Annotated in this window: 117 protein-coding genes, 2 pseudogenes and 1 other annotated feature (2 of these 120 only partly in view); of the genes and pseudogenes, 20 read left to right on the forward strand and 99 right to left on the reverse strand. The window is 43.9% G+C overall.

The features are described from left to right. The 27 genes and pseudogenes from HMPREF9378_RS05720 to HMPREF9378_RS05595 form a co-directional block, all read right to left on the reverse strand. Window positions 1–89, reverse strand: partial view of a magnesium transporter CorA family protein gene (locus HMPREF9378_RS05720; protein ID WP_002911996.1) — the 5' portion only. The gene continues 820 nt to the left of window position 1, outside the view; 89 of the gene's 909 nt are visible here — the first part of the coding sequence; the start codon lies at window positions 87–89; the stop codon falls past the left edge of the window. 338 nt (window positions 90–427) lie between these two features. Beyond that, window positions 428–1972 (reverse strand): peptide chain release factor 3, encoded by a 1545-nt coding sequence (locus HMPREF9378_RS05715; protein WP_002913784.1) that lies wholly within the window; start codon window positions 1970–1972, stop codon window positions 428–430. 447 nt (window positions 1973–2419) lie between these two features. After that, window positions 2420–3106: a YwaF family protein gene (locus HMPREF9378_RS05710; RefSeq protein WP_002913786.1), complete on the reverse strand. Its 687-nt coding sequence runs from the start codon at window positions 3104–3106 to the stop codon at window positions 2420–2422. An 18-nt stretch (window positions 3107–3124) separates the two neighbouring features. Further along, entirely contained in the window at window positions 3125–3811 is a 687-nt protein-coding gene (locus tag HMPREF9378_RS05705) for a YwaF family protein (RefSeq protein WP_002913787.1), read from the reverse strand. Window positions 3812–3918: 107 nt separating this feature from the next. Then, on the reverse strand, window positions 3919–4530 hold the full coding sequence (locus HMPREF9378_RS05700; protein ID WP_002902622.1) for an NUDIX hydrolase N-terminal domain-containing protein: 612 nt from the start codon (window positions 4528–4530) through the stop codon (window positions 3919–3921). Next, window positions 4520–5890 (reverse strand): UDP-N-acetylmuramoyl-tripeptide--D-alanyl-D-alanine ligase, encoded by a 1371-nt coding sequence (locus HMPREF9378_RS05695; RefSeq protein ID WP_002913788.1) that lies wholly within the window; start codon window positions 5888–5890, stop codon window positions 4520–4522. The genes HMPREF9378_RS05700 and HMPREF9378_RS05695 overlap by 11 nt, the downstream gene beginning before the upstream one ends. A 75-nt stretch (window positions 5891–5965) precedes the next feature. Next, complete coding sequence (locus HMPREF9378_RS05690) at window positions 5966–7012, reverse strand: D-alanine--D-alanine ligase (RefSeq protein WP_032911186.1); 1047 nt, start codon at window positions 7010–7012, stop codon at window positions 5966–5968. Between the two features lie 219 nt (window positions 7013–7231). Continuing rightward, complete coding sequence (gene recR / locus HMPREF9378_RS05685) at window positions 7232–7828, reverse strand: recombination mediator RecR (RefSeq protein WP_002897999.1); 597 nt, start codon at window positions 7826–7828, stop codon at window positions 7232–7234. 103 nt (window positions 7829–7931) lie between these two features. Next, window positions 7932–9998 (reverse strand): penicillin-binding protein PBP2B, encoded by a 2067-nt coding sequence (pbp2b, locus tag HMPREF9378_RS05680; RefSeq protein WP_002913790.1) that lies wholly within the window; start codon window positions 9996–9998, stop codon window positions 7932–7934. Window positions 9999–10207: 209 nt separating this feature from the next. Continuing rightward, a complete protein-coding gene (locus tag HMPREF9378_RS05675; protein WP_002900876.1) occupies window positions 10208–10900 on the reverse strand; it encodes a phosphoglycerate mutase in 693 nt (230 codons plus the stop codon). A 149-nt stretch (window positions 10901–11049) separates the two neighbouring features. Further along, window positions 11050–11793, reverse strand: a complete 744-nt coding sequence (locus HMPREF9378_RS05670) for a hypothetical protein (RefSeq protein ID WP_002913791.1) — start codon at window positions 11791–11793, stop codon at window positions 11050–11052. A gap of 467 nt (window positions 11794–12260) precedes the next feature. Next, window positions 12261–12704, reverse strand: coding sequence for a Fur family transcriptional regulator (locus HMPREF9378_RS05665; protein ID WP_002896119.1), 444 nt, complete (start codon window positions 12702–12704; stop codon window positions 12261–12263). A gap of 223 nt (window positions 12705–12927) precedes the next feature. Further along, window positions 12928–16239 carry an LPXTG-anchored SHIRT domain periscope protein gene (locus HMPREF9378_RS05660; RefSeq protein WP_002902615.1) on the reverse strand — a complete coding sequence of 1104 codons (3312 nt, stop codon included), beginning with the start codon at window positions 16237–16239 and terminating at the stop codon, window positions 12928–12930. A gap of 332 nt (window positions 16240–16571) precedes the next feature. Then, window positions 16572–16847: an HU family DNA-binding protein gene (locus tag HMPREF9378_RS05655; protein WP_002896125.1), complete on the reverse strand. Its 276-nt coding sequence runs from the start codon at window positions 16845–16847 to the stop codon at window positions 16572–16574. A gap of 112 nt (window positions 16848–16959) precedes the next feature. Next, on the reverse strand, window positions 16960–17793 hold the full coding sequence (locus tag HMPREF9378_RS05650) for a DegV family protein (RefSeq protein WP_002913793.1): 834 nt from the start codon (window positions 17791–17793) through the stop codon (window positions 16960–16962). A gap of 281 nt (window positions 17794–18074) precedes the next feature. After that, window positions 18075–18803 carry a metallophosphoesterase gene (locus HMPREF9378_RS05645; RefSeq protein WP_002913794.1) on the reverse strand — a complete coding sequence of 243 codons (729 nt, stop codon included), beginning with the start codon at window positions 18801–18803 and terminating at the stop codon, window positions 18075–18077. Between the two features lie 51 nt (window positions 18804–18854). Further along, entirely contained in the window at window positions 18855–20513 is a 1659-nt protein-coding gene (recN, locus tag HMPREF9378_RS05640) for a DNA repair protein RecN (RefSeq protein WP_002913795.1), read from the reverse strand. 8 nt (window positions 20514–20521) lie between these two features. After that, window positions 20522–20953 carry an arginine repressor gene (locus tag HMPREF9378_RS05635; protein WP_002913796.1) on the reverse strand — a complete coding sequence of 144 codons (432 nt, stop codon included), beginning with the start codon at window positions 20951–20953 and terminating at the stop codon, window positions 20522–20524. After that, window positions 20946–21761, reverse strand: a complete 816-nt coding sequence (locus HMPREF9378_RS05630) for a TlyA family RNA methyltransferase (protein WP_002911978.1) — start codon at window positions 21759–21761, stop codon at window positions 20946–20948. The genes HMPREF9378_RS05635 and HMPREF9378_RS05630 overlap by 8 nt, the downstream gene beginning before the upstream one ends. After that, complete coding sequence (locus tag HMPREF9378_RS05625; RefSeq protein ID WP_002913797.1) at window positions 21754–22629, reverse strand: polyprenyl synthetase family protein; 876 nt, start codon at window positions 22627–22629, stop codon at window positions 21754–21756. Before HMPREF9378_RS05625 ends, HMPREF9378_RS05630 begins: the two co-directional genes overlap by 8 nt. Continuing rightward, window positions 22626–22838 (reverse strand): exodeoxyribonuclease VII small subunit, encoded by a 213-nt coding sequence (locus tag HMPREF9378_RS05620; protein ID WP_002896137.1) that lies wholly within the window; start codon window positions 22836–22838, stop codon window positions 22626–22628. Before HMPREF9378_RS05620 ends, HMPREF9378_RS05625 begins: the two co-directional genes overlap by 4 nt. Further along, window positions 22816–24156, reverse strand: coding sequence for an exodeoxyribonuclease VII large subunit (xseA, locus tag HMPREF9378_RS05615; RefSeq protein WP_002913799.1), 1341 nt, complete (start codon window positions 24154–24156; stop codon window positions 22816–22818). Before xseA ends, HMPREF9378_RS05620 begins: the two co-directional genes overlap by 23 nt. Beyond that, a pseudogene (locus HMPREF9378_RS11845) lies at window positions 24101–24336 on the reverse strand (initiator RepB protein). Before HMPREF9378_RS11845 ends, xseA begins: the two are co-directional and overlap by 56 nt. Continuing rightward, window positions 24312–25154, reverse strand: coding sequence for an NAD(P)H-hydrate dehydratase (locus HMPREF9378_RS05610; protein ID WP_002902606.1), 843 nt, complete (start codon window positions 25152–25154; stop codon window positions 24312–24314). The pseudogene HMPREF9378_RS11845 and the gene HMPREF9378_RS05610 overlap by 25 nt, the downstream one beginning before the upstream one ends. 107 nt (window positions 25155–25261) lie before the next feature. Then, entirely contained in the window at window positions 25262–26035 is a 774-nt protein-coding gene (locus HMPREF9378_RS05605) for an HAD hydrolase family protein (protein ID WP_002902604.1), read from the reverse strand. Next, window positions 26032–26886 carry a bifunctional methylenetetrahydrofolate dehydrogenase/methenyltetrahydrofolate cyclohydrolase gene (locus tag HMPREF9378_RS05600; protein ID WP_002902603.1) on the reverse strand — a complete coding sequence of 285 codons (855 nt, stop codon included), beginning with the start codon at window positions 26884–26886 and terminating at the stop codon, window positions 26032–26034. The genes HMPREF9378_RS05605 and HMPREF9378_RS05600 overlap by 4 nt, the downstream gene beginning before the upstream one ends. 189 nt (window positions 26887–27075) lie before the next feature. After that, a complete protein-coding gene (locus HMPREF9378_RS05595; RefSeq protein ID WP_002896146.1) occupies window positions 27076–27306 on the reverse strand; it encodes a DUF1797 family protein in 231 nt (76 codons plus the stop codon). Between the two features lie 249 nt (window positions 27307–27555). On the opposite strand from HMPREF9378_RS05595, the gene HMPREF9378_RS05590 reads away from it, so the two are divergent. Beyond that, entirely contained in the window at window positions 27556–29826 is a 2271-nt protein-coding gene (locus HMPREF9378_RS05590) for an ATP-dependent Clp protease ATP-binding subunit (protein ID WP_002902602.1), read from the forward strand. Between the two features lie 48 nt (window positions 29827–29874). Here HMPREF9378_RS05590 and HMPREF9378_RS05585 read toward each other — a convergent pair whose 3' ends face one another. Both HMPREF9378_RS05585 and HMPREF9378_RS05580 read right to left on the reverse strand, forming a co-directional pair. Then, window positions 29875–30489 (reverse strand): GyrI-like domain-containing protein, encoded by a 615-nt coding sequence (locus HMPREF9378_RS05585; RefSeq protein WP_002900899.1) that lies wholly within the window; start codon window positions 30487–30489, stop codon window positions 29875–29877. A gap of 59 nt (window positions 30490–30548) precedes the next feature. Then, window positions 30549–31448: a helix-turn-helix transcriptional regulator gene (locus HMPREF9378_RS05580; RefSeq protein WP_002900902.1), complete on the reverse strand. Its 900-nt coding sequence runs from the start codon at window positions 31446–31448 to the stop codon at window positions 30549–30551. A gap of 224 nt (window positions 31449–31672) precedes the next feature. Between HMPREF9378_RS05580 and HMPREF9378_RS05575 the strand changes: the two genes are divergently transcribed. Together HMPREF9378_RS05575 and HMPREF9378_RS05570 are read left to right on the forward strand one after the other, a co-directional pair. After that, window positions 31673–32122: an NUDIX hydrolase gene (locus HMPREF9378_RS05575; protein WP_002900905.1), complete on the forward strand. Its 450-nt coding sequence runs from the start codon at window positions 31673–31675 to the stop codon at window positions 32120–32122. A gap of 67 nt (window positions 32123–32189) precedes the next feature. Beyond that, window positions 32190–32492: a DUF1827 family protein gene (locus tag HMPREF9378_RS05570; protein WP_002898025.1), complete on the forward strand. Its 303-nt coding sequence runs from the start codon at window positions 32190–32192 to the stop codon at window positions 32490–32492. A 25-nt stretch (window positions 32493–32517) separates the two neighbouring features. On the opposite strand, the gene HMPREF9378_RS05565 is transcribed toward HMPREF9378_RS05570, so the two are convergent. Beyond that, window positions 32518–32952, reverse strand: a complete 435-nt coding sequence (locus HMPREF9378_RS05565) for a GNAT family N-acetyltransferase (protein WP_002902601.1) — start codon at window positions 32950–32952, stop codon at window positions 32518–32520. A 22-nt stretch (window positions 32953–32974) separates the two neighbouring features. Here HMPREF9378_RS05565 and HMPREF9378_RS05560 point away from each other — a divergent pair, with 22 nt between their 5' ends. Beyond that, window positions 32975–33430, forward strand: coding sequence for a MarR family winged helix-turn-helix transcriptional regulator (locus HMPREF9378_RS05560; protein WP_002900910.1), 456 nt, complete (start codon window positions 32975–32977; stop codon window positions 33428–33430). A 128-nt stretch (window positions 33431–33558) separates the two neighbouring features. Here the strand turns inward: HMPREF9378_RS05560 and ileS are convergent, their stop codons facing one another. From ileS to typA, 13 genes are all read right to left on the reverse strand, one after another. Continuing rightward, entirely contained in the window at window positions 33559–36351 is a 2793-nt protein-coding gene (gene ileS, locus HMPREF9378_RS05555) for an isoleucine--tRNA ligase (protein WP_002900912.1), read from the reverse strand. Window positions 36352–36634: 283 nt separating this feature from the next. After that, window positions 36635–37429, reverse strand: coding sequence for a DivIVA domain-containing protein (locus HMPREF9378_RS05550; protein ID WP_002898030.1), 795 nt, complete (start codon window positions 37427–37429; stop codon window positions 36635–36637). Window positions 37430–37438: 9 nt separating this feature from the next. Next, window positions 37439–38224 (reverse strand): YlmH family RNA-binding protein, encoded by a 786-nt coding sequence (locus tag HMPREF9378_RS05545; protein ID WP_002911964.1) that lies wholly within the window; start codon window positions 38222–38224, stop codon window positions 37439–37441. Next, complete coding sequence (locus tag HMPREF9378_RS05540; RefSeq protein WP_002896162.1) at window positions 38221–38496, reverse strand: YggT family protein; 276 nt, start codon at window positions 38494–38496, stop codon at window positions 38221–38223. The genes HMPREF9378_RS05545 and HMPREF9378_RS05540 overlap by 4 nt, the downstream gene beginning before the upstream one ends. Before the next feature lie 5 nt (window positions 38497–38501). Further along, entirely contained in the window at window positions 38502–39101 is a 600-nt protein-coding gene (locus HMPREF9378_RS05535) for a cell division protein SepF (protein ID WP_002900916.1), read from the reverse strand. 9 nt (window positions 39102–39110) lie between these two features. Next, window positions 39111–39782 carry a YggS family pyridoxal phosphate-dependent enzyme gene (locus HMPREF9378_RS05530; RefSeq protein WP_002900917.1) on the reverse strand — a complete coding sequence of 224 codons (672 nt, stop codon included), beginning with the start codon at window positions 39780–39782 and terminating at the stop codon, window positions 39111–39113. 8 nt (window positions 39783–39790) lie between these two features. Further along, complete coding sequence (ftsZ, locus tag HMPREF9378_RS05525) at window positions 39791–41068, reverse strand: cell division protein FtsZ (protein ID WP_002900919.1); 1278 nt, start codon at window positions 41066–41068, stop codon at window positions 39791–39793. 16 nt (window positions 41069–41084) lie between these two features. Continuing rightward, entirely contained in the window at window positions 41085–42443 is a 1359-nt protein-coding gene (gene ftsA, locus HMPREF9378_RS05520; protein WP_002900920.1) for a cell division protein FtsA, read from the reverse strand. Window positions 42444–42564: 121 nt separating this feature from the next. After that, a complete protein-coding gene (locus HMPREF9378_RS05515; RefSeq protein WP_002900922.1) occupies window positions 42565–43776 on the reverse strand; it encodes a cell division protein FtsQ/DivIB in 1212 nt (403 codons plus the stop codon). Next, window positions 43773–44843, reverse strand: coding sequence for a UDP-N-acetylglucosamine--N-acetylmuramyl-(pentapeptide) pyrophosphoryl-undecaprenol N-acetylglucosamine transferase (locus HMPREF9378_RS05510; RefSeq protein WP_002900924.1), 1071 nt, complete (start codon window positions 44841–44843; stop codon window positions 43773–43775). Before HMPREF9378_RS05510 ends, HMPREF9378_RS05515 begins: the two co-directional genes overlap by 4 nt. A gap of 1 nt (window position 44844) precedes the next feature. Beyond that, on the reverse strand, window positions 44845–46197 hold the full coding sequence (gene murD, locus HMPREF9378_RS05505) for a UDP-N-acetylmuramoyl-L-alanine--D-glutamate ligase (protein WP_032909506.1): 1353 nt from the start codon (window positions 46195–46197) through the stop codon (window positions 44845–44847). Between the two features lie 230 nt (window positions 46198–46427). Next, entirely contained in the window at window positions 46428–46697 is a 270-nt protein-coding gene (locus tag HMPREF9378_RS05500) for a DUF3165 family protein (RefSeq protein WP_002898040.1), read from the reverse strand. A 23-nt stretch (window positions 46698–46720) separates the two neighbouring features. After that, the gene (typA, locus tag HMPREF9378_RS05495; RefSeq protein ID WP_002932699.1) at window positions 46721–48568 is read right to left on the reverse strand and encodes a translational GTPase TypA; all 1848 of its coding nucleotides are present in this window, start codon (window positions 48566–48568) and stop codon (window positions 46721–46723) included. Between the two features lie 180 nt (window positions 48569–48748). Here typA and HMPREF9378_RS05490 point away from each other — a divergent pair, with 180 nt between their 5' ends. Next, entirely contained in the window at window positions 48749–49474 is a 726-nt protein-coding gene (locus HMPREF9378_RS05490; RefSeq protein ID WP_002900928.1) for a pseudouridine synthase, read from the forward strand. A gap of 32 nt (window positions 49475–49506) precedes the next feature. Here HMPREF9378_RS05490 and HMPREF9378_RS05485 read toward each other — a convergent pair whose 3' ends face one another. From HMPREF9378_RS05485 to HMPREF9378_RS05470, 4 genes are all read right to left on the reverse strand, one after another. After that, on the reverse strand, window positions 49507–49746 hold the full coding sequence (locus HMPREF9378_RS05485) for a DUF4190 domain-containing protein (RefSeq protein WP_002896181.1): 240 nt from the start codon (window positions 49744–49746) through the stop codon (window positions 49507–49509). Window positions 49747–49835: 89 nt separating this feature from the next. Continuing rightward, window positions 49836–50216, reverse strand: coding sequence for a rhodanese-like domain-containing protein (locus tag HMPREF9378_RS05480; RefSeq protein WP_002900929.1), 381 nt, complete (start codon window positions 50214–50216; stop codon window positions 49836–49838). 1 nt (window position 50217) lies between these two features. Then, window positions 50218–50436 carry a YqgQ family protein gene (locus tag HMPREF9378_RS05475; protein WP_002898045.1) on the reverse strand — a complete coding sequence of 73 codons (219 nt, stop codon included), beginning with the start codon at window positions 50434–50436 and terminating at the stop codon, window positions 50218–50220. 91 nt (window positions 50437–50527) lie between these two features. Continuing rightward, on the reverse strand, window positions 50528–51043 hold the full coding sequence (locus HMPREF9378_RS05470) for a Dps family protein (RefSeq protein ID WP_002900930.1): 516 nt from the start codon (window positions 51041–51043) through the stop codon (window positions 50528–50530). Between the two features lie 166 nt (window positions 51044–51209). Between HMPREF9378_RS05470 and HMPREF9378_RS05465 the strand changes: the two genes are divergently transcribed. Beyond that, entirely contained in the window at window positions 51210–51872 is a 663-nt protein-coding gene (locus tag HMPREF9378_RS05465) for a prepilin peptidase (protein WP_002900931.1), read from the forward strand. Here HMPREF9378_RS05465 and trpA read toward each other — a convergent pair. From trpA to HMPREF9378_RS05390, 15 genes are all read right to left on the reverse strand, one after another. Beyond that, the gene (gene trpA, locus HMPREF9378_RS05460) at window positions 51841–52620 is read right to left on the reverse strand and encodes a tryptophan synthase subunit alpha (protein WP_002900932.1); all 780 of its coding nucleotides are present in this window, start codon (window positions 52618–52620) and stop codon (window positions 51841–51843) included. The genes HMPREF9378_RS05465 and trpA overlap by 32 nt on opposite strands. Beyond that, window positions 52613–53836 carry a tryptophan synthase subunit beta gene (gene trpB, locus HMPREF9378_RS05455; protein ID WP_002900933.1) on the reverse strand — a complete coding sequence of 408 codons (1224 nt, stop codon included), beginning with the start codon at window positions 53834–53836 and terminating at the stop codon, window positions 52613–52615. Before trpB (HMPREF9378_RS05455) ends, trpA begins: the two co-directional genes overlap by 8 nt. Next, window positions 53826–54413 (reverse strand): phosphoribosylanthranilate isomerase, encoded by a 588-nt coding sequence (locus HMPREF9378_RS05450; RefSeq protein ID WP_002913809.1) that lies wholly within the window; start codon window positions 54411–54413, stop codon window positions 53826–53828. The genes trpB (HMPREF9378_RS05455) and HMPREF9378_RS05450 overlap by 11 nt, the downstream gene beginning before the upstream one ends. Beyond that, complete coding sequence (gene trpC / locus HMPREF9378_RS05445) at window positions 54400–55167, reverse strand: indole-3-glycerol phosphate synthase TrpC (protein ID WP_002913811.1); 768 nt, start codon at window positions 55165–55167, stop codon at window positions 54400–54402. The genes HMPREF9378_RS05450 and trpC overlap by 14 nt, the downstream gene beginning before the upstream one ends. Then, on the reverse strand, window positions 55164–56168 hold the full coding sequence (trpD, locus tag HMPREF9378_RS05440) for an anthranilate phosphoribosyltransferase (protein WP_002913813.1): 1005 nt from the start codon (window positions 56166–56168) through the stop codon (window positions 55164–55166). Before trpD ends, trpC begins: the two co-directional genes overlap by 4 nt. A 10-nt stretch (window positions 56169–56178) precedes the next feature. Next, complete coding sequence (locus HMPREF9378_RS05435) at window positions 56179–56742, reverse strand: aminodeoxychorismate/anthranilate synthase component II (protein ID WP_002913814.1); 564 nt, start codon at window positions 56740–56742, stop codon at window positions 56179–56181. Next, the gene (gene trpE / locus HMPREF9378_RS05430) at window positions 56739–58097 is read right to left on the reverse strand and encodes an anthranilate synthase component I (RefSeq protein WP_002913815.1); all 1359 of its coding nucleotides are present in this window, start codon (window positions 58095–58097) and stop codon (window positions 56739–56741) included. Before trpE ends, HMPREF9378_RS05435 begins: the two co-directional genes overlap by 4 nt. 404 nt (window positions 58098–58501) lie before the next feature. Next, on the reverse strand, window positions 58502–59683 hold the full coding sequence (gene trpB / locus HMPREF9378_RS05425; protein ID WP_002913816.1) for a tryptophan synthase subunit beta: 1182 nt from the start codon (window positions 59681–59683) through the stop codon (window positions 58502–58504). A gap of 62 nt (window positions 59684–59745) precedes the next feature. Then, window positions 59746–59975, reverse strand: a binding site (T-box leader). A gap of 75 nt (window positions 59976–60050) precedes the next feature. Next, window positions 60051–60590: a VanZ family protein gene (locus HMPREF9378_RS05420; RefSeq protein ID WP_002913817.1), complete on the reverse strand. Its 540-nt coding sequence runs from the start codon at window positions 60588–60590 to the stop codon at window positions 60051–60053. Next, entirely contained in the window at window positions 60577–61665 is a 1089-nt protein-coding gene (gene rlmN / locus HMPREF9378_RS05415; RefSeq protein ID WP_002898061.1) for a dual-specificity RNA methyltransferase RlmN, read from the reverse strand. Before rlmN ends, HMPREF9378_RS05420 begins: the two co-directional genes overlap by 14 nt. Then, the gene (locus tag HMPREF9378_RS05410) at window positions 61662–62243 is read right to left on the reverse strand and encodes a YutD family protein (RefSeq protein WP_002900949.1); all 582 of its coding nucleotides are present in this window, start codon (window positions 62241–62243) and stop codon (window positions 61662–61664) included. Before HMPREF9378_RS05410 ends, rlmN begins: the two co-directional genes overlap by 4 nt. A gap of 181 nt (window positions 62244–62424) precedes the next feature. Continuing rightward, window positions 62425–63468, reverse strand: a complete 1044-nt coding sequence (locus tag HMPREF9378_RS05405) for a SepM family pheromone-processing serine protease (protein WP_002900951.1) — start codon at window positions 63466–63468, stop codon at window positions 62425–62427. Next, on the reverse strand, window positions 63455–63949 hold the full coding sequence (gene coaD, locus HMPREF9378_RS05400; RefSeq protein WP_002900953.1) for a pantetheine-phosphate adenylyltransferase: 495 nt from the start codon (window positions 63947–63949) through the stop codon (window positions 63455–63457). The genes HMPREF9378_RS05405 and coaD overlap by 14 nt, the downstream gene beginning before the upstream one ends. Next, the gene (gene rsmD / locus HMPREF9378_RS05395) at window positions 63939–64487 is read right to left on the reverse strand and encodes a 16S rRNA (guanine(966)-N(2))-methyltransferase RsmD (protein ID WP_002900954.1); all 549 of its coding nucleotides are present in this window, start codon (window positions 64485–64487) and stop codon (window positions 63939–63941) included. Before rsmD ends, coaD begins: the two co-directional genes overlap by 11 nt. Before the next feature lie 69 nt (window positions 64488–64556). Further along, a complete protein-coding gene (locus tag HMPREF9378_RS05390) occupies window positions 64557–65045 on the reverse strand; it encodes a YcxB family protein (protein ID WP_002900955.1) in 489 nt (162 codons plus the stop codon). Between the two features lie 142 nt (window positions 65046–65187). On the opposite strand from HMPREF9378_RS05390, the gene HMPREF9378_RS05385 reads away from it, so the two are divergent. Genes HMPREF9378_RS05385 through HMPREF9378_RS05370 form a run of 4 tightly spaced genes read left to right on the forward strand, consistent with a single transcriptional unit; the run spans window position 65188 to window position 67927 of the window. After that, on the forward strand, window positions 65188–65865 hold the full coding sequence (locus tag HMPREF9378_RS05385; protein WP_002900956.1) for a helix-turn-helix domain-containing protein: 678 nt from the start codon (window positions 65188–65190) through the stop codon (window positions 65863–65865). Between the two features lie 4 nt (window positions 65866–65869). Next, complete coding sequence (locus HMPREF9378_RS05380; RefSeq protein WP_002900957.1) at window positions 65870–67285, forward strand: Y-family DNA polymerase; 1416 nt, start codon at window positions 65870–65872, stop codon at window positions 67283–67285. After that, window positions 67282–67656: a hypothetical protein gene (locus HMPREF9378_RS05375; RefSeq protein ID WP_002900958.1), complete on the forward strand. Its 375-nt coding sequence runs from the start codon at window positions 67282–67284 to the stop codon at window positions 67654–67656. The genes HMPREF9378_RS05380 and HMPREF9378_RS05375 overlap by 4 nt, the downstream gene beginning before the upstream one ends. Beyond that, window positions 67634–67927: a DUF5960 family protein gene (locus HMPREF9378_RS05370; protein WP_002900959.1), complete on the forward strand. Its 294-nt coding sequence runs from the start codon at window positions 67634–67636 to the stop codon at window positions 67925–67927. The genes HMPREF9378_RS05375 and HMPREF9378_RS05370 overlap by 23 nt, the downstream gene beginning before the upstream one ends. A gap of 305 nt (window positions 67928–68232) precedes the next feature. On the opposite strand, the gene HMPREF9378_RS05365 is transcribed toward HMPREF9378_RS05370, so the two are convergent. Further along, a complete protein-coding gene (locus tag HMPREF9378_RS05365) occupies window positions 68233–68763 on the reverse strand; it encodes a YceD family protein (protein WP_002911930.1) in 531 nt (176 codons plus the stop codon). A 98-nt stretch (window positions 68764–68861) separates the two neighbouring features. On the opposite strand from HMPREF9378_RS05365, the gene HMPREF9378_RS05360 reads away from it, so the two are divergent. Both HMPREF9378_RS05360 and HMPREF9378_RS05355 read left to right on the forward strand, forming a co-directional pair. Further along, window positions 68862–69695, forward strand: coding sequence for an Rgg/GadR/MutR family transcriptional regulator (locus HMPREF9378_RS05360; protein WP_002913818.1), 834 nt, complete (start codon window positions 68862–68864; stop codon window positions 69693–69695). Window positions 69696–70080: 385 nt separating this feature from the next. Beyond that, a complete protein-coding gene (locus HMPREF9378_RS05355) occupies window positions 70081–71322 on the forward strand; it encodes an MFS transporter (RefSeq protein WP_002913820.1) in 1242 nt (413 codons plus the stop codon). Between the two features lie 130 nt (window positions 71323–71452). Here the strand turns inward: HMPREF9378_RS05355 and HMPREF9378_RS05350 are convergent, their stop codons facing one another. The 5 genes from HMPREF9378_RS05350 to HMPREF9378_RS05330 form a co-directional block, all read right to left on the reverse strand. After that, entirely contained in the window at window positions 71453–76180 is a 4728-nt protein-coding gene (locus tag HMPREF9378_RS05350) for a glycoside hydrolase family 70 protein (RefSeq protein ID WP_002913821.1), read from the reverse strand. Window positions 76181–76249: 69 nt separating this feature from the next. Continuing rightward, the gene (locus HMPREF9378_RS05345) at window positions 76250–77131 is read right to left on the reverse strand and encodes a helix-turn-helix domain-containing protein (RefSeq protein ID WP_002913822.1); all 882 of its coding nucleotides are present in this window, start codon (window positions 77129–77131) and stop codon (window positions 76250–76252) included. A gap of 456 nt (window positions 77132–77587) precedes the next feature. Next, entirely contained in the window at window positions 77588–78967 is a 1380-nt protein-coding gene (locus HMPREF9378_RS05340; RefSeq protein ID WP_002900965.1) for an ABC transporter permease, read from the reverse strand. A gap of 76 nt (window positions 78968–79043) precedes the next feature. Then, window positions 79044–79940 carry a zinc metalloprotease HtpX gene (gene htpX, locus HMPREF9378_RS05335; RefSeq protein ID WP_032908888.1) on the reverse strand — a complete coding sequence of 299 codons (897 nt, stop codon included), beginning with the start codon at window positions 79938–79940 and terminating at the stop codon, window positions 79044–79046. 1 nt (window position 79941) lies between these two features. Further along, window positions 79942–80511 (reverse strand): LemA family protein, encoded by a 570-nt coding sequence (locus HMPREF9378_RS05330; protein ID WP_002900967.1) that lies wholly within the window; start codon window positions 80509–80511, stop codon window positions 79942–79944. A gap of 153 nt (window positions 80512–80664) precedes the next feature. On the opposite strand from HMPREF9378_RS05330, the gene HMPREF9378_RS05325 reads away from it, so the two are divergent. From HMPREF9378_RS05325 to rsmG, 5 genes are all read left to right on the forward strand, one after another. After that, the gene (locus tag HMPREF9378_RS05325) at window positions 80665–81282 is read left to right on the forward strand and encodes a TetR/AcrR family transcriptional regulator (protein ID WP_002900968.1); all 618 of its coding nucleotides are present in this window, start codon (window positions 80665–80667) and stop codon (window positions 81280–81282) included. Window positions 81283–81344: 62 nt separating this feature from the next. Then, on the forward strand, window positions 81345–82628 hold the full coding sequence (locus tag HMPREF9378_RS05320) for an MFS transporter (RefSeq protein WP_002900969.1): 1284 nt from the start codon (window positions 81345–81347) through the stop codon (window positions 82626–82628). Continuing rightward, window positions 82603–84939, forward strand: a complete 2337-nt coding sequence (locus tag HMPREF9378_RS05315) for an ABC transporter permease (RefSeq protein ID WP_002913823.1) — start codon at window positions 82603–82605, stop codon at window positions 84937–84939. Before HMPREF9378_RS05320 ends, HMPREF9378_RS05315 begins: the two co-directional genes overlap by 26 nt. Window positions 84940–84996: 57 nt before the next feature. Then, window positions 84997–85740, forward strand: coding sequence for an ABC transporter ATP-binding protein (locus tag HMPREF9378_RS05310; RefSeq protein WP_002900971.1), 744 nt, complete (start codon window positions 84997–84999; stop codon window positions 85738–85740). An 81-nt stretch (window positions 85741–85821) separates the two neighbouring features. Continuing rightward, window positions 85822–86535, forward strand: coding sequence for a 16S rRNA (guanine(527)-N(7))-methyltransferase RsmG (gene rsmG, locus HMPREF9378_RS05305; RefSeq protein WP_002900972.1), 714 nt, complete (start codon window positions 85822–85824; stop codon window positions 86533–86535). A 101-nt stretch (window positions 86536–86636) separates the two neighbouring features. Here the strand turns inward: rsmG and HMPREF9378_RS05300 are convergent, their stop codons facing one another. The 19 genes from HMPREF9378_RS05300 to HMPREF9378_RS05205 form a co-directional block, all read right to left on the reverse strand. Beyond that, window positions 86637–87626 carry a hypothetical protein gene (locus tag HMPREF9378_RS05300; protein WP_002900974.1) on the reverse strand — a complete coding sequence of 330 codons (990 nt, stop codon included), beginning with the start codon at window positions 87624–87626 and terminating at the stop codon, window positions 86637–86639. A gap of 106 nt (window positions 87627–87732) precedes the next feature. Beyond that, window positions 87733–88569: an energy-coupling factor transporter transmembrane component T family protein gene (locus tag HMPREF9378_RS05295; protein ID WP_002900975.1), complete on the reverse strand. Its 837-nt coding sequence runs from the start codon at window positions 88567–88569 to the stop codon at window positions 87733–87735. After that, window positions 88562–90247 carry an ABC transporter ATP-binding protein gene (locus HMPREF9378_RS05290; protein ID WP_002900977.1) on the reverse strand — a complete coding sequence of 562 codons (1686 nt, stop codon included), beginning with the start codon at window positions 90245–90247 and terminating at the stop codon, window positions 88562–88564. Before HMPREF9378_RS05290 ends, HMPREF9378_RS05295 begins: the two co-directional genes overlap by 8 nt. A gap of 9 nt (window positions 90248–90256) precedes the next feature. Continuing rightward, complete coding sequence (locus HMPREF9378_RS05285; RefSeq protein WP_002913825.1) at window positions 90257–91018, reverse strand: nucleoside phosphorylase; 762 nt, start codon at window positions 91016–91018, stop codon at window positions 90257–90259. 219 nt (window positions 91019–91237) lie between these two features. Then, the gene (locus tag HMPREF9378_RS05280) at window positions 91238–91498 is read right to left on the reverse strand and encodes a SemiSWEET family transporter (RefSeq protein WP_002898091.1); all 261 of its coding nucleotides are present in this window, start codon (window positions 91496–91498) and stop codon (window positions 91238–91240) included. Window positions 91499–91680: 182 nt separating this feature from the next. Further along, the gene (locus HMPREF9378_RS05275) at window positions 91681–92598 is read right to left on the reverse strand and encodes a DUF4299 family protein (protein WP_002902563.1); all 918 of its coding nucleotides are present in this window, start codon (window positions 92596–92598) and stop codon (window positions 91681–91683) included. 293 nt (window positions 92599–92891) lie between these two features. Beyond that, on the reverse strand, window positions 92892–93251 hold the full coding sequence (locus HMPREF9378_RS05265; protein ID WP_002902561.1) for a TfoX/Sxy family protein: 360 nt from the start codon (window positions 93249–93251) through the stop codon (window positions 92892–92894). 9 nt (window positions 93252–93260) lie between these two features. Then, complete coding sequence (locus HMPREF9378_RS05260) at window positions 93261–93674, reverse strand: VOC family protein (protein WP_002902560.1); 414 nt, start codon at window positions 93672–93674, stop codon at window positions 93261–93263. 56 nt (window positions 93675–93730) lie between these two features. Further along, complete coding sequence (locus HMPREF9378_RS05255; protein ID WP_002902559.1) at window positions 93731–94534, reverse strand: helix-turn-helix transcriptional regulator; 804 nt, start codon at window positions 94532–94534, stop codon at window positions 93731–93733. A 239-nt stretch (window positions 94535–94773) separates the two neighbouring features. Next, a complete protein-coding gene (gene trhO, locus HMPREF9378_RS05250; protein WP_002913828.1) occupies window positions 94774–95760 on the reverse strand; it encodes an oxygen-dependent tRNA uridine(34) hydroxylase TrhO in 987 nt (328 codons plus the stop codon). Between the two features lie 316 nt (window positions 95761–96076). Further along, complete coding sequence (locus HMPREF9378_RS05245; RefSeq protein WP_002913830.1) at window positions 96077–96619, reverse strand: ECF-type riboflavin transporter substrate-binding protein; 543 nt, start codon at window positions 96617–96619, stop codon at window positions 96077–96079. A gap of 11 nt (window positions 96620–96630) precedes the next feature. Further along, window positions 96631–97476 carry an SAM hydrolase/SAM-dependent halogenase family protein gene (locus HMPREF9378_RS05240; protein ID WP_002896272.1) on the reverse strand — a complete coding sequence of 282 codons (846 nt, stop codon included), beginning with the start codon at window positions 97474–97476 and terminating at the stop codon, window positions 96631–96633. A gap of 31 nt (window positions 97477–97507) precedes the next feature. Next, entirely contained in the window at window positions 97508–98101 is a 594-nt protein-coding gene (locus HMPREF9378_RS05235) for an MptD family putative ECF transporter S component (RefSeq protein WP_002913831.1), read from the reverse strand. A gap of 16 nt (window positions 98102–98117) precedes the next feature. Further along, the gene (locus tag HMPREF9378_RS05230; protein WP_002913832.1) at window positions 98118–99500 is read right to left on the reverse strand and encodes a M20/M25/M40 family metallo-hydrolase; all 1383 of its coding nucleotides are present in this window, start codon (window positions 99498–99500) and stop codon (window positions 98118–98120) included. A gap of 117 nt (window positions 99501–99617) precedes the next feature. Further along, the gene (locus tag HMPREF9378_RS05225) at window positions 99618–100445 is read right to left on the reverse strand and encodes an amino acid ABC transporter substrate-binding protein (RefSeq protein WP_032911200.1); all 828 of its coding nucleotides are present in this window, start codon (window positions 100443–100445) and stop codon (window positions 99618–99620) included. 127 nt (window positions 100446–100572) lie between these two features. Beyond that, window positions 100573–101706, reverse strand: coding sequence for a M20 peptidase aminoacylase family protein (locus HMPREF9378_RS05220; protein WP_002913835.1), 1134 nt, complete (start codon window positions 101704–101706; stop codon window positions 100573–100575). Between the two features lie 187 nt (window positions 101707–101893). Then, window positions 101894–103057 (reverse strand): DUF4352 domain-containing protein, encoded by a 1164-nt coding sequence (locus HMPREF9378_RS05215; protein WP_002901007.1) that lies wholly within the window; start codon window positions 103055–103057, stop codon window positions 101894–101896. A gap of 310 nt (window positions 103058–103367) precedes the next feature. Further along, a complete protein-coding gene (locus HMPREF9378_RS05210) occupies window positions 103368–104084 on the reverse strand; it encodes a YebC/PmpR family DNA-binding transcriptional regulator (RefSeq protein WP_002901009.1) in 717 nt (238 codons plus the stop codon). A 268-nt stretch (window positions 104085–104352) separates the two neighbouring features. After that, window positions 104353–104718, reverse strand: coding sequence for a hypothetical protein (locus HMPREF9378_RS05205; protein ID WP_002901011.1), 366 nt, complete (start codon window positions 104716–104718; stop codon window positions 104353–104355). Here HMPREF9378_RS05205 and HMPREF9378_RS11670 point away from each other — a divergent pair. Then, on the forward strand, window positions 104717–104869 hold the full coding sequence (locus tag HMPREF9378_RS11670; protein WP_002901012.1) for a hypothetical protein: 153 nt from the start codon (window positions 104717–104719) through the stop codon (window positions 104867–104869). The two genes, HMPREF9378_RS05205 and HMPREF9378_RS11670, sit on opposite strands and share 2 nt — an antisense overlap. Before the next feature lie 79 nt (window positions 104870–104948). Here HMPREF9378_RS11670 and HMPREF9378_RS05200 read toward each other — a convergent pair whose 3' ends face one another. The 11 genes from HMPREF9378_RS05200 to HMPREF9378_RS0110930 all read right to left on the reverse strand — a co-directional run bounded on the left by HMPREF9378_RS05200 (window position 104949) and on the right by HMPREF9378_RS0110930 (window position 112907). Further along, window positions 104949–105752, reverse strand: coding sequence for a DUF6612 family protein (locus HMPREF9378_RS05200; protein WP_002911901.1), 804 nt, complete (start codon window positions 105750–105752; stop codon window positions 104949–104951). Window positions 105753–105957: 205 nt separating this feature from the next. Next, window positions 105958–107052 carry a nucleotidyltransferase gene (locus HMPREF9378_RS05195; protein ID WP_002901016.1) on the reverse strand — a complete coding sequence of 365 codons (1095 nt, stop codon included), beginning with the start codon at window positions 107050–107052 and terminating at the stop codon, window positions 105958–105960. 1 nt (window position 107053) lies between these two features. Then, complete coding sequence (locus HMPREF9378_RS05190) at window positions 107054–107788, reverse strand: class I SAM-dependent DNA methyltransferase (protein WP_002901018.1); 735 nt, start codon at window positions 107786–107788, stop codon at window positions 107054–107056. Window positions 107789–107862: 74 nt separating this feature from the next. Beyond that, the gene (gene rsfS, locus HMPREF9378_RS05185; RefSeq protein WP_002901020.1) at window positions 107863–108228 is read right to left on the reverse strand and encodes a ribosome silencing factor; all 366 of its coding nucleotides are present in this window, start codon (window positions 108226–108228) and stop codon (window positions 107863–107865) included. A 9-nt stretch (window positions 108229–108237) separates the two neighbouring features. Continuing rightward, on the reverse strand, window positions 108238–108741 hold the full coding sequence (locus tag HMPREF9378_RS05180; protein ID WP_002901022.1) for a cysteine hydrolase family protein: 504 nt from the start codon (window positions 108739–108741) through the stop codon (window positions 108238–108240). After that, window positions 108738–109337, reverse strand: coding sequence for a bis(5'-nucleosyl)-tetraphosphatase (symmetrical) YqeK (yqeK, locus tag HMPREF9378_RS05175; protein ID WP_002911898.1), 600 nt, complete (start codon window positions 109335–109337; stop codon window positions 108738–108740). The genes HMPREF9378_RS05180 and yqeK overlap by 4 nt, the downstream gene beginning before the upstream one ends. Then, window positions 109334–109966 carry a nicotinate-nucleotide adenylyltransferase gene (locus HMPREF9378_RS05170; RefSeq protein WP_002901026.1) on the reverse strand — a complete coding sequence of 211 codons (633 nt, stop codon included), beginning with the start codon at window positions 109964–109966 and terminating at the stop codon, window positions 109334–109336. Before HMPREF9378_RS05170 ends, yqeK begins: the two co-directional genes overlap by 4 nt. Window positions 109967–109994: 28 nt before the next feature. Beyond that, entirely contained in the window at window positions 109995–110306 is a 312-nt protein-coding gene (gene yhbY, locus HMPREF9378_RS05165; RefSeq protein ID WP_002896287.1) for a ribosome assembly RNA-binding protein YhbY, read from the reverse strand. A 106-nt stretch (window positions 110307–110412) separates the two neighbouring features. Further along, entirely contained in the window at window positions 110413–111519 is a 1107-nt protein-coding gene (yqeH, locus tag HMPREF9378_RS05160; RefSeq protein ID WP_002901028.1) for a ribosome biogenesis GTPase YqeH, read from the reverse strand. Between the two features lie 2 nt (window positions 111520–111521). Continuing rightward, window positions 111522–112049: a YqeG family HAD IIIA-type phosphatase gene (locus tag HMPREF9378_RS05155; RefSeq protein ID WP_032908894.1), complete on the reverse strand. Its 528-nt coding sequence runs from the start codon at window positions 112047–112049 to the stop codon at window positions 111522–111524. Window positions 112050–112253: 204 nt separating this feature from the next. Continuing rightward, complete coding sequence (locus HMPREF9378_RS0110930; protein WP_002901032.1) at window positions 112254–112907, reverse strand: hypothetical protein; 654 nt, start codon at window positions 112905–112907, stop codon at window positions 112254–112256. Window positions 112908–113087: 180 nt separating this feature from the next. Here HMPREF9378_RS0110930 and HMPREF9378_RS05150 point away from each other — a divergent pair, with 180 nt between their 5' ends. Continuing rightward, the gene (locus HMPREF9378_RS05150) at window positions 113088–113714 is read left to right on the forward strand and encodes a TVP38/TMEM64 family protein (RefSeq protein WP_002901034.1); all 627 of its coding nucleotides are present in this window, start codon (window positions 113088–113090) and stop codon (window positions 113712–113714) included. 68 nt (window positions 113715–113782) lie between these two features. Next, window positions 113783–113887 (forward strand): annotated as a pseudogene (locus HMPREF9378_RS11775) (helix-turn-helix domain-containing protein); the annotation flags it as partial. Between the two features lie 104 nt (window positions 113888–113991). On the opposite strand, the gene HMPREF9378_RS05145 reads toward HMPREF9378_RS11775, so the two are convergent. Next, a protein-coding gene (locus HMPREF9378_RS05145; RefSeq protein ID WP_023915824.1) for a 2,3-butanediol dehydrogenase crosses the window boundary here: on the reverse strand, window positions 113992–114105 show its end. Its footprint extends 933 nt past the window's final position; the window shows 114 of its 1047 coding nt (coding positions 934–1047); the start codon falls outside the window, past its right edge; its stop codon occupies window positions 113992–113994.

Below are 114105 nucleotides of genomic sequence, written 5' to 3' on the forward strand. Positions count from 1 at the left end.
TCCTGATAAATCCGTGCGTTCTTTTTGAAACTATCTGAGTCAATGTTGATCCAGACAGACTGATCTTTTAGTTTTCTTTCCAGAAACATGGAGCTCCTTTCTACAATGTAGAATAATTCTCTAATAAACTAGCGCCCAACTTCATAAACTCTTCCTGCAAGCAAATATGCAATATCGAAGCACAAAACCAATCAAATCAACTGCCTCGCCTGACGAGATTAGTCAAGTGGCTAGCAAGGGGCCAAACTGAACTCGGCCTTAGTAACTTTAGTTTGTTATACAATCATAACAATCCCATTCACTTCGACACGGAGTTTGGCAAATCGATTTTATTTGCCAAACGCAGTTAGTAAGGTACTTAGCCATGGTCCCATAGGACATGACGTAGATTGCTTAGACTACTATGTAGCAAAGCAATCTTAGTACGTTACATCTTCTCTTCCAGTTTAACATCTGGATACTTGTCAGCGAACCAGCGCAAGGCAAAGTCGTTTTCAAAGAGGAAGACTGGCTGGTCAAAGCGGTCTTTGGCTAGAATGTTACGGCTAGAAGACATGCGCTCGTCCAAGTCATCTGGTGAAATCCAACGGACAGTCTTTTTACCCATAGGATTCATAACTACTTCAGCATTGTATTCATTTTCCATGCGGTGCTTGAAGACTTCAAACTGAAGCTGACCGACAGCGCCTAGCATGTACTCGCCCGTCTGGTAGTTGGTATAAAGCTGGATGGCTCCCTCTTGCACCAGCTGCTCAATCCCCTTATGGAAGGATTTTTGCTTCATGACATTCTTAGCCGAAACCTTCATAAAGATCTCTGGAGTAAAGGTTGGCAGAGGCTCAAATTCAAATTTATTTTTTCCAACGGTCAGGGTATCACCAACCTGATAAGTCCCTGTATCGTAAACCCCGATAATATCTCCAGCTACGGCATTGGTCACATTCTCCCGACTCTCAGCCATAAACTGGGTGACATTAGACAGTTTAGCAGACTTGCCAGTGCGAGGCAAATTGACACTCATACCGCGCTCGAACTCGCCAGAAACGATACGGACAAAGGCGATACGGTCGCGGTGGCGCGGATCCATATTGGCCTGAATTTTAAAAACAAAACCAGAAAAATCTGGACTAAGCGGCTCAACTACCTCGCCATCTGTCTTCTTGTGGCCATGCGGTTCCGGAGCAAACTTGAGGAAGGTTTCCAGGAAAGTCTGGACGCCAAAGTTGGTCAGGGCTGAGCCGAAGAAAACAGGTGTCAGCTTGCCAGCCAAAATTGCTTCTTCTGAGAATTCATTTCCAGCTTCGCTCAAGAGCTCAATATCTTCTTTGACCTGCTCATAAAAAGGATTGGAGGCAAACAGTTGGTCGCCTTCTGTCAGAGTCGCAAAGCGCTCCTCACCCTTATAAAGCTCCAGCCGCTCATTGTAGAGATCATAAAGGCCTTCAAAACTCTTCCCCATGCCAATTGGCCAATTCATCGGGTAGCTGGCAATACCCAAAATCTCTTCCAATTCTTCCAACAAGTCCAAGGGCTCGCGACCGTCACGATCCAGCTTGTTCATAAAGGTAAAGACTGGAATACCACGATGCTTAACAACCTCAAAGAGCTTCTTGGTCTGGGCCTCAATACCCTTAGCCGAGTCAATAACCATGACCGCAGCATCCACCGCCATCAAGGTCCGATAAGTATCTTCTGAGAAGTCCTCATGCCCCGGCGTATCCAGGATATTGACCCGCTTGCCATCGTAGTCAAACTGCATGACAGAGGAAGTCACTGAAATCCCCCGCTGTTTCTCGATATCCATCCAGTCAGACTTGGCAAAATTACCCGTCTTTTTCCCCTTGACTGTCCCAGCTTCACGAATCTCACCCCCGAAGTAGAGCAACTGCTCCGTGATGGTCGTTTTCCCCGCGTCCGGGTGGGAGATAATGGCAAAGGTCCGGCGTTTCTTAATTTCTTCTTGTAAAGTCATCTTCTTCTCTTTCTTTTATTTAGGATAATGGTGAATCTTAGTATTTTTTATTTTACATCGGAATAGTCTAATCCTTTCAACCTACCTATTATAGCGGATTTAGCGCTTTTTTTCAATTATCTAAAGAAGATAAAAATCGCTCTTTCGAGCGATTCTATTCTCCTAAGTCTAAGTCAATGAAATTTCCTTTAAAATCTTACAATGACACTGTTAAAGAGGAAAATTGTAAAGATGAAGATTAAACCCAGTAAATAGAGCAGGCGTTTTTCTGATTTCCAGCTCTTCCTTTTCTTCAGCTGTCACAGAAGCGTCTAGCTCGACCAGCTTAAAGAGTTGATAGACAAACAGTCCATTTGTTACTAGAAGCAAAGCAAGTCATGATAAAACTATCTAATTAAGAAAATTCCTGCGACATTAACTTGACAGGAGCTATAAATTTAAAGTGAATTAACTGTGGACCAGACTTAACTGCTTTTTCCACCGTATCTTAAACAATATATCAAAGAGAACCAGAGCCAGAGAAAGAATGACTGACACAAGAAGGTATTTTATCCATAAGGGAGCGTTAGGGATAAAAGGCGGACTTTTTAGCAGACCGTAATTACCTCCGGTCACTTGATTAACGCCGACTAGGAAAAGATTGAGTCCAAAGGTGTAGGCGACAATCATGTATTTCTTGAGCAGGGTCTTGTCGTAGTGATTCATCAGATAAATCAAGGAATTAACCAAGAGAGCATAGTGACCAATCAGGAAAGAGAAGCTGGTAATATGCGGGAAATCATAGGGGTCAAAGACTGGGTAGCCCAAGGCAAAGACCGCTCCGCTGGCTCCTAATAGAGCAAAATACTGCTTGCTGCGCCATTTATCTGGCAGAAAGACCACCGCAAACATAGCCAGACGGCAATGATAAAAGGGTAGACTATTGGTAAAGGGAATCCGAAAACCAAAATACCAGCTATAAAGCATCAGCAGTTGAGCAATCTGAATCCACTTAAAAGCCTTGACAAAACGCGGATTATCATGGTATTTGAGCGAGCTCCAAATAGACAGCAAAACCAGAGCAATCATCACAGCATACCATAAAATCGAGATAGGCGGTGCTACCGTTTTTGTCGTAGTTAAAAAATCTTTCATAAATCCTCCGTTAGATGATTAGGTTAGGGTGACTGTCTTGGTCTGCTCCACGCGCTTAAAAATTTCAGAAACCAAGCAGACTGCTGCACTTAAGACGATTGAGACAAGCAGATAATTGAGCAGGAGTCCGTGATTGCCAACAAGCGGCGGATCTGTGAGAAATCCATAAGAACCCTTTGTCAACATATTGATAACAAGCAAAAACGCATTCATCAGAAAGGTCGTCCACACCACTCGCTGCCAGCTCATAGAGAAAGTATGATAATATCTGAAAAGATAAATCAAACAATTTCCCAAGAGCGCTAGATGACCGATGATAAAGGACAAAATAGTGATATGGGGAAAAGGGTAAGGATCAAAAATCGGATAAATAAAGGCTACAATCGATCCAAAAGTCCCCAAAAGTGCAAAATAATATTTATACACTGAGCGATTAGGCAGAAACATCAAGGCAAACATGGCCATCCTGCAATGATAAAAAGGCAGACTTTCAGACAGTGGGGCAGCAGTCAGCATATACCAAGAGTAGAGGCCTATCAGCTGGCAAGCTTGCATCCCGACAAATAGCTGCTGGTAAGGCTTCCGATTGTAGTAGCGATAGGAAAGCCAGATAATCGCAAAGACCAGCCCCAAAAGAACAAAATACCAAAGTCCCAGTTGAGGCGGTTCGGTTTTATAGGTTGTAAACATATCTCTTATTCCCATCTCCTAGGTTTCCATTCTAATATAAGGTTTGAACAAGGTTGAGTTTGCCTGTTGTTGCAATAATTTCTAGCTTTTTCAGACAAAAAGCATTCCAGAAACTTACTTAACTAATCCAAATACTGTTCTCTATCTCCTTGATAAATCTCCCAAAGGATTTCCAACTGTTCTTTTGTCGTCCGCTTAGAAGATAATTCTGGTAAAGATTGGATATCAAAGAAAGCTAAGTCTTCTATTTCTGTATTAGGCTGAAAATCTCCATCCTCTATCTGACACTCAAAGACCAGTTTAGCATATTGCTTACTCTGAAATTGAAATTTATTAGTATCAAAAATTGCAAGCAGACGCGAAACTGAAACATTAAATCCCGTTTCTTCTTGGACTTCCTTGACGATATTTTCCTTAGGAGATAGTCCGACTTCACAAAAGCCGCCAGGTAAAGCCCAAGTTTTCTCATTTTTACCCTTGACTAAACAGACTTTTCCGTCTCGAACCAGTAAGGCGCGGACATCAATCAAGGGAGTGGCATAAAAATCCGTTGGGCGCAACAACTCTGCCAATTCTTTCCCATCCAAATCTGACCAATCAGCCAGGAGGTGTCCCAAAAGCTGACGGAGTTCTAAGTAACGCTCTCGATCAAATTCATCACGACTAAATGCCAATCCTGTCTCTGTAATAGAAAGGAGACGTTGAATGGTTTTTGCAGTTTCTTTAGTTTCCATCTTCCAAGTCCTCTACCAGCTTAGCCAGATTCATGGAATTGCTGCCTTTTAGAAGAATTTGGTCGGCAGGAGTCAGCTTCTCTCTGACAGCTTTGGTCAGCTGTTCAAACTGGTCTTTCTGGTCATTTTTGATAAAGTAATGGACCTTGCCTAGCGGGTAAATCTCCTTGGCATAGTCATAGAGAGCTTCCATGTCCTGTCCATAAAGGAAAAGGTCGGTCACAATTTCTGGATTGAGACTGGTAATCATCGAGCCATGCATGGACTTAGAGTCCGCTCCCAGCTCTTTCATATCCGCCAGCACTGCCAATTTTCGTCCGCCTGGATTGGCCGGAATGGTCGAGAAAGTCTCCAGAATCAAGCGCATGGCTGTTGGATTGGCATTGTAGACATCCGATAGGATATCTGCGCCATTACCAGCTTTCTTCCACTCTGTTCGATTGCGGGTCAGCTCCAGCTCAGAAAAGGCTTGAGCAATAGCCACCTCAGATACCCCCTCCTGCAGAGCTGCATAGGCTGCAATCATGGCGTTGGTTGCATTATACTTACCGGTCACAGGCAGGTCAATCCTCTGCTCTAAAAAGTTGCATTCAAAGCTCAAGCTGTTCTTGCGCTCTTCCAGACGCGTCAGGAAGATATCCGCATCAGGACCAAAGCGAACCAGTTTGCAGTCTGCTGGCAGAAATTCATTGACAATCTTATCCGCCGGAACAATCAAGAGACCATCTTTTCTCAAACCGTCCGCAATCTGCATCTTGCCTTGGGCAATTTCAGCTCGGCTGCCGAAAAATTCCAGATGGGCTTCTCCAACCAGAGTTACAATGCCTGTCTTAGGTTTGGCAAGTTCAGACAGGAGATGGATATCGCCCAAGTGGTCCTGCCCCATTTCTAAGACAAGTTTCTCTGTGTCCTCAGGCATGTGAAGAACCGTGTAAGGCAGACCGATTTCGTTATTGTAATTACCTTGTGTCTTATAGGTCTTGTAGCTGGTTGCTAGTAGCTGAGCCAGCATATCCTTAGTCGTCGTTTTACCGTTGGAGCCTGTCACCGCCAGCACATCCACCTGCATCTTTTCCAGATAATACTGGGCCAAGCGCTGAAAGGCCGTCAGGACATCATCGACCAAGATATAAGCCCCCTCTGCCACTGGATGCTCAGATAAGGTGGCAGCAGCACCCTGAGCAAAGGCTGTTGGGATAAAGTCATGGCCATCACGCGCTCCCTTAAGCGGCACAAAAAGGTCACCCGACTCAATCAAGCGGCTGTCAAACTCAGCATTTCTAAGCGCAACATTTTCAAACTGAGTCACATCATTTTTCGCAGACAGGACTTCTGCAATTTCATATAAATCTAATTTCATACTTCTTCCTCGTTTTTCGGTTTGCTCACAAAAAGAAAGGACCGAAAATTTTCAGCCCCTCTATTATATCATATTTTAGAGAAGATGCGCCTCTCTCTTAGCAAATGCCTCTTCAGCTAGGCCAACTAGTTTCTCAATCAAGTCAGGATAGGCCAGTCCCATATTTTCCCAGAGTAGTGGATACATGGACCACTGGGTAAAACCTGGCATGGTATTGAGCTCATTAAGGAAGACCTGACCATCTTCTGCATAGAAGAAATCACAACGGGACAGCCCCAGACCGCCCAGAGCTCGGAAAGCTGCCTCTGCATTTTGACGCATCAGACTCACCACTTCTTCTGGAATCTTGGCCGGAATATCCATGGTAATTTTATTATCAATGTATTTGGCTTCGTAGTCATAAAAAGCCACGTCCTTGACCACTTCTCCAGGTAGGGTACTCTTGACGTCAACATTGCCCAAAAGCCCAACCTCAATCTCGCGAGCCGTCACTCCTTGCTCAACCAGTACTCGGCTGTCGTATTTGAAAGCCAGGTCCAGAGAAGCACGCAGTTCTGCTTGGTTCTCCGATTTAGAAATGCCGACACTGGAGCCCATATTAGAAGGTTTGGTGAAGACTGGATAGGTCAATTTCTCCTCGATTTCTTGGATTTTTTGCTCTAGATCCTCGCCATCGACCAGCGCCACATAAGGCACTTGGGCTATTCCTGCTGATTCCAGCACTCGCTTGGTCGTGATTTTATCCATGGCTAAGCTAGAAGATAAAATATTACAGCCGACATAAGGCATTTTGAGCACTTCTAGGAAGCCTTGGATAGAGCCATCTTCGCCCATGGGACCATGCAGGACCGGAAAGACCACGACTCCTTTTTCGTAAATATCGCTGGGCTTAATCTTCCGAGACATGTCCACTGTGGCATTGGTCATCAGCTTCTCATCAGCCGCCGGCTTTGCTTCAAATTCCTGAGTTTGGATAAAATCTCCATCCTTGGTGATGAAGTAAGTCCTCACCGAGAATCTATCATAATTGACAGCCCGCATGACGCTCTCAGCTGATAAAACCGAAACTTCCCGCTCTGCACTGCGTCCGCCATACAATAAAATCAATCTTTGTTTTGCCATGATTTTTCCTATCATTTTCTAAAAATAGTACGATTTACAAAAGCTGCCAGTCCGAGAAGAATCAAGTTCAAAAGCTTGGTTTTGCATCTACCCTAGCTAGGTGATTCTTCTAAGCAGGAACTTCTGTATCAGTCCGTTTTAGTATATCACAATTCCCAGCATTTTTGAACAGAAAAAAGGACTCTTCCAACCAGCTAGAGCCAGAAAAATCCTTGATGTTTACAATTCCGTTCGATTTTCGATAGCGCGAATCAGCGTAACCTCGTCCGCATACTCAATGTCGGAACCAACCGCCAAACCACGCGCTAGTCGAGTCACCTTAATTCCAGCCGGTTTCAAGACCCGTGAGATATACATGGAAGTCGCTTCGCCATCCGCAGTCGCATTAGTCGCGACAATAACTTCTGTTACCTCGCTATCCATCAGACGAGTAATCAGACTCTTGAGATTGATGTCATCCGGTCCAACGCCATTCATAGGTGAAATCAAACCGTGCAGGACATGATAAAGTCCGTGGTATTCCTGTATATTTTCCATGGCTGATACATCTCGGCTGTCTTCAACGATCAAAATAGTTGATTGATCGCGCGACTGGTCTTGACAGATAGCACAAGGGTCTTCATCCGTCAGGTTGCCGCAGACAGAGCAGTAGCTCAGCTCACGCTTAGCAGCCAGCAGATTCTTGGCAAATTCATTGACATCGTCATCACTCATGCCAATGGTGTAAAAAGCCAGTCGAGTGGCTGTTTTGATGCCAATGCCGGGCAGCTTTGAAAAACTGTCAATCAGCTTGGCAATAGGGGTTGGGTAAAGCATAAAATCCTTTCTCTATTCTCAAAAAATCTCCTCAAACCAGATTGCTCTACTTGAGCACTGACTGCATTAGCTTTCTATGTTTGCTGATGATTTTCATTGAGCACTAATTCATAGGGTGTTGTTGGTTGTAAAGATTGATAATATCGCGAGTGATACTGTGGCTGACTGTAGAAGATAGGTCCGTATTGTGAGGGAACACCACTGCCACCGCAATCTGCGGCTTCTCACTTGGTGCATAGGACACGACATTGGTATTGATAGCTTCTTTCTTGCCCTTGTCCACGAAGGTCTCAGCCGTACCAGTCTTGGCACTGATTGGCACACTCTCTCCCTGAGAAATAGTCCGACCAGTTGTAAAGCCACTGCTGCCATGAACCACTTGATAGAAGCCTTGCTTGATAATGCTCATATCCTCGTCAGAGATATTAACCTGGTTCAGCTCCTTGGTGTCAATTTTCTGCACCAAATCACCGAGTCCTCCTTGGTCACTGTTGCCGTAAATGCCTTCAACGATATGCGGAGCTACACGCTTGCCGTTATTAGCTACTGTTGAAGCATACTGAGCCAGCTGAAGCGTTGTATAGTTGTCAAACTGGCCAAAAGAATTGGTCAGATAGTTAGCAAAGGTAAACTTGTCTGGAAGATAGCCTGTGGACTCATTTGGCAAATCAATCCCTGTCGAAGTGCCTAGACCATATTCTGCAAAAGTCGACCGTAGCTTTTTCATGGACGGATCTAGCTCATCAAAATCTAGCTTCATATCCGCTGAGTAAGGCGTTCCCATCATCTTCAGCGCCACCTGCACCATATAGGTATTAGAAGAGTATTCCAAGGCCTCTTGGGCTGTGATAGCACGTGAACCATACTGGGTAAACCAAGAAGTGATACTGTCCGTACCGCCAAAGCTAATCGGCTGGTCTGTCAGGACTTGGTTGCCGCTAATTGCATTATTCTCCCAGCCCGAGGTCAATGTTGCAGCTTTGACCACAGATCCCGGAACAAAGACATTGGTCATGGTTCCCAGAGCATCGACAGAGTTTTCTCCCGTTTCCAAATCATGCCGGATGCCTGCCATAGCCAAGACGGCGCCAGTATTTGGATCCATAGCTACAGCATAGACACCCTCAGAGTAAGTCGCATTGCCACTAGCCAACTCTGCATTAAAGGCATTTTTGAGAATGTCCTCCACTCCCTGCTGGAAGCTCAAGTCCACCGTCAGCTTGAGATTGTCTCCCTTGCTGCCGTCAGAGATATTTTCCACACTCTCCATATTACCATTTTTGTCCAGATGAATCTCCTTCTCAGCTCGCTTGCCCTGCAAGACTGACTCATACTGCTTTTCTAGATAGGAGGTCCCCACCCGGTCATTGAGGGAGTAGCCTTTTTTCAGGTAATCATCCACTTCTTCAGCCGGAAGTCCAGTCTTTTCCGTCGAGATATTACCCACGATGGAAGCCAGCGAGGTATCCAAGACCTTACGGTCCCAGCCCGTTGAGACACTGATACCTGGCAGCTCCTTACTGCTAGAAGCCAGTACAGCTACCTGCTCTGTTGTCAGCGGATCTGTCTGGATGGTCCCCGTCGCAAAGTTGGAAATTGCATTCATCTGACTAAAGAGAACGATGGCTTTCTTTTCCTCATCCGTATAGCCCAGCTGCTTAGGATCAATGCTCTCAGCTGCCGCCTTATAGATTTTGGACTCAGGCAGGCGGTTGCCATCTGTATCAAATTTCTTGTCCTTGGGCAGCTTTTCTACTACTTCCTGATAGACTGCGCTGTCCGCCAAATAATAATCCACCTCTTGGCGGTCTGTCACCTCTGTATCGCTGACACTGACATAGGTCAGGAGCTTTTGAGCTGTCGCTCGAATCTCACCAGCCGTCAGACGATTATCCCGTGTATAGGTCACCACCTGCTTGGTCGTATTTTCCACCAAGGGCTTGCCGGTAGCATCATAAATCTGCCCACGCACTGAGCTAGTGGTAATCTTGGTCTTGCTGGCCTTGGCCAACTTATCCGTATAAAAGTCCTGATTAACTACCTGCATATAGCCCAGACGAGCAATCAAGGCTAAGAACAAAAGCATCACAATTCCAAACAGCAGATAAAGCCTTCTGGTTATGGAATGACTGTCAAATTTTCTCTTCTTCCTTGCCATCTTCTCTCTCATTCTAGTAAAAGTTCTGACCTTTATTTTACCATAAATCCAGCTCGATGAATGTTTCAAAACTGATAGAAAATCTGAAAATGTGGACGAGTTAAGAGGAAATCCGCTAAACCTCGGAACAGAAAAGACTTGCTGACAAGACTTCCAGCAATCCTCGTCCTTCCTCTCTGGAAAAGCAAAGAACCTGAGAATAATCTCAGATTCCTTTAAGCTTATTTTCCAAGGTAGTATTCTTTTACTACATTCAATTTTTCGTCAAATTCGAATACCAATGGTGGGAAGTTTGGAATTTCCACATCCATGATTTCATCGTCAGACAGTTGTTTGATGTGCTTCACAAGGGCACGGATAGAGTTACCGTGTGCACCTACAAAGACATTTTTGCCATCTTTCAAAGCTGGAGCAATCTTGTCTTCCCAGAATGGAAGGGCACGCTCAAGTGTCACTTTCAAGTTTTCAGCATCTGGAATTACTGAGTCGTCAAGTGAAGCATAACGACGGTCAGTGTGTGCTGAGTGCTCATCATCGCGATCCATGTTTGGAGGCAATACATCGTATGAACGGCGCCAGATATGCACTTGCTCATCACCAAATTGCTCAGCTGCTTCTGCCTTATTTTTACCAGTCAGACCGCCATAGTGACGCTCGTTCAAACGCCATGATTTTTCAACTGGTACCCAAAGCTGATCAGACGCTTCCAAAGCAAGGTTAGTTGTCTTAATCGCACGCTTCAATACTGAAGTGTAAGCTTGGTCAAACTCGATACCAGCTTCTTTAATCAGTTTACCAGCGTCGATTGCTTGCTGTGTACCTTTTTCAGACAAGTCAACATCAGCCCAACCAGTGAAAAGGTTAGCTTTGTTCCATTCAGACTCACCGTGGCGAGCAAAAACTAATTTTACCATTAGATGGATTCTCCTTTTATTTTCCGAGGCAGTCCCCGTTTATCTATTCTATTTTACAAAATTTTCGCCTAAAAAGCTAGCCTATTTCGTCAAATCAGACGTTTTTCAACAAGAAAGCGCTTTTGTATTTCCGAGCAGAAACCTTTGCCCTAACACCCGCCAGACAGATAAACCTCGTTGGCTTCCTTAAGCCACCAAGTCCGCCGCCTGTCTATCAGTTGATGAATGGCCAACAAGCCTGCTACTATCCAGTTACAAAGCATATTGACAAAGACAAAGAGCTCTACTCCCTTAGTCTGCTGGGCGGGAGTTAGCTGAATTTGCTTGACAATCAACGATTCTCCTTCCATTTCGTAAAACTTAGGCATATAAGCACTTAATAAGATGATAACAAAGATAAAGAGAGTAAGCTGAACTGGCCAAGAATAAAGAATTTTATGAAAATGCTCAATCCTCAAAGAGAAGGTAAAAAATCGCTTAACACGCTCTCTTGCTACAAAAAGGATAAATAAGGGAATGTAGCCAAAAAGTGTCACACTAAATAAGGTGGGATTATGAGAACTAGAAGGAATAAATCTACTAAATCCATAGTCGCCTGTCCATAGAAACCAGCCACCTATAACCTGTGGCAACCAATAAGATAGAATGATAATGAGCAGTGTTGAAGTAATCCCAATTTTGACACTCCATACTCGCTGCATCTTCTCCCATATCAGGTGCAGACGTGCTTTATCCGCGCCTTTCTTAGGAAAATTCTCTTTTATGAGTCCACCGCAAGAGGGGCAAATGGGATAGCCAGCTTCCTCTTCAAAGAGAAGATGACGACATTCCAAAAGAGGCGATTCATCACTGTCTGACAACTCATCCAGCCATTTCTTTCTCCACCAGAACATAAGACCTCCTAAAAATCTAACCTACCCACAAAGTAATACTCCTTAAAGATTTCAATACTACAGACTTATGACAAATTTACCTATATTGTAAATCCTTCAGAACTCTTTGAATCTCTTTGTACAAGGCTTTATTCTGCTTTCATTATATCAAAAGAGAATTGGCCTGTAAAATAATAGCATAAGTATATAAGGGTTTGTACTTAAAATATCTGATCTTGCTAAGTGCTGTACTTGACTAGGTACCAACGTCTCTAAGCTCAGATGATATCCTGCGAACAAGCCTCGCTAAAACACATAGAAAAAGGCTAAGAGACATAAGTTCTAGCCTTACCTTTTATTAGGAATAGAATCTTAACGCAATAGCTGATTGCTCAAATTGCTGCTTTGAAGTTGCAGATTGAATTTGCAAAGCGAGTCACAACTTTGTCCGTCTTTAGGCTCCAAAAAGCTGCTAATCATCCTCGCAGTCACACCGCCTCTTGCTGACATTGGGGGCATAGGCCATAGACAGTCGTTTGGCTTTGGGTGATGTGGTAGCCAGTCTGCACTTCAGCCTCATGCTTCACATCTGGAAGTTCCAGCTCCATATCAGCGATACGGCCGCATTTTTCACAGATGACATTGAGATGCTGATGGCCCATAAAGTCAAAGTAGGTCGTCGTATCATTGCGAACCTTGAGCTCAGCGACAAAACCCTCATCAATCAGAACCTTGAGATTATTATAGACTGTTGCCAGACTCATATTAGGAAAATTCGGCTTCAAGTCCTGATATATCATTTCAGCGCTAGGATGGTCATGACTTTGGATAATATAGTCAATCACCGCCTTCCGCGTTTCTGTAATGCGCACGCCCTTAGCGCGCAAATGGCCAATTACTTGGTCAAAATCATGCTGATGTTCTTGTTTCATTATTTGCTCCGTTATAGCCTCTCATCTAAGTCATTACCATTATACCATGACTAGGCTTACTTGGCTATTAAGAATGATTGTAAATAAGACCTAAAATTTTTTAATTCTATCAGTGCCTTGATTTTCCTGCCAAAAATAAAAAGCCTGCTATTCCCAACAAAAGTTGAGATAACAGACTTTTCATATATTCTAGATTTTCAAAACTTTTTACTGAAGCTTAATCTTAGTCACGCTGACGTTTGGTCAAGCCAACTGCTCCTCCAAAAGTCAAGAATCCAAGAATCAGCATCCAGATAGATGTATCTTGGCCGGTCTTAGGCAGAATTCGTTTCTTGCCAATCTCTTTAACTTGAGCATCTACAAGCAAGCGGTTGGTTACATTCATGCCTTCAGCTTGATTGCTGTAGCCTTCCACTTCGTCCTCGCGGACACTATAGATGATTTCTTTTCCATCCTTGAAGCGTGGCAGATTTTCAAAGCTGTATTTCCAGCCCATCGCCTCATCAACAGTTACGCTGATGCCTGTATCCTGTCCATCTGCGAGTAAGTGAACAAGGACACTCTTTGGTCGGCGACCTGCAGCGTTATCATTGTCAATCCAGATCACACTGCCAGTAAGCGTAGTTGAGTCAGATGCGAAAGTCCAAGTACCGACAAAGTGAACATCTGCACCATTAATAGTTGCTTCGTTCTTGTCATATGACTGGAAGCTCCAGCTGCCATCGGCTGTCTTCACTTCCGTCTTGACTGGCTGTGTTGGAGTAGCTTTAGTACCATCTGACAAGTTTGCTTGGTCGCTTGGAAGTATATCTTTCACTGCTTGCGGCAATTCTTTACCTGCTGTTCCACTAACGAACTCGTGAGTAGCCTTATAAGTTGGCGCTGGAGTAAAGTCCCATGTTCCAACAAAGCGAGCGTCCGCTCCATTGATAGTCTCTTCTGCCTTATCGTAAGACTTAAAGGTCCATGTACCTTCGGTTGTTTTCACTTCTGTCTTTGATGGCTGGGTTGGAGTGGCCTTAGTGCCGTCTGCCAAATCAGATTTATCGCTTGGAAGCAAAGCTTTCACTTCTTGTGGCAATTCTTTACCTGCTGTACCGCTGACAAATTCATGTGTAGCCTTGTAGGTTGGTGCCGGACTAGGCTTCGCCACAAACGTCCAAGTTCCAACAAATTTAGCATCTGCACCATTAATAGTTGCTTCGTTCTTGTCATATGACTGGAAGCTCCAAGTGCCATCAGATGTTTCAACTTCTGTCTTGACTGGTTGTGTCGGAGTGGTCTTAGTGCCGTCGGCCAAATCAGATTTATCAGTTGGAAGCAAAGCTTTCACTGCTTGTGGTAAGTCTTTACCAGCTGTACCACTAACAAACTCGTGGGTAGCCTTATAGGTTGGCGCTGGAGTAAAGTCCCATATTCCAACAAAGTGTGCATCCGCTCCATTAATCGTCTCTTCTGCCTTGTCGTAAGACTTGAAGGTCCAAGTGCCATCAGCGGTCTTCACTTCCGTCTTGACTGGTTGTGTTGGAGTAGCCTTGGTGCCATCTGCCAAATCAGATTTATCGCTTGGAAGCAAATCTTTCACTGCTTGTGGCAATTCCTTACCTGCTGTACCACTGACGAACTCATGGGTCACCTTATAAGTTGGCGCTGGTGTAAAGTCCCATGTTCCAACAAAGTGTGCATCCGCTCCATTAATCGTCTCTTCTGCCTTGTCGTAAGACTTGAAGGTCCAAGTACCATCAGCGGTCTTCACTTCTGTCTTCATCGGCTGGGTTGGAGTGGCCTTAGTGCCATCTGCTAAATCAGGCTTGTCGGATGGAAGCAAGGATTTCACTTCTTGTGGCAATTCCTTACCTGCTGTACCGCTAACAAACTCATGCACAGCTTTATAAGTTAATGACGGAGTCGCTGTGAATTCCCATGTACCAACAAAGTGAGCATCCGCTCCATTAATCGTCTCTTCAGCCTTGTCGTAAGACTTAAAGGTCCATGTACCATCGGTTGTTTTCACTTCTGTCTTCACTGGTTGTGTTGGAGTGGCCTTAGTGCCATTCTCCAGATTCTTTTCTGTTTCTGGTGTTAGGTCTTTGATTTCCTGCGGGAGTTCCTTACCAGCAGCGCCACTGACAAATTCGTGTTTCTTTTCATAGAGCAAGTCGGTAGTAACTTGATTAGATGGTGCTGAAAGATTATCTACTTTTAAAATCACTGTATTTGTAATCGTTGCAGCACCCTTTTCTGCTACCTTTTGATTGGTTGCAGTCTTGTAGGTAATGACAATATCCTGAGAAGAATTTGCTTTAACATACTCCGGTGTCATCTTGACCATAACGGTCTGGCCTTTCTTTTCAATCGTGTAATCACGACCTTCCTGCAAGGCATTACCGCCAGCCTCAACCTTGAGCTCCTTGTAATCCAGACGCTCGTCAAAGGTTTCAGTCATCTCAATAGTAGTCGGGGTAGCCAAAATATCCTTACCAGGAACTGGAATCTTGAAGGTTCCCTTATAAGTCACCTCTTGACCTTCCTTAGCTGGAATCTTAACTGGATCCACTTCTAAGACTGGCTTGGGATCAACTTTTTCAATATAAAGACCAAAGACTGCCGAGCAAGCTTCTGTTGATAAATAACCGAAATTCAACGTGTTATCTGCAGAACGAACGGCCAAACCAGAGATGTTGTTTTCATTAGCAGCACCGCTAGTTGAAGTCGTTGCTTCCCAAATTGTCCGACCGCTCTGATCTGTTTGATTCAAAGCATTGGCATTGTTCATCAAGCGCTTATCAACAGCATTTTTATAATCATTAATATAGAAAGACTCTTTTAGACCAAACCCGTCAACTACATCAATGTCAGTCGGTTTCATAACCAACTTTAAATCTGTATCCGAACCATCCGCATAACGTAGCTCTGCTGTAACATCAGCCTCCACCCAGAAAGCCTTGTTCATAATGTTATTATGGGCAGCATCCACATATGGGATATTCCCAATCTCAAAAGCGCTTCTTTCCCACAACTCTGAGATAGAGAAAAATTCAACTGCATTTTTTTGAGCATCATTCATCTGAGCTTCTGCTGTAGATGAGTTCAGATAGTGGAGTGTTACCTTATTAAAAGTCAGATAGGCATCTACTTGTTTTCCATAAGCCGTTCCAACATTAGAGAACTTAAGAGAAAGCGGCTTATTAAAGACCTGATCTGCTTTTTGAGACTTGTCTACTTTGATGGTGAAATTTTCCATTTCTCCAGGATAAACTGCTCCCAGATACTCATAATTTGGATTAGTCAAATGAACTTGTTCAATCGCCTCTGACTTAGAAAGAACACTGACATTGTTAACATTCAAGTCAAACTTATGAATATTCAACTTGGACAAATCCGTTCCATCCTTCAGCTCCTCCAAGGCAGACAATGTCTGCATGGGGAGTAGAAAGATTGAAAAAAGCACGACAAACAATCCCATCAGCAGGCGAAATTTGCTGCCATAAGGATTAACAGGGCGCAGTGAGCCCTGAAGTGGTTTCCATTTCATTTCTTACCTCCTAAACTTTTTCAATGATCTCGCAATCATTACACAAAAAGAAATGCTCCCTTCATTTTATCATAAAGACCTATGATTTAAAAGTGCTTTTGCTAAAATTTTAAACTTTTTATTTTAAGTCTTTAAAAATGTTTGTCTCTTATCATTTTCTTTTGTTTAGAGACAAATTTCTTCACTTTACTGCAAAATAAAAACTCCAAGAAAGTTCATCAATCAACTTTCTCGAAGCACCTAAATCTTTTATTGAGCTCAAGAACTGAAAGCAAAAAGAAAAACCTGACATACTCGCCAGAGGCAAGTGTATCAGGCTTTATTAACCAAAATTATTTTACAGCGTCTTTAAGAGCTTTACCTGCTTTGAAAGCTGGTACTTTAGAAGCTGCGATTTTGATTTCTTTACCAGTTTGTGGGTTGCGACCTTTACGTGCTGCACGCTCACGAACTTCAAAGTTACCAAAACCGATAAGTTGAACTTTTTCACCTTTTGAAAGGTACTCAGTTACAGCTGCGAATACAGCGTCAACTGCTGCTGCTGAATCTTTTTTAGTCAATTCTGTAGCTTCTGCTACTTTTGCGATCAAATCTTGTTTGTTAGCCATTTAACAAATCCTCCAAATTTTTTCTGGGTTAATAACCCTAACAAATATTATCATATCTAAAAAAAGCATTCAGGTCAAGTACTAAACCGCTATTTTCTAAATTATTATGGTTTTATTCGTAACGAATCAGCACAGCCCAAGCATTTTCCCCAGTATGCGTCTGAATAATGGACCCTGTTTCCAGCACTGAAATAGGTTTCTTGACATACGGCTGTAAACTTTCCTTCATTTCTAGTGCCAATTCTGGACTGCCTGCATAGGAAATTCCAATCTCAGCCACTTGCTTGTTTTGCAGACTTGCTGTCAAATCATCCAGCCATTTCTTAAAGGTCTTAGCGCCCCTTCCCTTGACAATGGGCTCCAGCTGATGGTCCTTCATTTGCATGATGACACGAATATTGAGCAGGGAGCTAATCAGACCGGAAACTCGGCCAATACGGCCTCCTTTAACCAGATTTTCTAAGGTAGAGAGACCGATATAGAGCTCTGTCTTTTCCTTTACTTCCTCGATTTTGGCTAGAATCTCCTCTAGGCTAGCTCCTTCTTTGGCCAGTTTAGCTGCTTCGGTAACCTGGAACTTCATAGCCTGATCAGTAAAAGAGCTGTCAACAACCGTCACATCAGCATTAGCCAAAGTCGCTCCTTGACGGGCTGCTTCGACAGTCCCTGACAAGGCGTGAGACATGTGAATGGAGATAATCTGTGCTCCATCCTCTGCCAAGCGCTCAAAAACATCAGCAAAGACTCCGACAGGCGGCTGGCTGGTTTTAGGAAGATTGCGACTAGACTGCATAAGACGAAGGAACTCACCTTCCTCTAGGTCTGCATCCGAATAGACCACCCCGTCCACCATAACAGAGAGAGGCACAATTGTAATGTCTAATTCCTTAGCAACCTCCGGTTCAATGGTTACGGATGAGTCAGTTACGATTTTTATTTTTGTCATAGATTTCCTACTCTGTATCTAAAATTTAACTTGTTATTACACTACATTATACCAAATTTTTATGGTTTTGTGGGGGAATATTCGCTAAAATCACAGCTCAGGCTAAGCGTTTCCTAAATTTAATCTGCTTGTTTTAGTTTTTTAATCTTTTTGCGCTTCTTTAAAATTAGATGAAAAAGTGTTTACATGCTGCTTTTTGGGCTTTATGGGGGGAAATTTGGGAAAAAGCTGATTTTCAGAGAGAATCTCAGCAAAAAAAGATTGGATTTTCCCAATCTTTTTCAGTCTTCGGCTACCAAACCCTCATTTTTTATGGCATACCGCTCTATGATGCCATTATGACCGAAGAGAACTCCGTGGAGTACTCCGCCATAGACAGCTCCGCCATCCATGCCAATCTTGCCATCCTCAGTCATCCATAGCTGATCAGTTCCCGGTGCCTTATGCAAGAGGTAAAATGTTGGTGTATGTCCAAAGACAATCCTTTTGCCAGTCTGATTGCTGCCTTCGTGAAAAGGCGCGCGAATCCAAACTTTTTGATAATCACTGGTCTCTCGCCAGTCTTTCAGCTCCAAGTCTAGGCCAGCATGGACAAAAACGTACTGCTCTGTCTCCAATAGGAAAGGCATCTGACGAATAAAGTCGACTAAATCTGCTGCCGCCGTCTTGACACCTTCCGCGTCTGCTACTCCATCTACAGGAGCATTGAGAGGTCGACCTAAAAGCGAATTAATCGTCGTATCTCCGCCATTGCGTCGGTAGTGGTCATAAGACTTTTCAGGATTGTCCAGCCAGGTCAGAAACATATACTCATGATTGCCAGACAGACAGATAGCTCCTTTCTGATCTACTAAATTCTTGACCCGCTCCAAAACTGCTCGGCTGTCCTCACCTCGATCGATCAAGTCGCCTAGAAAGACTAGTTGACTACGACCGTCCCAGTGCTGGAGCAGCTCATCTAGCATACTAGCCTTACCATGGACATCACCGATTGCAAAGTATTCTGTCATATGCGCCCCTCCTAAAGGAGACCGAAACACTAGTGTCTCAGCCTCGCTTGTTTATTTTTTTAATAACTCTCTAGCCTGAGTCAAAGCAGCCTCCGTCACATCTTCTCCAGCCAGCATCTTAGCGACTTCCTGAACACGCTCGTCAGCCGTCAGCAGGCGAACCGTTGAGACAGTCGAATTCTCATCCGAAATCTTCTCAATAAAGAACTGATAATCGGCAATCGCAATGACCTGCGGCAGATGGGAGATAGCCAAGACTTGGCCGTTGGAGCCAATCTTGTGAATCTTCTGAGCAATAGCCTGGGCCACTCGACCAGAAACGCCCGTATCCACTTCGTCAAAGACAATACTGGTCTTGCCTTCCTTACGAGAAAAGGCAGACTTGATTGCCAACATGAGACGGGAGAGCTCGCCGCCAGACGCAACCTTCACCAAAGGTTTGAAATCCTCGCCTGGATTTGCCGAGATGTAAAACTCTACTTGTTCATTGCCTTCACGGTTGAACTTGCCCTTACTGAACTGCACTTTAAAACGCGCCTTCTCCATGTAGAGGTCTTGTAGCTCTTGCTTGATTTCTGCTTCCAGCTGAGCTGCTAGGCCGTGACGAGCCTGACTCAGCTCCTGGGCCAGCTCTACCAGCTCTCTCTCCAAGGCCTTCAGCTCTCGGTCCATATCCTCTGAGGACAAATTGCTTCCAGTTAAAAGGCTGTATTCTTTGGAAATCTGAGCAAAGTAATCCAGCACATCATCTACTTGGCCGCCGTATTTACGTGTGATGCTGTTAATCAAGTCTAAGCGACTCTCCACCTGCAGCAACCGATCTCCGTCAAAGTCCAGTCCATCTAAAATATCCTCTAAGCGCTTGCTGACATCCTCTAAGACATAATAAGTCTCTGACAAGCTGCCAGACAGTTCCTTGTAGGCTGGATCGTAATCCTCGATAGACTCAAGGTCATTCATTGCTGAGCGGACATTGGACAGACTGGAAAAATCTTCATTATCAAGCATGGTATAGGCGTTCGTCAGCGTATCGGCAATGAGCTTGTGATTGAGCAAACGATCTCGCTCCTGATGCAGGGCAGTATCTTCACCGCTTTTGAGGGCTGCGCTCTCAATCTCCGCCATCTGAAACTCCAGCATCTCAATCCTGGCCTTATGCTCCTGCTGATTTTTCTGCAAAGTCAGGACTTGCTTGCGCAGGCTTCGATAGCGGTCAAAGGTCTCCTGATAGCGGCCTTTGAGATGCAAAAAGTCTGCTGAGCCAAACTCATCTAGCATGGCAATATGAAGCTGAGATCTCATCAGCTCTTCCTGATCATGCTGGCCATGGATATCCACCAAATGCTGGCCGACAGCCTTTAGAACAGACAAATTAACCAGCTGACCATTGATACGGCTAACACTGCGGCCGTTTTGCAAAATTTCCCGACGGATAATCAGCTCATCGGTCAGCTCCCAGCCCTGCTCCTCAAAAATCTCTCGCAAAGCTCTGCTATTTTCCAGCGAAAAAAGTCCCTCTATCTCAGCCTTGGGTGCCCCATGACGAATAACATCCGTCGTAGCACGGCTGCCCAGCATCATGTTCATGGCGTCAATAATAATAGACTTGCCGGCTCCAGTTTCCCCGGTCAAAACCGTCATTCCTTGCTCAAAATTAAGGGATATCTCCTCAATAATGGCAAAATTTTTAATCGAAATTTCTAATAACATAGGCTTTCCTACCAATGGTGAATGATGGTTGCAATCCTTGCAGCTGCTTCCTCTGTCATCATAACCATCAAAATGCTGTCGTTGTCTGCCAAGATACTGAAAATATCTTCAGCAAATTCATTTCTAAGATGACGCTTGACCAGTGCTGTGGTCCCCGGTACCAGACTGAGATTGATCATATTTCCCAAAACCTGACAGGACAGGATGTTATTTTCAGCCAAGCCCAGACTGCTAGTCATGGTCTTAGGCAGCTCGTAGATATAAGTGTTGTCCTTGAGCGGTATCTTGACAATGCCCAGTTCTTTGATATCCCTAGAGACCGTAGCCTGGGTCGCTGTAATCCCAGACTCCCTGAGATGTTCTACAATTTCCTCCTGTGTGCCAATGTCATAGTCACTGACAAACCGTCTAATCTTTTCTAATCTATCCTTCTTATTCATCCTTAAATTCCTTGTGTGCCGCCTCTACAACAGCTGTCATCAGTTCTGAATCAAGAGTCTGCGGCTCTATGCTTTTTTCTAAATAGGCCAGAAATTCCACATTGCCCTGACCGCCCTGAATAGGTGAAAAATCCAGTCCCCTGACAGAAAAGCCAGCCTCCATCATAAATGCAGTGACCTTATCCAGAACTGCCAGATGGACCTTTTTATCCTTGACAATCCCTTTTTTCCCAATCTGCTCGCGGCCTGCTTCAAACTGGGGCTTGATTAAGGCAACCACTTGCCCATCCCGAGCCAAAATCTCATGCAGAGCTGGTAAAATCAAACTCAGCGATATAAAGCTGACATCAATACTGGCAAAGCTCGGCTCCTGCTCAAAGTCAGCCCTTTGGGCATAGCGAAAATTAAACTGCTCCATGCTGACAACCCGCTCATCCTGCCTGAGCTTCCAAGCCAGCTGATTGGTACCGACATCTACTGCATAGACCAGCTTAGCTCCGTGCTGCAGCATGACATCTGTAAAACCGCCGGTTGAAGCTCCGATATCCAAGGTCACTCGGTCCGCTACCGAAATATCAAACACTTGCAAAGCCTTTTCTAGCTTGAGGCCGCCTCGGCTGACATATCTGAGTTTCTCACCTTTTAGGCGCAGCTCTGTGGCTGCGTCAATCTTTTCACCTGGCTTGTCAAAGCGCTGGCCATTGGCTGCAGCAATAACCAGTCCAGCCATTACACCACGCTTAGCCTGCTCTCTGGTCTCAAAGAGCCCTTGCCTGTAGGCCAGCACATCTACTCTTTCCTTAGCCATTCAATCTCAAACTTTCTATTATCTTTTGAATTTTTCCGCCTGAAAACTCTGTCTTCTCTTCCAAGTCTGACAGAATAAGCACAGCTTCATCAAGGGTCTGATTGAAAAAGTTCTTAGCTCCATCCAGTCCCAGAAAGGCTGGATAAGTCGACTTGGCCGCAGCTAAATCTTTCTGCGGCGTTTTACCCAGCTCTTCAAAGCTGGCCGTCACATCCAAAATATCATCCCGCACTTGAAAGGCCAAGCCCAAGAGCTCTCCAATCCTACGAAGCTTGTCTTGAACAGACTGCTGAGCCTGAACAATCAAACCAGCTGCGACAAAAGGATAGGTCAGAAGTTTTCCAGTCTTATTGGCATGGATGGTTTTTAAATCTCCTAAACTAATTGCTTGGCCTTCGCCTTGCATGTCCAGCACTTGACCAGCAACCATACCAAAGCTCCCTGCTGCCAAAGACAACTCAGAAATCAAGTCCACCTTGACCTGACTAGGCAGCTCGGCCCTTGCCAATAGTCCATAGGGGTCCAAAAAGAGAGAATCACCCGCTAAAATAGCCATATCCTCTCCAAACTTCTTATGGCTAGTCAAGCGGCCGCGACGATAGTCGTCATCATCCATAGCCGGCAAATCATCATGGATAAGGCTGCCAGTGTGAATCATCTCAAGAGCAGAGGCAACCTGATAGTGAGCCTCAGCTAGTTCTAGGCCAAAGGCTTGAATCAACTCCAATAGCAATAGAGGACGAATCCGCTTGCCGCCAGCCTGCACCGAGTACAAAATAACTTCTGATAAATCCGACGACACTTGCTGAGACCTATAAAAATCTTCAATCGTCAGACCAATTTTTTCCAGTTTCTCGTTTCTTGTCATTCCATTTCCGTTTCTGTGCCGTCTGCCTGCATGACCTTAACCAAGGTCTTTTCAGCCTTGTCCAGACTAGCCTGAAGTTCTTTTGAAAGCTTCATTCCCTTTTGAAATTCCGCAATCGCCTCTTCCAGCGCTACGTCACCATTTTCCAGCTTTTGGACAATGACTTCCAAGTCTGCTAAGTTTTCTTCAAATTTCTTTTCTTTGGACATGTTTTACCTCTACTTCCAGCTGCCCATCCCGCATAAGCAGGGTCAGCTCATCTTTTTCTTCAATGCCTGCACTTGACTCGACAACCTTTTGATTCTTTTGGACAATAGCATAGCCACGCGCCACGATTCGACTGGTATCCAGCATAAGCAAGGCCTCGGATAATCTCCTGACTTGAGCCACCTTGTTATCATAAATAACCGCCATGTTGCTGCGCAGCAAACGCTCCAGCTGGGCAGTCTGCTCCTGAAGACGCTGAACGCGACTGAGCGGATTCAATGCCTCCAAACGATGCTGCAAGATTTTGACCCGCTGTTGCTCTTCACTATAATATTCGCGAATTTTTTGCTTCAGTCGCAGGTTAAGCTGATCTAACTTCTGCAGATGGCCATCGTAAAGACGCTCTGGCTGTCGGAAGATAACAGACTGGGTTAGCTTATTCAATCGCTCTCGATAATAGCTCAGGCGATTGGAAATCGCTCGAGACATGCGGTTTTCCTGCTGCTGCAGGTGTCCCAGCAGGTCTAGCTTGGTGACCGGTGTTGCTAGCTCAGCCGCAGCCGTCGGAGTCGCAGCCCTGCGATCTGCTACAAAGTCCGCCAAAGTCGTATCAGTCTCATGGCCGACACTAGAAATAATAGGAATCCGAGACTCAAAAATAGCCCGAACTGTTTCCTCTTCGTTGAAAGCCCAGAGATCTTCGATAGAACCGCCGCCTCGACCAATAATCAGCACATCCAAATCGGACCGCTCATTGGCCAGTCTAATGTGGTCAGCAACCTGAGCTGCAGCCCCAACTCCCTGCACTTTTGTCGGATAAAGGACAATCTCCACTCCCGGAAAGCGACGGCTGACCGTCGTGATAATATCCCGAATGACCGCTCCGCTGGGACTGGTTACAACACCGATTTTCTTAGGAAATTGGGGCAAGGCCTGCTTGAATTTCTCTTGAAAAAGCCCTTCTTCTCCCAGTTTTTTTTTGAGCTGTTCAAACTGGATAGCCAAAGCTCCGATACCATCCGGCTCTGCTTTTTCAATGATGATAGAATAGGAACCGCTCGGCTCATATAGCTGCACCCGACCAATGACATTGATTTTCATGCCTTCTTCCAGCTCAAAGCCCAACTTCTGGTAGACACCAGACCAAATCGTTACCTGAATGACAGCCTTCTCATCCTTTAATGAGAAATACTGATGATTAGGACGCCGGCGGAAATTGGACACCTGACCAGTCAGATAGACCCGCTCCAAATAAGGATCCCGCTCAAACTTCATCTTCAGATACTTGGTCAAGGTCGAAACCGACAAATACTCTGGCATGCCCTTTTCCTTTCATTTCTAGTTTTTCCGTAACTTTTATTATAACAAAAAACTGCATAAAAAACCGATTACAAAGTCTAAAAATTCCCTGAAAGCAAGAAAAAAACTGGGCTTCCACAAAAGAAACCCAGCTGACTTAAAACCCAAGAAAATGTCTACTGACTCATCTCCTTCATCCACCTTGAAATGGCTCTGCTGATTGCCGTTGGCAGGACGACATAAGCTTCCTGACTCAAATCATCTGCGATAAGGGAATGAAGAAGGGTTGCAGCCGCCACTCGCTCAAAGAGACTGCTTGACTTGAACTGACCCGCAAATGCGCCAATCATACCGGCCAGCGTATCCCCCATTCCACCAGTTGCCTGATAGGGTCCGCCTACTGTCAGCTCAAAGACCTGCTCTTGCCCGCTTTGATAGATGGTCGTCCCATGCTTTTTCTGCACAACAATACTGCCCAAAGGCAGCTGATTGACCGCCGCCTGATTGGCTGCCGCTGTCTGATCTGACAAGCTCAAACCCGATAAGCCCTCCCACTCCTTTTGATGAGGAGTAAAAACTGTTTGGGCTTTTGGAAATGGCAAAGCTGCCTTGCTAAAAAGTGAAATGGCTCCGCCATCCATGATAAGTATCTGCTGCTCTGCCACAGTCTGAAATACCTTTTGTAGGATGTCTAGACCTAGTTGATTCTCCGCCAGACCCGGACCAATCAAGACTAGATCTGATTTGGTCAGTTGCTCTGTCAATCGGTCTTGCTCCTCTAGGTCAAAGGCCATGGCCTCCGGTAAATGACTGTGCAGAGGGGCGATATTTTCTCTATCTGTAGCAACAGTCACCAGACCGGCCCCACTATTGACTGCTGCCAAAGCTGCCATGATAATGGCGCCCCCATAAGGATAGGTTCCCCCAATCAATAAGAGACGGCCGTAGTCACCTTTGTGACTATCCAAGGGACGTACCCTAATGACTCTTTTTAAAATATTTTCAGCATTTTTTGACATGATATTCTCCTAGACCAACTTCATCCTGCACTTGTCTCAAGATGACCAAACCTATCTTCATTATTCACCAAAAGGCACCTAAACAGGTGCCTCGTATCGCAAGAAAGTTATTTTCTTCGGAAATCTGCAAATTTTTGTAAGATTCTTGCTGCGACTGCCTTGGGTAAATTTTCCTGAAAGGCGACCTGCTCATCCGCATAATCGCTCAAGCCCGGGAAATCCCCAACCTGCACAGCATAGAGAGAATTCTTAAAGAGCTGGATATCATTTTGATCATTACCAAAAGCTACATAATCCGAACCGCAGAGTTCCTTTACAGTTGAAGCTTTATTGGTTTCAGCCGGATTGATATAAAAACATTTCTCATGTTCATGATAGTCTAGACTTAGATTGGGCAAGTTTGCAAAACGAGCCTGTACATCATCTAAGAGCTGCTCGTGATTCCCCATGTAAATAACGACCTTAATAGGATGCTGGAGTTCAGTCAGTTCCAGACGTCTTGCCCGCTTGAGAGGATCCACACTGGCAATAAAAGGAATTTTTTCTAAAATCTGGCCGCTGTAGTCAAAAGTATTATCAACGAAAAAAGGCAAATTATAGGTCAAACAAGTATCTAAAATGGCTTGATAACTTGACTGATGCAGCTGGCGCTCAAACATCAGCTGTCCATCTTGATAAGCCACTCCGCCGTTCAGGCCAATCACAATCTGCTGGCTCAATTCCGGACCTAATAGTCCCAGACAATCCCGATAGGAGCGCGCCGAAGCAAACAGAACTTCATGCCCAAACTGAGGAGCCGTCAGCAGAACCCGCTTAATCTCCTCATCAATCGTCATATAATCAAAGGACAAGGTCCCATCCAAATCAAAAACAAATTTCATGATTCAAGACTCCGTTTAAAGGCTTGGTAGGTCTGCTCCATCAGCATGGTAATGGTCATAGGCCCAACACCTCCAGGTACAGGGGTAATCAGGCTGGCAATTTCAGCCACTTCATCAAACTTAACATCGCCAATCAGCTTGCCATTTTCATCTCGATTCATACCGACATCAATGACAACAGCCCCTTCCTTGACAAAGTTCTTGGTCACAAAATGTCCACGTCCGATAGCGACCACCAAAATATCTGCCCGCTTAGCAGTCTTGGCTAGATTGTGGGTCCGTGAATGTGTTAGAGTAACCGTCGCATTCTTAGCCAAAAGCAGCTGAGCCATGGGCTTACCAACAATATTACTCCGCCCGATGACAACCGCTCGCTTGCCTTCCAGTTCAATGCCATATTCATGGAACATTGCCATAATTCCCGCAGGAGTAGCTGGAATCATAACAGGATGGCCGCTCCATAGTTTGCCCATATTAAGCGGATGAAAGCCATCAACATCCTTGTCTGGATCAATGGCCAGCAGCACAGCTTCATCATCGATATGCTCAGGCAAGGGCAGCTGGACCAAAATCCCATGCCAGTCAGGATTTTGATTATAGGTTTCAATCAAGCTCAAGAGCTCTTCTTGGCTAGTCTCTTCTGGCAGACGTTCTACCTTACTCCGAAAGCCAGCAGCCAAGGCTGAGCGCTCTTTATTACGTACGTAGATTTGACTGGCTGGATTATTTCCCACCACAATCACTACCAAGCCCGGTACCTGACCTGTCTTTTCTTTGAGGCGAGCCGTTTTTTCAGCTAATTTTTTCTGAAGCTTCTCTGCCAAACCTCTACCATCAATAATCTGGGCCATGTCATTCTCATTTCTTTTTCATTATCTTTTTCATTATACCAAAAAAATCTGTGCCCAGCCTATAACTTTTTCTTATACAAGGTTATAAGACGAGGATTCATTGGCAGCTAGTGGTAAAATTTTCAGACCTACTAAATCTTTTTCAAAACAAGATAAAAAGGGTAAAAATAAAAAGCAACGACGTGCTTTTTAGTAGAGTAATTCATAAATTTCCATTGCAATCAAATCAATGCTGTCGAAAGTATAGGTCTCACGCGCTGCAACATCACGCAAGGTGAAGACAGAGCCGTTTTCTTCGTCGTAACTGTAAGCTACTTCTGCTACAACCACTCCTTCACGCTCAAAATTACGTTTCAAATTTCCGCCATCCTTAGCCATAGCTTCTAAGCGGTTAATAATTCTAACTAAATGTGATTCCATTTTGTTTCTCCTATTTACTTAGTTCCCTCTTATTTTACCATAAATAGCTGCTGAAATACCACTAAAAGCCAATTTTTTGTAATTTTTCAAGAATTTGTTTTCATTCTGCTCGGTCTAAGGGAGGATTTTGTAGTAAATTCTTGCAAAGTTCGAGAATACTGATATAATGAAACTATAAAACTTTGACTATTTTTGACCTTTAATCATTTCTATAAATAGCTTGCACACTAAAAGAAAAGAGGTATCTGCATGCTTTGCCAAAATTGTAAAATCAACGAATCTACGATTCACCTTTATACCAACGTAAATGGCCATAAACAGCAGGTGGATTTGTGCCAAAACTGCTACCAAATCATGAAAACAGACCCTGAACATTCCTTGTTCGGCGGAATTGCTAATGCCAACAATCATGGAACAGACCCTATTGATGACTTCTTCAACAGCCTCAGCAATTTCCAACAGCCTCAGGAACCAACTACTCCTCCTACCCAATCTGGCGGAGCCTATGGAGGCGGTGGCGGCTACGGTTCAAATCCTAGCAAGGGTGGTCAGCCTCAGCCAAGTCCGCAAAAGCCAAAAGGCCTGCTGGAAGAGTTTGGTATCAACGTGACTGAGTTGGCTCGCCGAGGCGAGATTGATCCTGTTATTGGCCGTGATGAAGAAATCGTCCGTGTCATTGAAATCCTCAACCGCCGCACCAAAAACAATCCTGTTCTCATAGGAGAGCCAGGAGTCGGAAAAACAGCCGTGGTGGAAGGTCTGGCCCAGAAAATTGTCGATGGTGATGTGCCTCATAAACTCCAAGGCAAGGAAGTTATCCGCCTAGACGTTGTCAGCTTAGTACAGGGAACTGGTATCCGTGGCCAATTTGAGGAGAGAATGCAGAAGCTTATAGATGAGATTCGTTCTCGTCAGGATGTCATTCTCTTCATTGATGAAATCCATGAAATTGTCGGAGCAGGCTCTGCTGGCGATGGCAATATGGACGCTGGGAACATCCTCAAACCAGCTCTGGCTCGCGGAGAACTTCAAATGGTTGGAGCAACCACCCTTAATGAATACCGTATCATCGAGAAGGATGCTGCGCTGGAGCGCCGCATGCAGCCGGTTAAGGTAGACGAGCCGACGGTAGAGGAAACGATTACCATCCTCAAAGGGATTCAGAAAAAATACGAAGACTACCATCACGTCAAGTACACAGATGCAGCCATCGAAGCTGCTGCCCTTCTCTCCAACCGCTACATCCAAGACCGCTTCCTGCCAGACAAGGCTATTGACCTCTTGGATGAGGCTGGATCCAAAATGAATCTGACCCTCAACTTCGTTGATCCCAAGGTCATTGACCAACGTCTGATTGAGGCCGAAAACCTCAAGGCTCAGGCAACCCGTGACGAAGATTTCGAGAAAGCGGCTTACTTCCGTGACCAGATTGCCAAGTACAAGGAACTCCAGCAGACAAGTGTACTAGACAAGGATACTCCGATTATCAGCGAGAAAACGATTGAGCACATCGTGGAGCAAAAGACCAATATCCCAGTTGGCGATCTCAAAGAAAAGGAACAGTCTCAACTAGTCAATCTCGCTAGCGACTTAAAGGCTCATGTCATCGGCCAAGACGATGCTGTGGATAAGATTGCCAAGGCCATCCGACGCAACCGGGTCGGACTAGGAAGTCCTAATCGCCCAATCGGCAGCTTCCTCTTTGTCGGACCTACTGGTGTCGGTAAGACTGAGCTGTCTAAGCAACTAGCCATTGAGCTATTTGGCTCGGCTGACAGCATGATTCGCTTTGACATGAGTGAATATATGGAAAAACACAGCGTGGCCAAGCTGGTCGGTGCCCCTCCGGGCTATGTCGGCTATGATGAAGCTGGTCAATTGACTGAGCGCGTCCGTCGTAATCCCTACTCGCTCATTCTGCTGGATGAGGTGGAAAAGGCCCATCCTGATGTTATGCACATGTTCCTGCAGGTTCTAGATGATGGCCGCCTGACCGATGGTCAAGGCCGGACTGTCAGCTTCAAAGACACCATTATCATCATGACATCCAATGCCGGAACTGGCAAAGCTGAAGCCAGCGTTGGCTTTGGAGCAGCGCGTGAAGGCCGCACCAACTCCGTTTTGGGTGAATTGGGTAACTTCTTCAGTCCTGAGTTTATGAATCGCTTTGACGGCATTATCGAATTCCAGGCGCTCAGCAAGGACAACCTGCTGCAAATCGTCAACCTTATGCTGGACGATGTTAATCAACGTTTGGCAACCAACGACATTCATCTGGATGTTACGGAGAAGGTCAAGGAAAAATTGGTTGACCTGGGCTACGATCCAAAAATGGGGGCTCGCCCACTGCGCCGTACCATTCAGGACCATATCGAAGATGCTATTACTGACTTTTATCTGGAAAATCCAAGCGAAAAAGATCTCAAAGCTATTATGACCAGCAATGGCAAGATTCTCATCAAGTCAGCCAAGAAAACTGAAAGCACAGAGTCCGTTCATTCATCTCAAGAAGAAAAATAAATGTCGACAAAATAGAGCAGAAAACAGTTAGTTTTCTGCTCTATTTCTTTATTGATTTTTCTGAACCCTATAGCGCAGAATTGTTTTCAGCTTGCTAGGGTCTGTCCGATTCAGATTATTGAGATAGATTTCTCTGTGAGTGTTTGACATCCGTGTCAGCTGGTGATTCTGGCAAAAGGTATCCATTTTAGCGAAGGATTGAGGTTCTTCGTCAAAAGGACCAAGATGCAGCATGGCAACACACGCTTCTTCTATCATTTCTTCAAAACGAATCTCGTCATAGAGAGGATTAGGCTTTTTGACACGGACCTGCTCCAGAGCCTTTTTCACCATCTCTCCAGTGATAAAGTCCGGCTGCCCAATCATAATGGTATAAATCAATTCTTCTTTAATCAGTTCTCCTACTTGCTCTTGCTGCCAAAGCCCTTCCAAGGGATAAACTGTAAAACCAGTAAATTCTTGATCGGCCGCTGTCTTTTTGTAGTTCATCTTGATAGCATAGGCTAAACTGTACAGAGCACCAACTCGTTCAGAAAAGTCGGCAGCATTAGGATTGCCCTTGCCGTCAATCATGATAAAAGACTGGGCAGGAACATCTATGAGACAGGGTGCAGACTTGATTTGATAGAATTCTCGATTGGCTTTTCTCCATTCATATTTCATGAGAGAGCCCTCCTTTCTTTACTACAAACAGTATAGCAAAGAAAAGCTGACAACCTCTGTCAGCTTTTATAAATATCGGCAATAGCTTTTAACTTTTCTTTGAATTCTTCCCGTAACCGAAGCGGCTCCATGATTTCAACTCCATCCAAAAAGGATAGCAAGTAGGTATAAAGACTATCGTGACTCGGCAAATGCGTCTCGACATAAAGGCACCCATCACTCTCCTCTATCTCTGCTTCTGAAAACTCCTCGTACACCCGAAAGGCATGTTTCTTGTCAAATTTCAAAATGACTTTCACAGCATCTCCTAGCCACTCCTCGGGGCTAAATTTCTCATCCAAGACTCTCTGCTTAAATCGTTCCTCTAACATCTGACAGTCTCTCATTCTGCTGAGTTTAAAAAAGCGCGGAGCTTGTCTTAAGCGACAAAAGCCAGCAACATACCAGTTTTGGCTTTTAAATACTAACTTCAGCGCCTCTATCTTGCGCTGTTCTCTTTCTCCACGCCCATTCAAATAAGAAAAAGACAAGACTCTTCTTTGCAAGATTGCCTGCTTAATAGTATCAAACAGTTCTTTCTGATCTGCTTTTTTGCGCCAGTCAGTGAAATCCACCTCCAGCCAGGAAGTTGCCTGAACTTGAAACAAGGACTGTAGCTTAGACAGGGTCTCTACTTGCTCGCCATCTGTTAAAATCTGCAAGCCTTGAAGAGCAGCTAATAGCTCATCCCTCTCAGACTCTGAAAATAAGGCCTTGTCTAAGACAAAATCCTTCATCAGAAAAATACCCCCGCCCTTGCCTGGGTTGCAATAGATAGGGATTCCTACCAAACTCAGCTTGTCCACATCTCGATAGATGGTCCGAATGGATACTTCAAATAGTGAGGCCAATTCGGGAGCTGTTGTGCGGCCCTGCTCTAAAAGAAGATATAGGATTTTAAAAAGTCTGCTTTCTGTCATAAAACCACCTCGCTCCTATTATAACAATTTCTTCTAAAAATGTTTTACCATTCCTATAAAGAAGAGTTTTCTAAACGGTCGGAGGAAGGAATTTATTATTTGAAGGGGATTTCTTTCAAGGACTATCATTCTTTTTCTGTCCAATAAACCGAGTAAATTCTTGACAGCTGGGCCTTAGTCCATTATGATAGATAGTAAACTGACTAGAGATTGAGGATATTAGAATGACAAATCCAACCTTTGGTGAAAAGGAAGCAAATGTAGAATATGTGACCCGTTACGGAGTCTATGCCGTTATCCCAGACGAGAAGAAAGAAAAGATTATTTTGATTCAGGCGCCTAACGGGGCTTGGTTTCTGCCCGGTGGAGAGATTGAAGAGGGGGAAAACCATCAGACTGCCCTTGAACGCGAGCTGATGGAAGAACTTGGATTCACAGCCCAGCTTGGACGCTATCTTGGACAGGCTGATGAATATTTTTACTCTCGCCATCGCGACACCCATTTCTACAACCCGGCATACCTGTATGAGGTCACCTCTTTCCAAGAAGTCCAAAAACCGTTGGAAGATTTCAATCAGTTGGCCTGGTTCCCCGTCGATGAAGCTATCGAAACACTCAAACGTGGCAGCCATAAATGGGGTATCCAAACTTGGAAAAATGCGCTTAAAGCTTAAAGAAATCATTCACAATTCATAGCAAACATGTTATAATAATAGCAGGTATAAAGCAGGAGGAAATCGTATGAAGCTTATTAATACAACAAACAGTCATGCTGACCTTGTCAAAAGCCAATTGGAAAGCACCGATGCGATATTAGTCGAAGTTTATTCTGCTGGAAACAGCGATGTTGTTTTTACACAAGCTCCTCTTCACTATGAAATTTTGATTTCAAACATGCACCGTGCTGTACGCGAACAGGAAATCGAAAAAATCAGAGAATTTTTCTTGAAGAGAAAAATTGATGCAAATACTATTGATAGAGCTGCTATCCGCACGATTTACGCTAATAATCTAATCGAAATTTCCATTCCTGTTAAACAGTAAAACTAAGGCTATTGCCTTAGTTTTTTTATTGTTTATAGATCATGGTAATATGAGGTGTCGATTCAAAAATAAAGGGTTGGCCAACTGATTTGAAGCCATACTTTTCATAGAGAGCAGCCACCTGAACCTGAGACTCTATTTCAATTTCCTTTCCTGGCCATTTTTCAGCACATAATTGCAGGATTTCTCTGATAAGCTGTCCTCCTAAGCCCTGTCCTCGTGCAGACTGAGCTGTGACTACTCGACCAAAGACTAAATGCTCTCCCTCTTCAAAGACACGGACATAAGCATCAATTTCCCCTTGTTTATTAGCATGGTAAACATGCACTGCTTCTAGGTCCTTCTCATCCAGCTCATGATAAATGCGCTCCTGCTCCACCACAAAGGTGTCAATGCGCAATTTTAAGATTTGATAAAATTCTATCGAGTTCAGCTCTGTTAATTTTTTCCTAGACCACATACTTGTTTCCTCTATCTTTTTAATGTATAATAAATGCAAATGCAACTATCAAGGAGTTCCTATGGATTACCGTCAACTTTTCCGGCAAATGGGCTTTATTTCTAGACAAGCCATGATGAAAATGAATCAAAAAGCCAGTAACTACGGCCTAGACAATAATTTGTTTCTACTGCTCATTCGTATCGTCGAAAATGAAGGTCTCAGCCAGTCACAACTGGCAGAACTGGTGCAGATTGACAAGACTACTCTCAGCCGTTCTCTAGGAAAGCTGGAAGATAGAGGCTTAATTATCAAAAAGACCAAAGCTCAAAATAAGAAGTTCAAAGAGCTCTATCCTAGCAGTCAGGCTCTCAAACTCTACGACCAACTGATTGGCTTTGAAAATACCTACGCCAGTCAGGCGCTGCAGCAACTGACTTCCTCTGAGCTCTTTCAGCTTCAAAACATTTTGGCTAAAATAAGCACTCCTAAGTTATAAGTAGTATAACAGAAAACAGTTGCAAACGCAACTGTTTGTTTTTGCTAATTTGGTTTTAAATTAACAAATTTTCAAATCAATCTATCTAAAAAATGGCTTACCTCTAAAGGGCAAAGCCATTTTTTATTTTAATTGGCCTCAAAGCCTTCTGATACAGCCTGAGCAAAGTTTTCTTCTAAAATTTCTGCACAGTGGTCACAGACAAGGGCTTGATAGCTGCGCTCTTGAACTGTTGTATCAATGCGACGGCAGCGATCACAGACTTGTCCCTGCGCGTGCTCTACGACAAAAGCTACATCTTCAAAGACTAGAGCGCCTTCTGGAGCAGGTCCTTCAGCAATCGTTAATTGAGAAACGATGAGGAGCTGGGCCACATCGCTGTTAACTGCTTCCAGCAAGGTCTTGATGACTTCATTCGGATAGACAGTCAGGTGCGCTTCCAGCGATTTTCCGATAACCTTTTCATTGCGGGCTTCTTCTAAGGCTTTCTGTGCTTGACTGCGGAAGTCCATAAAGGCAGACCAAGTGTCCAAGATTTCTTCCTGATTTGGGAAAGTCTGAGCTTCTGGCAATTCAGATAACTGAACAAATTCTTCCTCTTCGTGCTCTAGGTAAGACCAAATCTCTTCTGCCGTGTGAGGCAGGATTGGTGTCAACAGCTTGGTAATCTTGACCAAAACATCATAGAAAACAGTCTGCATCTGACGACGTTCCAATGATTTAGCGGCTTCGATATAGACGACATCTTTGGCAAAGTCCAGATAGAAAGCAGACAAGTCAACAGTCACAAAGTTGACAATCGCTTTATAAATAGTCAGAAACTCAAAGTCTGCGTAAGCCTTGCGAATAGTCTCTACTAATTGATTGAAGCGGATAGTCATGTATTTATCAACAGAGCGAAGTTCTTCGTAAGCTACGGCATCCTCAGCTGGATTAAAGTCAGAAGTATTAGCAATCAAGAAACGCAAGGTATTCCGAATCTTACGGTAGGTTTCAGAAACTTGGCTCAAGATATCCATAGAGATGCGAACGTCGTTGCTAGAATCAACACTGGTTACCCAGAGACGCAAGATTTCCGCACCAAATTGTTTTTCTACATCGCTTGGAGCAATGGTATTTCCAAGTGATTTAGACATCTTTTCACCCTTACCATCTAAGGTAAATCCTTGTGACAAGATTTGTTTGTAAGGAGCTACGCCATGGTTGGCAACTGAAGTGATGAGGGATGAGTTGAACCAACCACGGTATTGGTCTGAACCTTCTAGATAAAGATCAGCTGGGTAAGTCAATTCCGGACGGTTGACCACTACACCATTCCATGATGAGCCTGAGTCAAACCAAACGTCCATGATGTCCGTTTCCTTGGTAAATTCGCCGTTTGGAGAACCTGAATGAGTAAAGCCTTCTGGTAAAAGGTCTTTTGCTTCACGCTTCCACCAGACGATAGAACCGTGCTCCTCAAAGAGCTGAGCTACGTGTTCGATGGTCTCGGCCGTCATGATTGGTGTTCCGTCTTCGGCATAGAAGATTGGCAATGGCACACCCCAAGCCCGCTGACGCGAGATAACCCAGTCACCACGGTCACGAATCATATTGTAGAGACGTACCTTGCCCCATTCAGAATGGAATTTAACCTTTTCAATTTCATCTAAAATTTCTTGGCGGAATTTCGAGACAGATGCAAACCACTGTGGTACTGCCCGCCAGATAATTGGCTTCTTGGTCCTCCAGTCAAATGGGTATGAGTGAGAAATTTCTTCTTGAGCAAGGAGCAAGTCACCAAGCTTTTCAATAACTGTTGGTGCAACCTTGTCATAGAACTGGCCTGCAAAGTCTGGACCAGCATTTTCCATCATGATACCACGCTCATTAACAGTGACAAATACTTCCAAGTCATTAGCTACACCAACATTATAGTCGTCCTCACCAAAACCAGGCGCTGTATGGACAATACCAGTACCAGAATCAGTCGTAACGTGGTCACCAAGGATAACAAGTTCATCTACAGCGGTATCCCATGGGTGAACTGTCACGATGTGGTTCAATTCTTGACCACGGTAGGTAGCCAAAACTTGAACATCAGCCCATCCAAATTTCTCAGACAGACTATTCAACAATTCTGAAGCAACCACAAACTTACGAGATTCACCAGCTGGCTGAACGACTACGTAATCAATATCTGCTCCAACAGTCAAACCACGAGAAGCTGTAATAGTAAACGGAGTTGTTGTCCATACGACGATGTAAGTATCTGTGTCCAGTACCCCTTTTCCGTCTTTAACTCGGTTAGCATAGTAGAGAGAGGTGGAAACCAAGTCATGGTATTCAATTTCCGCTTCAGCCAAAGCTGACTCAGAAGACCAAGACCAGTAAACGGGCTTAGCACCACGGTAAATGTAGCCTTTCTTAGCCATTTCGCCAAAGACACGGATTTGAGCGGCTTCATAGTCAGGAGTCAAGGTTACATAAGGATTTTCCCAGTCACCAGAAACACCCAAACGCTTGAAGTCTTCTTTTTGCTTTTCGACTTGGCTCAGGGCATAGTCCCGACACATATTGAGGTACTCAACCAAGTCCAGTTCTTTACGCTTAACACCTTGCTTTGCCAATACCTGCTCAATCGGAAGACCATGTGTATCCCATCCTGGAATGTAAGGCGCATAGTAGCCAGCCATAGACTTTGAGCGAACAATGATATCTTTGGAAATCTTATTCATAGCATGCCCGACATGAATGTTGCCGTTAGCATAAGGAGGGCCATCATGCAGGATAAAGTGCGGCTTGCCTTCATTCAGTTCCTGACGGCGTTGATATAGCTTAGCTTGATCCCATTCCTTCTGCCAGATTGGTTCTTTATTTGGCAGACCAGCCCGCATAGGAAAAGCAGTTTTCCCAAGATTGAGTGTTTCTTTCAGTTTCATTCTATTCCTCTTTATTTTTAAAATTACAAATTAAAAACCGCAAACTTCTCCAAAAAGGACGAAAATTCGCGGTACCACCTTTGTTTAGGCAAGACGATAGCATGATGCTCCTCTTGCCCCTCTTTGTCCGTAACGTGGACCACCGTCTCATCCTACTGGTTTCAGACGAAAGTTCTGTAAAATGATAGCCCAAGCAAGATGGACTGCAGATCTCTCACCATCATCTGCTCGCTGAAAGTATTTTGCTTGGTCTGTGTTTTTACAATCTTATCTTCTTTAAAAATTATAAAATATTTACTGGAACTTTTTGTTCCCCATTTGTATCATCATCGTGATGGTCAGCTTCTGAGTTTTCCTCAGCTGCGTGAGCTTCTATATCTTCATCGCTGAGCGGAGAAAAAGCTTGTGTCGCAGCTAATTCACGGTTTGCAGCCTCAATGCGCTCTTGCAGCTCAGCCATTTCTTCTGGAGAAAATTGACGAGTCACATCCACTTCTTCCTCACGAACAACTGCTTCTTCTCCCAGAACCTCAGATACAACTTCCTTGAAGGCTTCATCGCTGGTTTGCAGATAAGTAGCTGTCGGACGCAGGATTTCTTCCCATTCAGATGAATTCACAATACTGAGCTGGCTCTCAATGGTTGATTTCAAGCGTTGGTGGAAGACACGTGTTTTGTTTTTCAGTTCTTCTGTTTCAATGGCTACTTTCTTAGCATTGTCAGCTGCCTGACGTAAAATCTCATCAGCCTTGTACTTAGCTCCATCCAACAAATGCTGCGCATCCTGCTCCGCCTGACGGACAATATTCGTAGACCGCTCGTTGGCAGCAACTTTAACGCGCTCAGCCGTATCTTGAGCAATCAAAACAGACTGGCTGAGAGAGTCTTTCATCTCATCAAAATATGTCAGACGTTCTTCCAGATTGCGAATTTTTGCTTCTTTTTCGTGGTTTTCGCGAACCAAGTCCTCATAATCACGGACAACGATGTCCAGGAATTCATCTACCTCTTCAACATCATAGCCTCTAAACTTGGTTCCAAAGGATTTATCTTTAATTTCTAACGCTGTAAGTGTCATAGTTCCTCCTCATTTACTAGCTAATAATTCAACGGTTAACTTATGTTTTCCATTCTTGGAAAGGCCATTTTCTCTTAAAACCTTAAATCTTCCAAATCGTCTAACGCTAATCAAGTCTTCAAGCCCGACCTGCTGGCTGGGATTGTCATTAACAGCATAGTTCATTTTCACATGCTTACCAGAAATCAGCTGAGCAGCCTGGTTCCTTGATAACTTAAAGGTGCTGGCTACCAACTTGTCCAAGCGAAGACTAGATGCCAAAATTTCTCTGGTGACAGCCTGCTTCTGCTCTTTCAGCAGCTCTGCAAAGGAAACTTCCTTTAGTTTGACAGGCATCTTTGCAATTTTAGAGACATGATCAATAAAATACTGGGCCAGTCTCTTATCTACAAAGAGCTGAGCACGGTCTCCAACTACAAGAATATCGCCAAAGGTCCGTCTTTCAATCCCTAAATGATTGAGCAAGGTTCCCATAATCTGCGAATGACTGATTTTATAAAATTTGCTTGCATAGGAAATTTCCAGCAAGCTCAATTCAAAATCATCCATATTCAGTTGGTAATAAGAAGGTGCCACAAGAACTCTTGCCAGTTCACTTGGAAAATAATCTGAACTAGCAAAGACTTGGACATCATATTGCTTGCCAATATTCTTCAGGATTGAGACCTGATGGGGATTCAGAAAAGGCGTTGTTTCAAAGGCATAGGTATCTTGAACCCGCTGAAGCAGCTCCAAACTCCTATCAATAAACTCTCGATCCTCTTGCGAAAAGTGTTGATATAAATCTTTCATCATAATAACATTAGTAAGACGCTTATTAAATAAAAGACCACACGATTTAAAAGGTTTAAAGCCAGAATTGCAACCCAAACGGTAAAGTCCAGCCCTGCAAACTGCAAGGGAAGACGGCGGAAAAGTTTTAAATACGGTTCTACAATTCGTGTTAGAAACTCTCCGAATTTGGTTTGATAAGCTCCTGGAAACCAAGACAGAAGTGCATAGACAATCAAGGCAATGCTATAAAGATCGAAAAGATTAGAGATGGCACGAATTACAAAATATAACATATCTCTTATCTACTGCGCTTCATATCAAAGTCGAATTCGCTGATTTCAACATCGTTAGGCAGGCGGATATCTTCCACATTTACCACTACATTAATCGGAGTCAGCAAATACATAGTGCTTGCAACTTTTTTCAAATTTCCAGCCAAGACATAACGGGCACCGTCTAAGTAGTCTAAACAGCGACGAGCCTGTACCTCAGTCATATACTGGAAGTCAATCAGGATGCTTTCATTGGCCAAAAGCAAGTCAACAATTTCAGTCGCTTCCTCATATCTCCTCGGATAGCGAACATCAATCGTAATCTTCTCATCCGCATTTGCACGGTGCTGAGCCAATTCCTGCTGACGTGCATGCAGTCTGGTAATATTCTCTGTCGAAGATTTCTGTTGTGGCTGTGGTTTAGGCTGTGGTTTAGGCTGTGGCTTCGCCGCAGCAGCCGGACGAGGAGCTGGCTTGCTCTCTCTGACTGGCTTAGGCTGAACCAATTCAGGCTTCTGCTTAACAGGCGCTGCAGGTCTGCTGACAGTCTGCTCCTGAACCTCAGTCTCATCTCCATCTTCTGTAAAATAATCTATAAATTTATCAAATCTATCTTTTAATGACATATTTCTTTCCTATTTAAAAAATGCTGTACCGATTCTGACATAAGTCGAGCCATGGGCAATTGCTTCTGGATAATCACGGCTCATTCCCATGCTTAATTCAGAAAAGGGCATATTATTTAACTGTTTCTTTTTTAATTCTTTTTGTAGTTGATGAGCCTTTTCAAAAATTTGGTTCAGCTCCTCATGACTAGCTTCAAACGGAGCCATAGTCATCAATCCCACAATTTGAACATTTTCTAATTTTTCAAGTTCAGGCAGGACGACTTCAAGTTCTTCAATCAAAAAGCCATGCTTGCTCTCTTCTTTAGAAATATTCACCTGCAGGAAACATTTAATCACATGTTCAGCCCGTTTGTCAATCTCCTTGGCCAATTTTACAGAATCTAAAGCATGAAAGTAATCAACATAGTTAATCACATCCTTGACTTTTCTCCTCTGCAAACTGCCGATCAGGTGCCAGGTCAGATTCTCATCTTTCAGAGCATGGTATTTATCTAGAAATTTATCTACCCGATTTTCTCCGATATGCTGAATACCTGTACGAACAAGCTCCTGAGTTGTTTCGCAGTCAACATATTTGGTAACTGCAATGATATTTACTGAATCTTTCAAACGCTGGGCTTGCTCCGCCGCTTGAGCGACGGATTGAAAGACCAACTCTTTATTATTCTGCAAATTCATGATTTAGATTAACGATTTCTGAAGAATGGAGGTGTTTCCAATTCATCATCATCTTCATTAGTTTCTGCATAGCGTTCCACGCGGGCTGACGAACTTGGTTCAGCCTGACGAACAATCGCTTCGCGGCGAAGATCCCAATCACCAAAGGCTGAACCTTTAGGCGCATCCGTTCTTTGACGGCTTGGAGCAGGAATATCAACCGTTTCGGTCATATCAAAGTTTCGTTCAAACTGTCCTGAGCGAACTTCGCGATTTGGCTCAACTTGCTGCGGACGGCTTGGACCAGTAGGCTGCTGGGTCTGACGAATACCGCTAACCTTTTCAACCTTATCCTGACGGACACCAGTAGCCACAACAGTCACGCGGATTTCATCCTTCATAGACTCATCAATCGCAGTACCGAGCCAGATGTTCACACCATGACCTGCTGCTTGGTTGACAATTTCTGAAGCTTCTTCAGCTTCAATCAGAGTCATATCTAGGCCACCAGTAACGTTGACAATTACGTCCTCTGCACCATCAATGGTTGTTTCCAAAAGAGGTGAGTAAATAGCTTTGCGAGCAGCTTCGATGACGCGTTCTTCGCCACTACCAACACCAATTCCCATCAAAGCATTACCCTTGTCTGCCATGACTGTTTTCACGTCGGCAAAGTCAAGGTTAATCAGTCCTGGACTGGTAATCAAGTCGGTAATCCCTTGGACACCTTGGCGAAGAACATTATCTGCTTCACTGAGTGCTTCAAGAAGCGGAGTCTTTTTGTCTACAATTTCAAGCAAGTTGTTATTTGAGATAATCAAAAGTGTATCTACATGCTCTCGAAGTTCGTTGATTCCTTCTACTGCAAAGGTTCCACGCTTGCTTCCTTCAAAACCGAAAGGACGTGTAACTACAGCAACAGTCAGAGCACCAACATTTTTTGCGATACGAGCAATCACTGGAGCAGCGCCTGTTCCAGATCCACCACCCATACCAGCAGTGATGAAGACCATATCTGCTCCTTGCAGAGCTTCTGTCAGAACTTCTTCGCTTTCTTCAGCAGCCTTACGGCCTACTTCAGGCTGACCTCCGGCACCAAGTCCGCGAGTCAGCTTAGGACCGAGCTGAATCACTGTTTCAGCTTTGGCACTGCTAAGAGCTTGAACATCTGTATTTGCTGCGATGAATTCAACACCAGCAACACCTTCATCAATCATTCGGTTGATGGCGTTACCGCCACCTCCACCGACACCAATAACTTTAATTACTGCGCCTTGAGCAGCAGCAGCGTCAAATGAAAATGTCATATTCTATGTATTCTCCTTAATCAAACATTTTGCCAATTAGGTTGCGCATCCGATCTGTAATACCAGTTTTTGGTTCTTGGTTTGGCACATCAGCACTGGCAACTGGAACTTCTTGGACCGGCTCCTCAGGAATCTCATCAGCTGGTTGAGGTTCAAAGCGTGGTACTGACTGAGCAGGACGGTCAAAGGATACAGGTCGATGGCGCAGTTGCTCATCACCATGAACAGCAACCTGAGCCAGCATATCCACATCTGTTAAGTTTCCAGCGTACTCTGACAGGCTGATAACATGTGCAAAGGCTGGATTGCGAATGCCGATTTGATTTGGCACATAAAGCTTGACATTCACGCCAAACACTTCCTGAGCCAGCTCAACCACTCCTGGAAGAATAGCTGCTCCACCAATAATCACAATGCCGCCTGGCAACTCGAGGAGATGCCTTCTATCTAAATCGCGTTTGATTTGCTCAAAGATGTGTTGGATACGAGCAGAAATAATCTCAGCCAGATACTTTTCAGTTACTTCAACCGGCTCAATCTCTCCAATCACTTCTACTTGGAAGGACTCTGTACCAGCTTCAGGAACATAAGCAGATCCATAGTTAAACTTGAGACTTTCAGCCAACTTTTGTGAAGTCTTCAAAACCTTGGAGATGTCCTTGGTTACGTAGTCGCCGCCTTCTTGGTATATATTCGTATATTGAAGCTCTTGACCTTTAACAGAAGCCACTGTAGTTTGACCGCCACCCATATCAATAACAGTTGCACCAAACTCACGTTCCCCTTCGTTCAAGATTGACTTAGTCATTGCCAATGGGGAGATAATTACGTTCTCAAGCTGAACTCCCGCGCGCTCCACTGTCTTGCGGAGGTTGTGGAGAATAGTCCGTGGTCCAGTGTAGAGAAGTCCACGCATTTCTAAGCGAATCCCCATCATACCACGTGGGTCACGAATTCCTTGGAAACCATCCACTACAAACTCTTCTGGGATGAAAGTAATCACTTCGCGGTCAGGAGTCATACTCTTAGTCAGAGCAGATCTAACAACATTCTCTACATCTGTATCTGTGATTTCCTTAGAATCACTAGTCACAGGAATCATACCCTGAGTAGGCTCAATCTGTAAGAGATTAGCCGGAAGTCCGACATTAACTAAACCAATTGAAATGCCTGCCTTTTCTTCTGCTTGAGAAATAGCTGTCTTAATGGCAGCAGCAGCAGCCTCAATATCAACAATAATTCCATCTTTAACACCAGCGCTTTTTGCGTTGCTGACTCCAATAACATTCATTTCATCGTTGATGTGCTCTGCCACCAACACTTTAATTGAGCTAGTTCCTATATCTAATCCAGTAAAAAAGCCGTCTCTAGCCATTACACCAGTCCTCTCTATCTTCCATGTTTCCGGTCTATACTAATAACGCTAAAAATTAGAGTTACCCAAGCTTTATTATAACATAAAGAAAATGAAAATGCGCAGTTTTTCTACATATAATTTAGCGATTTTCGGTATTTCCCGGGTTTTCTGTTGAATTTTGTGGCTCTGCAGGTTCTTGTTCCTGACTTTCTGTCACCTGCTCAGCCGCTTGTTCTGTTGGCTGTCCCGTCGATTCCTCTTCTGCTTTCTGCTTTTCTTCGTCAGAAGAAGACGACTCGTTTTGAGCTCCTTCAACATAACTAAAAATCCCTGCTTCCATATCTACAACACTAGGTACATCCTCTTTCAACTGTGATTGGATTCCCTTGTAATATGGCAGTTTTTTAGCAATATGCGAAATTGGTACCAAAATTTTATTGCCGTCATGCATGGTCAGCGTTACCAAGTCTGGAGTCACCTTGCTTGGGGTCAGCTGAACTGTCTTAATATTTTTCTTAACCGAAGCCGGTACCTTTTCAATTTGAAGAGCAAATTCTTTAATCAATTTTTTATCTGAAAATTCTATCAAAATATGGGTTTCTGGCAAAGAATCTGCAGCAGTTGGGTCCGAAATAATCTCCCCATTTGTCAGAATAGGATAATACTGACCACCCTCGTGCAGATAGGCCAGAACTCCGTACTCCTTGACCTTTACCTGAAAAGTAATCGGAAACTGATAAGCCATCTCCAGATTGTTAATCCAAGGACTAGACGCTTTCATATTGCGGATATGATTGCCGCCATTGATAAAGGTTGTTAAAGTATAGTCCTTCTCATCAATCTTACTGCTTTTGAGCAGGTCTTCCTGACTGACCATTTGATTCCCTGAAAATTCGATTGTCTTCATGGTCGCCAGTGGCGTCAAAAAATAAACTGATATGATAAAAATCAAGCCACTGCCCAGTAAAACCGGCAGTGCTCGATAAATATGAACCTTCGAGATATGCACCTTAGCAGCTTCTTTTTCTGCCTTTTTCTGAAGTTTCTCCTGTTTTTTGCGCTCTTTCTCGCTCAATCCGGTCTCTAGCTCAGGTTCGGATGAATCATCTTTCAAATATTCTGTTTCTTCCTCTTCATAAGATGAGTCGTCTTCTTCCGTCTCTTCAGCTATTTCTCCGCCTTCGATTGGGTCCTCAGCTTCAGCTTCTTTTACTTCCTCTTCTTCCAGCTCCTTCTGTTTACTTGCTTCTTCCTGAGCCTTCTTTTCAAGATATTCTTTGTTTCGTTTCTGCCATTCAGAGAGGTGCTCACTTACCTCTTCCTTTGGCTCATCATTGTTTTTCTTGCTCATTTCTTTCCTTTGTCAATATCCACTTTCAATAAAGCATAAAATTCATCTACAGACTTGATTTCTTGGGAATTTTTCATAGCTTGATGATAAGAAGCTTGGTTAGCCAAAAGGTCATCAAGTGCTGCCTGTAAATTGCTCATATCCAGCTGTTCCTCTGCCAATTGCTTGGCATATCCCTTTTTCACAAAATAATCCGCATTTTCAATCTGATCGCCGCGGCTGGCTTCGCGTCCCAGAGGAACGATAATGTGCAGCTTAGCCATGGCCAAGAGCTCAAAGATTGTATTGGAACCGCCGCGAGTCACCACTACATCTGCCAAGTCCATCAAAGGCTGGTAGAGGTCGGTCACATAGGCTCTGCGAAAGAAACGGTCAGACAGAACATCCAAACTTGCATCGCCTGTCAGATTGATAATGTTGTAGCGTTCGGTCAGCGCAGCTTGATTCTGGCTGACAAAGTCATTAAAGACCTTAGCACCAGCAGAACCGCCGACAAAAAGCAGGCTGGGCAGTTCTCTATTAAAATATTGACGAATTTCTTCTAGTTCCTGCGGTGCGACTGACTCTTGGTTACCGACCTTGGTCACAGCTCCGACATGCTCAATCTTGGTCAGACTGGAAGGTTGCTCAAAGGTTGCATACATCTTGGTCGCACACTTATAGGCAATTTTATTGGCCAAGCCAATGGATAGATCCGACTCATGAACATAAACGGGAACTCCTGACAGCCGGGCTGCAATCACGGGTGGAACGGACACAAAGCCTCCCTTAGAAAAGAGAGCCTGCGGCCGCACCTTGAGCATGATGCCCAGCGACTGGAAAATGCCCCAGACGACCTTAAAGCCATCCAGCAGATTCTGCCATGAAAAATAGCGACGAAGCTTACCCGTAGCCACCGAATGAAAGGTCACGTCTAATCCTGACTTTTGGATTTCCTGGTACTCAATACCATGCTTATCGCCAATATAATGAACCTGCCAGCCTTCTTTGATAAATTTCGGAATCAGGAGAAGGTTGAGAGTTACATGCCCAACCGTTCCTCCGCCTGTAAATACAATCTTCTTCATCTTAACCTTTTAATTCTTCAAATGCAGCGAGAAACTCATCGCCACGGACTTCAAAATTACTATACATATCCCAGCTGGCATTGGCAGGACTGAGCAAGACAATGTCTCCTGGCTCCGCTTGAGCAAAGGCCTTGTGAGCTGCATCCCGGACATCAGTCGCATCGAGATAAGAAACACCTGCCAGATCAGCCGCCCTCTTTACACGCGCAGCTGATTGTCCTAAGATCACCATTTTCTTGAGTCCTTTGAGGTCAGGCACCAACTCGTCAAATTCATTACCACGGTCCAAGCCGCCTGCAATCAGAATCACCTTGCTATTGTCAAAACCAGATAAGGCTTTCTGGGTTGCCAAGATATTGGTAGACTTGCTGTCATTGTAAAAGGCAACCTCATTCACCTGCCCCACATACTGGAGGCGGTGCTTAACACCACCAAAAGCAGACAAGACTTCTTTGATCGTCTGATTGTCAATGCCACGCAGTTTGGCTACTGCAATCGTAGCCAGAGCATTTTCGACATTATGACTGCCAGGGACGCCGATTTCAGCCGCCTGCATAATCGCTTCTCCACGGAAGGTCAAGACATCACCCTCTAAATAGGCACCATCCACCTTTTCAGTTGTTGAAAAAGGGACAACAGTAGCCTGAGTATGGCTAGCCATTTCCTTGGCCCAGTCCTGATTGAAATTCAAAACCAAATAATCATCAGCTGTCATGTTTTTCTGGATATTCCACTTGGCAGCTGCATATTCCTCAACAGAGCCGTGATAATCCAAATGAGTCGGCATGAGGTTAGTAATAACAGCGATTTGCGGATGAAAATCTTCAATCCCCATCAACTGGAAGGAAGACAGTTCCATGACCAATGTATCTTTGCTGCTGGCTGTTTGGGCTACCTGACTAGCAGGAAAGCCGATATTACCAGACAATAAACCGTTTTGACCGCCAGCCGTCAAGACTTGCGCAATCATGGTTGTGGTCGTCGTTTTGCCGTTTGAACCCGTAATACCAATAATCGGTGCTTCCGAAATCAGATAAGCCAACTCGACTTCAGTAATAACTGGAATCTTCTTCTCCAGAGCTCGGACGACCATGGCATTGTCATAAGGAATACCTGGATTTTTCACCATCAGTTCAAAGTCTTCGTCCAGCAACTCCAAGGGATGACCTCCTGTCACCACTTTTATGCCTTCTTCTAGCAAGGATTGGGCAGCAGGATTTTCCTCAAAAGGTTTGCCGTCGTTAACTGTCACGATAGCTCCTAATTTATCTAAAAGGCGAGCTGCTGACTCACCCGACTTGGCCAATCCCAAAACCAAGACCTTTTTATTGGTAAAATTTGTTATATTTTTCATAAGCAACCTCTTCCATTCATACTTCATTCTATTTTACCTTTTTTTGTGAAAATAAAAAAGTCATAGGAGTCTTTTATTTTCGACTGTAAGCAAGTTTTGAAAAAAATGATATGTTTTCATCTATTTGAAATATTTTGTAACATAAACCTATTATTTTTGTAAAAATATAGATCAACAAAAAAGCAAGATCTCAAAAAGTCTATCTAGCTTTCTAAGTTCTTGCTCATTTATTATTCTTCATCAAAATTCTTTTTTGATTTCTTAGGCGGCTTGAGGCGATTGATATCCCGCAAAGCCAAGACAGTCACTACGGATAGGCCGAAACCTACAAAATATTCAGCCGGCAACTGGAAAATTTTAAAAATGCCTAAGCCAAATAAGATAATTAAGGCTACAATCAGTAGCACCATGGTCACTGCATTAACAGTCCCTTTAATACTGGATGGAACAGCAAAAATGTAGAAAAAGAGGATTAAAATCCCAATGATAAGATAAACCATTTTGCTGCTCCTTTCCTTTTTGCTTATTCAGCTGCAGCTGATTTTTTCTTTTTATTGGCTTTTTCGCGTTCTTGTTTGTTCAAAATTTGCTTACGCAGACGAATAGATTCTGGCGTTACTTCCATATACTCATCATCGTTCAAGAACTCCAGCGATTCTTCCAAGGTCAAGATACGTGGTGTCTTGATAACTGCTGTCTGATCCTTGGTTGCCGAACGAACGTTGGTCATCTGCTTAGCTTTAGTGATATTAACAGTTAAGTCATTTTCACGAGAGTTTTCACCGATGATCATTCCTTCGTAAACCTCAGTACCTGGATTGACAAAGATGGTTCCGCGCTCTTCGATAGACATGATAGAGTAGGTCGTTGCCTTGCCAGCATCGATAGATACTAGAGCACCACGGTGACGGCCACCAATTTCCCCTGGAATCAATGGCAAGTATTGGTCAAATGTATGATTCATAATCCCATAACCACGAGTCATGGATAAGAACTCAGTTGAGTAACCAATCAAACCACGCGCTGGAACGAGGAAGACCAAACGAGTTTGACCATTACCAGTTGAAATCATATCCAACATTTCGCCCTTACGTTCAGAAAGACTTTGGATAACAGACCCTTGATATTCTTCAGGTGTATCGATTTGGACGCGCTCAAATGGCTCACATTTGACACCGTCAATTTCTTTCACGATAACTTCTGGACGAGATACTTGCAGCTCATATCCCTCACGACGCATGGTTTCGATCAGGATTGACAAATGCAACTCACCACGACCTGAAACAGTCCACTTATCTGGTGAATCCGTCGGGTCAACTCGAAGGGATACGTCTGTTTGCAGTTCGGCCTGCAAGCGTTCTTCAACCTTACGAGAAGTTACCCATTTCCCTTCGCGACCAGCAAATGGTGAGTTGTTGACCAAGAAGGTCATTTGAAGCGTTGGCTCATCGATGTGAAGAATTGGAAGAGGTTCAATGGCATCTGTCGGTGTAATCGTCTCACCAACAAAGATATCTTCCATACCTGATACGGCAATCAAGTCACCCGCTTTTGCTTCGTTGATTTCACGACGCTCCAAGCCAAAGAAACCAAATAGTTTTGTAACACGGAAGTTCTTGGTAGTGCCGTCTAATTTAGACAGGGTTACTTGGTCACCAACCTTAACAGTACCACGGAAGACACGGCCGATACCGATACGGCCAACGAAGTCATTGTAGTCCAAGAGTGAGACTTGGAACTGCAAAGGCTCATCTGAGTTGTCCACTGGAGCAGGGATATGGTCGATAATGGTATCAAAGATTGGTGCCATTGTTTTTTCTTGATCAGCTGGATCGTCTGACAATGAAGAAGTTCCGTTGATAGCTGAAGCATAAACAACTGGGAAATCAAGCTGATCATCATCTGCACCAAGCTCGATAAAGAGTTCCAAAACTTCGTCCACTACTTCTGCTGGGCGAGCTGATGGTTTGTCGATTTTGTTGACAACCACGATTGGGACAAGGTCTTGTTCCAGAGCTTTTTTCAATACGAAACGAGTTTGTGGCATGGTTCCTTCGTAGGCATCTACCACCAAAACAACACCGTCAACCATTTTCATGATACGCTCAACTTCTCCACCAAAGTCCGCGTGTCCTGGTGTATCCATGATGTTGATACGAGTCCCGTTGTAAGCAACGGCTGTATTTTTAGCAAGGATGGTAATACCGCGCTCTTTTTCAATATCGTTTGAATCCATAGCACGCTCTGCCAATTCAGTACGTGCATCAAGCGTTTCTGATTGTTTCAATAATTCGTCAACGAGGGTTGTCTTCCCGTGGTCAACGTGGGCGATAATCGCAATGTTACGGATATCTTCTCTTAATTTTGTCATGATTTCCTCTGAATTTTTAAATTTTATTTCTAACTGAACAATTATACCACAGACGCAGGCAAAAAACACGGCTTTGATAAGTGTAAATGTTTTCATTAAAAAATATGGGAGCTGCATGAGGATTTGCATTTCCCATCCTGAAAATTTATGATATGATTTAGAAAAAAACAAGGAAAACAGATGCGCCTCGACCAACTGCTGGCTGCCAATCATATCAGCCGAAAAAAGATGAAACAAAGCCTTTTGCAAAAACAGATTTTAGTGGATGGTAAGCCCGCCTGCAAACTCAGCCAAAACGTTGATACCGGCCTGCAGCAGATTACTTTTCAAGGAAAACAGGTCAGCGGTCCTGCCCACCATTACTACATGCTGAATAAACCCGCAGGTGCAGTCACTGCCAATCGCGACGCTGAAAAATTGACTGTTCTGGATTTGCTGGACAAGGAGGTAGAGAAAGAAAATCTTTACTCTATCGGACGGCTGGATAGAGATACCGAAGGGCTTCTTCTGATTACCGATAATGGTCCTCTGGGATTTCAGCTGCTGCACCCTCAATACCACGTTGAAAAAACTTACTATGTAGAAGTCAATGGACCTTTGACCCCTCAGGACAAAATTGCCTTTCAAGAAGGCATTCGCTTTTTAGACGGTACCGTCTGTCAGCCCGCCCAGCTCACTATCTTCTCTAGCTGCTTCAGTCTGAGCCGTGCTAGCGTCAGGATTTCCGAGGGGAAATTCCACCAGATCAAAAAGATGTTTCTGGTAGTTGGTGTCAAGATCATTTATCTCAAGCGGATTCAATTTGGGAATTTTACATTAGACCCAGACCTAGCAACAGGTGATTGCCGTCCTTTAAACCAAGAAGAATTAGAGATTATTAAAGAATATTTGGAGAAAAGTCAGTAAAACAAAAAAGCTTTAAAAATAAAGCTTTTTTGTTAGTAGCCTGCTCCGTTCATAAGTACCATGACATTTAGAATCCAAACAATTACGGAAATTACAATCCCTACGATACCCAGAATTTTTTCTGTTTTATAGTCTAATTTAGACTCTTTTTGATGTGAATTAGCCAACACCAAACCGATAATACCCAAAATAAGACCTACCAATGGAATGAAAAAACCAAAGATGATAGATAGGATACCTAAAACAAGTGAAGATTTTTTCTTTTCTTGCATGTTTTAAAAACTCCTTAAAATTAATATTAATTTATTATAACATAAGAAACTGGCTTTGTATATATAGTGCGACAAATTTTTGATTTATGTTAACTTGCCTTCACCTTACCGTTCCAAGAATCCAACCCATAAGAAAGAATATAGATTTCTTTAAATCCTTGTTTTTTCAGATACAGAGCCGCATTGGTCACGCGCTGACCACGACTATTTTCATAGAGGAGAACAGCCTTGTCCTTACGAAGTGCACCGACACTATCCTTCAGCTGCTGAGATGGAATATTGCGAGCGCCTAAGATATGCTTCCGGTGAAAATCAGATGGATCCCGCAGATCAACCAACTGACCTTGGCGAATCAGGTCTTCAAATTCTCCGTTATCTACGATTTTTGCTGCCTGACGAAGGCGCAGATAATTAAAGCCCATCCAGCCAATTATTCCCAAAAGTACCGCCCACAAAATCCAAATTGTCATCTCAAGTCTCCTTTTTCTTTTCTAAATATTCTAACTCTAAGCGATGTTCTCGTCGCAAGACTGCCTCCGCCTCAAAATAAGCTAGCTTATCCATTAGACCGGCATCGTAAATCCTCTTCAGCTCAATTTTCATCATCTCAATATCGTAAAGGCGCTTGCCCATATAGATAATGATTCCGAAACTTTTAAGAAATTGCTGAACATCATACAGGGTTTTCATGAGCTATATTTTATCAGATTTTCCAGCGCTTTTCAAGATGAAAAAACAGAAAGGAAAGCCTGTTTCCTTTCTGTTTGGCATGGATAACTTTTTATAAACCTGGTGCTTGACCAATTTCAGCTGTCAGCATCCAGATAGTCTTTTCTAGGTCAGCCTTGGCACCGACAAAGATATCATTGGTTACATCGTCCCCCTCTTCGTCTGTTACATCCAAAGCTTCTTGGTAAAGACTTGTCAGATAACGGAAAATCTCAATCACACGCGCCAGACTTTCTTCTACATTCTTGCTGAATTCACCAGCTTTTTCTTCAATCTTGCTGTGTTGGATAAACTCGGTCAACGTAGAATAAGGCTTGCCTCCCAATGTAATCAAGCGTTCGCTGACTTCATCCAAAGTTGTATCCAAAGTTTCCATGTATTCATCCATTTTTGGATGCCAAACCATGAAGCCTGCGCCACGCATATACCAGTGAACTTGGTGAAGAGCGATATGAGCTGTATAAAGATCTGCCACTACTTGATTAAGAATAGCCTTAGTCTTTGGCAAAGCCTTTTGATTGCTGAAAGTTGCTACGTCAGTTGCTGCACCATTTTTTACTTGTGTCATTGTATTTACCTCGTTTTTATTTATAATGATTCTAATCTTTTTAGATTATGGTTTAATTATAATGCTTCTAAATAAGAAAGTCAAGACAAAAGATTCAAAAAAAGACTTTATTAGAAAAGTTGCAAAATTTCAGAATTTTTCTGTTTAAAATTACGAATAAATAAGTATGATTCATCTATACTTTTTTCTTATTGGCACTGTCTTTGCCTCATTCCTAGGCTTGGTCATAGACCGCTTTCCAGAGCGGTCTATCATCACTCCCGCTAGCCATTGCAATGCCTGCGGGAAAAGATTGGCTCCCCGTGATTTGATTCCTATTTTTTCTCAAGTCATGAACCGTCTTCGTTGCCGCTTCTGTGGAGACAAGATTCCCTTACGCTATTTATTTTTTGAATTTATATTAGGCAGTCTTTTTCTGGCAACTTCGCTTGGTACGATTTCCATCAGTCAACTTCTACTGCTCACTATGGGCTTGATCCTAGCCATCTACGATCAAAGAGAGCAGCAATACCCCTTGATGGTCTGGCTGTTTTTTCAGCTTTCGCTGATGATGACAACAAGTGTCAATCCTCTCATGTTCTTCTTTTTAACCCTAGGACTTCTAGCCTTCTTTTACAATCTCCATATCGGAGCTGGAGACTTTCTCTTTCTGGCGTCCTGCTCAGCTATTTTCAATCTAACAGAAATTCTCCTTCTTATCCAAATCGCTAGCTTCTCTGGCCTCGCCTGCTTCTGCTTTAAAAAGAAAAAAGACAGGCTAGCATTTGTACCTTGTCTTTTGTTTGGTGTGGTGGTGATTATTTCTTATAAGCTGCTGCTTCTTGGATAAAGGCCGCTATACTGGCGTCCTTTTCATGAAGAGCTTTGACAATCTTAGATCCGACAATGACTCCGTCTGAGACTTGATTGAAGCGGTCAACATCCTCTAAAGTCGAAACGCCAAAGCCCGTCAATACTGGAATCTCTGCAATATCACGAAGCTTACTCAAGTGCTGGTCCAAATCATCGCGGTAGCTTCCGCTCTTACCTGTCACACCGTTGATGGCTACAGCATAGATAAAACCTTCAGCTTCCTTGATCAGCTCCTGCTGGCGTTCTAGTCCAGTCGTCAGGCTCACTAAAGGAACAAGAGCGATATCTGAATCTTCCAGTAAAGGCAAGATGAAATTTCTATGTTCGTAGGGCAAATCTGGAATAATCAATCCTTTAACCGGCGTCGTAGCCAAATCCTTGACAAAATCTTTGAGCCCGTACTGGAAAATTGGATTGAAGTAGGTCATGATGATGAGAGGCAGCTGAGTGTCCAACTTCTGCAAGCTTGCGATTAAAGACTTGGCGGAAGTATGGTGACCCAGACTTCTCAGACCGGCTTCTTCAATAACTGGCCCGTCTGCAACAGGGTCTGAAAACGGCAGACCGATTTCAATGGCTGACACACCCAAGTTTTCCAAAAATGCGATAGTTTCTGCTAATCCTGCTAAACCTTTCTCATGATCGCCAGCCATGATATATGGAAGGAAAATTCCCTTACCTGCTTTTTTGATGGCTTCTAAATGCTGAGTGAGTGTTTTAGTCATGGGCACCTCCTTTTTGAGCCGCTTCTCTTTCCAAGCGTTCCTTTACCTGAACGACATCCTTGTCACCACGGCCGGATAGGCAGACAATCATTGATTTATCTGGTCCCAACTCCTTAGCCAGCTTAACTGCGTAAGCAATAGCGTGGCTAGACTCTAGAGCGGGGATAATCCCTTCGATACGAGACAGGAGCTGGAAGGCTTCCAAGGCTTCTTCATCTGTGACTGGGACATAAGTGGCGCGCTGGATAGCATTAAAATGAGAATGTTCTGGACCGATGCCTGGATAGTCCAGCCCAGCAGAGATAGAGAAAGCTTCCAGAATCTGCCCTTGCTCATCCTGTAGGACATCCATCAAGGCACCATGTAAAACACCCGGCCGTCCCTTGGTTAAGGTCGCAGCATGTTCATCTGTATCCACGCCCCGCCCAGCTGCTTCTGTTCCATACATAGCAACTGCGCTATCGTCTACAAAGGGATAAAAGAGCCCAATAGCATTGGAGCCACCGCCAACACAGGCTACTAAAGCATCTGGCAAGGCACCTGCATTTTGCTCAGCAAACTGACGCTTGGCCTCACGACCAATCACGCTCTGATAGTCGCGAACAATCTCTGGGAAAGGATGGGGTCCCAAGGCTGAGCCCATAATATAGTGAGTATCATCCACCTGAGCCACCCAAGCTCGCAAGGCAGCATTGACTGCATCCTTGAGGACTCGAGAGCCATCGGTCACTGACTCCACCTTGGCTCCAAGAAGTTCCATCCGAAAGACATTAAGGGCTTGGCGCTTGACATCTTCTTCACCCATGTAGATAGTACAGTCCATGTTGAAAAGGGCTGCAGCTGTAGCGGTGGCCACTCCATGCTGACCCGCGCCAGTCTCGGCAATGATTTTCTTCTTGCCCATTCGCTTGGCTAATAGAACCTGACCTAGAGCATTATTGATTTTATGGGCACCGGTATGGTTGAGGTCTTCCCGCTTCAGATAAATCTTAGCACCGCCAGCATAGGCTGTCAGATTTTTAGCAAAATAGAGAGGATTCTCCCGCCCTACATACTGCTTCAGCAACTCGTCCAGCTCAGCCTGAAAGGCTGGGTCTTTTTTACTCTCACGGTAGGCTTTATCCAGCTCCAAAACTGCTGTCATCAGCGTTTCAGGAACAAAGCGCCCACCAAACTCACCGTAAAATCCTTCTTGATTGGGTTGATTATATGCCATGTTTCACTCTTTCTATAAATTCTTTTATCTTTTCTAAGTCCTTCTGGCCGTCAGTCTCAACACCGCTTGAGACATCAACTGCGTAAGGAGCGAAGTGCTGAATCGCTTCTCGGACATTTCCTGCATTCAAACCACCGGCGATAAAGAAGGGCTGGTGGATTTGATTCTTGTCAAAAGATTGCCAATCAAAGGTCTGGCCACTACCAGCAAGAGGTGCATCAAAGAGCAGGTAGTCCGCTTGTTGGCTGACTCCTTTTAAGGCTCCCTTGACCTGATAAGCTCGAATAACCGGACGGCCGATCTCAGTCAGAAGCTCTTCATTAAAATCGCCATGAATCTGCACCAAATCCAGATTTGCCACCGAAATAGTTTCCTGCAGCTCCGCCAAACTCGGAGAGACAAAAACTCCCACCTTTCGGACAGCAGGCGGCACCAAGGCAGATAGCTTCTGAGCTTGCTCCAAACCGACCCTCCGACGGCTCTCAGCAAAGACAAATCCAATGTAATCCGCACCACTCTGGCATGCCGTTTCCACAGCGCTGGCCGTTGATAAGCCGCAAATCTTAACCTTTGTCAATTTTCAGCTCCTTGATTTTTTCTGCTACATTCTCAGCCTGCATCAGGGCTGTTCCGACTAAAACCGCATGGAAATAAGGAGCTACTAGCTCAGCATCTTCCTTGCTGAAAATAGCGGACTCAGACACGTAAACCCTGTCATCTTTGAAATGGGCAGATAGCTGAAGACTTGTATTGATATCAGTCTCAAAAGTAACTAGATTGCGGTTATTGACACCTATTATCTGTGCTCCTATTCTATGGGCAGTTTCCAGCTCCGCCAGATTATGAGTTTCGACCAGAACTTCCAGGCCTAAACCTGCCGCAAAATCATAAAGTTCTTGCAGCCGCTTTTCAGACAAGGCAGCCACAATCAGAAGAATAACTGTCGCTCCGGCATTACGAGCGCGAACAATCTGCTTTTCATCAATGATAAAGTCCTTATTGAGGGTCGGAATGGTCACTTGACTGGAAATCTCTCTCAGGTAATCCAAATGTCCTTTGAAGAAAATCTCATCTGTCAGGACCGAAATCATGGCTGCACCGCATCGTTCATAGGTGCGAGCCTGCTCCACAATATCCACACCGAGATTAATATCTCCCAGACTGGGGCTGGCTTTTTTGACCTCAGCAATCAGCTGCAGCTCTTGAAGATGACTTTTGAGATATTCATAGAGGGAATAGGTCGAGCGTAGAGGTTGCAGCTCTTCATAAGACATAGCCGCCACTTCCTGCTCTTTTTGCTTTAGAATGGTCGGGAGAAATTCTTTGCTCATTTTTGATACTCCTGTAGTTGCTTGAGTTTTTCATAGGCTGCGCTACTAGCGATCACTTGGCGGGCCAAAGCTATTCCTTCTTCTATGCTATCTGATTTTCCATTAGCGTAGAAACCCATTCCCGCATTCAGAACTGTCGTTTCTAGATAGGGGCTGGCTTGATTTTGCAGGACAGATAGCAGAATTTCTGCATTTTCCTTGGCATTGCCTCCACGAATCGCTTCAAGAGCTATTTCTTCCATGCCAATATCTGACGGCAGAAAGCTGTGCTGGCTGATTTGCCCATTTTCCAGCAGAGCATACTGGGTACGGCCATGAAGACCGGCCTCGTCCAGACCATCTGGACCCGACACGACTACTGCACGCTTGCGGCCCATATTTTTCAAAACCTCTGCCGTGCTCTCTAGCATATCCGGCCGGCTGGTCCCCAAAAGCTGGGTTTCTAGACTCATGGGATGGATGAGCGGACCAGTTAGGTTCATGATAGTGGGAATACCTAGGCTAAGGCGGGCTGGCATAATGTATTTCATAGCTGGATGCATATTCTTTGCAAAGAGAAAGACGATGCCTGTTTGCTCAAAAATCTTGCCCAAGCTAGCAGCGTCCAAGTCTAGATTGATCCCCAGAGCTTCTAAGACATCAGCTGAGCCTGACTTAGAAGAAATAGATCGATTGCCATGTTTAGCAATCTTAATCCCGCCACCTGCTAGTACAAAAGCTGCCGTAGTTGAAATATTGAAGCTGAAAGACTTATCCCCGCCCGTACCGCAATTGTCCATGGCAGTGCGAATAGTGGTCGGAATCTGCTTAGCGTGGCCTCGCATTACCTGCGCCAAAGCAGTTCGTTCCTCAATTGTCTCCCCCTTCATCTTGAGCCCCAGCAAGAAAGCTACAATTTGAGACTCTGTCACCCGTCCGGTGACAATACGCTCAATCACATCTGTCATCTCAGCGCTGCTTAAATCCTTAAAATCAGCTAGTTTTGCAATAATCTCTTTCATACACGCTCCTTTATTTTACTAAATCGATGAAATTCTTGATAGACAACAAGCCGTCCGGCGTGCCAATACTTTCTGGATGATACTGAAAACCATAAATAGGCAGACTCTTGTGCTGGATAGCCATAATCGAATTATCATCAGCTGCCCGAGCCGTCACTTCAAAGTCCTCTGGCATCTCCTCAATCAAAATCGAATGATAGCGCATGACCGGCTGCTCATCCTCTAGCCCCTCATAGATAGGAGATTTTCCCTCAAAGCGCAGAATACTTTGCTTGCCGTGCATGACTTTGGGAGCCAATCCTAACTTTCCGCCAAATACTTCTGCAATGGCTTGATGCCCCAAGCAAATCCCCAAAATCGGCTTTTTACCAGCAAAATCACGGATAAGTTCTTCCATCCGTCCTGCATCTGCTGGCCAGCCTGGACCTGGAGACAGAACCAAAGCATCAGCTTCTTCTGCCGCTTGATAAAGACCTGCATCATCATTTCGCAAGACCTTAACTTTTGCAAAATTGCCGATATACTGGGCTAGATTGTAAGTAAAAGAATCATAATTATCAATCAATAAAATCATTGCATCTCTCCTATCTTGGTCATTGATTTGGCTTTGTTGATGGTTTCTTGGTATTCATTAGTAGGAATCGAGTCATAAACAATACCCGCTCCAGCTTGAACGTAAGCTCTGCCATTTTTCAAAATCATAGTCCGGATAGCAATGGCAACATCCATATCCCCTGTCGCAGATAGATAGCCGATAGCCCCCGCATAAACGCCACGTTTTTCCTGCTCCAGCTCATAAATGCGTTTCATAGCTCGAATCTTAGGCGCGCCCGAGACGGTGCCAGCCGGCAGGGTGGACTTGAGCGCATCCATGGCTGTCAGTTGAGGCAGAAGCTGACCACGAACTACACTGGTCAGGTGCATGACATAGCGGAAATACTCCACTTCCATGTACTTAGTGACTTCCACGCTGTTATTCTGGGCAATTTTACCAATATCATTACGCCCCAAATCAACTAACATGCGGTGTTCCGCCACTTCCTTCTCGTCAGCCAGCAACTCCTTCGCCAAGGACTTATCCTCTCTCTCATCCTTCCCGCGCGGTCTGGTTCCAGCGATAGGATTGGTCGTAACCTGCCCCTGCTTGACAGACACCAGACTTTCTGGGCTGGCTCCGATGATCTGATAATCCCCGAAGTCATAAAAATAGAGATAATTGGAAGGATTGGTCACGCGCAGATTGCGATAGTAATCCAGCGGCCTACCAGAATACTCTGCTGAAAAGCGCTGACTAAGCACACATTGGAACATATCTCCCTGCCGAATCAAGCTGCGCGCATCTTCCACCATTTTTTCAAAAGCCGTCTGCTCGATATGGCTCTGGAAGTTCAAACTGGACAGTTCCAGTGGTGAAAATTCATCTGCTGCTGGCTGCGCCAGCTCAGTCATGATAAGCTCCAGATTAGCAGCCAAATCAGCTTCGCTTCTATCACTGTAGAGCGCCTCCTCAATGATATAGACCTTGTCTTTTTTATGGTCAAAAACCATGTAACTCTCATAAACGAAAAAGTGCATATCCGGCGTTCCAATCACATCAGCTGGAATCTGGCCAATCTCCTCATAGAGGGAAATCATATCGTAACCGACAAAACCGATGGCTCCGCCTCCAAAAGGCAGGTCTGAATGATAATCTTTCTTTACTGTTAACTCATGCAGATAGTCCAATGGATCTGCCTCAATTACTTGTCCGTTCTTTGTTAACTGGCCATTTTCATAGCGAACTTCAAAGACTGGATTATAAGCTAGGATAGAAAAGCGAGCCGTCTCACTATCTCTCGGAATACTTTCCAAAATCACCTTGTGGTCGCCCTGAATCCGCATATAAGCTAGAATCGGCGATAAAATATCAGCTGGTAAAATCTTTTGCATAATTTTTCTTTCTATTTAAATCAGAAGCGTTTAAGGAGGAACAAACTGCTAGCTATGACCGCATTCCACAAGAACAGATAGCACCTGTCTACTGTCATAACTTGCTCCAGAACTACAGAAAAACGCCCGCACAGTTCATCCTGTGAGGGCGTATCATCGCGGTGCCACCTCAGTTATGGAGTTTTCAGGCTCCACATCTCATTTACTTATTTACAGTCATTTAGCTTCCTTTTAGTAGAAGGCAGCATACTGGTTTACAACAAAGCATGCTAACAAAGTAATAAAAGATCAACTAAATGACAAATTTTTGACTCCAACAGCCCATTTCATAACTTCTCCTGCCTGTTCTCAGCAACCACAGACTCTCTGAAAGGAGGGATGTTACTACTCTTCTGCTGGGTATTTTATTTTCGTTTTTCTAGATAGTCGGCAATAGCTGCCACATCCTTATCACCACGACCAGATACATTGATAATGATGATTTGGTCAGATGACAGTTGCGGAGCTCGCTTGATGGCTTCAGCAATGGCATGAGAGCTTTCAATTGCCGGCAAAATTCCTTCCTTTTGTGTCAAGAGAAGCAAGGCATCCACAGCTTCATCATCTGTCGCTGCCACGTATTCTACTCGACCAGAATCTTTAAAGAAAGCATGTTCAGGACCAACTCCAGGATAGTCCAAGCCTGCCGAAATGGAGTAAACCGGTGCTATCTGACCATCTTCAGCAAAGACAGCGTAGGTCTTCATGCCGTCCACTACTCCGACACTTCCCTTAGTCATGGTCGCCGCATGCTGGTCTGTATCAAGTCCACGCCCGGCTGCTTCAACTCCCACTAACTTGACTTCTTCATCCGCCACATATTGGGAGAAGGCGCCGATAGCATTGGAGCCGCCACCTACGCAGGCAATGACATAGTGCGGCAAGCGACCTTCCTTGTCCAAAATCTGACGGCGAGATTCTTCACTGATCACCTTTTGGAACTCATGGACAATCGTCGGATAAGGGTGAGGACCGACAGCAGATCCCAAAACATAGAAGGCTTCCAAATCATTCATCCAAGCTCCAAAGGCTGCATCCACAGCGTCCTTGAGGGTTTTGGTTCCTGTTTCCACAGCGTGAACAGTCGCTCCCATCATTTCCATGCGGAAGACATTGAGGCGCTGGCGCTCTACATCCTCTGCCCCCATGTAGACATCACACTTCATACCAAACTTAGCTGCGGCTGCCGCAGTTGCCACACCATGCTGACCAGCTCCAGTTTCAGCGATGACTCGGGTCTTGCCCATTCGCTTAGCTAGAAGAATCTGCCCCAAAACATTATTGAGCTTGTGAGAGCCCAGATGATTGAGATCTTCCCGCTTCAGATAAATCTTCGCTCCGCCCAGGTGCTGGGTCAGACTTTCTGCATAGTAGAGCGGAGTCTCCCGACCTGAATAATCCGCCAAATAATGCCGGTATTCATTTAAAAATTCTGGATCATCCTTATACTTCTCAAAAGTCGCTTCCAATTCATCCAGCAAGGCCTGGATAGGCTCCGGTACAAAGGAGCCGCCGAATTGTCCAAAATATCCTTTAGTTTCTGTCATCTTGATTGCCTCATTTCTTTATTTTCAAGCAAAACAAAAGCCCACACACAGAAAAAACTCTGTGTGAGGGCGTAAAATCGCGGTGCCACCTCAATTATGGAGCAAAGTATAGACTGCCTCCATATCTCTGTCTTGTCTAACAACAAGCTGCACTGTAAGGTGTGCTCACCGAATTTTTATTGCTTCAAATTCATTTTTTGCATCAGCCCACTTCATAATCTTCCACTGCCTGTTTCCACCAACCACAGGCTCCCTGAAAGCAGAAAAAATTATTACTTTTCTGATGATTTATTTTATTATAGGCCTTTCCCTTTTTCTTGTCAAGAAAAAATTAAATTTTTTCTCCTAAATCCGAACCTTTCTCTGGCTACTTTCTTTTGAAAGCGTCGTCTTGATTATTTTTCCAGATTTTTTGACCAAGCTGAAAAGCCCGCCAAGCCAGATAACCACCCAAAGTATTGGTCCAGAGATCATCAATCTCAAAGACTCGATTGGCGTTGATAAGAAGGTCCAGCAGAATCTGAGTCGCTTCGATAGACAGACTCATTCCAAAGCTCAGCCATACAACCTTCTTGGTCTTCCGCAATTTTGGAAAGAGGTAAAGCAATTGAAAGATTAAGGGTGATAGCAGAAAGATATTGGCTAGATTTTGGATAAAGACCTTGACTAGCTGGATCCAAGAAGTAACCTCGCCAATGTTAACAAAGGAATTAAAAGGGATTAACAAAACCACTATTCGGCCAAAGTACTGGATTCCCGGCGTTTCCATTCCTGGCTCTGGAACCTGAGGAATAAAGCAAAGAACGCAAAGCATCAAGAAGTAGAGCCAGCTTCCTCCTACCAGCAATTTTCGCCCCTTAGCTGTCAGCTCACCGGCTGAAGTCAGATAGTTCTTAAGGCTGAACATTTTCTACCAATGCTTTCTCGCGATCACGCTTCATAGTATTAGAACGCAGCTGGCCGCAGGCTGCATCAATATCCGTTCCATGTTCCTGACGAACCACGCAGTTGACTCCGTTTTTCTTGAGGGTATCATAGAAAGCCATCACGCGCTCTTTAGGACTGCGGCTGTATTGGTCGTGCTCGCTAACGGGGTTATAAGGAATAAGATTGACATAAGATAGCTTCTTAATGTTCTTGAGCAGCTCAGCCAGTTCCTTGGCCTGCTCTACCCCGTCATTGACTTCATTGAGCATGATGTACTCAAAGGTCACACGGCGGTTCGTCGTCTCAATATAGTATTCAATAGCTGCAAAAAGCTTTTCAATAGGGAAGGACCGGTTAATCCGCATGATGCTGGTCCGCAGATCATTATTTGGGGCATGGAGGGATACAGCTAGATTGACCTGCACACCTTCATTGGCAAAGTCACGAATCTTATGAGCCAGACCTGATGTCGAAACCGTGATATGGCGGGCACCGATAGCCAAACCTTTATCATCATTGACCGTCCGGACAAACTTGAGCACGTTGTCATAGTTGTCAAAAGGCTCGCCGATTCCCATAACCACGATATGGCTGACCCGCTCATCCTGACCACGCTCGTCAAAATACTTCTGAACCAGCATAATCTGAGCTACAATCTCACCGTTATTGAGGTCGCGTTGCTTTTTAATCAAGCCGGAGGCACAGAAGGTGCAGCCGATATTGCAGCCAACTTGGGTAGTCACACAGACTGAAAGTCCATAGTGCTGGCGCATGAGCACCGTCTCAATCAGCATACCATCCGGCAGCTCAAAGAGGTACTTGACCGTACCGTCAGCAGACTCTTGAACAATGCGCTGTTTAAGCGGATTGACGACAAACTGATCATTTAGCTTGGCAATCAAATCTTTAGATAGATTGGTCATCTCTTCAAAAGACTGGACCCGCTTGCGGTAGAGCCACTCCCAAATCTGGGAGGCACGAAATTTCTTTTCTCCCTGAGCTTCCGCCCATTCAATCATTTCCTGACGCGTTAAGCTATAAATAGATGGTTTCATTTTTCTCCTTTATTCTGGCGAATCACAAAATGGCGATTGCTGTCTTTTTGCTTTTTCTGCCTATCTTGCTGGGAATTGTTGCGAGAGCGCTTATTGTCCCTTTTAGAACGACTGTCTCGGTCTCGGTCACTTCTGCGATTGCGGTTGCCGCCCGAACGGCTATTGCGAGAACGTTTTGACCGACCTTCTGCCTCTTTCTTGCCATGCGATTTCTTATCAAAGGAAGCGCGCTGGGGATTTGGATTTTCCAAGACAAAATAGGCACAGCCATAGCTGCAGTACTCTAGCAAATAGTCTTCTAAGCGGCTTATTTTCTCATCGCTTTCATTAGCCCGCTCGTCCTTGTAAAAACCACGCAGGCGCAGCTGCTCATTGCCCCAGTCGCCAACAATATAGTCAAACTTAGTGAGAATTTCTGAAAAGCGCTGATGAAAGGCCGTCAAGTCAAAGCCTTCCTTATAGTTCTCAATCAATTCAAACTCGAATTTTTCTGCAACAATCTTGCTGTCAATCTGTTTAAACTCTGGTCCTGGGAATTTATTATAATTATACAATTCAGGTGAAATATCTTTACGCATACTCTTCCTTTAACGTTCTTGGATAGTTTATCTACAACACTTTATTTTATCATAAATCAGCCAGTATTTCGCGGACTTTTCATCAAAAATATCTTTCTGAAAAAAGTCAGACGATTTAAAGTAAAGAAGGCTAGATAACTTTGTCTACCTCACAAGAAAAATCTTAGCAAAAGCTAAGATCTTACTTATTCTTTTTCAGATAATCAATGGCGTCCTGCAGTGTTTTAACTGGAACAATTTTCATATCCGTTTTAATCTTCTTGGCTGTCTCCAGAGCCGTTTGGTAGTTGTTTTTCCCATTAGGAGAAAGCTTCTTCTCTTCCTCTGTCAGTTCATTGTTCGGTGCAAAGAAGATATCTGCTCCGCTTTGGGCCGCTGAAACAACTTTCTTATCAATTCCGCCGATTTCGCCAACTTCACCTTCCCGACTGATGCTTCCGGTCCCTGCAATATCGCGGCCATCACGAAGGGTCGGATCAGCCAACTGGGTATAAATGGCGAGGCTGAACATGAGACCAGCACTAGGACCGCCGATACCCTCAGTTGAAAATGTAATCGGAATATTACTGCTGACTTCCGTCCGGTCTATCAGACTAATCCCAATCCCGTTCTTACCGTTCTCCAACTTGATAACCTTACCAGTTGCCGATTTCTCCTGACCATCTTCTTGGAAAGTCACCTTGATTTTATCCCCAAGCTTCTGCGAGTTGACATACTTAACCAGCTCCTCAGAGCTTTCAAATGTCTTATCATTGACACCAGTTACCGTATCAGCAATATTGAGAACTCCCTTGAAGGTTGAGTTATCAGCCACCTGCAAGACATAAACTCCCAGATAGTCCATTTTAATTTCTTTACCAGCTGTCGTCAACCCCTGATATTTAGCCATATTTTGCGATGTTTCCATGTAAAATTGGTTGATCCGATTAAACTCATCGTCTGTGGAGCCCCCCGTCATATCCTTAGCAGAATAAATATCTGTAAAAGGGGTCAGCCAAGCATAGACCAGATGAGCAAAGGTTGCCTGCTCTACTCCGACCGTCACAAAGTTGTAGGAACCCGCTTCCTTGTCAGCCTTATTATCAACCAGCAAGACCTGCCGAACATCCTCGGCACCACCAGGAACTTCTATATAATAAGGCAGACGAACCCAAAAAGCTGCTATACAAAAGGCGATAGTGACGCCAATGAACGTCGGCCATAGATACTTCTTAATTCTTTTCATCGTTGATTCTTTCTAATTCTTTGATTACACTTTGGGGCACATAGGCCGCGATATCCTGCTGAAAAGCAATCAGCTCACGAATACGTGATGAACTGATATACTGATAGACCGGCTTGCTGAGTAAGAAAATCGTTTCTATTTCTCCCGCCAATTCCTGATTGAAAAAGTTCATATTGGCTTCATAGTCTAGGTCTTGACTATTGCGGAGACCGCGTACAAAGGCCTTGGCTCCTAGTCTTCTGGCCACTGTCACTGCTAGCTCATTCTGAGAAGTGATTACCTCGACATTATCCAAATGCTGCAGAGCTTCTTTGACCATGCGTTCTCGAGCTTCAATCCTGAAAAATCCATACTTTTCCCGATTATAGAAAATTCCTACATAGAGTTTATCAAAGAGCCTACTGGCCCGCTCGATCAGATCTACATGTCCCTTAGTGATTGGGTCAAAAGATCCTGTAAATAATCCTATCTTATCTGACATACACCGTTACCTTTGAAATTCCATATATCTTCTGCTTCCAAATGCCTAGCCCTGCAATTTCTTCCGGCAATTCCACTTCCTTGTCTGTCTCACAGACTACCAGGACATCTTGACCCAAGAGCTGGCGCTCCTCTAGCTTCTCAAGGTCCTCCACAATCTGCTCCTTGGCATAAGGCGGGTCCAAGAGAACCAAGTCAAAAGACCCTGTCAACATTTCCAAGGCTCGGCCAGACTCCATCTTGAGCAAGTCAAAACGTTCCGGCTCCTTGGTCATCTGAATGTTCTCTGAAATAATAGCCTGAGCTCTACGATCCTTCTCGACTAAGACAGCTGCCTCCATACCTCGCGAAATAGCTTCAATGGCCAAACTCCCGCTCCCAGCATAAAGATCCAGCACCCGACCGCCGTCAAAATAGGGACCAATCATATTAAAAATTGCCCCCTTGACCTTATCGGTCGTAGGTCTAGTCGTCTTGCCGTCCAAAGTCTTGAGGGGCCTACCCCCGTATTTACCTGCAACAACTCTCATAAAAAACATTATAACACACATCGCACAAGAGGCCAATTTTTTGAAAACTTGACAGACAAAAAACAGAAGTGCCCCAAATTAGAGACTTCTGTTTTCTTTTAGTTTTAGTAAAAAATCAATTAATTCAGGCTGACAGTCTGCCTTATCCAAGATCAGCCCCATTGACCGGCCAACCATGATATAAAAAGTTTCTGGCTTGTCTATAATCGCCACAATATCTTGATAGTCAAATCTGGCATTGTTATTCCGATTAACGACACGAAAGTCTGTCTCATAGAAGCTAAACTCCTGCTCTATATCATGCCAGAGGGGGTTGCCTCTATAAAACTTTTTAATATGTCGATTCATGGACAGATAGTAAAGAAAAGGAAGGACAGCCACAGTAACAAGAAAAGCTACGCCTGGTAAAGGTTCCCCGATAAAAAAACAGATTGCACCGCATATCAGCACCACTATCTCAGGGAGAATCAGTGAGAAGATTCCATTCTTTTTATACCAAAAATTGGTCCAAGCGAAACGGCGATAAGCTTCTTCTGTCATGATCGTTTTTGCTGTCATAGGAAACATCTCTCTACCTCCAAGTCATATTCCTCCCTACAGTTTACCACACTCTTGATGGAAATAACAATATTCAATAAAGAACTTGCTTTTCTCGATTTCATCTGGTATACTATACGTAACTTTTAAAACGTTACATAGGAGGTGTGATATGTTTTCGCATGAAAAATTAAAAAAACGCCGGCTGGAGCTTAATCTGGCACAGGCTTCCATTTACCAAGAGCTCGGAATTTCCAGAAAGACGTACTCTGCCTGGGAAAATGGCCTAGCAGAACCCCACGCAAAAAATCTCAGGAGGTTGGCCACCTGTCTCAAGGTCCAAGAGAACTACTTTGTGGATGAGACCAGTACGCTCTACACCTACCCTTTACTAACCCCACCGCATAAAAAGGAAGTAGACCAGCTAGCTAGTCAACTCCTAGAGAGACAGCGCAAGGTTAGCTCTCTTACAGCCTATAAAGTTCTATCCGTTGAGCTAGCTGCAGGTCGCGGGCACAGTTATTATGACAATGAGACAGACTACGAAACTGTCTACTTTGATCAAGACATCCAGCACGACTTTGCATCTTGGGTCTCTGGGGATTCTATGGAGCCCAAGTATCCAAATGGCTCTGTTGCCCTTATGAAACAGACAGGATTCGACTACGATGGGGCAGTCTATGCTCTCATGTGGAATGGCAAGACCTATATCAAAAAAGTCTATCGTGAAGCTGAAGGTCTACGTTTAGAGTCTATCAATCCTGACTACGAGGATCTCTTTGCTCCCTACGAAGACCAGCCTAGCATTGTTGGTATCGTAGTTGGACATTTTCTGCCGATTGAGGTATAAAACTATGGTCCTATTTGATTATTCACGCGAGCCTCGTTCAGACATTGCTTTTGTGGATATGAAAAGTTTTTACGCCTCTTGTGAATGCATTGCCCTCGGCCTTGACCCTTTAAAAACCTCGCTCTGTGTCATGAGCCGAATTGAAAATTCTGCCGGACTGATACTAGCTGCCACCCCTCTCTTTAAAAAGAATTTCGGCAGCCAGAATGTCAGCCGAAGCTATAATCTTCCTTTTGATGTTCACACCCGCAAGTTCAACTATGCTGCTGCCCGCAAGCAGGGACTGCCGATTACAGCAGATTATGTGCGCTTTATTGAAGATGCGGCTCAAAAGACCCTATTGGTCCCACCTCGAATGAACTACTACATCCAGAAAAATATGGAAATCCAAAAAATTTTCCAGGATTTCGCAGCTCCCGACGACATTTTCCCCTACTCAATCGATGAGGGCTTCCTAGATTTGACAAGCTCTATCAACTACTTCATTCCCGATCAGACGCTGGACCGCAGGACCAAACTGGACCTGCTGGCTGCCCGCATTCAACAGGCTATCTGGAAGAAGACCGGGATTTATGCCTCTATCGGCCTGAGCAACGCCAATCCTCTTCTAGCCAAATTAGCCTTGGACATTGAAGCCAAACATACAAAAAAGATGCGGGTCAACTGGTCCTATGAAGATGTTCCCAGTAAGGTCTGGACTATTCCAAACATGACTGATTTTTGGGGCATTGGCCACCGAACGGCCACTCGTCTTGAGAAACTAGGCATCCACTCCATTTATGATTTAGCTCACTTTAACCCCGATATTCTCAAAAAAGAAATGGGGGTTATGGGTCTGCAGCTTTGGTTTCACGCTCATGGCATTGATGAAAGCAATGTTCACAAGCCTTATCAGGTCAAGTCGCATGGACTAGGGAATTCGCAAATTCTCCCCCGAGACTATAGACAGCAGGCAGAGATTGAGCTTGTTTTCCAAGAAATGGCTGAGCAAGTCGCCATTCGGCTCAGACGGTCTGGTAAGAAGTGCCAGTGTGTCTCCATCTATGCCCGCTATTCCAAGCAGGAGCGCCTGCCTTCCATTCATACACAGAGAAAAATTGAGCCTACCAATAACAGCGATCGATTGGCTCAAATCGTCGTTCAGCTTTTTCGTTCTAAATATCAGGGCAGGGCTATCCGACAGATTGGCGTTTTTTACAGTGACTTTGTCGATCAAGCTTATGGTCTGATTTCTCTCTTTGATGATCCTCTGCAAATTCAAAAAGAAGAGGAGCTCCAGCTGACGATTGACCGCATCAGAGATCGCTTCGGATTTGCCTCTTTGCTTAAGGGATCGGCCTTGCTGGACTCCTCCCGTGCCATCGCTCGAAGCAAGCTAACAGGTGGCCATTCAGCTGGAGGGCTGGAGGGCTTATCATGACCGACCGCTCCTACCTCCCCTACCAGTCGGCTCGTGACTTTCAGGATCGAGGCATGGCTAAGTGGGCTGGCTTTTTCCTCTCTGAACACAGCACTGCTCTGGCCAAAAAAGAACTAGATATCAGTCGCCTGACCCAGCTTGACAGACAGGAAAAATTCCACTTACTCAACCAAGCTTACAGCCAGCAAGTTCCCATCCGAATCACCTTTCTTAATCAGGAAAAGCTGATCGACGTTACTGCTACCGTCTTTCATCTGGACTGCAAGCAAGTCCTCCTGCAGGAAGGTGACCATTACAAAGGCCTTGCTATCCATCAGATTCTTTCGATACATGCTTCAGGAGGCGTAGATGACCACTCAGAATGTACATGAGGAACTTCAATTCGACTATTTTTCCCAGAATTACTATCAATTTCAAGAGGATTTTTATCAATTTTCCAATCTTCCCCAGCCTCTAATGGTCATGGAAGACGACATCCTACTCCACATGGCCAGCCGCCAAGCCTCTTATTTCAAACTCTCCAAGACCAAAAGCTTGGATAAAAAGGAACATTACTTCCACTTTACCGTCAGTCGACCAGACCAAGCAAACCGACTCTGCATTTACCACTATCAAGGCCAAACAGAAGATATAAATCAATAAGCTCCCAAACTGAGTCTGGGAGCTTATTGTATAGGGCTGGCCATCTACTAGTATCTTCTCAATTATTTCTTGCTTTAAGTCAGGGGAATAATATTGAAGATTTGGGCCAGCTATATTGTATTGGAGGTCAATCTGAACCCAAGAAACGCCATTCTTTTTAGGTTATCTATTCAGTTCATTTGTATAAACTAATTTCATACCAAAAACACCCCAATCGTTAGATTTTCTGTCTAACTTTTGGGGTGCGGGTCATAACAATTTATCTTTTCTTTTATTTTTTATCGATTTCACAATTTTTACAAGAATTATTCATCAAACAGTCCTTGCAAACCAGCGAAAGGATTGTTCTTCTCTTTTTGAGCTTCCTGAGCAGCGGCAAATTCCTCTTCCGTCATAACTTGCCAGTCCTGACCTGACAGAAAGCCTTGGCCGGCTTCTTCCTCAGCTGTTAGAATTTTCAGCGGGATATTCATCAGGATATTGTCAGCTACACTCTCGGCTACATTAATCTCGCCATTTTCAATCGGCAGCACCAAGTCCTGATCAATCAGATCCTGCGATGCAGCCTGTCCTTCTTCCATGAAAATTTCGTTGACTAGATAAGACTCCTTGAGCTCTACTGGCTCCATGCTACGACTGGACGTTAAAGTAATGGTATAAGACAGATCATAATCCAGAAAATAAAGGCCGTCTTCATATTGAACCTTTCCTTTGGCTATAATATCCTGAACATCTAAAATCTCAGGATTGCGTTCTTTTAACTCTTCTTCCAAGTCTAGCTTTTTCTCAAAAGCTAGACCATCTGGATTCTTCCGAATTTCTTGAATATGCAACATAAGTTCCTCTTTGTTTTTTCTTTATATTATATCATGTTTGGGCGCTCCAATGTTATTGAAAATTATTTTGTTATAATAAAATTCAAGGAGGGAAGAAAATGAAACATCTAGGACAGGTTTTTAGATTTTTTCGAGAGGCAAGGCACATCTCTTTATCCGAGGCGACTGGCGGAGAATTTTCAAAATCTATGCTCTCTCGCTTTGAAAATGGGCAGAGCGAACTGTCGGCACAGAAACTTTTTAGCGCTCTCAGCGCCATTCACACGGAAACGGAAGAATTTACCGTTGCAGCTGGCATCCAGAATCATCATTCTCACAAGGAACTCTTAAGCCACATCCAAGACCTGTTGCAAGCCAATCAGCTGGACCTCTTAGAAAAACTTTATCTGGAAAAAGAAAAAATCGCTCAAAAAAGCAAGAAGTCTAGCGATTGGGTTGAACGCCTGATTGTAAAGGCCTATCTCTGCGCCCTCAAGGAGTCTGAAAAGGCCAGCCCAGGCGAGCTAGATTTCCTCCATGATTACCTCTTTTCAGTTGATATTTGGGGGCGCTACGAACTCAATCTATTCTCTGTCTGCACTCCGGTTTTATCTCTAGACTTGTTTTCCCAATACACCAAAGAAATCCTCTCAAGAAATGATTTTGCATCCTTGTTTGCCAACAATCGCAATACCCTGCACACTACCTTTCTTAATGGTTATCTTCTGGCCATCAGTCAGGAAAACGTCACCCAAGCAGACTATTTCCAACAAATCATTGAGCGACACTTTTACGAAGAAAATGAGACTTACTTCCGAATTGTCTATCTCTTTGCTCAGGGAGAGCTAGCCTTTTTGAAAGGGCAAACAGAAGAGGGGCTTACTCAAATGAAGCAAGCAGTCGACATTTTCCGAATCTTGAACTGTCAGCATAGCGCTGACTACTATCAATAAGCCCTTGATACTGCTTTTCAAAAATATAGCAAATAATGCAAATTTCCGCTTTTAAGCTCAGCAATTTTGAGTTGGAAAGTGGTTTTTTATTCCTACTCGAGCTCCACCTTTCTGATTTAAAAGTTTCTACCCGAAAATCGTTGAATATATGCAACGTTTCCTGCAGATTGGATTCTCTATTTTATACTAAAAGCATAAAGAGCTAGCGCAAGTCACTTTCAGAATTTTACCACTTACTTATGAGACCTAACCGGTTGCCGAAAAGCCCTTGTTTTTGGCTTTAAACGGTCTATAATGGTCATCAGAAAGAGAAAAACAAAAGCCAGATTACAGATGTACCCAATCAGCTTTCATTCATTCTTGCAGTTTAGAAAAGGAGTCTACGATGAAATTATTTTTTAAAAATAGAGTCTATGCCTCACTCAGCCTTTCCCGAATCTTCAACACCTTGGGAGCTTCTATTTTCAATATTGTTTTTGTGGTATTTGCTTCCAGCATGCCCAATCCCAAGTTTGCTATTGCTGTGGCTAATTTTATCGTCCTGGTTCCGACTTTCTTTACTATCTTTGCCGGCATCAAAGCTGACAAGACCGTCCATAAGGCTCGCTGGTTGATTCATTTTGGTTATCTTCAAGCCCTGCTCTTTGTCCTTGTCGCCTTCATGACTCGCTCTAGCTCATATCTAGCCTTTTCAGCCGTCTGCTTGATGAATATTCTTTCAGATATCATCAGCGATTACCGCAGTGGCCTACAAATGCCGATTTTAAAAAAGAATGTTCCAGAGAAAGACCTTATGGAAGCCTTCTCTTTTACCCAGCTTATCAGCTTTCTCTGCAGCCTGGCCGGACAAGCTTTGGGAGTTTGGCTCCTAACCGTCAGCCAGCAAGACTTTTTCTTAGTTGCTTTGGTTAACGCCTTGACCTTTCTCCTATCCTCCACCATCCTCTACCTAGTCCGCCACAGATTGACCCATGACCCTGTGGCAATTTCTGAGAGAAAAGCTCCTCTGAAAGAAGAGTTGAAGAAAATGTACACATCGTCCAAGCTCATCTTTGAGCAGGAAGGTTCTAACAATTTTCTCAAACTGCTGACTCAAATCCTGATCGTCAACGCTATGGCAGGTTCTCTTATAGCTCTTTATAATCTCTACTTGCTGGATAACCCCATCTTCCAGCTGTCCTTTAGTCAGTCTCTCTTGGTTCTTCAGACCACTCTTGTCCTAGCCATGATCGCAGCCAGTCTGACTCCCAACGATTACTTTAGCCGCCTCTCTCTAAATCAACTAACCCTCTGGGCTGCTCTCACAATGATTCTGCTTGCTGTCAGCAATTTCTTGCATCTGCCTGTTTTCGTCGGCATTGCTTTTGGATTTTTACTAGCTTATATCTCCGGCAAGATTAATCCCAAAATCAACACCCTCTTACTGAGCAAATTGCCTTCTGATGTTCTCGCTCAGACTTCCAGCTTTCTGAGTCTGCTCTTTTCTTTCTCTGTTCCCTTTGGCACTATGGTCTTCAGCAGCCTAGCCCTCTGGAATATGAACGCTAGCTGGCTCATCTTCAGCATTATCGGTGTGATTGCTCTACTCCTATCTATCGAAAAAAAGAAAGATGTTAAAGAAAGATGATAGATCAATCTTGTTTCTAAATTTATTCTCCCAGAACACAGCTAAAAACGATAACTTCCAAACAAGAAGTTATCGTTTTTGTGTATTAGAAAGCTAAAGATTAAGTTTCATTTAGCCTATTCTATTGCTATTAGTTCCAGCCGAAGCGTCTGCCTCTACCATTGCGATCAAAGTACATCCAACTTCCATCTTCTAGCTGAATCCATTTATTGCGTGCCATTTCGCCTGAATTGGCATCAAAGTAACGGTTAGCACCATTGACATAGACAATCTTACCTTTGACTTGCTTGCCATTTTGGTCGAAGTAAAGGGTTTGTTGGCCAATCTGCTGCAAACCAGTCACTGCTTTACCAGCCTGATCGAAGTAGTACCATTCGTTCTTGGCACCTTCAAAAAACTTGTTGGCTGCCATTTCTCCTGAGTTGGCATCGAAGTAACGGATTGATTTATCAGCCAGAGTTACTAGCTGTCCTTTGACTTGCTTACCATTTTGGTCGAAGTAAAGGGTTTGTTGGCCAATCTTCTGAAGACCTGTCACTGCTTTACCAGCCTGATCGAAGTAATACCATTCGTTCTTGGCACCTTCTGCAAACTTGCCGACTGCCATTTCTCCTGAATTAGCATCGAAGTAACGGATAGATTTATCAGCCAGAGTTACTACTTTACCTTTGACTTGCTTGCCATCTTGGTCAAAGTAAAGGGTTTGTTGGCCAATCTTCTGAAGACCTGTCACTGCTTTACCAGCCTGATCGAAGTAATACCATTCATTCTTAGATCCTTCTGCAAACTTGCCGACTGCCATTTCTCCTGAGTTGACATCGAAGTAACGGATACTCTTGTCTGCAAGTGTCACGATTTTACCCTTGACTTGCTTGCCTTCTTGGTCGAAGTAAAGTGTTTGCTGGCCAAGTTTTTGAAGACCTGTTACTGCAACACCATCTGCTCCGAAATAGTACCAGTCACTTGGATTATCACCTTGGGCAAAGCGGTTAGCAGCAGCATTACCTGAATCCTTATCAAAGTAACGAAGTTTACCATCTTTGGCACGCGCAATCTTGCCTTTGACTTGGTAGCCGTTTTGGTCGAAGAATTGCTGATTGCCGCCCATAGTTACCAGACCTCTAGCCATGACACCCTTGGCATCAAAGTAACGCCAGTTTTGGCCATCAGTAGTGTAGTAACGGTTGAGAACTTGGGCACCAGTCTTATCGTAGTAGTACTGATTGCCGTTTTCATCTTCACGGAGAGAATCACGCAGCTGAATACCATTCTTGAGGAAATAAACTTGCTTGCCATCAATTTCATGAGCACCTGTTGCTAGGTAACCTCGTTTATCGAAGTAATACCAATTTCCATTTTCATCTTGGATAAAGGAATTTCTAGCTTGATAGCCACTAGTTGAATAGTACTTGAATCCAGTAGTATCTTTGACAAATCCTGTGTAAGCATTCTTATTAACTAATTGCTTAGGCAGTACCATCTCACCATTCTTGTTGTTGAGATATTCGTTGCTAGCCCAGTCTTTAAGAACATAGTAAGCACCACGACCTAAGATATTGGTACCGTTGAAGTGTTTAGCTGACCACTTGGTAATCTTCTCATCAGTCGTCATCTTTTGACCGTTGGAAATCTGTACTCTTTCAAAGATTTCTGGGTATTTAGCTTTGAGTTCATCCAAGAAGGCTCCACCATACTTGCCTTGATAGTCTGTACCATTCGTTTTAGTATTGGCAACGTAAAGATTTTCCTTGATTTCTGCGCCTTCACGGTAGGTTCCGTAGTTGTTGACACGAGTTGCTGTTACCACTTCCTTGCCTGGCAGGTTGTAGATTTGGTCTGGCACCCAGTCCGCAATGGCTTGGATATTGACACTGTGAAGAGCACGGAGAGCATTGAGCAGGTCATCTAAAGAACCATATTTATTGTTTTTGCTCATAGCCATATCATAGCGGTCTTCAAAGGCATAACCATTCTGGATGATAGAATCTAGGAAAGTACCGTCTTGGCTAGATACGTACTGCGGTGGCAGCTCAAATGAAGTCACTCCCCATTCCTTGAAGAGGTTGACATTTTTAGCAATGACTTTATTGGTATATTGGTCATCACGAGTTGCAAAGTCTTGGAAGTTAGAGAAGCCTTCGTAAATCAACTGAGAATCAAGAGCTGCGCTAGATTCGTAAACCTGACCGCTGGCATTTTTCTTCTTGCTGGCTGTTACACGAGCATCCTGATCTGCCTTAGCACCAACTGGTACCCAAACAGCCAGATAACCAGAAACTTGGACATTGCTGTAACCTGCGATATCATTCATATCAAAGGTCAAAATACCATTGGCATCTGTCTTCTTCCAGAGGGATTGAGGCACTTCTTCGTCAGTTAAATAGCGGGAAATACCATCTTTGGTCGTCAAGAGCACAGGGCGGTAGTATTGATTCTTATGGGCTGCTCCCATATTGACTTGCAGTTTATCCCATTCGTTCAGTTTCAGATTCGGATTATTAGAAGCAATAACTGCCATCCCTTGGGTACGAGTTTCTGCTGTTCCTTCATCTGTTGCTTCGTTAGCACCAGTACCGTAACGAACAGAGGTTAAAATACCATTGTAAGACCATTTATCAGCCTCACGAGGGACACCCATATAGGTGACTTTCATGTCCTGTCCGCCAGCTACATACTTAATACGAGCACGCAACAGGGCATCGATAGCATCGTGGTAAGGAGATTTTTTCTCCATATATTGACCGTCATCTGTATAGAGATCACCATAGTAGACCCGAGTGATGGAGTCTTTGTTGGAGAGCATGAGAGCATGAGCAGTTGGGATATTGAACTGCGTATACTTCTTGTCGGCCTTGCGCATATCTTCGTTGTAGATCTTGAAGGCTTGCTTGAGCTCATCCATGGTAAAGGTCAAACCATCCGTGTTTGGATTGATATTTTCTCGGATGATATCGGCAATAACGGTTTGCACTTCACTATCATGAGCCCGAACAAAGATATAGTTGGCCATCCGTTCGCCATTTTTCTTTTCAGTAGAACGGTCATTCAGACTATTCGTAATCGTTGGCTCTACACCACTACGGATAGAAAGCTTACGCATGAACGAATAAAGCAAGGACAGACGAAGCTTATTATCAATCGGTAATTGAGCACCCTTGGTGTCTTTGTTGTAGTCAGGGTCGTTGTCAGACCAAGCTTCCAAGATAGACAGATGCTTGATGGCTTCTTCTTCACTTTCTCCAACCTTGTAGCGAGACTTGAAGTAATCAGAAGCAATCTGGAGCAAGTCCGCATTGACATTGTCCACCGCATCGACACGGACTCCGTCAAAGTTAGCAGTCGGATCATTGGCTACGATGCTACCGAAGTTCATCATAAAGTGCAGCCAGTTGAGTTGCTCAGCCTGAACAGCTGGATTAGAGTTGTCAAAGTCGTTAGCTAGCAGGAACTCATAACCACCATTTGACTTGTCAATGAAGTACTTAGGTGTACCAGTTTGGTTGGTTGGTGTGCGGTTCAGGATACGGTACTTAGAATTAGCATGAGAAGTCTTCTCATTATTGGTATAAAGCAGAGCTCCGCCTTGCAAGTGGTCCTTATTAGTACCAGTTGTTTCAGACTCTGTCTTGATATTCCAGTTTGGCTGAGTTTTGACAAATGCGCCCATCAGTGTTCTCAGCCATTTAGTATCGCCTTCTTTACCGATTCTTTCTTCAATTTTGCGCTGAACCTGCTGAGAAGCACCTGTCAAGATAGCTTGTTCCACTTTGTTTTCAAAAGCTCCTGCTCCCAAACCTTGCTGGTTCATATAGTTAAGATAGCTAACCTGCGTTTGCTTATCAGGCCACCAAGCCATTAAAAGCGGACGCAAGTCAGTCTCTGTAGACTGAGTCCATGTTTTTCCATCCTTGAGGATAGCTTTTGGACGATACCAAGTATCCGCTGTCAGATAGCCGTCAACTGTTTCAATATCCTTTTCCGTAGTGCCATGGAAGGCATTCATTCTGCTAAATTCATTGTTGAGGCTGCTAGTACCTTGCTGGAATTGATACTCAGCTGAATCAACCAAGGCTCCGGTCTCTGCATCGAAATAAAGAACTTTTCCATTAAGCTCAACTGCAAAATTCTTTTTAACTGTACCGTCGTCCTGAACATAGTATTTCTTGCCATCAATGGTCTTGATGTGAGCCAGCACATCATCATCATGCTCAGTATTAACAGGCGCCGCTTGAGCTTGAGCAGCACGCATTCTTTCAGCTATCGCTCCCTGTCTTTGAACCGGTTCTGGCAAGCGATCTTTCTTTGCAACCTTTGGATTTGCAACAATTTTGTCTGTAACAGTCTTTTTTGCTTGTTTGTCAGCAGCCTGCTTTTGAACAGTTGCTGGACTTGCTTGTCTATCCTGAGCAATTGCTTCCGTTTTAGCTGATTCTGATGTTGCGTTAGCTGCTTTTGCTTCTTCAGCAACGGCTGCATTTTCTGTAGCTGCTGCTTCTACCTGCTTTGCTGGTTCTTGAGCATCGGTTTCACCTACTGCCTCTGTTGCTTCAGCTGTCTTTTCAATGCTTGCTGGACTTGCTGCGGTAGCTCTGTAAGTTGCTTGGTCCGCAGAAGCTGTTTTTTCTGCTTCCAACTGAGAAGCTGAGTTAGCTTGTACTTGAACTGGCTGCCCTGAGCCACTATCCTGAGCTGCAGTTGGTTCTTGAACTGCCACCTGCTTAACATCATCAGCGTGGACAAGACCTGCTTCGAGACCAAGTACTTTTGGTGCTACGATAAGTGCTAAGGTAGTCACACCGATGGCTACCCAGTTCTTCTTAACTTTATGCATCTTATAATGAATTTTTTTCTCCATCATAAAGCCTCCTTCTGAATTTGGTATAAAGTTATACTCTTATTCTAGTATATTTTTAGAAATGAGTCTATTTTATTTGCACATCTGCAACTGCGAAAGGCAAATTCTTTCAAACTGAGCCTTGAGCTTCTGGGCAACACCGAAGGAATCTAAAAATTCCAAGAAAGATAAGCACTCCTCAATATCACTCAGAGCATAGCTATTCCCAACCTTGTAGGAATAAAGAGCCCTATGATACTTAATCAGCATCCGATCATAAAGATCTGTCTCAGGGATTTTAGAATGGTCAAGATAATTGAGGAATCTCATAGCAACCAGCAAATGATTACTCTCTATGCAGACGCTGATAACATTAAGCAGCATCTTGATAATACGCCGGCGATTCTCCGGTAGATTATTATAAAACTGGGTGCGGTTAATCATCTCACTAGCAAAGGTCTCCAGTGTTTCCAAGGTCAATAGATCCACACTATTAGTAAAGAGCCAGAGCTCATAACGCCCCCACTCCTCAACGGAAAAGAGATAATCGGTCAGAAATTCTACATCTTTCTTGCTAATCTGAAAATCTGGACTGCAGGAAGACAATACTGCTCTAACAACAATTGTATTAAGCCTATAATTCTTCTTCTCAGGGAACTTTTTAGCCAAAGCTTCTGAGCTAGCCAATATACTTTGGAGCTTGACGACATTGTTTTCCTGATAAGCATCAGCTACTTTTTTTGAGAAAAGCGCATCATCTGCCTCAATGTAGTTATGGTAAACATACTGAAATTCGTCTAGAGAAGCAGCCATATTCTTTAAGCAGCAATAGAAAGAATCAAGCGTGATACCACTGACTCCCCGCTCAAAACGAGACAGCTGAGCCACTGAAATATCTCCGGCTGCAGCCTCTTTAAGAGACATGTTTTTTGATTCTCTAATGACTTTGAAAATTTTTCCAAATGTTTTCAACATATTGAGCCCTCGGTTTCATATATGCAATAAAATTTTTTACTAAATTTAATATACTAGTAATATATTTCGAATATGTTACAAAAAAAATACTTTATATTTCCAAATAATACAAATAGATTAATTTGAAAGATAGGAATACTCAATATAGTGATTTTTTCTGAAAGTTTTATGGTTTTCAAGAAAATATTGATTTTATAAGAATTTCAGAAGGGTTCAACCTGACAACTTGAAAACACTGGCTTTTTCAAACCTAGCCTCCTTACTTATACAAAAATAAACTTGGATGATCTAAGGTTTATAGATGACTGAAATAAAACTGTAACAAAATCTAAACGAATATTTTTTAGACATGAATGAAAGGAAGAAAAATAAATCTGCCTAATGAACTAAAATAGATTTGACTAAAAAAAGAGGGAATAGAATCATAAAATCCCCCCTCTTCTATTCCCTTCCGTATCAATCAGGCCAATCAACCATGTGGTCATACCCTTCGTCTATGGAATAGCCTATACTACCACGATAAGAGTATTCTAGCAATGATACTGACCCTTCAGTCAAGTCTTGGTCACTGTCGTTCTTGTTTAACTGGACTAACTTTCCGTCCTTAATTTTAGCAAAAAATTGCTTTTTGCTAGTAACATTATCCTTGTCTGTCTCCTCTATCTCAAAGACATAGTTTCCTGTCTGAAAGAGGGAATAGTCCATATCATGCAAGAATTTTTCTCCTGAATCTGAAGCAAAGAGCCTTTGCTTCAGATTCAGCTCAATTCTAATACTGATCCAAACATCTTCTTTTTCTAGCAATTTCTCATCAGTAAGATCAAAGAGAGAATTTAACTTGAAATCTTTTTCCTCAAAGCTCTTGGGTTTTGAGCGCTTAGGATTAGTTATGTACTCTACGGAAACCTCTGTATTCCCATAATGAGGAATGATATTAACACTCTCATCTATATTATCTAGACTTTTTTCTACATTTTCTTTCGTTTTGATTAGATTTTCTTGACTATTTTCCTTTTGGAGAATAACTCGCAGGATGGGAGAAGGTGTTGTTTTCGGATCAATAAACGCAGCTTCTTCAATGCCTCCTGCCTTATTGACTCGAACTTCTTCATAAAAAGAATGCTTGCCAATAGTTACTTTAAATTTCCCGATTGGGTATATATCATTAAAGTCTGGATTATTCGAATCTTCTTCCCCGTATCCACTCGGTACAGTCTCTACCTTAGCATCCATACCCCGCTTTTTGTACTCCTGCTCCAAGCTGCTGAGAACTCGGCTGGTTCGTGTTAATTGGGGAATGATAGGCTGAAAAAAAGCTACAACCATGAGCAAAGTTAGCATGCCATTAACCACATGCCCTGCCCAGAGCAGTGCCTTCTTTCTTTGTCCTTTGAGTCCATACCGAGAGTAAAGATAGCTGAGGAAAGACAAAATCGAGCATAGTGGCACAACCCCTATCAACCAGCGATAAGGTTCTATGGTTCGCGTATCTTTCAAAGCAGAGATGAATGGAAATAGCTGAAGCAACAGAGTCAGAATTAAACTGATTGGAGCCAGATGAAGCGAGTCCTTGCTTGTCTTTATACTCTGAATCAGCGAACGAAGGCTCAAAATCAGATAAATAAACAGATAGATCAGAACAACAAACTTAAAAATCATACCAAACATCATAAAATGCATTAATATGCTTGTCTTGCCTGAACTCAGAAATTCTATAGTAGATAGCATTAGAACTATAACTGCATAGCCACCCAAAGGGGCTATTATTATAGACAGAATCCAATTAACAATATAAAAAATTGCAAATAAATCTTTAGAGGCTTTTAGTTTTTTCATTACATTTCCTAATTACTATATTATTCGTCTATCATTATAGCATAAACAATAAAAAAACTGAGATTTCTCCCAGTTTTTACATCTGTTTTAAGCGCTCCACCCGCTCTGAGATAGGAGGGTGCGTATAGAAAAGTTTCTTCAGTCCGCCTTCTTTCTTAGGGTCGCTGATATAGAGAGCCGCACTGGCATCATCAACATGATGCTCCATAGGCTCGCTGTGATCCAGCTTGAGCAGAGCATTAATCATCCCTTGTGGATTGCGGGTCAGCTCTACACTGGAAGCATCAGCCAGAAACTCCCGCTGACGAGAAATGGCTAACTGCACCAAGGTAGCTGCCAGAGGAGCTAAAACGATAGCAATCAGTGATACGATAAGGAGAATAATTCCTAATCCACTATCGTTATCTCGATCATTACTACTCCGACGTCCGCCACCAAACCACATCATACGGCCGGCCAGGCTAGACAACAGGGTAATAGCACTGGCCAGAGCCACAGCAATCGTTGAAATTCGAATATCATAATTGCGAATATGACTGACTTCATGACCAATCACTCCCTCAAGCTCCTCACGATTCATGATTTGCAAGATACCCGTCGTTGCTGCGACAGCTGCATTTTCAGGCTTAGATCCGGTAGCAAAAGCATTGGGAGAGGGATCCTCTACGATATAGACACGTGGCATAGGAATCTGTGCGACCATGGCCATATCTTGAACAATATGATAGAGTTCGGGCGCTTCCTGCTCAGAGACCTCGCGAGCTCCGTTCATCGCCATGACAACCTCTGTAGACTGAAAAATCATCACTCCAGCATAAATAGCTCCGATAATCAAGGCTAGCAAGACACCACCTACAGCAGACCGCAGCCATAGATAGCCAATAGCTGCTCCAACAAGAGCCAAAAGACCGAAAAAAGCGATAAGGAGGAGCCAAGTCCTCCTTTTATTGCTGGCAATTTGATCAAATAACATCTTAGTCACCTAGTCCAGTGCTGCCAAAGTCAACTTTTGGCACAGCCTTTTCTTCTTCTGGTGTCTTGAGGAAATCTGCAGCTTTAAAGCCAAACATTCCTGCAACAATATTGCTTGGGAAAGTTTCCAGCTTGACATTGTAGTTGCTAGTTACTGAATTATAAAGCTGACGAGAATAAGCAATTTTATTTTCAGTATTGGTCAGCTCTTCCTGCAACTTCAAGTAGTTGGTATTTGCTTTCAGATCTGGATAGCTTTCAGCTACTGCAAAGATTCCAGAAATCTGACGAGAAAGGGCGTCGCTGGCTTGCATAGCTTCGGCTGGTGAAGCAGCTGAAGCTACCTGGTTGCGCAGTTGAGTTACCTTTTCCAAGGTTGCCTGCTCATACTTGCCATAGCCTTTGACAGTTTCCAAGAGGTTAGGAATCAGGTCATTACGGCGTTTAAGCTGCACATCAATCTGACTCCAAGCTTCCTGAGTCTGCATGCGGCTTTTAACCAAGGTATTGTAAGCACCAACAACGAAGAATGCTAAAACCGCGACAATAATAAGAATAATAATAAAAGTCATGATATACTCCTTCAATTTTGATTAGACTTATTATATCAAAAAATAGAGGAACTGTCTTTATTCTTGACATTGATTTAGAAAAGATGTACGATAAAGGAAAGAATAAACCGACTGTCGGTCGAATAAAATTTTATCACCAAAAAGGATGCAAACATGGCCAATAAAAAAGACTTTATCTTAGATACTGCTCAGAAGCTTTTTATGGAGCAAGGCTTTGATCAAACCTCTATCTCCCAGATTTTAGAAGCGACTCAAATTGCCCGTGGTACTCTCTACTATTACTTTTCTTCTAAGGAAGAGATAATGGATGCCATCATTGAGCGAACTATTGAACAAGCTTTTACAGCTTCTCAAGCCTTTGCTAATAATCGTGAACTAACTGTCCTAGAACGCTTGGTTGGCAGTATGGCTGCTCTGAATCTCAATCACCAAGAGGGAGAGGAAGTGCTACTGCATCTCAATCAGCCACAAAATGCGCTCCTGCACGAAAAGACCAATCAAATTCTTCTTGAACGAGCACCCCAGATTCTACTTCCCATCATCCAAGACGGCATCACCGCTGGAGACATGAAGACTGACTATCCATACGAAAGTCTGGAAATGGTTCTTACTTATTCGCTTCAAGCTTTTGGTAGCAATTTTCAGGCTCTCCTCCCAGAAAAACAGCAGCAAAAACTGCAGGCTTTTCTCTATCTTTTAGAAACTATTTTTCACAGCCGGCAAGGCTACTTCAATCCCTTTCTATCTTTGATTCAGACTCAAAGCAGCTAGACAGCTAAGCACTAGATTCACTATTTACAATTACTTGACATTGCAAACATAAGGAGGCAACTATGAAACAATCAGGTTTTAGACTCTTTTTATTGATTTGGATAGGAAGCCTCATTTCAGAAATCGGCTCTGGTATGACTTCTTTCGCTTTAGGTGTTTATATCTTCCAGCTGACCGGTTTGGTTTCTGTTTCTTCTTTTGTTACCCTTTGTGCTTTCCTACCCGGTCTTTTGGTTACTCCTCTGGCTGGAATTCTGGCAGATCGCTATGACCGAAGATTGCTGATGGCCCTGGGAGATGGCCTGTCAGGCTTAGGAGTTCTCTGGATTTACTTTAGTCTGAAGAATCCTGCTTTGATTTTTATCTGTATCGGAGCTGCCATTAGCTCGCTCTTTTCAGCCTTGGTCAATCCGGCCTTTCGAGCTACGATTTCCGACTTGCTGCCTGAGGACCAGTTATCAAAAGCAACTGGTTTGTCCCAGATTAATGGCATTGCCCGCTATCTGATTTCACCAGCCTTGGCTGGAATGATTTTGGCGAGTGGACATATCAGCCCGATTCTGTTGCTGGATTTTTCAACCATTTTCGTGACAGTAGCCTGCACCTTGCTCGCTCGTAGGGCCATTCACACACAAGTTTATAGCAGTGATAGTCGTTTCTGGGCGGATTTCCTTAAAGGTTTTCAAATCGTCTATAGAAAAAAAGGCATCTGGATTTTAGTCCTAGCTGGAACAGGCTTTTCCTTCTTTTTGGGAACAGTCCAAATCCTGCTTTCTCCCTTGGTGCTGGCTTTCGCAGACGCCAAAACAGCCGGCTGGGTCATGACCATCTCTAGCAGCGGGATGCTGATAGGAGGATTGGTTCTGGGGATATTTGCTATAAAAAAACACTTCCATCGTATGCTCTGTCTCTCACTATTTCTACTGGGATTCTTCATGGTTGGGCTGGGAATGAAAGAAAATTTCATCTGGATTTGCAGCTTTGGCTTTCTCCTCTTTGCTGCCCTGCCTTTCGCCAATACAGCCATTGACTATCTAGTCCGCATCAATATTAACAAAGCCGACCAAGGCAAGGTCTGGGGGACCATCGGGATTATTTCTCAACTGGGCTATGTGCTAGCTTATGCCGGCATGGGTTGGGTCGCGGACACTCTTTTCAAGCCCTCGCTAACTTACTTTGGCTGGCTGGCAAATTCTGTCGGAAAAATCATCGGTGTTGGAGGAGGCAGAGGTTACGGTCTGCTCTTTATCCTATCCGGTATCTCTATCAGCATCGGTGCTTACCTGCTCTCCCGAGCTCGTTCAGTAAAGGAGCTGGAATATGTTTCAACGCTTGATAAAAAATGATTTAAAAGAAAACAAAGTCAGCATGCTAGTCATTGGACTTTTCCTGCTTCTGACTCTGACTCTGAGCTTTGCAGCCACGCGCCTGACCGTCAGTCTGACTAGCTCAATTGAGCGCTTTGTGGAAACAGCTAAAAGTCCTCACCTGCTACAGATGCACAGCGGAAGCGTCGACCGAGAACGCCTGCAAAACTTCGTCCAACAGTATCCGGAAATTGCCTCCTGGCAGCTGACAGACTTTGTCAACGTGGAAGGGTCAGCCATCCGCATCAATGGGCAGGACTCGCTTCAGGACAGCTCTCAGGATAATGGCTTTTCCAGTCAGAACCAAAACTTTGACTTTCTGCTGGATCAGGATAACCAGCCTGCCCAGCCTCGGCCGGGGCAAGTTTATATCCCCCTTTACTACTACAACAGCGGAAAAATCAAAATCGGCGACCAAATAAGAGTCGGCAAGCTCCAGCTGACTGTCCAGGGATTTATCCGAGATGCCCAGATGAATGCCAGTCTAGTCTCCTCCAAACGCTTCCTCATCTCACAGACTGATTTGCAGATTCTGAAAACAGAAGCATTTGCATCTAATGAGAACCTGATTGCCTTTCGAGTGCATAAGCTTAGCCAGATTTCTACTATCGAGCAAGCCTATAAAAATGCCGAGCTTGAGTCCAATGGACCGCCTATGATTACCTATCCGACTATCAAGATGATTAACGGCTTCAATGATGCTCTAGTCATCCTAGTCATGGGGCTACTGGTTATGGCCATCATTGGCATGACCTTTCTCTGCATGCGCTTTGCCCTCTTGACCAAGATTCAAGAAGACCTGCAGCAGATTGCCGTTATGAAGGTGATGGGACTGCCCCAAAGCTTTATCAGCAGGGTCTACCTGACCAAGTATTATTTCTGTCTGGCTCTAGCAACCATCGCTGGATGGGGACTGTCCTTTCTCCTGAGTTCTCCTTTTAAAAAGCAGATGGCACTGTCTATGGGGCAAAGTCCGACGCCCTTCTATAGCTATCTTTTGGAAATGCTAGTGGCTCTACTGCTCTGTCTCTTGGTCTTCTGGCTGACTGCCCGGCCTCTCAGCTCTTTTAAGAAAATGACCCCCGGCCAAGCTTTAAGATTAGCTTCTTCCAACAGTCTGACCGAGACTCGTTCTACTCCCAAAATGGGCTTACCGACTATTCCCTTTTTAGACAGACCCTATTTCGCTCTGAAAACAATTCTCAATCATAAGAAACTCTATTTGACTATCTTGTTCATTGTCAGTTTGATTAGCCTGCTTATCCTGCTACCAGCCAGTCTCTATAGCACTGTGATGGACAAGAACTTCATCCAGTATCTGGGAGCTGGTCAGGCAGATGTGTTGATTGATATTTCTCAGACTGAAGACATTGATACCAAGGCTGCCCAGCTTCTGAAAGAACTGCAGGCAGACAAGGATATCGCAGAGATTAATCAGTACCAGAGCCAGAATTTCTCCTATCAAGACCAGCAAGGTCAGACCCAGCAGTTGCGGGTAACTCTGGGAAACCATGCGGGATTTCCAGTCAAATACAGCCAAGGCCGCTATCCTAAAAACGAGCATGAAATTGCCCTCTCCAAGCTTAAGGCAGAAGAGCTCAAGCTAAATGTTGGAGACAGTCTGACCTTGACGGTAGACGGTCAAGCAAGAAAACTAAAAGTAGTCGGTATCTACTCGGACCTGACCTACGGAGGCAAGACCGCCAAGGCTGTCTTTGTGACAAAGCAAGCGCAAACCCTCAATAGTCTGACGACCATCCGTCTTAAAGATGCTAGCAACAAAGCTCAAAAAATCAACGAATGGAAAAAACGCTATTCCAACTATAAATTAACCGATGTAGAAGACTTTTTCCATCAGACTTTTGATGACACGCTAGCCATGCTCCGCCTGATTCAGACCAGCGTTTTCTGGACAGGGCTCGGCATTGTCTTCATCCTTATGACTCTCTTTGTCTATATGATTTTCACTAAGGATCAAGCTGACTTGGCGCTTTATCGGATGCTGGGATTTGGCAGTGAACGACTCAGGAGCCACTACCTGCTCGCTGTCTGCTTCATCTTGATGCTGGCTCTGGCAATAGCCGACCTGCTGCTCCTTAGTCTTGGGCAAGAAGTCTGCAGTCTGCTGCTCAGCAGCTTCGGTATCAGCAAACTCCAGCTCATCATCAATAAGTCGCTTACTTTTCTATGGGCACCGCTGACTCTGCTTCTTAGCGGACTCACAGCAGCACACATCAGTCTCCGAGCTCTGAACAAGCTGGAAATTGGACGCTATCTCAAGGAACATTAATCTTAAGCAGATAGCTTTCGAGCGCTTAGCATTTATTTTACATCCGAGGAGAAGCCTATGTTATTAGAAGCACATAACCTCAGCAAAAGCTATCAGGAAAATCAGGAGCCCATTCTCCGTGATTTGTCGCTAGAGATTGAAAGCGGCCAATTCATCGCCATCATGGGGCCGTCCGGCTGCGGGAAATCCACTCTTCTCAATCTTCTGTCCACCATTGACAGACCTGACCAAGGACAGATTCTTTACCAGGGACAGGACCTGCTAGCCATGAAAGATAAGGACTTAGACCGCCTTCGCAGAGAGGCTTTCGGCTTTGTCTTCCAGCAGGCAACCTTCCTGAAGAATCTCAATATCCTAGACAATATCTGCCTACCAAGTATCATTGGTAAGAAAGGCAGTGAGCGAAAGGCAGCCTATGAGCGAGCCAAGGAGTTAATGGCTCTGACTGGCATTAAGGACATTGCTCACCGCTCTATCCATCAGGTATCGGGCGGCCAGCTCCAGCGAGCCGGCATCTGCCGGGCTCTCATGAACCAGCCTCGAATCATTTTTGCTGACGAGCCGACAGGAGCGCTCAACTCTCAGGCTGGCCGGCAAGCTATGGAGCTCATGCAGCACTTCCACCAGCAGGGTGCAAGCATTCTCCTAGTGACGCATGATGCCAGTGTGGCTACCTATGCAGACAAGGTTCTGCTCATTTTAGATGGCAAGATAAAAAAAGAAGTTCTATTTGACCCAGCTGCTAATCAGGATGAACGGCGTCAGCTGCTCTTGGCGGAGCTCAATCAGATTGGCATATAAGAAAAGAGGCCCTTTGGCAGAATGCCGGGGTCTCCTTTTTATGATATAATAGGATGAATACTGACAAACAAGGATGAAACTATGACACCGCAAGAATTTTACCAGCTCTTAGCCCAGCAGGGAATCGAGCTGACTGACCGCCAGAAAGACCAGTTTGAGCATTATTTTGAACTCTTGGTCGAATGGAATGAAAAAATCAATCTGACAGCTATCACCGAGAAAAATGAAGTCTATCTCAAGCATTTCTATGATTCAATTGCGCCCGTTTTGCAAGCCCTGATTGATAATCAAGAGCTTAAGCTGCTGGATATCGGAGCCGGTGCTGGCTTTCCTAGCCTCCCTATGAAAATTATCTATCCTCAGCTGGATGTGACCATCATTGACTCGCTCAACAAACGAATTAACTTCCTCAAACTGCTAGCAGAGGAGCTGGAGCTGGACAAGGTTCACTTCTACCACGGTCGCGCAGAAGATTTTGCTCAGAACAAGGCCTTTCGGGCACAATTTGACCTGGTCACTGCCCGTGCAGTCGCTCGGATGCAGGTCCTATCTGAGCTGACCATTCCCTACCTAAAAGTTGGCGGGAAGCTTTTGGCGCTTAAGGCTTCTAATGCTCCTGAAGAACTTGAAGAAGCAAAAAATGCCCTCAACTTACTCTTTAGCAAGGTCCAAGACAACCTCAGCTATGCCCTACCAAACGGTGACCCCCGCTTTATCACAGTGGTGGAAAAGAAGAAAGAAACACCCAATAAATACCCCCGCAAAGCCGGCATGCCAAACAAAAGACCATTATAAGAAAAAAATCAGGCAATCCTTGCCTGGTTTTTTATGTAAATGACTAGAAGTTCAATGTAGAAAAGAGATACTGCAAGATTGCGACAAGTACAAAAAATCGCTTACTTACTGTCCTGTTCCTCTAGTTTTAAAACATTGATAAATTCTTCATAAGAATTGACTACATGGTCTTGACCGTCTTTTGTGACACTACCATAAACAGTTAAGTTATCAAATAACTGCTTATCTTTTGGAATTAAAAGACTGTAAATGTCTGACATCAGTTTAGGATCTGTCTTATCCGTCAAAAGATATAATTGACCTCCCTGATTCGTCATCAAGTCATAAGCTTTAGGGTATTCCTCCTTTAGGCGCCAGTCGAAGGATTGTTTAACAACGGAGGAAGTAAAATGGATTGAATTGAAACTATTTATATCATCAGAATAGTAATCCTTTAAATTCGTAAACAAACCTAAATTATAATTTAAACGTTTGTCAAATGTCTTTTTTGTCCCCTTAGGAAAATCCTCTATTCTCCCATTAGACATATTAAATAGTACCCATTTACCCTCTTTCGTTCCTACTCCAGTTTTTTGTAAAGGAAGAGTCCTATATTCTTGATTATTGTAGGTGTAGAAACTAACATTACGCCCAGGAATGGGAGAGTATTGATCATCATAATTCTTAATCGCTTTTATTAAATCATATTCTTTTAAAGACAAATTCTTCGTACTTGTGTCATATACCTGAATTTTCCAAAATTCTCCCAAGCTCAACTTATTTACATCAAAATTTTTATCGCTAGATTCATGGACTAGTTGATAGCTTTCAGTAGACAAATAACGCTTACCATGGATTACTTCTCCATACCTTAGCGGTATATTCTCATTTTTTAATTTTTCAGAAGCATTTTGACCATCATTTTTAGAATCTACTGATTTCCAAGAAATTACCAACCCCTGTCTATTTGCAATAAACTCATAGTCACTTGGCTCGATGGCAGTTTTGACTTGCTTATAACGACTCTGCGTTAAATACCGATAAACATCGTAAGAGCCAACTAAAGACAAAACAACTACGAGCACTGCTATAAATTTCCATTTTTTCTTCATATTACTCCTTCCCTTTCAGCATATAACTCTCCAAAAGATTATGAAAATAGCATCTAAATAGGAGACACCATAGAAAATCATACCTTCATAAGGAACATGCTCCATCCTACCTCCATGGGTTATAAAAGCGGCCGTGATTGACTGCGAAGAGAGCAAAGCAAAGCAATAGAAAGGCGACTGCCAGTGTCAGCACCAGCATATCTCGTTTGCTTAGAGCCTGATAGGTATACCAGGTGCGTTTTTTATTTTTTCCGAAACGGCGTAGCTCCATGGCTGTGGCAATGGTATTGATGCGCTCTAGTGAGCTGAAAATCAGCGGAATGATAATCTGCAGATTTCCCTTTACGCGCTGAGTGAGTTTGGCTTTCTTGGATAATTCCTGCCCACGCGCTTCTTGAGACATCCTAATCAGGAAAAACTCTTCCTGCAAATCTGGAATATAGCGGAGCGTCAGACTGACCGCGTAAGCAATTTTATAGGAAATACCAAGCTGATGAAGGCTGGAAGCAAACTGACTGGGATGGGTTGTCATGAGGAAAATCACTGCCAGAGGTATGGTCGAAACATACTTGAGCAGGAGATTAAAGAGGTAGAACAGCTGCTGAGCTGTTAAATTATAAGCTCCCCATCCGGTCCAGAGGACATCTTTGGCTCCATAGATATCAACACCATACTGAGGCGCGAAAAGATAGACCATCACTAAGTTAAGAGCAGCAAAGGATGCCGCAAAGACCAAAACAAATGAAATGTCTCGGATGCGGATGTGAGACAGCCGAAAGAGACAGAGGGACAGTAGGGCTAGCCCCAGCAAAAAGCGGGTATCATAGCTGATCATGGCTGCTACTGATACCAGAACGAAGAACAGCATCTTGCTGGCACCGGACAAACCATGAAGAAACGTCTCGCCTGCATGGTAGCCGATTAATTTTCGCTGATTAAGCATGCTTGTCCTCCTTTTCTCGCATATAAAACTCGGTCAAAGCCAGAGGGTCGGCACCAATTTTCTCAGCCAGAGCAAAGATTGACGTTTCCTTTAGATGAGCCGCCGAAATCAACTCTTGATCTGTCAGCACCTGAGCAGGCGCCTTATCGGCTAAAATCTGACCATCCACCACAACCACTGACCGATCTGAGTAATCCAGCATCAGCTGCATATCGTGGGTAATCATGATAATCGTATGTCCCTGCTGGTTGAGCTCGTCTAGAAAGTCCATCATCTCGGTATAATGGCGCTGGTCCTGGCCAGCTGTCGGTTCATCCAAGAGGATAATCTCCGGATTCAGCACCAAGATAGACGCAATAGTCACCCGCTTCTTCTGGCCGAAAGACAGGGCCGAAATCGGCCAACTACGGAATTCATAGAGGCCGCACGTTTTAAGAGCCGCATGGACCCGCTCTTCGATTTCCGCTTCTGCCAGTCCACGCAAGCGCAAGCCTAAAGCCACTTCATCAAAAATCATGGCTGCCGAAATCATCTGATTGGGATTCTGCAGGACATAGCCAATCCGCTCAGCTCGCTCCTTGATAGAGTCTCCTTTGATGTCCTGATCTTTCCATCTATAGCTCCCATCAGTCTCGATAAACTGACAGAGAGCCTTGGCCAGGGTTGACTTACCAGCTCCATTTTTACCAACGATGGCTATCCGCTCACCCTTGAAAATCTTCAGGCTCATATCCTGCAAAATAGGTTTGCCTCCGCTCTGGTAAGCAAAGGACACATGTTCCAGTTCCAGTAAGGGCTCCTGAGGCTCTTTGTCAGGGGCAGACCAATCTCTGCCTTCAAAGGTCACATCTGCCAGCTGTAGCTGATCCAAGCGGGACAATCCTTCAGTCTTTTCCACATCAACGCCCAGCTGGCGTAGAGTGGTAATGTAGAGCGGCTCGCGAATGCCATTTTCAGCTAGCAGTTGGGTTCTGAGCAGGTCATCTGGCTGTCCATTAAAGAGAATACGTCCGTCATTGACAAGCACTATTCTGTCTACCGGTCTGTAAAGAACATCTTCCAAGCGGTGCTCAATAATCAGAGTCGTTGTTTCCGTCTCCCGATGAAGCTGGTCAATCAAATCAATGGTATCCTGCCCTGACTTGGGATCCAGATTGGCCAAGGGCTCGTCAAAAAGCAGAATAGGACTCTCGTCAATCAAAACCCCAGCCAGACTGACGCGCTGCTTTTGACCGCCTGATAGATCCTGGGGCCGATGCTGCAAAAGCTCCGATAAATCCAGCTTCTCTGACCAGGTTTGGACTTTTTCGCGCATAAGCGACAGCTCCATCACGTCATTTTCCAGCGCAAAGGCTAGATCTTCTGCTACGCTAAGCCCGATAAACTGGCCATCCGTGTCCTGCAAGACCGTGCTGACTAGATTGGACTTATCATAAATGCTGGATTCAAAGGCTGGCTGCCCCTTAATCAAGAGCTGACCGCTGGCCTCTCCTTTATAAATATTGGGGATAATCCCATTGAGACACTGGCCCAGCGTTGATTTACCAGAGCCAGACGGACCAACAATCAGAACCTTTTCCCCCTCGAAAATAGTCAGATTGATCTGCTTCAGGGTCGGCTCAGACTGGGCCTGATATTGAAAGCTAAAGTCTTCAAATTGGATAATTGGTTTTTTCATCTTATTTCTCTATAGTGCCAGAGCGATCTGAATCGCTAGATTGGCAATCTTATCTTTTTCGTCTAAGTCTGCATGATTGGCTAGGTTGCGCATATCCCAAGCTTCCTCAGACAAGTGGTCGGCTGCATAAAAGAACTGGCAGACGGTTATCTCTCGAAAAGCTGCTAAAGCCGCTACAGCTGAGCATTCCATATCCACACAAATAGCTCCCTCAGCCTTTCTCTGGCGGAGCTTAGCAGGCGTCTCACGGTAAATGCCGTCTGTCGTCCAGACCTTGCCCTTGCTGTGGGAAATACCACGCTCATCCAGAAAAGCCGTCAAAAAATCTTTCAAGCCAAGATTGACTTTCTGCTCACGGCTAGCTGGCTGGTAGTGATAGCTAGTCCCTTCATCGCGCAGGGCCTCCGTCGGGATAATGACGGACGTTTCCTTAATCTCCTCATCCAAGATACCGCAAGTACCGAAAAGCACCAGCTTTTTCATGCCAAAAGCAATCAGGTCTTCCAGAATAGCCACACAGGCCGAAGCTCCAACAGGTGCATTGAAGAGAGCCAGTTCCCGTCCATCTGCGAAAATACGATAGATGGGAATTTCAATATTTGCCATGCTAGTCGTCGTAATCAGCTCATGCTCAAAATCCGCCAACATCCGAGCAAAAGTCTCTCTGGCAAAGCAGGAAACAGCCGTCTCCGGAAAACCTTTTATGGACTCATTCAAGTCCTCTGGGTTGATGATGGCCTTGCGACTTTGGTCAAATTCTTCAAGTATCATAGGCTTGCTCTCTTACCCCTTTCTTACTGATGAAAATGCCAGCAGGTGTCTACTGACTTCATCTTACCATTGTATCATAAAAAGGCTGTCTACTGAACGCTGCCTGCATATTTTCTACATAGCCAAAGCCATAGGCAGACTCTATAGCTACAAGTGAAGTGAGTACTTTATCCAATGATTTTCCAACAAAAAAGACTGGGAATAACTCCCAATCTCATCTTACATAAGGGCTGTTGCAGCAGTAATCAAGCCAAATACGATGCCCGGCATATTAGCCGCTGCCAAAGGAATATCCCGTTTCTCTTTAAATAGGCCATAAATGACCCAGAGAGTACAGTTTAGAGCAGCTACTGAAGGCTGGATAAAGTCACCCTTGTTGCCAGCTAGATTATTCATAATCTGTGGGATATAGGAAACATACATCATAACAGACATAAAAGTAGCCACCCAGCCCAAGATTAGCATGTGTTTTTCTTTCATTTCGTTCTCCTTTTTATAAAACTGACCTCTATTCTATAGCTTCTTTTTGAAATTTTCAAGATATTTTCAATAATGTTATCAAAACGAAAAGAGTCACAAAATTGTGAGAACTGCTGATAGCCCTAAAAAAAGCCGCCTTTTGGCAGCTCTGTTAAGATTCAAAAAGTAGATTTTCCTAGCCTTTAAAACTTCGGTTCTCCATCGGGAAGTTGATCCAAAATGGCTTCCAGTTCCAGTCGACTAAGTGGCTGAATCCGGATCTGGCTGGAATCCAGATAGCTACGGTGAGTGTCCGGAATCTTCTCTAAAAAAGCTTTTAAATCCTTTGTTGTCAGATATTTATACCCCTGCGGACTGCTGGCATCCTCTATCAGGATATGAAGATGCCATTCCATATCTTGACTAGCACCGCTCTCAATCATCTCTTTAATCAGGTAGCCCTTGGGCATGGGCTGAGTTGGAAGGACTGTGTCCACTCCTTCTGCCAAGACATAAGAACCCAGGTATTTCCCACCCTGATCCTTATAATACTTAGGAGTAGAAAATTGACTCTGAACCTGCTGCATCTCAGCCATCTGCCTGCCAAACTCCTCCACAGGATCTTCTGCCTTGAAAAGTTCCAGAAGTTTTTCCTGCGACATATACAAATCATGAGCATAGCCTTCGAAAACATGCATAGGCGCAGCTGCAACTCTGGCATCGTTCAGGCCGTAGAGAATATCCGCTTCAAAATCAATATTAAAAATCCCGTCAGCAGTGTATGTGGTGCCGTATTCATCGACAATATCCTGCTTCATCTTTTGAGCCAAACGACTCATGAAGAGAATGGCCCCTTTCCAATCACCCACAGTTGATGGTGTCAAGACGCGGACCTGATAGGTTTCCCGGTCTGGCAGATAATAAACTTCAAACCCGCGGCCTGCCCCTTCCCAATAGACAGCCAGAAAAGTTCCGACCTGATCCAAGGATTGATAAGCCTTATCGCCCTCGAGGCCTATGACCTCAAGCCCTTCTACTAAGGAAACCAGAGACAAGGGTGTTTCGACCGCCTTATAGCTAAACAAGCCCTTTCGGTTCTGAATGTAAAAAGAAATACTCATACCATGCTCCTTTCTAACGACAAAAGCCTTTCAAAAAGCGAGAAAATGCAAAATCAAAACTCAATACTGGTACAAACTAGCTTTTCTCCAAGACTTTTAAAGATAAACTTCATTCGCAAAACGGACTCTGGTATTAGTATAACATTTTTGGAAGAAAAAGACGAAAAAACCTGTATCCATGAAGATACTTTTCGATTGAAAGCTTCATCAATACAGATTCTAAGAATATATTTGAATTTCATAAAAAGACAATGAATAAACTTCTAAGAAAGCCAAACTCATCTGAGCACTTCTCATTTTTTATTCTGCTGCGTCAGCTCCTGATTGTAGGACAAGGCTAGCTTGATCCAGTAAGACAGTTCTTTTTGTCCTTCGCCATCTAAATCAATATAGCCATGATAAAGCCTACCCTTCATTAAAGTCACGCTAGCACCATTTTTAGGCAGAACCTGCTTTTCCATTTCCTTACCGATGCGTACCATGATAAGCTCTTGACTTCTCGAACTCACAGTAACGGTCATCTTACCTCGGACCATAAAAGCCAAACCACCAAACATCTTCTTCTCTTCTACCTCTTCTTCAAAAACATGAGGGGGAAGATCAGTAGCTAAAATGGCACGGACTTGCTGGGCTAAGGATTCACTATAAGCCATCCTTCTACCTCATTTCATCACATCCCAGCCGATACCAAAACGGTCAATCAAGCGGCCATAAAACTCTGCGAAAGCTTGTTCCTCTAAAGGATAGAGAATTTGCCCACCTTCAGCAAGCTTAGCAAAGAGCTCATCGGCTTCTTCTCTACTATCTGGACTCAGAACCAACCATTGATTGGGCTGATGATTGCTAGGAATAGATAGGTCATTAAAAACACCTACATCCTCACCATGCAGAGTTAAGTTTTCCGTATCTAAGGCAATCCAGGCAACCTTATCCCGTTTTTCTGCAGGAAGGTCAGCTGGATCCATCATATCACTGGCTCGGACAAGTCCCTTTATCTCTGTCTGAAAAAGATCTGCATAAAAACGAAAAGCTTCTTCGGCCTGACCATTGAAACTTAAAAACACGTCTAATTTCATTATTGTTCCTCCAATTTTTTATATCTGAGAATAAATCTCTAGTATCAGTTTATCAATTAGGATAAAAATTTTCTTATTCTCAATTGCGCTTGTTTGGCTAGGGAACGCATGATTAAAACTGGAAGATTAACTGTAATAGGTGGATCGCTGGGCAAGGGCCTGCGCATGCTGATTTCCTCCTGATAGATGCTATCGCCTGAAAAAGTGAGAGGCTCATCGCTGCCCCAGCGAAAGTTATGCTTCAAGACATAGTTTTTAGTTAGGCGTAAATCCTCCAGCAATTCACAGGCCAAAAGATAGTAGTGGCCATCCGGTACATTTTCAAAAGTAAACAGTCTCTCCTGACTCAGTGCTACTCCGATAACTGGCTCTTCTTTAGGTATGCGGGTTTTAAAAAGCCCGACACAGCTGATACGAGGTTCATACCCCTCAGGATAAGATAGCGCCACGGTCAAGCGATTGCCACTTTTACAGTCGGGATCCTGATGCAACAAAGCTCCCTTCTCATCCAGCTGTTTGACCATAAAATCATAAGCCTTGGTTGATTCCTGGTAATATTTTTTAGGCGAAAGTCCAGTATGCCGCTTAAACGTATTGGAAAAACTGCCTAGACTATCATAACCAGCTTCCATAGAGGTCTCGGTCACATTTTGCCGTCCTTCCACAATTTCCTGAATCCCTTTTTCCATTTTAAGAGCTTCCATATATTGCTTGATAGAAAAGCCCATCTTTTTCTTGAAAGTTCTGGATAGATGAGAAGGACTATAATGGAAATACTGAGCCAAATCGGTCAGACTCAGCTCTTCATCTGCATGCTGACGCAGATAGGCTGCCACTTCTTCCATGATAGCTTTAGACATAGACTTGCTCCTTTCCCATTTATTTAAGCCCATTATATCACATCAAAAAGAAGGGACAAAACATCGAAACCTGAATAAAGAAAAGAAGAAATCAAGTGATGCTCCGCGAGATGTCCCAAGAATCAGCGGAAATAGTCAGCTTTTCCAAACCTCTGTCCAACAAGACTTTTACCTGTAGATAAATGATAAAAAACTTTAGACGCTTGAAACATCTAAAGTTTTTTATCTTCACAATTAAATTACTGAGCCACCAATGTTTCCAAGCTTTCTCCAATAGCAGCCAAACGCTCTACTACTTCTGCCTGGCTCAGGCCGTTTTCAGCAACATAGCGGTTGCGAGGGTGAATACGACATTCATGAGAACAGCCACGGAGATACTTGTCTTCATTTTCTTCTGAAGTCAGGATGCGGCGGTTACACTCTGGATTGCCACAGTTGACATAGCGCTCGCAAGGAGTACCGTCAAACCAGTCTTTCCCAATCACGACTGGATCAACACGGTTGATATCAACGGAGATACGCTCATCAAAGACATACATCTTACCGTCCCAAAGCTCACCTTGGACTTCTGGATCCTTGCCATAAGTCGCGATACCACCATGAAGCTGACCGACATCCTTGTATCCTTCACGTACCATCCAGCCTGAGAATTTCTCACAGCGAACACCACCGGTACAGTATACAACCACGCGCTTGTCCATGAACTTCTCCTTGTTATCACGAACCCATTGCGGCAATTCGCGGAAGTTGCGGATGTCTGGACGGATAGCTCCGCGGAAGTGACCCAGATCGTACTCATAGTCGTTACGAGTGTCTAAGACAACAGTGTCTTCGTCCAAGAGTGCTTCCTTAAATTCCTTAGGTGATAGGTAAGCTCCTGTCGTCTCCAGCGGGTTGATGTCATTGTCAAAATCATTGTCTTCCAAGCCCAAGTGCACGATTTCTTTCTTGTAGCGAACAAACATTTTCTTGAAAGCTTGCTCATTTTCTTCGTCAATCTTGAACCAAAGGTCTTCCATGCCTGGTAGGGAATGAACATAGTCCATGTATTTTTGAGTGGTTTCATAATCACCAGAAACCGTTCCGTTGATTCCCTCATCTGCCACCAAGATACGGCCTTTAAGACCGATAGATTTACAGAAAGCCAGATGATCAGCTGCAAATTTCTCAGCATTCTCAATCGGAACATATTTGTAGTAAAGTAGGACGCGAATATCTTTTGCCATAAGATTTCAACTCTCTTTTCTCTATAAAATTTTCTGAATTTTTTAATTCATCTATTTATTATAACCTGATTGAAAAAACTGGGCAAAATATTTGTTTGAAAAATAGCAGAGCTGGAAAGTTTAAATGAGAAGGACAACTTATCTCTCTTCTTCCAATTGGTCCAAATACTTCTCAAAGCGCTTTTTCTGCCATTATCTTATAGATTCTCCTTTCACTTTATAAATCTCTATAATGCAATATATAATTTACATTATGCTTTTTATTTTGTGCAAAAAAAGACTGGGAATTCTCCCAATCTTTCAATTTTTGATGTAATCAATCTTTTTTGAGACTGCCTGCACGGGTGCGGGTGCGAGCGTAAGCAGTCAGCAGGACAGTTCCGATGACTGCTACTGTCGCAGAATTCACCAGAATTGCTACAATACTTTGAGCAATGACTTTATTGACCGGCTCACCAGACACAATCACGTCACCAATTGGGCCGATAAGCCAAGCGATTGCATTGGCTCCAAACTGAATCAAGTTAAAGCGGATAATATCCTTGACTTCAAATTTGCCTTCTTCCACTCGGAAGAATTTTCTAAAGAAGCCAACCAATAGACCGAAGACTCCGCTACCGGCAATCCAGAACCACCAAAGTCCGCCACCGCTCATAGCGTCTTTAATGGCATGGCCAATGAAGCCCATAAGGAAACCGACGATTGGTCCAAAGATGACGCTAAAAAGAGCTTGCAGAGGGTATTGGAGCTGGATGCTGGTATTGGGTACAGGCGTTGGAATATTGATCATTCCGATGACCACGAATAGGGCTGCTCCAATTCCTGTTGCGACTACGTTTCTGATTGTATTATTTTTCATTTTCTTCTTCCTTAATTTTCAATTCTCTTGATTTCAATATGCCATTGGGCACCGACGCCAACATTGTAAGCCTTAGCAAAGGAACCTTGGTTAATCGCTAAGCCAACCCGATAGAGGGAGTTGATATAGAGGATAGGCTGGCCAATGCGGACATCCGCAAAGGACTTGCCATAGGTTACTTGGTTTTGATAGACCAGCATGTCATTATTGTAAATGGTAACTTCAAAGCGGTCACCAAATTCTGGTTTCAAGGTGCAGAATTCCTCGCGGGTGATAGAGGTCCAGAGAGAACCAAAGCGGACATCCAGGATATCAATAGCTCCGCTGACATAATTCTCCGCAAGCGTGGTCTCAACTACCTGAATTTCGACGATGTCTTCGACCTTGAGTTCTGGTCCGACTTCTTCAAAGCTGATATGGCCGCTGGCTAGCTTAGCACCCGTATAGGCATAGACATCACGGCCGTGGAAAGTGTAGGAATGCTCAGTATCCTTGCGGCGATTTTCCACTTCAGAAATTTCCCGAATGGCCTCAATTCCGACATGCTTCTTGATGAAAGATAGGGTACCATTGTCAGGCGTGACGATGTACTGTCCTTTTTTAGTCTTGGCTACCACACTCTTACGCTTAGAGCCAACGCCCGGATCCACTACCGACACAAAGGTCGTTCCTGCCGGCCAGTAATTAACCGTCTGAAAGAGACGATAGCTCCCTTCAAAGATATTGTAAGGGGTGATATCGTGAGTCAGATGATGAATTTTCAGAGTGGGCGATTCTTCTAAGGCCACTCCGATCATGGCTGACACGGCTCCATCTACCAGACCAAAGTCCGACTGGAGTACGAGTAAATTGTTCATGTTTTCTCCTTAGTTATATTTTCGATGATATTTAGTCTGAAGCTGACTTGGAATGTCTAGCTTTAAGGATTTTCCTACCTAACAGGGCTCCAAGTAAAGCGCCCAGTAAAATGCTAGCTACAAACCAGAGGACTAAGCTCGGTTCTGGCTTAAGCATGATCTGCTCAATATAAGCCTGAGTCTTTCCTCTGGCAAGAAGACTAGCTTCGTACTGCTTGGGCGCCAGCCACATTAGGAAAATAGGACCCGCTGTGCTAAAGCTGAAAACCATAAAAGCCAGCAAGCTCCTAACAGTCTTCTGGTAACTACCTGACCGAGCTATAAGATCCGCTAAAATACCACAAATCAAACCTGGTAGAAAAGCTCCAAAGCCATGTCGGCTAAGTAAAAAGAAGAGACCCAACAGACAGCCCAAGCCGCTGATTAGACCGAAGGTCTTTATTTTCTCAGTATAGAAGATGAACAGAACTCCGCCAAAGAAAGCTGTAAAAGCCGGAGCGTAAAACATATTGCCCGAGCGGTCAAATAAAAGCCCAACCAAGACGCCTAAGATCATGGCTAGGAAATAAAAGAGATAAAAGAAGCCAGCCTGCTTCAGTTTGTCTTTTCTTGTAGAGTATAGCATAAGCCTTCCTTTCCCGCTAGTCAGCTTGACGATAACTGCCAATCAGCTCTTGAATGAGCTCAATGTGCGTGTAGTAGTCAGCAATTTTCACATTCTCATCTCCGCCATGGTCCCGGCTGTTGGCATTGCCAAGTCCGAAAGCTGCCATAGGAACCTCCAAGGCCTCATAGACCGTGTGCATCGGACCAGTTCCAGCTGAAGTCGGCAGAACAGAGATGCCCTCTTGGTAATAATCTTTAGCCAGCTCGATAAGATTAAGAATGGATGGTGCGTTCATGTCGCTGCGATAGCTCATCTCTCCCAAGGTATAGGTCAGTTCAACCGCCGGATATCCATTTTTATCCAGCTGTCGACGAATCTTGTCTAACACATCCTCTGGCTCCAGACCAGGCACCAGACGAACTTCCATCTTAGCCTGAGCATCTGAAGGCAAAATGGTTTTAACCCCTTGGCCTTGATAACCTGATCCGAAACCTTCAATATTCAGCGAAGGTTCAAAGTAAAAGCGACGGAGAAATTCCTTCCGTTCGTCCAACAAAACCGGTAATTTCAAGCCATAGACTTGACTCAACTCTTCAGGAGTTCGCAGGGCATATTGCTCAATCAGAGCAATCTCCCGTTCATTTGGCTCTTGAACCTGCTCATGAATGCCTTCAACTAAGATGCGACCGTCTGGACTGCGCAAGCTGGATAGAGCATTGAGCAAATACCAAGAAGCGGAATTGATAACACCGCCGAAGCTAGAATGAATGTCTACATCTGCACTTTTGACCGTCATATCAAAGGTAACAATTCCCTTATTACCGCCTGAGATTTCCAGCTGTCCTAGATTGTTGCGGCTGCCTTGCTCCCAGACCAGCAAATCTGATCCTCGCAGGCGTTTGCGATGCTTGGCCAAATATTTATCCAAGTCTGTCGAAGCAGACTCTTCTGCCCCTTCCATCATAAAAATGATATTGACCGGCAAATCACCGTGCTCTCGAATATACTTGCGAACGGCCGTCAAACGAGCGGTAATGTGCCCCTTGTCATCATCCACTCCTCGCCCATACATAACTCCGTAATGAACCGACAGTGTAAAGGGATCATTGGTCCAAGGCTGGTCGTCATCTGCTGGCACTGTATCGTAGTGGTTGTAGAAAATAATGGTCTTAGCAGCAGGATTTGAAGAAAGAAACTCCGCCAAAACAAATGGAGCAGTATAGCTATCGTCAATCATGACCTTGGCACCTGCAGCTGTAAAAATCTCTCCCAAATAGTTGGCTACTTCCTGCAGGCCAACCTGCTGGGCAAAGATTGATTTTTTAGAGATCAAGGTCCGCAGCACTTCAAAATAGTGCTGGGCAACCTCGTCGTTTTCAAATTTCTTGATTTGTTCAGTCTCAGTTGAGAAAGGCATGTGTTACTCCTATTAACAGCAGATAAAGGGCTGGGGAAATAAGCTTCCCCGCCCTTATCGTATTTCTTGTATCAAAGTTTAGTCAGCCAAATTGCAGACTGGACTTGATGGGATTTCTTACTTGATGTCTTTTGCATCTGGCAGGTAAGAACCGCCAAAGAATTCTTGTGATAGTTTTTCAAGCGTACCATCCTCATAGAGTTCCTTGATTCGCTTGTTGACAAATTTTTGTAGGTCTTCCTGACCGCTTGCAATAATCGGATAGACATAAGGTTGCTGGTCGCTTGGAAGCTCAATCACTTCCAGATTTTTCAAGCCTTGGTCTTTGATAATAGACTCTACAGTTATGCGCTCAAAAACCTTATAGTCCGTACGGCCGTCATTCAGATTGGCCAAGATTTGCTGAATGGTTCCGTCCGTATAATTGATTTTTGTCGGATTATCGCTATGTTCCTTGTTATAGTCCTCTAGTTGCTGAGCTGTTGAAGTCCCCTGAACAACCTCAGTAGACTTGCCGCCAATGTCATCCAGCGATTTAATGCCCTCACCTTTACGGACAACTAAAACTGTTGGATTTTTCGCATATGGACTAGCATAGAGATATTTGTTAGCTCGTTCTTCAGAGTAGCTGATATTATTGGCACCGATCTGGTAGCGGTCGCTGTCCAGACCTGAGAAAATAGAAGCCCACTTGGTCTTATTGAAATTGACTTCATACTTGTCTGAGTCCTTAAAGATAGCACGAAGGACTTCGATATCGTAGCCAGTCAGTTTACCGTCTTTATCCTCGTATGAAAATGGTTTGGTCGTTCCCACTGTTCCGACTTCTACCTTTATTTTTTCTGTTTTCTTCTCACTTGATGATGAGCAGGCCACTAGGGCACCAATGGCCAAGACACTGACAACCGCCAGAGAAAAGTATTTCAAGGTTTTCTTCAAGTTCATATTTCGAATTCCTCCTAAAAAGTCTTTCTTTATCATATCAAATAAGGAGAAACTTGACCATTATATATTTTTTATGGAGGTGATAGCTTTTCTTTATCAGCTTTGAGGCAGCCATTCACTAGACTTTCTACCTGTAGTGCTGCAGGAGAAAGAGGGCGCTCTCCACATAGTAAGGAACGGAAACTTTGAAAGCTTCGTCGTCAATGACCATGCTGTCGTGATGGAGGTCAGGAGCATTTTCCGCACCATTTGAGCCGATAAAGGCAAAGACACCTGGAAGCTTCTCCTGATAAAAGGCAAAATCTTCTCCAGCCGAGGATGGACTGGCAGGCAGGACCTCAGCAAGATTCTGTGAGTGCTCATAGAGCAGCTCGGCCAATTCGGGATCATTATAGGTCACTGGAGGAGTATGGTCCCAAGAAATCCTGACTTGAGCTCCAAAATTCTCCGCTGTGTTCTCTACAATTCGGATAAAGTCTTCCTTGAGACGCTGCTGCAAGGATGGATTGAAACTGCGGATTGTCCCTTCAAAAAAGCCCGACTGCGGCAGTACATTCCAGGTCGCTCCCGCTTCGATATGAGTTACAGACAAGACGGCTGCTTCAAAAGGAGACACAGTGCGGGCCACTAGAGCCTGCAGATTTTGAATCATACTGGTCAAGGTCAATACTGTATCAACACCCAAATCTGGCCTAGCCGCATGGCTGCTGACACCTTCTACTTCAACCTTGAACTTCTCAACCCCAGCCATCATGGCTCCAGCTTTAAGTGCCAGCTGCCCCGCCTTAAGCTGGGGCATATTGTGAAAGCCGATAATCGCAGACACATCGTCCAGCAAACCAGTCGCAAGTACCTGACTGGCTCCCAGAGAAGTTTCCTCAGCCGGCTGGAAAATCAGACGAACCGTCCCTCTCAAATCTCCTTCCATAGCCTTGAGCAGCTCCGCTGCCCCCAAAAGGCTGGTCTGATGAAAATCATGGCCGCAAGCGTGCATAACGCCTGCATTCTGACTGGCGTAAGGCAGACCTGTCTGCTCCAAAATAGGCAGAGCATCGATATCAGCCCTCAGGGCAATAATCGGCTTGCCAGAGCCAACCTCGGCAACCAAGCCCGTTTTCAGATTGGATTCTAAAATCCTTATCTCCAAATCTTCCAGATAGCCTTTTAGGAAAGCTGTCGTTTCAAATTCCTGCCCAGACAGCTCTGGATGCTGATGAAGATAATGCCGCGTTTGCATCAGTTTATCATAAAATTTTTTCATGGCAGACTCCTTCTAAAATAAACTCAAAATAAGTACCAGTTATTGAAAATTAGAATAAGATATTTCTATAATAGGAAGTTTTTGTAACGTAAAACGAACAAATTTATCAGCAAGAATCTGCTTCGATAAATCTGTTCGTTTCTTTCTATTAATGACTCTTTATATGATTAAAGAATCATTTTTTCTTTTAATAAGAATTTCCACTAAATGCTCGAACAAGCGATTTGTAGCCAATACTATCAGACGTATCAACTACCCACTTGCCATTTTTCTTGACTAATTTAAGTTCATAGCCTTCATTTTCCATGTACTTACTTGTCACTAACGGAATGCTGTCAAATTGACTTGGGGCTTGTTCTAAGATGTATTTTTCAGCAGCAGAGTATGCATCATTATAGTTAGAGTAATCAGCCTTATGTTCATCTGCAAATTTTGAAATTAGATCATAAGTTCGGATATTTTCCAAGCCAATTGTCTCAGGACGAACATAGACAATTGCGCTTTCAGGGAAGAAACTCTTCACTTGATAGCTAATCTTAGCACGTTTTGCATTCGCCTTAGCATAGGCATCTACAAATGTACGTAACTCTGCTTCAGAAGGTTTGTAGTAAGTGAATTCTTCTCCAAATTGTGTTGTGAAAGCTTTTGTAAAATCACTCTTGGCCTTAGCTAAATCTCCACCTAGAACAAATTCATCTCCCTTATCGGCATCTTTATTTTTCTTCTTATCATCTTTTTTATCTGCTAATGGGGTAAGGGTCGCAGAATTGGGGTTGTTGTTGCTAACATTTCCCGCATTAGCTGAGTCAGCTCCGTTTAAGAAAACTTGATCAACATATTGTTTAGCAAGGTCTTCAATTTTTTCAACATTATCAGGATATTTAGCAGCATCAACTTTAATAGTGACATCTTCTTTTTCTTTCGCATCTATATCAGTATAGAGAGGAGAATAATGAAGTTCGTACTTTTCTTTCGAATCTACTTCAAAGACAACATAGCCGCTGATACTCTTGTTTTTAGAAACTTGTTCAAATGACATTGTTTTAAATTTATCATTTGAATCATAAACATTAAGTGGCTTAATTTTTTCATCATCAGAATTATATAGTGTAATATCTCCCTCAGAAAGGCGGAGTTTCTTATCACTCTTATTCTTAATTTCAACATTTAAAGCAAGATATTTTGAATCTGAAGACTCATCATTTGGCAAGACATAAGTACCGCCTTTTATTTTAACATCTACATCGTTATTACCAGAAACTCCATTCTCACTTGCTTTTTTAGTAAAGCTACAACCAGTAAGAAAAACAACCAAGACTGAAAGAAATAAATATCGAAAAACCTTTTGCATGATTTTCTCCTTTTTATAATATAAAATATAACATCAAAAAGAGCTACTAATTATATCTTATTTGTCTTGAAAAGATAACCATTAGTTACCAAAACTATAAAGATAGTCTGTTAAGAAAGTTAAGCATCTCTAATTAAAAACATTATAATTTGAAATTTATTTTACCATATTTGCCTATTAGTGTAAACCCTTTTTTTACACTTTGTTTACAAAACACCAATACAAAAGATATATTTGTAACATCTCATTAATATTTTTTCTCAAACTAAAAAAGCCGATATAAACTCAGCTTCTTATAATTATACTGTAATTAGAATCCATCTACATTCGTATAGATCTTTTGGACATCTTCGTCGTCTTCTAAAACGCTATAAAGTTTTTCAAAGGTTTCGAGGTCCTCACCAGTCAACTCTACTTCAGACTGAGGAATCATTTCCAGCTCGGTTACTTGGAATTCTTGAATGCCAGATTCACGCAGAGCCACGATAGCCTTGTGAAGGTCAGTTGGCGCTGTATAGACAGTGATGCTTCCTTCTTCTGCTTCAACATCATCAACATCCACATCCGCTTCCAGCAGCTGTTCAAAGACGCTGTCGGCATCGTCACCCGCAAAGACAATCACGCCTTTATTATCAAAAAGATAAGATACAGAGCCGCTAGCTCCCATATTACCGCCATTTTTACCAAAAGCAGCACGAACATTGGCTGCAGTCCGATTGACATTTGAAGTCAGGGTATCGACAATCAGCATAGAGCCGTTTGGCCCAAATCCTTCATAGCGGCCTTCGGTAAAGGTTTCGTCAGTGTTTCCTTTTGCTTTATCGATGGCCTTGTCAATGACATGCTTCGGCACCTGAGCCTGCTTAGCTCGGTCAATAACGAATTTCAAAGCTGTGTTAGACTCTGGATCTGGATCACCTTTTTTAGCTGCTACATAGATTTCCACACCAAACTTAGCATATACTTTTGAGTTCGCGCCGTCTTTGGCCGTTTTCTTTGCCACAATATTGGCCCATTTACGTCCCATTGGAGATTCTCCTTTTGATAAATTACATTTTTAATCTTTCTTATTATAACACAGGGAATCAGAAAAATCACTAAGAAAAAATGATTGTTCCTAGAAGATTCTGGTTGGTTTCTTCAACTTCTACTAGGCTAAAATCGAGACAAAATTGATTTCTGTTTTCAATTCCATAAAAAATCCAGTCGCTAAAAGAGCAACTGGACGGTACATTCTATTTCCCGAAACCGGCAGGCCTGTCATAACGGTCCTTTACCGAAATCCATCAAAAATATCACTGATAATTTTTCACAATAGGCAAATCCGGTTTGCACCTGCTTAAGCAGGCAAAAACATCCTCTATTCTGCCATCCAAAAATGTGACATCTACTCGGACGGACTTACCATGATAAGGCTTGACATATAGGTAGTCTCTCCGATAGTGCCTGACTCCCAGTCGAAAAGAAACCTGCCCGTCAGAAGTTCGGCCCCAAGCCGGCCGGTAAAAGACACTTTCCAGCTGATTCCAAGCAAAGCTATGCTCTTTCAAGAAAGCGCCTCGCACGGTCAAGCCCCACTCTGTTCCCGCAAGAACAAAGCAATTTTTACTCAGCTTACGTCCCGCATGAACTATTGCAAAGATTTCGACTACAGCAGTCATGAAAAAAGCAAGTATAAAAGGCAAACTGAACGAACGTATTCCTGATCCAGGCATGGCTTTATCAATTGAAAACAAGAGTAAGGAAGCTAAAGCGCCGAAAATGATGCCTAAGGCTAAAAAAACAGATGCTAAGATGACTATGGTCAAATAGAGTCCCCTACGATAGCGAAAAGCAAATAATAAAGGCATGACTTTTCCTTTCTTTCTCAGCTAATCGTTTTGCTTATGCTTTACTGAGGCGCTTTAAACTCATCTTCCTCTACCTTATTCCAGTCAGAATATTGAGTATCTGTTTGAACATCCAAACTACCTTCTTCACCCTTATAAGATAGACCTAGCTTAAAGTCTTTTAAGAATAAGGTCTTTTTATCCAAGCGTACTTCTAACGTTTTATCCATATCAGCCTGAGTAACACCTGTCAGCTCTAGTTTGAATTCTTCACCAAAGAGCCCCAGCAAGTCAGCATTTTTACTGCTTAATTTAAAGACATATTCATCACCGCTTTCCTTTACAGTGACATCATCAGCCATTTGATAAAAGCCATCCATGAGTTTGAAATAATCGGGCTGAACATAATAATCTGCCCCGCTTCCCATTTCTTGCTTAGTCCATGTTCCATTTTTAGAAGAACGAGTATACAAAAGTTTATCCTCTCCACCTGGCATAATCGCTTCTTGATAACTCTCCTGACCGCTCTCTTTTCCATCTATTACTAAATGCCCCTTGGCCAGTTCATCCGTGCTTTTATCATAGAGAAGGTCTCCGCTCATCGTTTGAGTTTTATTGGAACCATCTACAGTGATAGATAATTTCACCTTCATTTTCATTGAAGTTAGATCTTCATTCGCAGTTTCTGCTTTCTCCAAGAGTTCTTCAATATCGTCAGAAGAAGTATTCTTCTGGCTCTCACGGGAGCTATTCTCAGTCCCACCTTGATTCTTTTGAGAATGCTTCTGCCCAATCAAGCTACAAGCACCTAAACTAAGCGTCAGTAAAGCTGTAAGTGCCATAAAGGTAATCTTTTTGAATTTCATGAGTCTTCCTCCTTTGAGACATGGATAGGAAAGATAAGCATTCAATCAGCACAGCAATGTTTTATTGACCGAATGCTAGCTTTCATACCTACAGTCAAACCGCTAAAAAGCAAATCATGCTCCTTAGTGAAAACAAATTTATTTGTTTATTATACCATTTTTTATTTACAGTCGCAAACAAAGCAAAAAGGCTGAACATTCAGCCTTACTTGTCTCTCATAATCGGAACCCGTCCAAAATTCTGTTCCCTAAGTGCAGAGTTGCCTAGTTGATAGACCTTATCAGCCTGCTGGGTTAGACCATCCCATGGCTCCTTGCCGATACGACTGACCAATTCAACATTTCCCTTAAACTTGGATAAATGCTGGCGCCCCTGCTCGGAAAAGCCTAAAATATGGATTCCTGATGGAACTTCTTCTCGTCTAGCTCCGACCAGAATATAGGTCAGTAGACGCCGAACCCGAGCCTTGGTATAGCGCTTGGTCGCCACCTGCTCAACCAACTCTTCTATAGTCTCACTGTTTTTCAAGGCCTCTCTAATCCTAACGGCCAACTCCTGGTTGACCTGATAAAAGTCCGTTAAATCCGGACAGGTCACTATCTGGTATCGAAGATAAGGAAAGAGGTCCGACCAGGTTACCTTGGGTGCCATTTCAAGCAATTGATGGGCTGGAGTGAATTTTTTGATAAAGTCTGGCTGATCCAACTTCTGACGAAGGGCAGTTGCGGAAGCAAATTCCTGATCAGCTGATAAGGAATGATAACCAGCGCCCTGACGTTGAATCGGGCACAGCTTTATAACCTTTCCCGCCACAGCCTTGGCATAGGCCAAGCCCAAGATATGGTTAGGCGTAGAGCCTGAGAAATTGAGCCCTGCAAACTCCTGCCACATGGCCTGAGTCTTCTGGGGATAGGATAGGGAATCAGGCAGGCTAGACAGGTAAGCTTCCATCTGCTCTGCCTTTTCGCCATAGACCCTCGAAATACTCTCATAGTCCAACACTTCCTCAGTTCCAAAAGTCAGCTGTTCGATACCTAGCCTCTCTAAGATGTCTACTGCTCCCTTAGCGAAAAAGTCCGCCGCCTGGACACTGACCAAGAAAGGCAGCTCAAGGACCAGATCCGCTCCCGCTTCCAAAGCCATCTGTGCCCGAGTCCACTTGTCTACGATAGACGGCTCGCCTCGCTGAACAAAATTGCCACTCATAGCGATAATTTTCAGACCAGCAGCCTGCTCCAGCAGATATTTGTGCCCATTATGAAAAGGATTAAACTCTGCGATAATACCGGTAACTGTCATCTCATTTCTCCGCCACAAAGAACCAGCGAGCGCTCTTGTCAGTCGGCTCCTTGTCCTCAAAGTCCGCATAAACCTTGACATTCTTAAAGCCAGCCTGCTCCAGCAAGATATCATAGGTCAAAATCTCATAGGTCCGCTCCTCATGCACCTCATCATGGCGCGTGAAACGCCCATCTTCGTCTTGGACAAAGAAGGTCAGCTCGTGCACGATGGAATGAGGCGGTTCGTCCGCATAGGAATCCCATACCATGGCAAAGGTTTCAGCATTTTCGTGATAGGAATAGCTAGGAAAAACCTCATCAATCTGGTAAATTGAGTGCACATCAAAGATAAAACGACCGCCCTCATTTAGATGCTGGTAAACTTGAGTGAAGACCTGACCGACATCCACTTCGTCCTCCATATAGCAAATCGAGTCTGAATAGCAAGTCACCAAATCAAACTGACCGATGCCACTCAAATCCAGCATATTGCCCTGGATAAAGGGAATGTCCAAACCGGCCTCTCTGCTGCGCTTCTCTGCCAAATCCAGCATTTCCTGACTCAAATCCAACCCCGTTACCTCAAGACCCGCTTGCTTAAAACAAATGGACTGGATGCCCGTACCGCAGGCCAGCTCCAGCAGCTTTTTCTTATCCTTGGGAAAATGACGCAGGCTGAAATCTGTCCACTTCTCATACAAAGAATCATCCATAATCGCATCGTAAACCGACGCGAAGGTTTCATAAGTTGCCATACTTTTCCTTTCAAAAATAGCCCAGCCAGCAGGCTGACTGAGCTAAATTCTGCTTTCTGCCCAAGGGCAAAAAATCACTTGTTTTTTTCTTCCAATAAGGCTGCAACATCCACACCAGTTGCTTCGTGCCACAACTTTTCAAGATTGTAATGCGCCCGCATCTCCTCAGAAAAGACATGGACAACCACACCGCCCAAGTCTAAGAGCACCCAGCCGCCAGCTGCGTCTCCCTCAACATGACCAGCAGAAACACCCGCCGCCGCAGCTTTCTCACGGATATTTTCAGCGACTGCATCCAGCTGACGACTGTTCATCGAGCTGACGATGACAAAGTAATCTGTCACAGTAGTCAGACCTTGCAAATCCAAAGCTACAATATCTTCTGCACGCTTTTCATCGGCCGCCTTCACGACCAGTTCTAATAATTCTTGTTCTTTCATAGTTCCTCTTTAATTAAAAATGTTTTTGTAGTCTAGAACATCCGCAAAACGTCCGTCCCAAATTTTTTGGTAAAAAGTATTTATTTTTTCTGCCGAAGCGTCTTCTCCATCAAAAGTTGTAAAAGCACCTTCTGGAATGACAAGTTTATAATCAAATTCAAATCCAACTTTAACTGATGCATCTACACAATATTCCGTCTGCATTCCACATAAAACTAGACGACCAATATCTTCTTTATCCAAGTAATCCTTCAAATCTGTCTCTTTAAATATACTATTATACTTCTTCTGAAAGACTTTTTCGTCTGATTTTCGATTCAAGAGAGGAGACAACTGCCAATCTTCCAATGCATTGTATTCTGGATTTTCCACATGCTGAATATAGATAATTTCGGCACCTTTACTCCTAGCCTGATGCTGCAGAAAGGAAATTTTATCCATCATTTTATCAGACTGAAAACCTGTCTCCACTAAGATATTTTGTACATCAATAATGATTAGAGCTGTTTTCATTCTTCTATTTCCTTCAAATACCCTACAAAGGCATTGTAAGTCTCCAAGGTCTGCGGATAGATGGGCATCCCCTTATGGGCTAGATGCTCCACCGTCCTTGCTGTTTCGTAGGCCACAGCTTGATTGAGTGACCGCTGAACCAGCTCTCTTGCCTTGTCCACTCCCGGAAATTCCCGGTTGTGCTCAATGTAGTCGGCGACATAGACCACTTTGTCCAGCTCAGACATGGTGCCACTACCCACTGTATGAATCTCGATGGCTCGCAGTATCTCAGAATCTTCCACTCCTAGATCTTCCTGAATCTTGTAAATGCCCACCATCCCATGCCAGACATTATTGCCCCAGTTTTTCAGGTCAGGATCAAGCTTGTATTTGTCAATCAAAGATAGGAAATCCTCATCCGAGACCTTTTTGGCATAATCGTGTAGAAGTCCTGCCAGACCTGCTTTTTCGACATCAAGACCGAAGCGCTCCGCTAATTCACGGGCAGCCTTTTCCACACCTAGACAATGCCGCAGGCGCTTCTCGGGTATGACTGTTTCCATCTTAGCTAGCAAGGCCTCACGACTCATACTGATATAACTTTCATAGGTCATAGGTAAAGCCCTTCTTTCTCGATGTAGTCTAAGACTGGCTGAGGCAGCAGGAAATTAGGAGTCCGTCCCTGGGCCAGGAAATCCCGCACCATGCTGGAGGAAATATCCATAAGTGGGACATCCACCCAGATGACGGGGTAAGAAGTCCCCGCCTTGTAGCGCGGCCGCTGAACACCAACAAACTGAACCAGCTCAACCAGCTCATCAATCCGGTACCACTTGGGCAGGTAGTCAACCATATCCGCACCGATGATAAAGTAATAGTCCGTATCTGGATGTTGTTCTGTCAGGAGCTTCATAGTGTCGTAGGTATAGGAAATTCCCTTGCGCTCCAGCTCAATAGTTTCAATTCCTAGGCCTTCAATCCCCTCAATAGCCAGCTCCAGCATTTTCAGCCGGTGTTTTTCATCGATAGTTTCTTTCTTGTCCACATGGGGTGGCTCGTACTCTGGCATGAGCAGGACCTGATCTAAGCCCAACTGTTGCCGGACCTGATCCGCCACAACCAAATGTGCATTATGAACAGGGTTGAAATTTCCGCCTAAAATACCAATCTGCTTGCGTTTTTTATCTTTAACTTCTGGTTCTAATTCCACCTTGGTAAAGGGGGTAAGTAATTCAATAGCCATAGGATGACATCTCCACAGAAATTTGTTCTTAAATTTGCTTGACTTTGACAGAGAGTTTGCGATTTTCCTTTTTGCTGGACTGCTTGTAGAGGATTAAGATCCGGCCAATCTTCTGCACCGTATCCACTCCGATTTCCTCTTCCAGAATCTCAGCGACCTCATGGATATTCTCATCCGTATTTTGCAAGAGCGTGACCTTAATCAGCTCTCGTGCATCCAGTGCCTGACGGACGCTGGTTTTGATTTGGTCATTGAGTCCATTTTTCCCAATCTGAATGATAGGTTTGAGACTATGTGCCTGACTGTTGAGAAAGGCCCGTTGTTTTGATGTTAGTGTCATGTTCTTCTATAAGGCTTGAGACAGTTGGGACCTGCTTGTCTCCCCACTGCTCATGGCCTTTCCCTTTCTTATTAAAGGAGGTTTATTCCCCTTTGTTTCTTGAGTATTATATAATAGCTTTCCGAGTGACAACCGCCACACCCTCTGGCGCCCAACCAGCTACTCGGGCAGGACCACTGACGCGAATCCAGCCCAAACCTGAGAAGACGATATCTGTCTTGTCCTTGATGGTAAATTCATGCTTGACCAAGGCTGGAAATTCTTCCTTTTCCTTGCCAACTGGCGGCACCAAGAGACTGCCGACATGCTTGTCATAAAAATCACTAGCACCTTCTAACTTGGTCCGGTGGAGCTTGAGCTCATTGTCAAAATATGCTGTGAAGCCCTGCTTGTCGCCTGCCACAAAATCGAAACGGCCTAGGCCACCCAAAAAGAGGGTTTGATTTGGATTAAGCTGGTAGGTTTTGGGCTTGATTTCCTTTTTGGGACTGATGTATTTGAGATTCTTAGCAGTAAGATAGTGAGCCATCTGATGACGATGGATAATGCCCGGCGTATCATAGATATGACTGCCATCCGCCAAAGGAATCTCGATTTTATCCAGAGTTGTTCCCGGGAAGCGCGAAGTCGTAATAATATCCTTGTCGCCCGTGATTTCCTGAATAATGGCGTTAATCAAAGTGGACTTGCCCACATTGGTCACGCCGACTACATAAACATCACGTCCCTTGCGGCAATATTCAATCTTGTCAATCAAGTCCTTGATAGCCTGCTTGTTCTGAGCAGAAGTCAATACCACATCGACTGGACGCAGGCCTTCTTCGTGAGCCCGCTCCGTCAGCCACTGGGTCACCTTGCTATCCTTGACCGACTTAGGCAGAATGTCCTTTTTATTCCCAACCAAGAGAACATCGTTTCCAGCAACAAAGCGAGGCAGGCCAGGGATAACCGATCCATTAAAGTCAAAAATATCGACAACATTGACGACCAAAGCGTCGCTATCTCCAACCTCATGGAGAAGCCGCAGAAAGTCATCATCCGTCAGCTGGACATCGCTGATTTCATTATAATGGCGCAGGCGGAAACAACGCTGACAATAGAGTTCACCTGTCTCCAAGCCTTTTTCTAGAGCTGACTGGGGCGTGTAGCCTAGCTTGCCCTTATCTTCTGTCTGAATAGTAGCTCCGCAGCCGATACAGAGAAGTTCTTCCATGCTTAAATTCCTTTTTTATATTGAATTGGACCGTATTTTTCAGTGATTTTCTTGAGCACACGGCGTTCACGCGCCCGATTGATCTGGGTCTTGATAGAGTCGTGCTCGACCAGTGGCTTGACCAAAATCGAACGAATCCCAGCCCGATGTGCTGCCCGAATATCCGTCATGAGCTGGTCGCCCACCATGACTACTTCATTTTTTTCAAAATGAAAAAGCTTGAGCGCCCGGTCAATTCCCCAAGTGAAGGGTTTCATCGCCCAGTAGACATAGTCAATTTCAAACTTTTCAACAGCCCGCTTGACCCGTTTTTGGTTATTATTGGACACCACGATTATCCGAATGCCCGCGTCCCGCAAATCATGGAGCCACTTCTTCATCTCTGGAGTCCCGTCAGGATTATTCCAAGCAATCAGGGTATTATCCAAATCCACCAAAACCGCTTTGATCCCCTGTCTTTTCAAATTCTCTACTGTTAAATCGTAAACTGCCTCGACCGCAAAGTCCGGCATATAATCTTCAATCGCCACATCTCTCTCCAAAAAATCGTATTCTCATTATTATAGCATAAAATGGGCTTTTTGGCACTCATGTTCCTATTTCTTCTAGAGCGAATAGGTGATGTTTACTTTTCTATTTTTCAAGCAAATAAAAACAGCTCCCCAAGCGGGAAGCTTCATTTTAAAATGGGCAAAATTCATGCTCATAAGACCACTATCTATTTTTTTCGCTCTCTAACTTTTTTTCATAAAATTTTTGAAGTTTAGAAATAATACCGGTAGCACCCTCTGCTTCATCTTTTTTATGTGAAGAACCTTAGAAAATTTCTGAAGATCCTTTTCTTCATCAACAGGGGCAATGCGAATGTCAACAGATTGCCATTCACCATCTTTCTCTTCGTAGCCTACTAAAGCAACTAGAAAATCTGTTCCTATTTTATACTCACCGGTTAATAACATTGCTATATCATTAAAAAGACCGTCGTAGTAGGTAGGATTCGACACTGCAAACAATATAATATCTTCTCTCTTGAGCTCTCCATCGACACTAGCTAGGGGAATCTCATCTACATGCTCAAGCATCGGAAGAACGGTTTCATGTCTTAATGAAGCAATGCTTAAAGAATTGTTATATGGAGAAGATGGATTCATAATTTTGCTATAGCTATTCACATACTCTGCGACTCCTCCCAAAAGGAACAAGAAGAAATAACTAACTACAAATAGTAAAGTACGTGTTTTTCCGAAAAATAAGAAACAAATTAAGGAACAAATAATTAAAAATAATACAAAGAGAATAATTGTATGAGGGTGGGAAAATACTCTTATGAGATTATCATATGCAATTTCCCACAATTTTTGATGATATAAATTTAGATATTCTTCCACTATAGGCTCTCCTCTTACGCATTTTTCTTTGATTTTGATCGATTATTTGAAAACTTATGATTTACTAATTACATCATTATATCATCTTTTAAGCTTTTTGGCACTTACAGCCTCAAGGGTTACAAAAAGGAAAAAATATGATATTATAGTAGTGATAATATAAATGTTCTGGAGGTTTGTATGGCAGAAAAAAACAGACAGATGCAGGCTGTTTCTCCCCTTTTGCAAAAGATTATCAACTGGTCGTCCGCCATTGGAGCTTTAGGAACGGTGGCTTTTTGCATCTGGGCCTATTTCGCTGGCATCCTCCAGTCCAAGGAAACTCTCTCAGCCTTTATCCAGCAGGCAGGCATCTGGGGACCACCCCTCTTTATCTTTCTGCAGATTCTGCAGACGGTCGTGCCCATTATCCCTGGCGCCCTGACCTCTGTCGCTGGCGTTTTCATCTACGGCCATATCGTCGGCACCATTTATAACTATATCGGCATTGTCATTGGTTGCGCCATTATATTTCACCTGGCGCGCACCTACGGTCCGGCTTTTGTCCAGTCTGTCGTCAGCAAGCGCACCTATGATAAATATATCGGCTGGCTGGATAAGGGCAATCGCTTTGAGCGCTTCTTTATTTTCATGATGATTTGGCCCATCAGTCCAGCCGACTTTCTCTGTATGCTGGCCGCCCTGACCAAGATGACTTTCAAAAAGTACATGCTGATTATCCTTCTCTGCAAGCCCATCACCCTCGTCATCTATACCTACGGACTGACTTATATCATTGATTTTTTCTGGAAAATGGTCTCCAAATAAAAAGAAGTTGAATTGCACCACACCCCAAAAGTTAGACAGAAAAAATCTAACTTTTGGGGGTTTTTTAAATGAAACTAACTTATGAGGATAAAGTTCGAATCTATGAACTAAGAAAACAAGGAATCAGCTTAAAGCGACTTTCAGAAAAATATGGAATGAACCTTTCAAAACTTTTGACATCCCAACCTCTTTCTAAAACTTTACTTATTACAGCACAAACCATAAAGAAAAATCAGCCAGTTTTGACTGATTTTCGTCTCATGATTAAGCAAAGATTTTATTCTGGCGATACCAAAATCTTGATCTGCGCCTTGTCCTGAGTCAGCTCGATAAAGCCTTCTTGCACAATATCCTCTAGCTTAATCTTCTTGGTCACAAGCTTGTCAGCAGA

The sequence above is a fragment of the Streptococcus sanguinis SK1 = NCTC 7863 genome (assembly GCF_000194945.1).
Taxonomy (GTDB): domain Bacteria; phylum Bacillota; class Bacilli; order Lactobacillales; family Streptococcaceae; genus Streptococcus; species Streptococcus sanguinis.

Coding starts and splice junctions, on each gene's coding strand:
- HMPREF9378_RS05695 (WP_002913788.1), bottom strand. CDS start 5,890: ATGAAATTAGATTTATATGAAATTGCAGAAGTCCTGTCTGCGAAAAAT.
- HMPREF9378_RS05265 (WP_002902561.1), bottom strand. CDS start 93,251: ATGGCTTATAGTGAATCCTTAGCCCAGCAAGTCCGTGCCATTTTAGCT.
- HMPREF9378_RS05295 (WP_002900975.1), bottom strand. CDS start 88,569: ATGCTTAATCAGCGAAAATTAATCGGCTACCATGCAGGCGAGACGTTT.
- HMPREF9378_RS05550 (WP_002898030.1), bottom strand. CDS start 37,429: ATGACACTTACAGCGTTAGAAATTAAAGATAAATCCTTTGGAACCAAG.
- HMPREF9378_RS05205 (WP_002901011.1), bottom strand. CDS start 104,718: ATGACTGCTGTAGTCGAAATCTTTGCAATAGTTCATGCGGGACGTAAG.
- HMPREF9378_RS05370 (WP_002900959.1), top strand. CDS start 67,634: ATGACCACTCAGAATGTACATGAGGAACTTCAATTCGACTATTTTTCC.
- HMPREF9378_RS05700 (WP_002902622.1), bottom strand. CDS start 4,530: ATGGAAACTAAAGAAACTGCAAAAACCATTCAACGTCTCCTTTCTATT.
- HMPREF9378_RS05475 (WP_002898045.1), bottom strand. CDS start 50,436: ATGAAAACCCTGTATGATGTTCAGCAATTTCTTAAAAGTTTCGGAATC.
- ileS (WP_002900912.1), bottom strand. CDS start 36,351: ATGAAACTGAAAGAAACACTCAATCTTGGGAAAACTGCTTTTCCTATG.
- HMPREF9378_RS05330 (WP_002900967.1), bottom strand. CDS start 80,511: ATGACTTTTATTATTATTCTTATTATTGTCGCGGTTTTAGCATTCTTC.
- HMPREF9378_RS05340 (WP_002900965.1), bottom strand. CDS start 78,967: ATGAAAAAACTAAAAGCCTCTAAAGATTTATTTGCAATTTTTTATATT.
- trpA (WP_002900932.1), bottom strand. CDS start 52,620: ATGACTAAAACACTCACTCAGCATTTAGAAGCCATCAAAAAAGCAGGT.
- HMPREF9378_RS05570 (WP_002898025.1), top strand. CDS start 32,190: ATGAAGCTTATTAATACAACAAACAGTCATGCTGACCTTGTCAAAAGC.
- recR (WP_002897999.1), bottom strand. CDS start 7,828: ATGCTTTACCCAACCCCTATTGCCAAGCTGATTGACAGTTTTTCAAAG.
- HMPREF9378_RS05605 (WP_002902604.1), bottom strand. CDS start 26,035: ATGAAATTTGTTTTTGATTTGGATGGGACCTTGTCCTTTGATTATATG.
- trpB (WP_002913816.1), bottom strand. CDS start 59,683: ATGACAGAAACTAAAGGATATTTTGGACAATTCGGCGGCTCCTTTGTA.
- HMPREF9378_RS05580 (WP_002900902.1), bottom strand. CDS start 31,448: ATGACAGAAAGCAGACTTTTTAAAATCCTATATCTTCTTTTAGAGCAG.
- HMPREF9378_RS05195 (WP_002901016.1), bottom strand. CDS start 107,052: ATGACAGTTACCGGTATTATCGCAGAGTTTAATCCTTTTCATAATGGG.
- HMPREF9378_RS05705 (WP_002913787.1), bottom strand. CDS start 3,811: ATGGGAATAAGAGATATGTTTACAACCTATAAAACCGAACCGCCTCAA.
- htpX (WP_032908888.1), bottom strand. CDS start 79,940: ATGTTATTTGATCAAATTGCCAGCAATAAAAGGAGGACTTGGCTCCTC.
- trpC (WP_002913811.1), bottom strand. CDS start 55,167: ATGAGCAAAGAATTTCTCCCGACCATTCTAAAGCAAAAAGAGCAGGAA.
- HMPREF9378_RS05380 (WP_002900957.1), top strand. CDS start 65,870: ATGGTCCTATTTGATTATTCACGCGAGCCTCGTTCAGACATTGCTTTT.
- HMPREF9378_RS05575 (WP_002900905.1), top strand. CDS start 31,673: ATGACAAATCCAACCTTTGGTGAAAAGGAAGCAAATGTAGAATATGTG.
- trpB (WP_002900933.1), bottom strand. CDS start 53,836: ATGGCATATAATCAACCCAATCAAGAAGGATTTTACGGTGAGTTTGGT.
- trpD (WP_002913813.1), bottom strand. CDS start 56,168: ATGAAAGAGATTATTGCAAAACTAGCTGATTTTAAGGATTTAAGCAGC.
- HMPREF9378_RS05280 (WP_002898091.1), bottom strand. CDS start 91,498: ATGAAAGAAAAACACATGCTAATCTTGGGCTGGGTGGCTACTTTTATG.
- HMPREF9378_RS05230 (WP_002913832.1), bottom strand. CDS start 99,500: ATGCCTTTCTCAACTGAGACTGAACAAATCAAGAAATTTGAAAACGAC.
- HMPREF9378_RS05405 (WP_002900951.1), bottom strand. CDS start 63,468: ATGAAAAGAATTAAGAAGTATCTATGGCCGACGTTCATTGGCGTCACT.
- HMPREF9378_RS05595 (WP_002896146.1), bottom strand. CDS start 27,306: ATGGAATCACATTTAGTTAGAATTATTAACCGCTTAGAAGCTATGGCT.
- HMPREF9378_RS05245 (WP_002913830.1), bottom strand. CDS start 96,619: ATGAAAAATAATACAATCAGAAACGTAGTCGCAACAGGAATTGGAGCA.
- HMPREF9378_RS05515 (WP_002900922.1), bottom strand. CDS start 43,776: ATGAGCAAGAAAAACAATGATGAGCCAAAGGAAGAGGTAAGTGAGCAC.
- HMPREF9378_RS05635 (WP_002913796.1), bottom strand. CDS start 20,953: ATGAATAAGAAGGATAGATTAGAAAAGATTAGACGGTTTGTCAGTGAC.
- HMPREF9378_RS05620 (WP_002896137.1), bottom strand. CDS start 22,838: ATGTCCAAAGAAAAGAAATTTGAAGAAAACTTAGCAGACTTGGAAGTC.
- trhO (WP_002913828.1), bottom strand. CDS start 95,760: ATGGCAAAAGATATTCGCGTCCTACTTTACTACAAATATGTTCCGATT.
- rsfS (WP_002901020.1), bottom strand. CDS start 108,228: ATGAAAGAACAAGAATTATTAGAACTGGTCGTGAAGGCGGCCGATGAA.
- recN (WP_002913795.1), bottom strand. CDS start 20,513: ATGTTATTAGAAATTTCGATTAAAAATTTTGCCATTATTGAGGAGATA.
- HMPREF9378_RS05560 (WP_002900910.1), top strand. CDS start 32,975: ATGTATAATAAATGCAAATGCAACTATCAAGGAGTTCCTATGGATTAC.
- yhbY (WP_002896287.1), bottom strand. CDS start 110,306: ATGACACTAACATCAAAACAACGGGCCTTTCTCAACAGTCAGGCACAT.
- HMPREF9378_RS05565 (WP_002902601.1), bottom strand. CDS start 32,952: ATGTGGTCTAGGAAAAAATTAACAGAGCTGAACTCGATAGAATTTTAT.
- HMPREF9378_RS05545 (WP_002911964.1), bottom strand. CDS start 38,224: ATGATGAAAGATTTATATCAACACTTTTCGCAAGAGGATCGAGAGTTT.
- HMPREF9378_RS05650 (WP_002913793.1), bottom strand. CDS start 17,793: ATGACAAAAATAAAAATCGTAACTGACTCATCCGTAACCATTGAACCG.
- HMPREF9378_RS05220 (WP_002913835.1), bottom strand. CDS start 101,706: ATGAAAAAATTTTATGATAAACTGATGCAAACGCGGCATTATCTTCAT.
- HMPREF9378_RS05190 (WP_002901018.1), bottom strand. CDS start 107,788: ATGGCAACTTATGAAACCTTCGCGTCGGTTTACGATGCGATTATGGAT.
- HMPREF9378_RS05510 (WP_002900924.1), bottom strand. CDS start 44,843: ATGAAGAAGATTGTATTTACAGGCGGAGGAACGGTTGGGCATGTAACT.
- HMPREF9378_RS05180 (WP_002901022.1), bottom strand. CDS start 108,741: ATGAAAACAGCTCTAATCATTATTGATGTACAAAATATCTTAGTGGAG.
- rsmG (WP_002900972.1), top strand. CDS start 85,822: ATGACACCGCAAGAATTTTACCAGCTCTTAGCCCAGCAGGGAATCGAG.
- HMPREF9378_RS05420 (WP_002913817.1), bottom strand. CDS start 60,590: ATGTTCAGCCTTAAGAACTATCTGACTTCAGCCGGTGAGCTGACAGCT.
- HMPREF9378_RS05715 (WP_002913784.1), bottom strand. CDS start 1,972: ATGACTTTACAAGAAGAAATTAAGAAACGCCGGACCTTTGCCATTATC.
- xseA (WP_002913799.1), bottom strand. CDS start 24,156: ATGCCAGAGTATTTGTCGGTTTCGACCTTGACCAAGTATCTGAAGATG.
- HMPREF9378_RS05485 (WP_002896181.1), bottom strand. CDS start 49,746: ATGCAAGAAAAGAAAAAATCTTCACTTGTTTTAGGTATCCTATCTATC.
- HMPREF9378_RS05710 (WP_002913786.1), bottom strand. CDS start 3,106: ATGAAAGATTTTTTAACTACGACAAAAACGGTAGCACCGCCTATCTCG.
- HMPREF9378_RS05410 (WP_002900949.1), bottom strand. CDS start 62,243: ATGCGTAAAGATATTTCACCTGAATTGTATAATTATAATAAATTCCCA.
- ftsA (WP_002900920.1), bottom strand. CDS start 42,443: ATGGCTAGAGACGGCTTTTTTACTGGATTAGATATAGGAACTAGCTCA.
- HMPREF9378_RS05540 (WP_002896162.1), bottom strand. CDS start 38,496: ATGTTATATTTTGTAATTCGTGCCATCTCTAATCTTTTCGATCTTTAT.
- HMPREF9378_RS05500 (WP_002898040.1), bottom strand. CDS start 46,697: ATGGTTTATCTTATCATTGGGATTTTAATCCTCTTTTTCTACATTTTT.
- typA (WP_002932699.1), bottom strand. CDS start 48,568: ATGACAAAATTAAGAGAAGATATCCGTAACATTGCGATTATCGCCCAC.
- HMPREF9378_RS05360 (WP_002913818.1), top strand. CDS start 68,862: ATGAAACATCTAGGACAGGTTTTTAGATTTTTTCGAGAGGCAAGGCAC.
- HMPREF9378_RS05285 (WP_002913825.1), bottom strand. CDS start 91,018: ATGATACTTGAAGAATTTGACCAAAGTCGCAAGGCCATCATCAACCCA.
- coaD (WP_002900953.1), bottom strand. CDS start 63,949: ATGTCAGATAAGATAGGATTATTTACAGGATCTTTTGACCCAATCACT.
- yqeK (WP_002911898.1), bottom strand. CDS start 109,337: ATGACCTATGAAAGTTATATCAGTATGAGTCGTGAGGCCTTGCTAGCT.
- HMPREF9378_RS05675 (WP_002900876.1), bottom strand. CDS start 10,900: ATGGTAAAATTAGTTTTTGCTCGCCACGGTGAGTCTGAATGGAACAAA.
- trpE (WP_002913815.1), bottom strand. CDS start 58,097: ATGCAAAAGATTTTACCAGCTGATATTTTATCGCCGATTCTAGCTTAT.
- HMPREF9378_RS05255 (WP_002902559.1), bottom strand. CDS start 94,534: ATGTCTAAAGCTATCATGGAAGAAGTGGCAGCCTATCTGCGTCAGCAT.
- HMPREF9378_RS05365 (WP_002911930.1), bottom strand. CDS start 68,763: ATGTTGCATATTCAAGAAATTCGGAAGAATCCAGATGGTCTAGCTTTT.
- HMPREF9378_RS05215 (WP_002901007.1), bottom strand. CDS start 103,057: ATGCAAAAGGTTTTTCGATATTTATTTCTTTCAGTCTTGGTTGTTTTT.
- HMPREF9378_RS05585 (WP_002900899.1), bottom strand. CDS start 30,489: ATGAAATATGAATGGAGAAAAGCCAATCGAGAATTCTATCAAATCAAG.
- HMPREF9378_RS05310 (WP_002900971.1), top strand. CDS start 84,997: ATGTTATTAGAAGCACATAACCTCAGCAAAAGCTATCAGGAAAATCAG.
- rsmD (WP_002900954.1), bottom strand. CDS start 64,487: ATGTTTTTTATGAGAGTTGTTGCAGGTAAATACGGGGGTAGGCCCCTC.
- HMPREF9378_RS05375 (WP_002900958.1), top strand. CDS start 67,282: ATGACCGACCGCTCCTACCTCCCCTACCAGTCGGCTCGTGACTTTCAG.
- HMPREF9378_RS05200 (WP_002911901.1), bottom strand. CDS start 105,752: ATGAAATTCAAAAAGATTACCTTTATGGCACTTACAGCTTTACTGACG.
- yqeH (WP_002901028.1), bottom strand. CDS start 111,519: ATGGAAGAACTTCTCTGTATCGGCTGCGGAGCTACTATTCAGACAGAA.
- HMPREF9378_RS05355 (WP_002913820.1), top strand. CDS start 70,081: ATGAAATTATTTTTTAAAAATAGAGTCTATGCCTCACTCAGCCTTTCC.
- HMPREF9378_RS05345 (WP_002913822.1), bottom strand. CDS start 77,131: ATGTTGAAAACATTTGGAAAAATTTTCAAAGTCATTAGAGAATCAAAA.
- HMPREF9378_RS05390 (WP_002900955.1), bottom strand. CDS start 65,045: ATGTTTCCTATGACAGCAAAAACGATCATGACAGAAGAAGCTTATCGC.
- HMPREF9378_RS05470 (WP_002900930.1), bottom strand. CDS start 51,043: ATGACACAAGTAAAAAATGGTGCAGCAACTGACGTAGCAACTTTCAGC.
- HMPREF9378_RS05435 (WP_002913814.1), bottom strand. CDS start 56,742: ATGATTTTATTGATTGATAATTATGATTCTTTTACTTACAATCTAGCC.
- HMPREF9378_RS05590 (WP_002902602.1), top strand. CDS start 27,556: ATGCTTTGCCAAAATTGTAAAATCAACGAATCTACGATTCACCTTTAT.
- HMPREF9378_RS05480 (WP_002900929.1), bottom strand. CDS start 50,216: ATGACAATTTGGATTTTGTGGGCGGTACTTTTGGGAATAATTGGCTGG.
- HMPREF9378_RS05350 (WP_002913821.1), bottom strand. CDS start 76,180: ATGATGGAGAAAAAAATTCATTATAAGATGCATAAAGTTAAGAAGAAC.
- HMPREF9378_RS05235 (WP_002913831.1), bottom strand. CDS start 98,101: ATGCTATACTCTACAAGAAAAGACAAACTGAAGCAGGCTGGCTTCTTT.
- HMPREF9378_RS05170 (WP_002901026.1), bottom strand. CDS start 109,966: ATGGCTATTGAATTACTTACCCCCTTTACCAAGGTGGAATTAGAACCA.
- HMPREF9378_RS11670 (WP_002901012.1), top strand. CDS start 104,717: ATGAAAAAAGCAAGTATAAAAGGCAAACTGAACGAACGTATTCCTGAT.
- HMPREF9378_RS05260 (WP_002902560.1), bottom strand. CDS start 93,674: ATGAAATTAGACGTGTTTTTAAGTTTCAATGGTCAGGCCGAAGAAGCT.
- HMPREF9378_RS05530 (WP_002900917.1), bottom strand. CDS start 39,782: ATGAATTTGCAGAATAATAAAGAGTTGGTCTTTCAATCCGTCGCTCAA.
- HMPREF9378_RS05315 (WP_002913823.1), top strand. CDS start 82,603: ATGTTTCAACGCTTGATAAAAAATGATTTAAAAGAAAACAAAGTCAGC.
- HMPREF9378_RS05325 (WP_002900968.1), top strand. CDS start 80,665: ATGGCCAATAAAAAAGACTTTATCTTAGATACTGCTCAGAAGCTTTTT.
- HMPREF9378_RS05240 (WP_002896272.1), bottom strand. CDS start 97,476: ATGAACAATTTACTCGTACTCCAGTCGGACTTTGGTCTGGTAGATGGA.
- HMPREF9378_RS05150 (WP_002901034.1), top strand. CDS start 113,088: ATGGCAGAAAAAAACAGACAGATGCAGGCTGTTTCTCCCCTTTTGCAA.
- HMPREF9378_RS05655 (WP_002896125.1), bottom strand. CDS start 16,847: ATGGCTAACAAACAAGATTTGATCGCAAAAGTAGCAGAAGCTACAGAA.
- HMPREF9378_RS05210 (WP_002901009.1), bottom strand. CDS start 104,084: ATGGGACGTAAATGGGCCAATATTGTGGCAAAGAAAACGGCCAAAGAC.
- HMPREF9378_RS05660 (WP_002902615.1), bottom strand. CDS start 16,239: ATGAAATGGAAACCACTTCAGGGCTCACTGCGCCCTGTTAATCCTTAT.
- HMPREF9378_RS05600 (WP_002902603.1), bottom strand. CDS start 26,886: ATGGCCCAGATTATTGATGGTAGAGGTTTGGCAGAGAAGCTTCAGAAA.
- HMPREF9378_RS05690 (WP_032911186.1), bottom strand. CDS start 7,012: ATGGCAAAACAAAGATTGATTTTATTGTATGGCGGACGCAGTGCAGAG.
- ftsZ (WP_002900919.1), bottom strand. CDS start 41,068: ATGACATTTTCATTTGACGCTGCTGCTGCTCAAGGCGCAGTAATTAAA.
- HMPREF9378_RS05465 (WP_002900931.1), top strand. CDS start 51,210: ATGATTCATCTATACTTTTTTCTTATTGGCACTGTCTTTGCCTCATTC.
- HMPREF9378_RS05630 (WP_002911978.1), bottom strand. CDS start 21,761: ATGGCTAAGGAAAGAGTAGATGTGCTGGCCTACAGGCAAGGGCTCTTT.
- HMPREF9378_RS05665 (WP_002896119.1), bottom strand. CDS start 12,704: ATGAAACAAGAACATCAGCATGATTTTGACCAAGTAATTGGCCATTTG.
- pbp2b (WP_002913790.1), bottom strand. CDS start 9,998: ATGAGAGAGAAGATGGCAAGGAAGAAGAGAAAATTTGACAGTCATTCC.
- HMPREF9378_RS05610 (WP_002902606.1), bottom strand. CDS start 25,154: ATGTCAAAAAATGCTGAAAATATTTTAAAAAGAGTCATTAGGGTACGT.
- HMPREF9378_RS05625 (WP_002913797.1), bottom strand. CDS start 22,629: ATGACAAGAAACGAGAAACTGGAAAAAATTGGTCTGACGATTGAAGAT.
- HMPREF9378_RS05490 (WP_002900928.1), top strand. CDS start 48,749: ATGCGCCTCGACCAACTGCTGGCTGCCAATCATATCAGCCGAAAAAAG.
- HMPREF9378_RS05320 (WP_002900969.1), top strand. CDS start 81,345: ATGAAACAATCAGGTTTTAGACTCTTTTTATTGATTTGGATAGGAAGC.
- murD (WP_032909506.1), bottom strand. CDS start 46,197: ATGAAAAATATAACAAATTTTACCAATAAAAAGGTCTTGGTTTTGGGA.
- HMPREF9378_RS05645 (WP_002913794.1), bottom strand. CDS start 18,803: ATGACAGAATACTTTGCAATCGGTGATGTCCATGGTAAGGCTAGTATG.
- rlmN (WP_002898061.1), bottom strand. CDS start 61,665: ATGAAACCATCTATTTATAGCTTAACGCGTCAGGAAATGATTGAATGG.
- HMPREF9378_RS05300 (WP_002900974.1), bottom strand. CDS start 87,626: ATGAAGAAAAAATGGAAATTTATAGCAGTGCTCGTAGTTGTTTTGTCT.
- HMPREF9378_RS05670 (WP_002913791.1), bottom strand. CDS start 11,793: ATGTTCTGGTGGAGAAAGAAATGGCTGGATGAGTTGTCAGACAGTGAT.
- HMPREF9378_RS05385 (WP_002900956.1), top strand. CDS start 65,188: ATGTTTTCGCATGAAAAATTAAAAAAACGCCGGCTGGAGCTTAATCTG.
- HMPREF9378_RS05275 (WP_002902563.1), bottom strand. CDS start 92,598: ATGAGTATTTCTTTTTACATTCAGAACCGAAAGGGCTTGTTTAGCTAT.
- HMPREF9378_RS05225 (WP_032911200.1), bottom strand. CDS start 100,445: ATGAACTTGAAGAAAACCTTGAAATACTTTTCTCTGGCGGTTGTCAGT.
- HMPREF9378_RS05290 (WP_002900977.1), bottom strand. CDS start 90,247: ATGAAAAAACCAATTATCCAATTTGAAGACTTTAGCTTTCAATATCAG.
- HMPREF9378_RS05535 (WP_002900916.1), bottom strand. CDS start 39,101: ATGTCATTAAAAGATAGATTTGATAAATTTATAGATTATTTTACAGAA.